90 protein-coding genes and 17 pseudogenes (2 of these 107 cut by a window edge) are annotated in these 115,343 nt (G+C 34.2%); 56 read left to right on the top strand and 51 right to left on the bottom strand.

Annotated features, from left to right (window positions below):
- Positions 1–119 carry the final stretch of an ankyrin repeat domain-containing protein gene (locus M3L71_RS02040; RefSeq protein WP_280143838.1) on the top strand. It extends 1,234 nt beyond the left edge of the window, so only the last 119 of its 1,353 coding nucleotides appear in the window; its start codon lies beyond the left edge, outside the window; its stop codon occupies positions 117–119.
- On the top strand, positions 97–1,977 hold the full coding sequence (locus M3L71_RS02045; protein ID WP_280143839.1) for a TcdA/TcdB pore-forming domain-containing protein: 1,881 nt from the start codon (positions 97–99) through the stop codon (positions 1,975–1,977). Before M3L71_RS02040 ends, M3L71_RS02045 begins: the two co-directional genes overlap by 23 nt.
- Positions 1,978–2,121: 144 nt before the next feature.
- Here the strand turns inward: M3L71_RS02045 and M3L71_RS02050 are convergent.
- Positions 2,122–2,590, bottom strand: a pseudogene (locus M3L71_RS02050) (transposase); the annotation flags it as partial.
- A gap of 50 nt (positions 2,591–2,640) precedes the next feature.
- Here M3L71_RS02050 and M3L71_RS02055 point away from each other — a divergent pair.
- From M3L71_RS02055 to M3L71_RS02070, 4 genes are all read left to right on the top strand, one after another.
- Complete coding sequence (locus M3L71_RS02055) at positions 2,641–2,988, top strand: transposase (protein WP_264336399.1); 348 nt, start codon at positions 2,641–2,643, stop codon at positions 2,986–2,988.
- Between the two features lie 28 nt (positions 2,989–3,016).
- Positions 3,017–3,688 (top strand): IS630 family transposase, encoded by a 672-nt coding sequence (locus tag M3L71_RS02060; protein WP_280144096.1) that lies wholly within the window; start codon positions 3,017–3,019, stop codon positions 3,686–3,688.
- A 488-nt stretch (positions 3,689–4,176) separates the two neighbouring features.
- Positions 4,177–6,240 (top strand): WD0745 family porin, encoded by a 2,064-nt coding sequence (locus M3L71_RS02065; RefSeq protein ID WP_280143840.1) that lies wholly within the window; start codon positions 4,177–4,179, stop codon positions 6,238–6,240.
- Positions 6,241–6,361: 121 nt separating this feature from the next.
- Complete coding sequence (locus M3L71_RS02070; RefSeq protein WP_280143841.1) at positions 6,362–6,529, top strand: TA system antitoxin ParD family protein; 168 nt, start codon at positions 6,362–6,364, stop codon at positions 6,527–6,529.
- On the opposite strand, the gene M3L71_RS02075 is transcribed toward M3L71_RS02070, so the two are convergent.
- Positions 6,526–6,687 (bottom strand): hypothetical protein, encoded by a 162-nt coding sequence (locus tag M3L71_RS02075; RefSeq protein ID WP_280143842.1) that lies wholly within the window; start codon positions 6,685–6,687, stop codon positions 6,526–6,528. The two genes, M3L71_RS02070 and M3L71_RS02075, sit on opposite strands and share 4 nt — an antisense overlap.
- Here M3L71_RS02075 and M3L71_RS02080 point away from each other — a divergent pair.
- A pseudogene (locus tag M3L71_RS02080) lies at positions 6,681–7,688 on the top strand (IS630 family transposase). The gene M3L71_RS02075 and the pseudogene M3L71_RS02080 sit on opposite strands and share 7 nt — an antisense overlap.
- A gap of 143 nt (positions 7,689–7,831) precedes the next feature.
- On the opposite strand, the gene M3L71_RS02085 reads toward M3L71_RS02080, so the two are convergent.
- From M3L71_RS02085 to M3L71_RS02135, 11 genes and pseudogenes are all read right to left on the bottom strand, one after another.
- Positions 7,832–8,389, bottom strand: coding sequence for an outer membrane beta-barrel protein (locus M3L71_RS02085; RefSeq protein WP_410543491.1), 558 nt, complete (start codon positions 8,387–8,389; stop codon positions 7,832–7,834).
- Between the two features lie 120 nt (positions 8,390–8,509).
- Complete coding sequence (leuS, locus tag M3L71_RS02090; protein ID WP_280143843.1) at positions 8,510–11,014, bottom strand: leucine--tRNA ligase; 2,505 nt, start codon at positions 11,012–11,014, stop codon at positions 8,510–8,512.
- A 4-nt stretch (positions 11,015–11,018) separates the two neighbouring features.
- Entirely contained in the window at positions 11,019–11,609 is a 591-nt protein-coding gene (locus M3L71_RS02095) for a murein hydrolase activator EnvC family protein (RefSeq protein WP_280144097.1), read from the bottom strand.
- 52 nt (positions 11,610–11,661) lie between these two features.
- Positions 11,662–11,988, bottom strand: coding sequence for a MerR family transcriptional regulator (locus M3L71_RS02100; protein ID WP_280143844.1), 327 nt, complete (start codon positions 11,986–11,988; stop codon positions 11,662–11,664).
- The gene (locus tag M3L71_RS02105) at positions 11,985–12,284 is read right to left on the bottom strand and encodes an integration host factor subunit alpha (RefSeq protein WP_280143845.1); all 300 of its coding nucleotides are present in this window, start codon (positions 12,282–12,284) and stop codon (positions 11,985–11,987) included. The genes M3L71_RS02100 and M3L71_RS02105 overlap by 4 nt, the downstream gene beginning before the upstream one ends.
- 38 nt (positions 12,285–12,322) lie before the next feature.
- Positions 12,323–13,519 carry an MFS transporter gene (locus tag M3L71_RS02110; RefSeq protein WP_349292705.1) on the bottom strand — a complete coding sequence of 399 codons (1,197 nt, stop codon included), beginning with the start codon at positions 13,517–13,519 and terminating at the stop codon, positions 12,323–12,325.
- 306 nt (positions 13,520–13,825) lie between these two features.
- Complete coding sequence (gene uvrB / locus M3L71_RS02115; RefSeq protein ID WP_280143847.1) at positions 13,826–15,760, bottom strand: excinuclease ABC subunit UvrB; 1,935 nt, start codon at positions 15,758–15,760, stop codon at positions 13,826–13,828.
- Between the two features lie 85 nt (positions 15,761–15,845).
- Positions 15,846–16,607, bottom strand: coding sequence for a cytochrome c1 (locus M3L71_RS02120; protein WP_280143848.1), 762 nt, complete (start codon positions 16,605–16,607; stop codon positions 15,846–15,848).
- Entirely contained in the window at positions 16,607–17,833 is a 1,227-nt protein-coding gene (locus M3L71_RS02125; RefSeq protein ID WP_280143849.1) for a cytochrome b, read from the bottom strand. The genes M3L71_RS02120 and M3L71_RS02125 overlap by 1 nt, the downstream gene beginning before the upstream one ends.
- 122 nt (positions 17,834–17,955) lie before the next feature.
- Entirely contained in the window at positions 17,956–18,768 is an 813-nt protein-coding gene (locus M3L71_RS02130) for a hypothetical protein (protein WP_280143850.1), read from the bottom strand.
- A 49-nt stretch (positions 18,769–18,817) separates the two neighbouring features.
- A pseudogene (locus M3L71_RS02135) lies at positions 18,818–19,821 on the bottom strand (IS630 family transposase).
- Here M3L71_RS02135 and M3L71_RS02140 point away from each other — a divergent pair.
- The 9 genes and pseudogenes from M3L71_RS02140 (at position 19,815) to M3L71_RS02180 (ending at position 25,375) form a co-directional block, all read left to right on the top strand.
- The gene (locus tag M3L71_RS02140; RefSeq protein ID WP_280143851.1) at positions 19,815–19,946 is read left to right on the top strand and encodes a hypothetical protein; all 132 of its coding nucleotides are present in this window, start codon (positions 19,815–19,817) and stop codon (positions 19,944–19,946) included. The pseudogene M3L71_RS02135 and the gene M3L71_RS02140 sit on opposite strands and share 7 nt — an antisense overlap.
- Positions 19,903–20,985: pseudogene (locus M3L71_RS02145) on the top strand (IS110 family RNA-guided transposase); the annotation flags it as partial. The gene M3L71_RS02140 and the pseudogene M3L71_RS02145, both read left to right, overlap by 44 nt.
- On the top strand, positions 20,978–21,658 hold the full coding sequence (locus M3L71_RS02150) for an ankyrin repeat domain-containing protein (protein ID WP_280143852.1): 681 nt from the start codon (positions 20,978–20,980) through the stop codon (positions 21,656–21,658). The pseudogene M3L71_RS02145 and the gene M3L71_RS02150, both read left to right, overlap by 8 nt.
- Before the next feature lie 208 nt (positions 21,659–21,866).
- Entirely contained in the window at positions 21,867–22,511 is a 645-nt protein-coding gene (locus M3L71_RS02155; protein ID WP_010402683.1) for an alpha/beta hydrolase, read from the top strand.
- A gap of 5 nt (positions 22,512–22,516) precedes the next feature.
- On the top strand, positions 22,517–23,296 hold the full coding sequence (locus tag M3L71_RS02160; RefSeq protein ID WP_280143853.1) for an SDR family oxidoreductase: 780 nt from the start codon (positions 22,517–22,519) through the stop codon (positions 23,294–23,296).
- Positions 23,297–23,386: 90 nt separating this feature from the next.
- Positions 23,387–23,944 carry an ankyrin repeat domain-containing protein gene (locus tag M3L71_RS02165; RefSeq protein ID WP_280143854.1) on the top strand — a complete coding sequence of 186 codons (558 nt, stop codon included), beginning with the start codon at positions 23,387–23,389 and terminating at the stop codon, positions 23,942–23,944.
- Positions 23,945–23,976: 32 nt separating this feature from the next.
- The gene (locus M3L71_RS02170; RefSeq protein WP_280144098.1) at positions 23,977–24,414 is read left to right on the top strand and encodes an ankyrin repeat domain-containing protein; all 438 of its coding nucleotides are present in this window, start codon (positions 23,977–23,979) and stop codon (positions 24,412–24,414) included.
- A gap of 63 nt (positions 24,415–24,477) precedes the next feature.
- A complete protein-coding gene (locus M3L71_RS02175; RefSeq protein WP_280143199.1) occupies positions 24,478–24,882 on the top strand; it encodes an IS630 transposase-related protein in 405 nt (134 codons plus the stop codon).
- Positions 24,875–25,375, top strand: a complete 501-nt coding sequence (locus M3L71_RS02180; protein WP_280144099.1) for an IS630 family transposase — start codon at positions 24,875–24,877, stop codon at positions 25,373–25,375. The genes M3L71_RS02175 and M3L71_RS02180 overlap by 8 nt, the downstream gene beginning before the upstream one ends.
- Before the next feature lie 65 nt (positions 25,376–25,440).
- Here M3L71_RS02180 and M3L71_RS02185 read toward each other — a convergent pair.
- Positions 25,441–26,447: pseudogene (locus tag M3L71_RS02185) on the bottom strand (IS630 family transposase).
- Positions 26,448–26,525: 78 nt separating this feature from the next.
- Between M3L71_RS02185 and M3L71_RS02190 the strand changes: the two are divergent.
- Positions 26,526–27,179, top strand: a pseudogene (locus M3L71_RS02190) (IS630 family transposase); the annotation flags it as partial.
- A gap of 83 nt (positions 27,180–27,262) precedes the next feature.
- Here M3L71_RS02190 and M3L71_RS02195 read toward each other — a convergent pair.
- From M3L71_RS02195 to M3L71_RS02230, 8 genes are all read right to left on the bottom strand, one after another.
- Positions 27,263–27,673: a transposase gene (locus tag M3L71_RS02195; protein ID WP_349292726.1), complete on the bottom strand. Its 411-nt coding sequence runs from the start codon at positions 27,671–27,673 to the stop codon at positions 27,263–27,265.
- Positions 27,598–27,975: an IS630 transposase-related protein gene (locus tag M3L71_RS02200; protein ID WP_280143348.1), complete on the bottom strand. Its 378-nt coding sequence runs from the start codon at positions 27,973–27,975 to the stop codon at positions 27,598–27,600. The genes M3L71_RS02195 and M3L71_RS02200 overlap by 76 nt, the downstream gene beginning before the upstream one ends.
- A gap of 198 nt (positions 27,976–28,173) precedes the next feature.
- Positions 28,174–31,083, bottom strand: a complete 2,910-nt coding sequence (locus M3L71_RS02205; protein WP_280143855.1) for a hypothetical protein — start codon at positions 31,081–31,083, stop codon at positions 28,174–28,176.
- Complete coding sequence (locus M3L71_RS02210) at positions 31,064–33,418, bottom strand: VirB4 family type IV secretion/conjugal transfer ATPase (RefSeq protein ID WP_280143856.1); 2,355 nt, start codon at positions 33,416–33,418, stop codon at positions 31,064–31,066. The genes M3L71_RS02205 and M3L71_RS02210 overlap by 20 nt, the downstream gene beginning before the upstream one ends.
- 55 nt (positions 33,419–33,473) lie before the next feature.
- The gene (locus tag M3L71_RS02215; protein ID WP_280143857.1) at positions 33,474–33,839 is read right to left on the bottom strand and encodes a hypothetical protein; all 366 of its coding nucleotides are present in this window, start codon (positions 33,837–33,839) and stop codon (positions 33,474–33,476) included.
- Between the two features lie 104 nt (positions 33,840–33,943).
- A complete protein-coding gene (locus M3L71_RS02220; protein WP_410543488.1) occupies positions 33,944–35,320 on the bottom strand; it encodes a DUF350 domain-containing protein in 1,377 nt (458 codons plus the stop codon).
- A gap of 117 nt (positions 35,321–35,437) precedes the next feature.
- The gene (locus M3L71_RS02225; protein WP_280143858.1) at positions 35,438–36,433 is read right to left on the bottom strand and encodes an NAD(P)H-dependent flavin oxidoreductase; all 996 of its coding nucleotides are present in this window, start codon (positions 36,431–36,433) and stop codon (positions 35,438–35,440) included.
- Between the two features lie 5 nt (positions 36,434–36,438).
- The gene (locus tag M3L71_RS02230) at positions 36,439–36,960 is read right to left on the bottom strand and encodes a cytochrome b (protein WP_280143859.1); all 522 of its coding nucleotides are present in this window, start codon (positions 36,958–36,960) and stop codon (positions 36,439–36,441) included.
- Positions 36,961–37,225: 265 nt separating this feature from the next.
- Between M3L71_RS02230 and M3L71_RS02235 the strand changes: the two genes are divergently transcribed.
- Positions 37,226–38,398 (top strand): NADH-quinone oxidoreductase subunit D, encoded by a 1,173-nt coding sequence (locus M3L71_RS02235; protein WP_280143860.1) that lies wholly within the window; start codon positions 37,226–37,228, stop codon positions 38,396–38,398.
- Between the two features lie 18 nt (positions 38,399–38,416).
- Here the strand turns inward: M3L71_RS02235 and recJ are convergent, their stop codons facing one another.
- Positions 38,417–40,153, bottom strand: coding sequence for a single-stranded-DNA-specific exonuclease RecJ (gene recJ / locus M3L71_RS02240; RefSeq protein ID WP_280143861.1), 1,737 nt, complete (start codon positions 40,151–40,153; stop codon positions 38,417–38,419).
- A gap of 664 nt (positions 40,154–40,817) precedes the next feature.
- Between recJ and miaB the strand changes: the two genes are divergently transcribed.
- From miaB to M3L71_RS02255, 3 genes are all read left to right on the top strand, one after another.
- The gene (miaB, locus tag M3L71_RS02245) at positions 40,818–42,140 is read left to right on the top strand and encodes a tRNA (N6-isopentenyl adenosine(37)-C2)-methylthiotransferase MiaB (protein ID WP_280143862.1); all 1,323 of its coding nucleotides are present in this window, start codon (positions 40,818–40,820) and stop codon (positions 42,138–42,140) included.
- A gap of 435 nt (positions 42,141–42,575) precedes the next feature.
- Positions 42,576–45,746, top strand: a complete 3,171-nt coding sequence (gene ileS / locus M3L71_RS02250; protein WP_280143863.1) for an isoleucine--tRNA ligase — start codon at positions 42,576–42,578, stop codon at positions 45,744–45,746.
- A gap of 44 nt (positions 45,747–45,790) precedes the next feature.
- The gene (locus tag M3L71_RS02255; RefSeq protein ID WP_280143864.1) at positions 45,791–48,577 is read left to right on the top strand and encodes a hypothetical protein; all 2,787 of its coding nucleotides are present in this window, start codon (positions 45,791–45,793) and stop codon (positions 48,575–48,577) included.
- Here M3L71_RS02255 and pheT read toward each other — a convergent pair.
- Complete coding sequence (gene pheT, locus M3L71_RS02260) at positions 48,574–50,913, bottom strand: phenylalanine--tRNA ligase subunit beta (RefSeq protein WP_280143865.1); 2,340 nt, start codon at positions 50,911–50,913, stop codon at positions 48,574–48,576. The genes M3L71_RS02255 and pheT overlap by 4 nt on opposite strands.
- 351 nt (positions 50,914–51,264) lie before the next feature.
- Here pheT and M3L71_RS02265 point away from each other — a divergent pair.
- A pseudogene (locus M3L71_RS02265) lies at positions 51,265–52,602 on the top strand (IS110 family RNA-guided transposase).
- 36 nt (positions 52,603–52,638) lie between these two features.
- Here the strand turns inward: M3L71_RS02265 and M3L71_RS02270 are convergent.
- Positions 52,639–52,908: a hypothetical protein gene (locus M3L71_RS02270; protein ID WP_010402566.1), complete on the bottom strand. Its 270-nt coding sequence runs from the start codon at positions 52,906–52,908 to the stop codon at positions 52,639–52,641.
- Positions 52,909–53,124: 216 nt separating this feature from the next.
- Between M3L71_RS02270 and M3L71_RS02275 the strand changes: the two genes are divergently transcribed.
- The 6 genes and pseudogenes from M3L71_RS02275 (at position 53,125) to M3L71_RS02305 (ending at position 57,669) form a co-directional block, all read left to right on the top strand.
- Positions 53,125–53,850, top strand: a complete 726-nt coding sequence (locus tag M3L71_RS02275; protein ID WP_007302047.1) for a F0F1 ATP synthase subunit A — start codon at positions 53,125–53,127, stop codon at positions 53,848–53,850.
- Between the two features lie 59 nt (positions 53,851–53,909).
- Positions 53,910–54,137: a F0F1 ATP synthase subunit C gene (locus tag M3L71_RS02280; RefSeq protein ID WP_006014985.1), complete on the top strand. Its 228-nt coding sequence runs from the start codon at positions 53,910–53,912 to the stop codon at positions 54,135–54,137.
- A 3-nt stretch (positions 54,138–54,140) separates the two neighbouring features.
- Complete coding sequence (locus M3L71_RS02285; protein WP_007302046.1) at positions 54,141–54,620, top strand: F0F1 ATP synthase subunit B family protein; 480 nt, start codon at positions 54,141–54,143, stop codon at positions 54,618–54,620.
- Between the two features lie 7 nt (positions 54,621–54,627).
- Positions 54,628–55,104 carry a F0F1 ATP synthase subunit B family protein gene (locus tag M3L71_RS02290; RefSeq protein WP_280143866.1) on the top strand — a complete coding sequence of 159 codons (477 nt, stop codon included), beginning with the start codon at positions 54,628–54,630 and terminating at the stop codon, positions 55,102–55,104.
- A 5-nt stretch (positions 55,105–55,109) separates the two neighbouring features.
- A pseudogene (locus M3L71_RS02300) lies at positions 55,110–56,698 on the top strand (glycosyltransferase family 2 protein).
- Positions 56,680–57,669: a COX15/CtaA family protein gene (locus M3L71_RS02305; RefSeq protein WP_280143869.1), complete on the top strand. Its 990-nt coding sequence runs from the start codon at positions 56,680–56,682 to the stop codon at positions 57,667–57,669. Before M3L71_RS02300 ends, M3L71_RS02305 begins: the two are co-directional and overlap by 19 nt.
- Here the strand turns inward: M3L71_RS02305 and M3L71_RS02310 are convergent.
- Positions 57,652–59,631, bottom strand: a complete 1,980-nt coding sequence (locus M3L71_RS02310) for an ATP-binding protein (protein WP_280143870.1) — start codon at positions 59,629–59,631, stop codon at positions 57,652–57,654. The genes M3L71_RS02305 and M3L71_RS02310 overlap by 18 nt on opposite strands.
- Before the next feature lie 61 nt (positions 59,632–59,692).
- Positions 59,693–60,364, bottom strand: coding sequence for an ankyrin repeat domain-containing protein (locus M3L71_RS02315; RefSeq protein ID WP_280143871.1), 672 nt, complete (start codon positions 60,362–60,364; stop codon positions 59,693–59,695).
- A gap of 151 nt (positions 60,365–60,515) precedes the next feature.
- Here M3L71_RS02315 and gltX point away from each other — a divergent pair, with 151 nt between their 5' ends.
- Positions 60,516–61,868: a glutamate--tRNA ligase gene (gltX, locus tag M3L71_RS02320; protein WP_280143872.1), complete on the top strand. Its 1,353-nt coding sequence runs from the start codon at positions 60,516–60,518 to the stop codon at positions 61,866–61,868.
- Between the two features lie 857 nt (positions 61,869–62,725).
- Here the strand turns inward: gltX and M3L71_RS02325 are convergent.
- The gene (locus M3L71_RS02325; RefSeq protein WP_017532141.1) at positions 62,726–63,181 is read right to left on the bottom strand and encodes an Hsp20/alpha crystallin family protein; all 456 of its coding nucleotides are present in this window, start codon (positions 63,179–63,181) and stop codon (positions 62,726–62,728) included.
- A gap of 372 nt (positions 63,182–63,553) precedes the next feature.
- On the opposite strand from M3L71_RS02325, the gene M3L71_RS02330 reads away from it, so the two are divergent.
- Positions 63,554–64,201: a pyridoxine 5'-phosphate synthase gene (locus M3L71_RS02330; protein ID WP_280143873.1), complete on the top strand. Its 648-nt coding sequence runs from the start codon at positions 63,554–63,556 to the stop codon at positions 64,199–64,201.
- Between the two features lie 61 nt (positions 64,202–64,262).
- Here the strand turns inward: M3L71_RS02330 and M3L71_RS02335 are convergent, their stop codons facing one another.
- The 3 genes from M3L71_RS02335 to rplM all read right to left on the bottom strand — a co-directional run bounded on the left by M3L71_RS02335 (position 64,263) and on the right by rplM (position 65,618).
- Positions 64,263–64,565 carry an HU family DNA-binding protein gene (locus M3L71_RS02335; protein ID WP_280143874.1) on the bottom strand — a complete coding sequence of 101 codons (303 nt, stop codon included), beginning with the start codon at positions 64,563–64,565 and terminating at the stop codon, positions 64,263–64,265.
- 145 nt (positions 64,566–64,710) lie between these two features.
- Positions 64,711–65,112, bottom strand: coding sequence for a 30S ribosomal protein S9 (gene rpsI, locus M3L71_RS02340; protein ID WP_410543492.1), 402 nt, complete (start codon positions 65,110–65,112; stop codon positions 64,711–64,713).
- A gap of 47 nt (positions 65,113–65,159) precedes the next feature.
- Positions 65,160–65,618, bottom strand: coding sequence for a 50S ribosomal protein L13 (gene rplM, locus M3L71_RS02345; protein WP_280143876.1), 459 nt, complete (start codon positions 65,616–65,618; stop codon positions 65,160–65,162).
- A gap of 119 nt (positions 65,619–65,737) precedes the next feature.
- Between rplM and M3L71_RS02350 the strand changes: the two genes are divergently transcribed.
- The 4 genes from M3L71_RS02350 to M3L71_RS02365 all read left to right on the top strand — a co-directional run bounded on the left by M3L71_RS02350 (position 65,738) and on the right by M3L71_RS02365 (position 69,455).
- Positions 65,738–66,973, top strand: coding sequence for a TolC family protein (locus tag M3L71_RS02350; RefSeq protein WP_280144102.1), 1,236 nt, complete (start codon positions 65,738–65,740; stop codon positions 66,971–66,973).
- Between the two features lie 10 nt (positions 66,974–66,983).
- Positions 66,984–67,505, top strand: a complete 522-nt coding sequence (locus tag M3L71_RS02355) for a PopZ family protein (protein WP_265030932.1) — start codon at positions 66,984–66,986, stop codon at positions 67,503–67,505.
- 75 nt (positions 67,506–67,580) lie between these two features.
- A complete protein-coding gene (locus M3L71_RS02360; RefSeq protein ID WP_280143877.1) occupies positions 67,581–68,159 on the top strand; it encodes an RlmE family RNA methyltransferase in 579 nt (192 codons plus the stop codon).
- Between the two features lie 168 nt (positions 68,160–68,327).
- Complete coding sequence (locus M3L71_RS02365) at positions 68,328–69,455, top strand: ankyrin repeat domain-containing protein (protein ID WP_280143878.1); 1,128 nt, start codon at positions 68,328–68,330, stop codon at positions 69,453–69,455.
- A gap of 529 nt (positions 69,456–69,984) precedes the next feature.
- Here the strand turns inward: M3L71_RS02365 and M3L71_RS02370 are convergent.
- On the bottom strand, positions 69,985–71,562 hold the full coding sequence (locus M3L71_RS02370) for a lysine--tRNA ligase (RefSeq protein WP_280143879.1): 1,578 nt from the start codon (positions 71,560–71,562) through the stop codon (positions 69,985–69,987).
- A gap of 64 nt (positions 71,563–71,626) precedes the next feature.
- On the opposite strand from M3L71_RS02370, the gene M3L71_RS02375 reads away from it, so the two are divergent.
- The 11 genes and pseudogenes from M3L71_RS02375 to M3L71_RS02425 all read left to right on the top strand — a co-directional run bounded on the left by M3L71_RS02375 (position 71,627) and on the right by M3L71_RS02425 (position 89,180).
- A complete protein-coding gene (locus M3L71_RS02375) occupies positions 71,627–71,923 on the top strand; it encodes a type IV secretion system protein VirB3 (protein WP_006015054.1) in 297 nt (98 codons plus the stop codon).
- A gap of 9 nt (positions 71,924–71,932) precedes the next feature.
- Entirely contained in the window at positions 71,933–74,338 is a 2,406-nt protein-coding gene (locus tag M3L71_RS02380; RefSeq protein ID WP_264375017.1) for a VirB4 family type IV secretion/conjugal transfer ATPase, read from the top strand.
- Positions 74,331–76,937: a TrbL/VirB6 family protein gene (locus M3L71_RS02385; protein WP_280143880.1), complete on the top strand. Its 2,607-nt coding sequence runs from the start codon at positions 74,331–74,333 to the stop codon at positions 76,935–76,937. Before M3L71_RS02380 ends, M3L71_RS02385 begins: the two co-directional genes overlap by 8 nt.
- Positions 76,938–76,944: 7 nt before the next feature.
- Positions 76,945–79,314 (top strand): TrbL/VirB6 family protein, encoded by a 2,370-nt coding sequence (locus M3L71_RS02390; RefSeq protein ID WP_280143881.1) that lies wholly within the window; start codon positions 76,945–76,947, stop codon positions 79,312–79,314.
- Positions 79,311–82,235: a TrbL/VirB6 family protein gene (locus tag M3L71_RS02395; protein WP_280143882.1), complete on the top strand. Its 2,925-nt coding sequence runs from the start codon at positions 79,311–79,313 to the stop codon at positions 82,233–82,235. The genes M3L71_RS02390 and M3L71_RS02395 overlap by 4 nt, the downstream gene beginning before the upstream one ends.
- An 81-nt stretch (positions 82,236–82,316) precedes the next feature.
- Entirely contained in the window at positions 82,317–85,553 is a 3,237-nt protein-coding gene (locus M3L71_RS02400) for a TrbL/VirB6 family protein (protein ID WP_280143883.1), read from the top strand.
- Positions 85,537–86,166 carry a WD_0853 family protein gene (locus M3L71_RS02405; protein ID WP_280143884.1) on the top strand — a complete coding sequence of 210 codons (630 nt, stop codon included), beginning with the start codon at positions 85,537–85,539 and terminating at the stop codon, positions 86,164–86,166. Before M3L71_RS02400 ends, M3L71_RS02405 begins: the two co-directional genes overlap by 17 nt.
- A 104-nt stretch (positions 86,167–86,270) precedes the next feature.
- Positions 86,271–86,819: a 16S rRNA (guanine(966)-N(2))-methyltransferase RsmD gene (gene rsmD, locus M3L71_RS02410; protein WP_007302024.1), complete on the top strand. Its 549-nt coding sequence runs from the start codon at positions 86,271–86,273 to the stop codon at positions 86,817–86,819.
- A 409-nt stretch (positions 86,820–87,228) separates the two neighbouring features.
- Positions 87,229–88,127, top strand: a pseudogene (locus tag M3L71_RS02415) (IS630 family transposase); the annotation flags it as partial.
- A gap of 59 nt (positions 88,128–88,186) precedes the next feature.
- A pseudogene (locus tag M3L71_RS02420) lies at positions 88,187–89,040 on the top strand (IS630 family transposase).
- Positions 89,037–89,180, top strand: a complete 144-nt coding sequence (locus M3L71_RS02425) for a hypothetical protein (protein WP_280143202.1) — start codon at positions 89,037–89,039, stop codon at positions 89,178–89,180. Before M3L71_RS02420 ends, M3L71_RS02425 begins: the two are co-directional and overlap by 4 nt.
- On the opposite strand, the pseudogene M3L71_RS02430 reads toward M3L71_RS02425, so the two are convergent.
- Positions 89,140–90,510 (bottom strand): annotated as a pseudogene (locus tag M3L71_RS02430) (IS4 family transposase). The gene M3L71_RS02425 and the pseudogene M3L71_RS02430 sit on opposite strands and share 41 nt — an antisense overlap.
- Positions 90,511–90,760: 250 nt before the next feature.
- Positions 90,761–91,291 (bottom strand): annotated as a pseudogene (locus M3L71_RS08550) (hypothetical protein).
- Between the two features lie 134 nt (positions 91,292–91,425).
- On the opposite strand from M3L71_RS08550, the gene M3L71_RS02440 reads away from it, so the two are divergent.
- Both M3L71_RS02440 and M3L71_RS02445 read left to right on the top strand, forming a co-directional pair.
- Entirely contained in the window at positions 91,426–92,034 is a 609-nt protein-coding gene (locus tag M3L71_RS02440; RefSeq protein ID WP_280143886.1) for a superoxide dismutase, read from the top strand.
- A 1-nt stretch (position 92,035) separates the two neighbouring features.
- On the top strand, positions 92,036–93,310 hold the full coding sequence (locus M3L71_RS02445) for a M16 family metallopeptidase (protein ID WP_280143887.1): 1,275 nt from the start codon (positions 92,036–92,038) through the stop codon (positions 93,308–93,310).
- Here the strand turns inward: M3L71_RS02445 and M3L71_RS02450 are convergent.
- The gene (locus M3L71_RS02450; protein ID WP_280143888.1) at positions 93,307–93,579 is read right to left on the bottom strand and encodes a WD_0736 family protein; all 273 of its coding nucleotides are present in this window, start codon (positions 93,577–93,579) and stop codon (positions 93,307–93,309) included. The two genes, M3L71_RS02445 and M3L71_RS02450, sit on opposite strands and share 4 nt — an antisense overlap.
- Positions 93,580–93,617: 38 nt before the next feature.
- Between M3L71_RS02450 and M3L71_RS02455 the strand changes: the two genes are divergently transcribed.
- Together M3L71_RS02455 and M3L71_RS02460 are read left to right on the top strand one after the other, a co-directional pair.
- Positions 93,618–93,965, top strand: a complete 348-nt coding sequence (locus M3L71_RS02455) for a transposase (protein WP_264336399.1) — start codon at positions 93,618–93,620, stop codon at positions 93,963–93,965.
- A 28-nt stretch (positions 93,966–93,993) separates the two neighbouring features.
- Positions 93,994–94,497: an IS630 family transposase gene (locus tag M3L71_RS02460; protein WP_280144103.1), complete on the top strand. Its 504-nt coding sequence runs from the start codon at positions 93,994–93,996 to the stop codon at positions 94,495–94,497.
- A 152-nt stretch (positions 94,498–94,649) separates the two neighbouring features.
- On the opposite strand, the gene tgt is transcribed toward M3L71_RS02460, so the two are convergent.
- The 4 genes from tgt to M3L71_RS02480 all read right to left on the bottom strand — a co-directional run bounded on the left by tgt (position 94,650) and on the right by M3L71_RS02480 (position 98,520).
- Positions 94,650–95,861 (bottom strand): tRNA guanosine(34) transglycosylase Tgt, encoded by a 1,212-nt coding sequence (gene tgt / locus M3L71_RS02465; RefSeq protein ID WP_280143889.1) that lies wholly within the window; start codon positions 95,859–95,861, stop codon positions 94,650–94,652.
- The gene (nuoE, locus tag M3L71_RS02470; RefSeq protein ID WP_280143890.1) at positions 95,862–96,362 is read right to left on the bottom strand and encodes an NADH-quinone oxidoreductase subunit NuoE; all 501 of its coding nucleotides are present in this window, start codon (positions 96,360–96,362) and stop codon (positions 95,862–95,864) included.
- Positions 96,363–96,487: 125 nt separating this feature from the next.
- Positions 96,488–97,684: a hypothetical protein gene (locus M3L71_RS02475; protein WP_280143891.1), complete on the bottom strand. Its 1,197-nt coding sequence runs from the start codon at positions 97,682–97,684 to the stop codon at positions 96,488–96,490.
- An 8-nt stretch (positions 97,685–97,692) separates the two neighbouring features.
- Positions 97,693–98,520, bottom strand: coding sequence for an ankyrin repeat domain-containing protein (locus tag M3L71_RS02480; protein WP_280143892.1), 828 nt, complete (start codon positions 98,518–98,520; stop codon positions 97,693–97,695).
- Positions 98,521–99,333: 813 nt separating this feature from the next.
- Here M3L71_RS02480 and M3L71_RS02485 point away from each other — a divergent pair.
- From M3L71_RS02485 to M3L71_RS02505, 5 genes are all read left to right on the top strand, one after another.
- Complete coding sequence (locus M3L71_RS02485; protein WP_280143893.1) at positions 99,334–100,542, top strand: hypothetical protein; 1,209 nt, start codon at positions 99,334–99,336, stop codon at positions 100,540–100,542.
- Positions 100,532–100,828 carry an IS630 transposase-related protein gene (locus tag M3L71_RS02490; protein WP_280143894.1) on the top strand — a complete coding sequence of 99 codons (297 nt, stop codon included), beginning with the start codon at positions 100,532–100,534 and terminating at the stop codon, positions 100,826–100,828. The genes M3L71_RS02485 and M3L71_RS02490 overlap by 11 nt, the downstream gene beginning before the upstream one ends.
- 63 nt (positions 100,829–100,891) lie before the next feature.
- Positions 100,892–102,250, top strand: a complete 1,359-nt coding sequence (locus M3L71_RS02495; protein ID WP_280143895.1) for a hypothetical protein — start codon at positions 100,892–100,894, stop codon at positions 102,248–102,250.
- Positions 102,251–102,326: 76 nt separating this feature from the next.
- Positions 102,327–103,526, top strand: coding sequence for a hypothetical protein (locus M3L71_RS02500; RefSeq protein WP_280143896.1), 1,200 nt, complete (start codon positions 102,327–102,329; stop codon positions 103,524–103,526).
- A 33-nt stretch (positions 103,527–103,559) separates the two neighbouring features.
- Positions 103,560–105,785: a hypothetical protein gene (locus M3L71_RS02505; RefSeq protein ID WP_280143897.1), complete on the top strand. Its 2,226-nt coding sequence runs from the start codon at positions 103,560–103,562 to the stop codon at positions 105,783–105,785.
- Here the strand turns inward: M3L71_RS02505 and M3L71_RS02510 are convergent.
- A complete protein-coding gene (locus M3L71_RS02510) occupies positions 105,782–106,690 on the bottom strand; it encodes an Rpn family recombination-promoting nuclease/putative transposase (protein WP_280143898.1) in 909 nt (302 codons plus the stop codon). The genes M3L71_RS02505 and M3L71_RS02510 overlap by 4 nt on opposite strands.
- Positions 106,691–106,803: 113 nt before the next feature.
- Here M3L71_RS02510 and M3L71_RS02515 point away from each other — a divergent pair.
- Positions 106,804–106,974: pseudogene (locus tag M3L71_RS02515) on the top strand (helix-turn-helix domain-containing protein); the annotation flags it as partial.
- Here M3L71_RS02515 and M3L71_RS02520 read toward each other — a convergent pair.
- The 7 genes and pseudogenes from M3L71_RS02520 to wmk all read right to left on the bottom strand — a co-directional run bounded on the left by M3L71_RS02520 (position 106,955) and on the right by wmk (position 111,112).
- Complete coding sequence (locus M3L71_RS02520) at positions 106,955–107,485, bottom strand: IS630 family transposase (protein ID WP_349292727.1); 531 nt, start codon at positions 107,483–107,485, stop codon at positions 106,955–106,957. The pseudogene M3L71_RS02515 and the gene M3L71_RS02520 sit on opposite strands and share 20 nt — an antisense overlap.
- The gene (locus M3L71_RS02525) at positions 107,464–107,841 is read right to left on the bottom strand and encodes an IS630 transposase-related protein (protein WP_280143223.1); all 378 of its coding nucleotides are present in this window, start codon (positions 107,839–107,841) and stop codon (positions 107,464–107,466) included. Before M3L71_RS02525 ends, M3L71_RS02520 begins: the two co-directional genes overlap by 22 nt.
- 118 nt (positions 107,842–107,959) lie before the next feature.
- Positions 107,960–108,103, bottom strand: a complete 144-nt coding sequence (locus M3L71_RS02530) for a hypothetical protein (protein ID WP_280143202.1) — start codon at positions 108,101–108,103, stop codon at positions 107,960–107,962.
- Positions 108,100–108,957 (bottom strand): annotated as a pseudogene (locus M3L71_RS02535) (IS630 family transposase). Before M3L71_RS02535 ends, M3L71_RS02530 begins: the two are co-directional and overlap by 4 nt.
- A 46-nt stretch (positions 108,958–109,003) precedes the next feature.
- Positions 109,004–109,314: pseudogene (locus tag M3L71_RS02540) on the bottom strand (hypothetical protein); the annotation flags it as partial.
- A 102-nt stretch (positions 109,315–109,416) separates the two neighbouring features.
- Positions 109,417–110,073 (bottom strand): JAB domain-containing protein, encoded by a 657-nt coding sequence (locus M3L71_RS02545; RefSeq protein ID WP_280143899.1) that lies wholly within the window; start codon positions 110,071–110,073, stop codon positions 109,417–109,419.
- A gap of 164 nt (positions 110,074–110,237) precedes the next feature.
- A pseudogene (wmk, locus tag M3L71_RS02550) lies at positions 110,238–111,112 on the bottom strand (WO male-killing family protein Wmk).
- Positions 111,113–111,225: 113 nt separating this feature from the next.
- Here wmk and M3L71_RS02555 point away from each other — a divergent pair.
- A complete protein-coding gene (locus tag M3L71_RS02555) occupies positions 111,226–112,179 on the top strand; it encodes an Rpn family recombination-promoting nuclease/putative transposase (RefSeq protein ID WP_280143900.1) in 954 nt (317 codons plus the stop codon).
- A 361-nt stretch (positions 112,180–112,540) separates the two neighbouring features.
- Here M3L71_RS02555 and M3L71_RS02560 read toward each other — a convergent pair whose 3' ends face one another.
- From M3L71_RS02560 to M3L71_RS02575, 4 genes and pseudogenes are all read right to left on the bottom strand, one after another.
- A complete protein-coding gene (locus M3L71_RS02560) occupies positions 112,541–113,809 on the bottom strand; it encodes an RICIN domain-containing protein (RefSeq protein WP_280143901.1) in 1,269 nt (422 codons plus the stop codon).
- On the bottom strand, positions 113,773–114,345 hold the full coding sequence (locus M3L71_RS02565; RefSeq protein ID WP_280143902.1) for an IS630 family transposase: 573 nt from the start codon (positions 114,343–114,345) through the stop codon (positions 113,773–113,775). Before M3L71_RS02565 ends, M3L71_RS02560 begins: the two co-directional genes overlap by 37 nt.
- A 6-nt stretch (positions 114,346–114,351) precedes the next feature.
- Positions 114,352–114,495 (bottom strand): hypothetical protein, encoded by a 144-nt coding sequence (locus tag M3L71_RS02570; RefSeq protein ID WP_280143202.1) that lies wholly within the window; start codon positions 114,493–114,495, stop codon positions 114,352–114,354.
- Positions 114,492–115,343 (bottom strand): annotated as a pseudogene (locus M3L71_RS02575) (IS630 family transposase); it runs 5 nt beyond the window's last position. The gene M3L71_RS02570 and the pseudogene M3L71_RS02575 overlap by 4 nt, the downstream one beginning before the upstream one ends.

The raw sequence follows: 115,343 nt of genomic DNA on the forward strand, positions 1-115,343 counted from the left end.
AAAAAGCAGAAGAGCAGAAGAAAAAACAACATCTTGAAAGTTTATTAAATGAATTAAAAACTCATTGTCCTAACGAGTTTAAAATAGGAGCTGCAATTGGTAAAGGAGATTGCTTTTGATTCCTTAGCTCAAGGATTAAATGAGTTAAAAGATAAAGGCTTAATTGTAAGCGATAAAAGGTTTAATGCAAAATCATTAAGGAAAGAATGTGCAAGCTATGCTGATGAATACAAAGATAAAATCATACAAGATGCAAAAGAAGGAGGCTATTTTGTTGCATTGCAAGGTCCATATGGCCCTATACAAGATCCAGAGACTAAAGAGAATAAAATTGATAATGAAGACACTTTCAAACTCTACTTGAAAGAAATAAAGAAAATATCAGAAGAATCTAACAATCCCATATGGGGAAGAACTGAGATTGAAGGAAAGATGATATGTGAGAAGTATAAAGTTCAAATCACAGCAATAGAATTGAGGAATGAAGAGGTAGGTGGATTACACGTTACTACAAGTGAAGTGGGTAAAAATAGTAATACTATTTATATAGTGAACTACAAGAACCATTTTGTACCACTTCTCAGTGACCTTCAGCAAGATATAAAAGAGATTTCTAGAGAGGAAGCTTATGAAGTCCCACATTCACTTGATGCAGATACTCGAGAGCTTAACAAGGATGACGTTGATAAATGGGCAAAGCCAAAGATCAGCGTCAGAGCAGAGGATAGTACTGCAACTCGATTTGATGGCCAGATTATTTTGCAACTTGAGGATGATCCAGTAGTCATGGAAGCAGCAGCAAGATTAGCTGCCAAACATCCTGAAAGTTCAGTGATTGTGCAGCTTGATGCTCAACGTAATTACCAGGAAGTCTATGGCAATCTTGATACTCTAAAAGGACAAGAAAACCTGCGTTGGCAAGTAGTAGGCCATGGTCGCAGTAATATCATTGATAAAACATTAGGAGGATATAGTGCTACAGAACTTGCAGATGAGATAGCAGATTTTACTATTGAGCTTGATACTGAGTATAACATCAGTAGTTCCCCTAAGTACATCAGTTTGGTCGGATGTTCATTGGTAGATACCATAGAGATGAATTATGCTAGAGAACTTGCACTGTCACTAGATGAGCAGGGTATTCGTGCAGACATTGCTGCAAGATCTGCGCGAGTTGCTGTTACTTATACTGGAAAGAAGCTTACTGAGGACAGTTCAGGTAAGTGGAAACATAAAATCAGCGAAGACAAGATCATTTATGCTTGGAATCAAGACGGTGAATTAGTACCTCAGATTGGCAAGAGAGCAACCGAGCTGCTCAAGTCTATCGATCTTGCAGAAAATTTCCACCAATCCATGTCAGAGCTTTACAAGAGTAATCAATTACCAGAAGGGAAATGGTGGCCAATACTACGTAATGTGGCTAAAGATACTAAGACTGATAGCTACCAGGTGAAATTTATCAATGCTGAACAACAGTTGCAAACAGCTACAACCCATGATCAACGTATTATCAATTTTATTGAAGACTACAATGAAAAATTAGCAATAGTCAAGGAAGCATATGACAATGCTGGTACACAAGGTAGATCTGTTTTTGATGTTGAGTCTGTTGATGGTCTTAACTCAGCATTTATTGTAAAAACACTTATTCCCTGGTTTGCCAATAAAAGTCGTATGGCAGTAGCAGATGATAATGTTCCAGAGATATTAAAGACTGCACTGCAAGTGCATACTTGGGTTAATCTAGCACAGATGGGTCATGGTGCAGTTGAAGACATTGATAAAACCGCTGGGCTATATGAAGCTGCTATTGCCATTAGCGAAGGTAAAGAGGTTGCTAGCGTAACGACTTCATCGCTACAACATGTAAGTACTGGTGCAGGAGTCCTTTTAAATATAGGAAGTGTCGTGCTAGACAGTATCACTGCCATTAAGTTAAGGGAAAGAGAAGTTAAGATTGGACAAAAAATTTGAAGTGATTGATAATTATGGTAAATACTAGGGTGAATTTTTAAGAAAAGGGAGTCTGAAAAGTGCAAGTTATTTAAAAAAGTAATAATTGCAGGTTATTTTGCAAAGAATGTACTAATACAATGATACTGAAAAGATATCTTGAATTTAAAACACATGTTTTCTAGCTCTTTTCTGGTAGTTGAGTGAACGAATATCAGATATCTTATGACGATCAACTCTTCTCCCTTTTCTCACCACTAAAGTGTTCATCAAAAATAACTGTGATAGTCGATACATAATGCAGTCTATGTCTGACTCTGTAGAAAAAATATCAAAGGATAAGTTTTTAATCGCATTAAATGAGACAGATTTATTGATGCTTTTTTTTTAGTTTACTATTCTGTGAGCTCAATGTCTCTTCATCATCTTCTATCATGATACTTTCTAGATTACTGATGAAGATAGTTGACCAAAAATCCTGCTTGATAGTTTCAATACTTTTTCCTGTGAAATTCTCTAAATTTAATCTTCCCTTCAGCCTAGAAAAAAATGTTTCTACTCCCCAGCGCAAGTAATATAATCTCTCAAACTCTTCAACTGTAAAACGTTTCTCATCTAATAGAGATGTAACTATAGTATTTCCCAAAGCAAATGATAAAGGTATAACAAAGTATTTGAGTTATAATGGCATATAGTGTGGATTTAAGGGAAAAGGCAGTATTGATGATAGAAAAAGGGAAGACAAAGGTTGAGATAGCAGAGCTCATGGAGATAGGAATAGCAACTCTGTACCGCTGGTTAAAAAAGAAAGCTGCTGGTGAAAGCTTAAAGCCATCTAAAAACGGTAGCTTTATTCGAAAAATAGACCCAAAAATACTCGAAGAATATGTTACAAAGAATCCAGATCATACTCTGGCAGAGATGAAACAAAATCTTGGATTTGGAATAAATTCAATTTGGTATAGACTAAAACAGCTAAAAATTACTTTAAAAAAAAGTCACACTATATCAAGAGCGCAATCAAGAAGATAGGCAGCAATTTATTGATAAAATCTCAAAAATAGAACATTCCAGCATCTTATATATAGATGAAGCAGGAGTTGATAATAAGTTATACCGAGAATATGGACGTGCTCCAAGAGGAAAGAAAATTTATGCAGATGTTCCAGGGAGAACTCGAGAGAGAATCAGTATAGTAGCCGGGTGGATTGGAATGAGATTTATTGCACCAATGACTTTCAAAGGTGGGTGTGAAAAAGAGGTATTCAATATATTGTTGGAGAAGATGTTATTACCTAAATTGCCACTTGGCACAACCATAGTTATGGATAATGCTACATTTCATAAGACCACTAAAACAAAATCATTAATAGAGTCTTTTGGCTTTCATGTGCTGTATCTTCCAACATATTCACCAGATTTGAATCCCATAGAACACTGTTGGCATACCATCAAAAGCCGCCTCAGACCTCTAATGTATAAATGTACAGACTTACAACTTTTGGTTGGTAATACCATAATGGAAATTTATCCATTCATTTTAGAAAATACTATAGATTGTTACATCTTTTTTTACTTAATTTATCATCATCATCGCCATAGCTTATATTGCAGAAATTACCCATTTCTAATAATTTCTCTCTATCAAATCCTGCAATTTTTACAATACTTTCATCTATTTTATAGTCAGAAGGTAAAGAACATGGCTCATTTGGATCAGCACGATTTATAAATTCATAATCTTCAATGATCTCAAATTCATCGTCATATTCTTTCATCTCGTATTTGCCATCATCTACTGAAATAGAGTCTGGCTGTTCAGTATTACCTGGCTCTGAGCCTGTAGCAGCACCTGTAGTGCTAAACCAATTTCGTAAAAAACTAAAATCCATAAATACCTTAATCATTAAAAATAAAACAATAATTCGCTAATTATAATATAAACTAATATTATTGTCAATATTTATATTAATATTTTAATCTTTATGTACTTTCACTCGAGTAAATTTTACTTCCAGAGAATAAGTATAGAGTTATAATACACTAACAAGCAAACCTCTGTACTAAATTTTGGTTAATATACACGTTGAGCGTATTAAGAAAGTTGCTTTTAAAGTATTGCATTTTACTTTTATTTTCGCTATAAGTTTGCTTTAGGTTGGATTTTAAACACCTTTATACTATTTATGTTATGATTTTAAAATTTTTTGGGGGCACTTCATGAAAAAATCTATTTATACTAGAACTGCTCTAGCTTCTCTATTGACTTTATGTTCTTTCAGTGGCTTTGCTGCTGACTTTTCTGACGAGAGTATGAAGGAAGTAAAAAAGCAAGAGAGTAACGAGTCAATCAAAACTTCTGGAAAGATGGAAGTGATGAAGACGTCAAATAAGAAACTAAAAGAAAAAATGGACAGGATATGTAATGCTGATCCAAGAAAAAAAGCTGAGGAGCTTAAGAAAAAAGAAGAATTAAGATTAGCAGCTGAGCAGAAGAAAAAAGAGGAGTTAAAATTAGCAGCTGAACAAAAGAAGAAAAAAGAAGAGTTAAAATTAGTAGCAAAACAAAAGAAAAAAGATGAAATTAGGCTAGCAAATGAGAAAAAAGCAAAACTTATAGGAGATTCAAAAGCGAAAGCCCTGAAAGTTAAAAATTCTAATGTAGAAAAGTCAAAAATTAAGGGTTCTAAAACTAAGAATGCTAAAATTGAAGCTAAAGATATAAAAAAGGATGTAAAAGTTGTTAACAGCAATACAGAGGAAAAAGGTAAGGCAAGTCCTGTTGTTTCAGTTGGTGGGGTTGATATTATCAATACCAATCAAGGGGATGGTTTAAGAATAACTTTCGGTGGCGTTGTTGATTCTCAAGGTTATGGTAACCATGGGCTAAGTGGCTATAACCATTATAATGTTATGCCAGGTAAATCTACAGATTATTTTAACAATACTACAGATAGTATAAAAGGAGCAAATCCAATATTTCCTAAAGGGATAGGGAATATTGGTGATTACAGTGAAAACATGGGCATGATTTCAGATGCAATATTGCACTTAAGAGCTGAAAATAAAAATGAGGATATTGGTCTTCGTTATGGTGCCGATGTACAATTTCATGTTCCAGTTACTGAAGGTAAAGGAGCTTCACAAGGCGTGAATGCTGCAAGAGGTAGAAGTGCGCATGTATTCTTAAATTCACAATATGGTGATCTGAAACTTGGCTATCAGTTTGGTCCTGAGTCTATGATGAGACTTGATGCAACAAGAATTGCAACTGTTGATGGAGCTGCAGATAGTGACTGGTTCAGAAAAGTAAACTTAGAAGGAAGTGCTGCAAACTTTCCATTTTACGTAACACCACGTCTTTACACTGAAAGCTTCTCGAGCGAGAGCGAAAAACTCTCCTTCCGTATGGCAGGAAAATACAACAAAGAGGTTATGACCACATTGCCATTTAGAGCTGCTTACTACTCGCCGAATTATATGGGTGCAAGATTTGGTCTTAGCTACTCACCTCGCTACGATAGTGGTTTATCCGTTGTAAAAGAAATAGCTCCAGATTTCCTCAAAGATTCAAGTAATAAGGTAACAGGGGTAAAGAATGAGGAAACGTTAAGACATGTTGGACCAGATTACCAGCATATAATAAGTGCTGGTGCGTCATATGAATATGACTTTAGTAAACATAATGTAAAAGTTAAAACTTCCGTAGTTGGTGAATATGGGGTTTCAAAGCAACCGAGTAAAGATAAGCATCTTTATAAGGAATTTGTAGATTACAATGACCTGATGGGTGTTAATTTGGGTGTAAGCGCTGATTATAAGATTGATGAAGGTCAAAATATAAAATTCGCTGCTTCTTTTGCATATTTAGGCAAATCTGGTCAACCGAAGGGTATTAAAAAATTAGTCGGTGATACCTATACAGAAATTGATGGTAACGGTACTACTGATGATGACAAAAGAGTAAAAGGGCTGAAAGCTCAGTTTGATGGGGACAGTAAAAGCACTATGTATTGGACTGCAGGTGCTGGTTATCAATATGATAATATCTACACAAGCTTGACATACTTTGGTAGCAGAATGAGCGACAAAGATATGCTTCATGATGTTGCACTTGGTGTTCAGTATGATCTATCTTCTTGCAATAAGAGCAATTTTGTTCCTTATGCAGCCTTACATTATTTTATGACTGATGAAAAAGGTGCGCTGAAAGATAAAAATAATGCTGATGTACCTTCTAACCAAGGAATTCTTCTACTAACTGGTGTGAAGTTTTCTTTCTAATTTGTTCTAGTAATACACACCACAACTTGAATGTGGTGTGTGTTTTCACTATGCACTTTCAAAATGTTGAAAAAATTTCCAATATATGATATAATAGCTAAAACTAGGAAGTAATAATCTAATGAGTATAACAGTAAATCTTGATGGGGAATTTGAGAAGATAGTGCAGTCTAATTCCGTATTCCAAAATCGTTCTGTACCGCAACAAATCGAGCATTGGGCTAAGATTGGTCAGATTGTTGAAGATAACCCTGAGCTAAGCTATAATATTATCAAAGAAATCCTTTAAGGCATTGAGGATATCAAGTCAGGTGATGTTGAGGAGTATAAGTCCACAAAATTTTGAAGATTCTTCTCATACCAATTCCCGCTATAGAAAGAACAGATAGAGAATAATGGGGAAAAAGTCATACTAGAGTAAGTGAAATAGCGAGGTATAAATGGCATTAAGGTCAAAACTATTAGACGAAAGAGTTGTAAATTTAGCGAAAGAAATGTTAAAAAAGGTAAGAAATAACGCATATGTTTCAAAAAAGTTACAAGCGGTGATAGCAGGAAAAGAAAGTAGTATAAGCGCTGTGGCAAGAATATGTAAAATTTCAAGGACTGCTTTGACTGAATGGATAAAGCATCTAAAATTTGGTAGAGTAGAAAAATTATTTGCCCCGTTTCAGCGGAGAAGAAAAAGCAAATTAAACAAAAATCAACGTGAGCAAATTGAAATATGGGTAGAAAGAAATCCAAATATTACTATTAAGGAAGTACAAATAAAAATCTCAGAGGAATTTGCCCTAAACATCAGCAAATCAACAGTGCACCGTGAGATACAAAGGATGAAATTTTCTTACATAACACCGAGGCCAATGGACCATAAACAAGATAAAAACAAGCAAGAAGAGTTTAAAAGATACTTCAATAAAATAGTCAATTTCCACCCTAAAAGGGAGGTGTTTTTTTTTGATGAATCACGATTTGGGACTCATTCAAAAATCGGACACGGATGGTTTAAAAAAGGGGTCAGAACGCAGGTTAAAATGAAAATTGGTAGACAAAATTTCTATATCTAAAGTGCGGTAAATCCAAGAAGTGGTAAGAAAATCAGCCTACTTGCTCCATATGTAAACACTGATTGTATGAATATATTTCTGGAGCAGATGTCGAAAGATTTAGGCACGAAAGAAGCCTTTCTTGTAATGGATTGTGCAAGTTGGCATAGATCAAAAAGTTTGAAAATTCAGGAAAACATTACCATCATATACTTGCCTCCTTATTCACCGGAACTGAATCCTGTTGAAAGGTTGTGGCAATATATCAAATACAATACTTTACGCAATAGTATCTACGATACCATAGGTTTACTTGAAGATGTTTTGTGTAATTTTATTGTCAATATTTCCAGTACTACTATTAAACGAGTTTGTAATGTTTCTTATTTGTTCCGTCAGTAATGGATTTTGGTATTACAACTTTTGGTTGGTAATACCATAATGGAAATTTATCCATTCATTTTAGAAAATACTATAGCAGCAAGTTTTGAGCATCGCTTGTGGTTACACCTAAACACGTACACAATGCCATCCAGCATTAAAAACTATAACGTACTCCTACTTCCAGCATCGCATCCTGGTATTTGTTTTGCTTTTAAACCACTCAGTTGCCCGCCTACGGTTAAAGCAGCTGTACCAACTATCTGTGGAGCAACTTCATAATCAACACCAACCTTCAGTTTGTACGAAATAGCACCCAGTATTTTATCTAGTGTTTCAGTGCCAACAATGTCAAAAGGATATACTTGTAGATGCCCTCCTAAACCTCCACTGACATATAGTTTCACAGGATCAATGTCAACGTCAGGATAATAACGGTAATGTGCTAATAAACTAGCTCCCATTTTCTTGTCTTTGTCCTTTCCTTCTTTATCCTTACCTCCAAACATATCACTTACGTCAGTGAGAATCTCAAGTTCAAACTTAGAGCTTTTATCATAATTATAACCAAAAACTAAGCCAGGTTTTATTTTTAATCCAGTGCCCCATCCACCACCAAAGTTTAAACCTGCGTAGTACTGCTCTTTTGCTCTATTGCTAGCTGCACCTGCTAGAGATGAAGTGAGCAACACAGCTAAAACACACAATCCTTTTATTTTCATATAACCACCCATACAAAAAAATATATAATGCACAAGTATATATCCTTTATGTTAAAAAAGATATAACCGCATATCAAAAAAAGTATACCTACGAAATTAGGGACATGCTACTCAAAATTTTTATATAACTATGTTTACTACCTTATTTGGTACAGCATATATAGTGCGAATTTTGCTTTGATCGATTTTGTTAGATACAGAATCTGTTGCTATTTTCTTCAATTTTTCTTGAGGTAAATCAGTTGCCACTTCAATGGTCGCACGTAACTTTCCATTGATCTGCACTGCTACAGTCACCATATTATCAATTAGTAGTGATTCATCAGCTTTTGGCCAAGATAGCATGCCTTCGCCTCCTATTTTTTGCCATAAATTTTCAGCCAGGTGTGGCATGAATGGCTCAATTACTCTGATTAGTATGCATATACCTTCATCAATAAGAGATTTTCCAGTTTTTACGTCTATTTCAGCTATTAAATTCGTCATTTCACGGAATTTCGCTACCACACAGTTTAATCTGCAGTTTTCCAAGTCATCTGTAAGTCCGTGTAAGAGTTTATGTATTTTTTTTCTATATTCTAGAAGTTTACCTGTGTGGTTTGATGTCATCCCAGTGCGTGACACTGGGATCTGGACGTCGATTCCAGCATCACGTGCTGGAATGACAGGCAGTTGTATAGGCCTTAGCTGCATTACCATACGCCACAATTTATTTATATAGCGAGAACAGCCTTCTAGGCCATCATCTGACCATTCCATATCTTTTTCTGGAGGAGTGTCAGATAATACAAACAAGCGAGCAGTATCAGCACCGTACTTCTCTATGATAAAGTTTGGGTCAACTGTATTCTTCTTTGACTTACTCATCTTTTCGACTTTTCCAACTTGGATCTTAGCACCCTTCGCAATCAACTCTTTTGCTTCTTCGGGAAAGAGCCATTTGCCATTCTCATCTTTATAAGTTATATGGCAGACCATTCCTTGAGTGATTAAAGTAGAGAAAGGCTCTTTAACGTCAAAATAGCCACATTTAGTTAAAGCACGGCAGAAAAACCTTGAGTAAAGCAAATGTAGAATTGCATGTTCTATTCCACCTATGTAATAATCAACAGGCATAAAACGATTACAAGCGTCCTTATTAATAGATTTATTTTCACTGCAAAATGCAGCAAAATACCAAGAAGATTCAAAAAAAGTGTCAAATGTATCAGTTTCACGCTCTGCTTGCTTTCCGCACTGTGGACAATCAACAAATTTCCAGGTTGGGTGCTTATCCAGCGGATTACCACCACTTGTAAATTCTACATCCGTTGGTAGAACAACAGGGAGGTCTTTTTCTGGAACTGGCACAGTTCCGCAATCTTTACAATATATAATAGGTATAGGACATCCCCAATAACGTTGCCTTGAAATTCCCCAATCGTGTAGACGATAGTTTATTGTTTTCTTACCTATTCCTTTTTCTTCAAGCTTTTTAATAATTACTTCCTTTGCCTCATTAATCATTAGTCCGTTTAAGAATTCAGAATTGAACATCACTCCATCACCGAAGTACGGTTCTTTTAAGATCTCTGTGGTCTCTTCACAAACTACAGGAATAATCGGTAAACCATATTTCTGTGCAAATTCAAAATCACGCTGATCATGTGCAGGGCAACCAAAAATCGCACCTTCTCCATACTCCATCAACACAAAATTCGCTATGTACAGTGGCAACTCTTTATCAAGAAATGGATGTTTGACATTTAATCTTGTGTAAATCCCAATTTTTTCATCATTCTCCCCCTTTGCCTTCACACTGTCGATAAAGCCTTGTATGTCTTCGTCCTTAAGATCTCGTACAATAGGGTGCTCTGCTCCTACTGCAAGAAAAGAAGATCCAAATAAAGTATGAGGAGAAGTTGTAAAAATCTTTAACTTCTTATTCAAGCCAACTATTTCAAAATCTATAGTTGCCCCTTCAGATTTTCCTATCCAGCGCTCTTGCATAGTTTTGACTTTTTCTGGCCAATTTTTCAAACTTTGCAGACAATGAAGCAAATCTTCAGCAAAATCAGTAATCTTTAAAAACCATTGGAATAACTTACGTTTTTCAACAACTGCACCTGATCGCCATCCTTTTCCATCAACCACTTGCTCATTTGCAAGCACTGTTTGGTCCACTGGATCCCAATTAACCCACGACTCTTTTCGATAGGCAAGACCATGCTTTAAAAAATCCAGAAAAAATTTCTGTTCGTGTTTGTAATAATCAGGCTCACATGTGGAAAGCTCGTGATTCCAATTGTAGGAAAGACCTATAGATTTTAGCTGTGCACGCATATTGTCTATATTCTCTTTTGTCCACGCCGCAGGGTTAATATTATTGTCCCTTGCTGCATTTTCAGCTGGTAATCCAAAAGCATCCCAGCCAATTGGGTGCAAAACCTCAAATCCATGAGCTCTCTTGTAACGTGCTATAACATCTCCTATTGCATAGTTACGCAGGTGCCCCATATGAATCTTACCAGATGGATATGGAAACATTTCCAACACGTAACATTTCTTCTTTTTACTATCTTTGCTTACAGAAAAATCCCACTTATTTTGGTAGAATTTTTCAACGTTTTTAAAATTATATTTCATAAATTCAATCACAGTTTATATGTACTAAAGGATCGACTGCTTGACCATTATGCCTTATTGTGAAACACATCTGCGGATCTTTATCTTGTGTGCTTGATTTACCTGCAGATCCAATTACTTGACCTTGTTTTACTTTATCACCAATTTCAACTTGTATGTTTTTTAAATAGGAGTACATAGTCATGTAATTATCTTTATGTTCCACTATAATTAAATTTCCGTACCACCTCAGGCCTTTGCCTACGTATATTACTTTGCCAGGTGCAGAAGCAATAACCTTTGTTCCACTTTGAGCAGTAATTTTTATGCCATCTTGACATATTTTATCAGAAGAGGTAACTGCACCTTTAACCGGTATTACAAATTTACACATGCTTTGTGCATTATTGTTATATACCTTATCTATAAAGGCTTTTCTACTTTCTTTTCGCAGCGAAGAATCAACATTTTCTTTAATCAAATGATACTCCCTTGTGTACTCTATGTCTCTTTTCCCATAAAATTCTTCGCCTTTAAGTAGTACAGGTGCAGGTTTTTGCAGTCCACAGCTTATCAGTATTGCTGATAATATAAAGAACAAGGCTATACGACACATACACTTATCTCTAGATATATCAACTTTCACAAAACTTTATAGTGTTTTTCGTCTATTTATTACTTTCTTCATTTATTTTATCAGTCAAATAGTCTCTTAAATCGGTAAGTTCTTTCAACAAATTTCTTGAATAATGATCAATTCTTACATCGTTACCAAATTCCTTTTGTACTCCTTTTATTGTATATCCTTTGTCATATAGCATGTATTTTATTTTCTTTATTGCCTCTATACACTTATGATCATATAGTCTTCTTCCCTTCCGTTTTATGGGTTTAATTTGATGGAATTGACTTTCCCAGAATCTTAAAACATGCTGCTCCAAATGTAGTTCTTCAGCTACTTCTCCAATTGTGTAAAATAATCTTTCCTTATTCATCGGTTGTTTATTAATTTCTTCATCATTTTTGAAGGTCTAAAAGAAATTGATTTTCTCGCTTTAATTACCACCCTTTCCGATGTCTTTGGTATATTTCCTGGTCTTTCTTTCTTGTTTTTAACCAAAAATGTTCCAAATGAAGATATTTTTACTATTCCATCCTTTGCTAAGCTCGTTTTTATCTCATCCAATATATCATCTATTATTGCAATAGAGTCTTCTTTCGATAATCCAATTTCCTGGTTTATACATTCAGCTATTGTTGCCTTAGTTACTGTTGTGCCTTTTGTTGTCATAATTTATTACAGTATGTTGATATAATATAACAATCGACTCAAGATTCAGCTACTTTATTTTTATAGTATGTTTCTTTTGTAGCATAATTAAAAATACTAGCAAATGTTAACATTGCAAATATTGTGAAAAGCGCCATTTGATGATCTGAAAAAAGTGCTAAAATTGACACTAAAATTCCACTCATAACAAACATAAATCCATTGATAATGGATGATGATGTGCTAATATACTTCTGCTCAACAATCTCACTACCAACAGTAAAATTAAGCATATGTCCTCCTGCAAAAAAACCAAACATTAACATACAAAAGTATATAATATGAACTGTTAAATTACCGCATAGTAAAATAATAGCTGAAATACTTTGCAATGTGGCAAAAGCAGAGATTACGTGCCTTCTATTTTTAAATAGATTTGAGATTAGATCTGCAATTGGAGCACCAACTGCAAGACCAAGCCACAATATTGCAGTTGCCACACCTAACTCCATTGTATTGAGTTCTAAGTTGCTTAGTAACCTTGGTGCCCACAGCATATTAAGCGCTAAAAATGTTCCAAAAGTAATAGCACCCACTATTGAGGTTATCCAGATATCTCTTAATTTTAGCACTGTTAGTACAGAACATATTACTGTTTTTATAGAGCTCTTTATTGTGTATTCCCCCCAATTTTTTTTTGAAAGTCCTTTCGGATAAAAAAACATAAGTACAAATATCGATACGCCAAATAATATTACGCATACAATAAGATTTTTCCAATCTGCACCTTCGGCAAGCAAGCTAGAGAAGCACATTTGAATCATCAAAGCAGAAAGACTTGAAATTGTCTGCACTAGTGAGAACATCAGTCCAAATTGAGTAAGGGGAAAATATGTGCTACTTACATGAGCAGCGCCAATAAAACCAAACGATGCTCCAATTGCGATCAAAAATTGAGATAAAATTAAATGGGCAAAATTGTCACTCTTGATAAGGACAAAAAAACCAAAGAGCATGATTGACAATGAGAAAAAATAAATTTTTTTGCTGGAAAAAACATTAAACATTGCCCCACTAAAAAATTGTGAGATAGCAAAAGTCCAAGTATATGCTGAATTAGCTAGTGCAACTTGCGCGATTGTGAGCCCAAGTTCTTTTTCAAGATTCACGCTTATAAAGGTGTAGATTATCTGCATATTGCTGAATACAACAATCAAGTTACTGATTAGCCAAATGAACCAAGCTTTATTTTCCATAAGATTTTTTATAAATAGTCCATTGATAATAAACCTCTTTTAGGCTCTGATTATTGTTAAAACAGTTGCAATTATAGTATGATATAAAAGCTATGAAACAACAAATTTGTTGTGAGATTTAATTTGTTAGAGTCTGTACATAATCTCAAGAAAGAAATAAGTTCAACAATCATTACCTATAAGATAAAAGGTGAAAATTTGAAATTATCATGAACTGGCTCATTTTTCTGCCACTTAGATGATGTTTTTTCAAATTGTTGATAAATCAAAGTCAGTTTAGCTATTAATTATTCATCTTTTTTCTAATTATGAAGTGGATCTATTATTAAACCTTTCAATAATACTTTTTATTTTTGCTGCCTCTTCAAACTCTAAATTTTCAGCATGCTTCAACATTTGTTTTTTCAAACTGCTTAGATCATTCTGACTAAAATCCTCAATCACCACTTTTTCCCGTAAAGTATTTGATATAGGCTTTATTATAGTTTTTGGTACAATATTATGCAGTGTATTATGCTCTGTCTGTTTCTTTCTTCTCCTTTCAGTTTCTTTCAGTGCACGATCCATAGAATTAGTAATTTTGTCTGCATATAAAATTACTCTGCCTTCAACATTTCGTGCAGCACGACCTATCGTTTGAATGAGCGAAGTCTCTGATCGTAAAAACCCTTCTTTGTCAGCATCTAAAATTGCAACCAATCCACACTCGGGAATATCAAGACCTTCCCGCAACAAGTTAACGCCAACAAGAACATCTATTTCTTTAGATCTTAATTTGCATATAATTTCAATTCTTTCCAGTGCGCCAATATCTGAATGTAGGTAAGTTACTTTCATACTGAGCTCACTCATATGCTCAGCTAGTTTTTCAGCCATTTTTTTTGTCAATGTGGTAATTAGAATACAAAACCCTTTTTTTATTGTCACTTGTGCCTCATGAATCACATCATCAACCTGACTCCCTGTTGGTTTTATGATGCAGATGGGATCTGTCAGTCCTGTTGGGCGGATAACTTGCTCTATAAATGCGTGATTAGTCTTTTCTAATTCATATTTTCCTGGAGTAGCCGAAACGTAAATAGTCTGTGGCCGTATTGCCTCCCACTCTTCCAATTTTAATGGACGGTTATCAAAAGCAGAAGGTAGCCTAAAACCATAATCTATCAATTTCTTTTTACGTGCTTCATTACCGCTATACATTGCACCTATCTGGGGAACGGTTACATGGCTTTCATCAACAAATAAAATTACATCTTTAGGTAAATACTCAAACAATGTAGGCGGTGGATCTCCGGCTTTCATTCCGTAAAGATAACGCGAATAATTTTCAATACCTTTACACACTCCCGTTGCCATCATCATTTCAATATCAAAATTAGTACGCTGCTCAAGGCGTTTTGCTTCAACAATTTTGTTCTGTGAATAGTAATAATCCAGGCGTTCATGTAGTTCTTTTTTAATCAATTGAACTGCTTGCAAAAGAGTCTCACGTGATGTAGTGTAATAGCTATTTGGAAAAATGGTGACTGTATCTATGCGTCTGATAATATTGCCGTTCATGGCATCAATCTCAGAAATTTCCTCTATTTCATCACCAAACAATGATAAACGCCAAGCTTTATTTTCATAATAGGCAGGAAATATATCAATAATATCGCCGCGCACTCTGAAATATCCTCGCTCAAATCTGACATCAGAACGTTTATATTGGAGATTAACTAAATTATTCATAAAGTCATTAACATGAATCTTATCTCCAGCACTTAAAGTCAAGGTCATGCTGAGATAGCTCTCAGGCGAACCAAGACCATATATACAAGAAACACTCGCAACTACAATCGTGTCCCTACGCTCCAAAAGAGAGCATATAGCAGAATAGCGTAGCATATCAATTCTTTCATTTATTAAAGAGTCTTTTTCAATATAAGTGTCTGTTTGTGGCGAATAAGCCTCAGGCTGATAATAATCATAATAAGAAATGAAGTATCCAACAGCATTGTGAGGGAAAAATCCTCTCATCTCCTCGTAAAGCTGCGCCGCTAAAGTTTTATTATGTGCCATAATTAATGCAGGCCTGTTTGTTCTTGCAATAACATTTGCCATAGTGAAGGTTTTTCCAGAGCCAGTAACTCCAAGCAAAACCTGATCTCTTTTATTACTATTTAACCCTGCAACTAAGTTGTCTATTGCCTGTGGTTGATCTCCAGCTGGCTGAAAATTTGTAACTATTTGAAATTCCATACCTTTATATTTTCATAATGTATTTATTACTATACAATACATTTGCTAGTGTAAATAAGGCATGAAAGAATGAACATAAAAAACTCTATTTTTTCTTTTTATAGAGCCTGCTCCAAATCCTGTTGTTGGTTAATACAAAAAACACCGTCAAAATTATAAAGTATGTCACTATTTTTAACCCAAGTTTATGTCGGCGTTCCATTTCTGGCTCTGCTGCCCATTGTAAGAAATTTACCACATCATATGACATACTTTCAACTGTAGCTTGCCTTGCACCATCATATTCTACCATTCCTTCAGAGAGTGGTGGTGCCATAGCTAACCTGCCTGTTGAAAAATATGGATTAAAATATAAACCGTTCTCATCATGTTCACCGTTTTGATAACCAATTAGTAGTGAATAGACATAATTTGCACCATCATGTCTTGCTTTGACAATTAATGATAAGTCCGGTGGAACTGCTCCATTGTTGCTTGCTGCAGCTGCTTCTTTTGTATCAAAAGGTGCAATAAAATAATCCGAAGACACTCCCGGCCTATCAAACATTTCACCCAAATCATTCGGACCATCTTTAACTTGGTAAGAGGCTGCAATTTGTTTTACATCCTCTTCAGAAAAACCAACATCTTGCAAATTACGAAACGCTATTCTATTCATTGAATGGCAAGCAGCACAGACTTCCTTGTATACTTTATAGCCACGCTGAATTGACTCTCTATCGAAAGATCCAGTAATTCCATCAAAACTCCAGTCGATTTTCTTATTTGGTAAAGGTTTAAACTCCTCTGCAGATAGAGAATTAGCGAAAAATAATACACAAAACACAGCAACTTTAACCAATAGCATCACTTCATCTCCGGCACGGAATCGCTTATTGTTTTTGGTAATTTTTTTGGTTTCTCATGCTTACTAAGTAAAGGTAAAATTATCACAAAATATGAAAAATAATAAAGAGTTGAAAGCCTACTTAAAGTAATGTAAGGCTCCTTAACTTCTTGTCCCCCAAGCCAGGCAAGAAATGCAAAATTTATTGCAAAAACCCAAAAAAATTTCTTAAATAATGGACGGTAGGAACCACTTTTAACCTTTGATTTATCGAGCCAAGGCAAAAGAAACCACACTAAAATAGATCCAAACATGGTAAGTACACCAATAAGTTTATTTGGAATTGAACGCAGCATCGCATAAAAAGGTAAGAAATACCACTCTGGCACTATATGTACTGGAGTTACCATAGGATCAGCCTCTATATAATTATCAGGATGCCCAAGATAATTAGGGGCATAAAAAACAAATGCAAATAAAATTATAAAAAATAAACCAAAAGTTATGCAGTCCTTTGCTATATAGTAAGGATAAAAAGGAATGGTATCCTTATCTGACCTGACTTCTATTCCACTTGGATTATTAGAGCCAAACCTATGCAGAGCAACAACATGCAACATAGCTAAAGCAATAATAATGAAAGGAAGAAGATAATGAAGTGCAAAAAAACGATTGAGCGTTGGGTTATCAACGGAAAAACCACCCCACAACCATATAACTATTTTATTGCCAATTAAAGGTATGGCTGAAAATAAGTTAGTTATAACTGTTGCACCCCAAAAACTCATTTGTCCCCATGGAAGAACATATCCCATAAAGGCAGTTGCCATCATTGCAAAAAATATAAATATGCCAATAAACCATACCATTTCTCGCGGTCTCTTATAAGATCCGTAATATAATCCACGCATGATATGAACATAGACCACCATAAAGAAGAGCGACGCCCCAACAGCATGAGTATAACGTATCAGCCATCCATAACTTACGTCACGCATTATACGCTCCACACTATTAAATGCATGATCAACATGCGGAGTGTAGTGCATGGCAAGAAATATACCTGTTATTATTTGTAAAATCAGCGCTATTCCAGCTAAAGAACCAAAATTCCAAGCATAATTTAAATTTTTTGGTACTTGATAAGAAGCAGTATGTTTTACAAAAGAAAATATAGGCAGTCTATACTCTATCCAACCTAATATACCTTTTTCTTCTATTATTTCTTTTTTGCTATCATCTTCCATAACTTAAAGCTTTGTCATCTTAACTCATTGTATTGTAACAATTTAACGCTAATAAACAATAAAAAGTTTAACTTTAAAGAGTAGATTTCACAAAAACAAGCACTCAAATTTGAGTGCTTGTTTTAAAGGGACTTTTGATGACATACACCTTTAGATATTGTTGAATTGCTTAATGAACTTCGAGGACATTGATAAAGTTTTTCACAATTACTAAGTGCCGTCTCGAATTTTTTTTCTATAATGTCAAGTTCTCTTTCTTTATTTTTTTCTGCTGTCAAAGGTGAATCGTCTAGTGGCCTAAAATGTTGTTTTCTTGTGAACTTACTTATTGCTACAGCAGTTAGCAGAACTGTTCCATTACAATCAATTTGTGAAGAACCAATTGGGCTTCCAGTTAAATGTGCAACAGATTGCTGTACAGTAGGTAAAGCAGGAGCGCTGCTGAATAAGCCACTGATGGTGGTAGTTATCCAACTAAATATACTATTAATAAAAGAAGAAGGTTTTACTGCATTGCTTGCAGTGCTGCTAACTTCTTCAAAATTTTCTCTGATAAGAGTGAAGGAAGAATTCACTGTTCTACTTGTCAAGTCTGTGGTATTACTAACTTCCAATTCTATCTTGATTGCTTTGGTAGGGAATAATGAAAGATTCGCTGCACTACTTACAGAATCTGTGGCGTCATTAGCGTCTAACACTACCTTAACACCTGCTTTTATAGAAGTTAATTTTGCTTCACAATCATCTTCAGTAGCACTGCTCAATACATATTCTATCTCTTGAATTTTACTATTGCTATTACATCTATCTTTTCTATAACCTCCAACAACATCTAATGCTGTTTTGCCGTACTGACTTTGAATACTAGCATCAGCACCTCTACAGAGTAGGAGTTTTACCATATCTAAATGACAATGGTTAAATGCTAAGTACAAAGGTGTAAAGCCTTTATAATTTGTAGCATTTATGTTATACCAAAATCCATTACTGACGGAACAAATAAGAAACATTACAAACTCGTTTAATAGTAGTACTGGAAATATTGACAATAAAATTACACAAAACATCTTCAAGTAAACCTATGGTATCGTAGATACTATTGCGTAAAGTATTGTATTTGATATATTGCCACAACCTTTCAACAGGATTCAGTTCCGGTGAATAAGGAGGCAAGTATATGATGGTAATGTTTTCCTGAATTTTCAAACTTTTTGATCTATGCCAACTTGCACAATCCATTACAAGAAAGGCTTCTTTCGTGCCTAAATCTTTCGACATCTGCTCCAGAAATATATTCATACAATCAGTGTTTACATATGGAGCAAGTAGGCTAATTTTCTTACCACTTCTTGGATTTACCGCACTTTAGATATAGAAATTTTGTCTACCAATTTTCATTTTAACCTGCGTTCTGACCCCTTTTAAACCATCCGTGTCCGATTTTTGAATGAGTCCCAAATCGTGATTCATCAAAAAAACACCTCCCTTTTAGGGTGGAAATTGACTATTTTATTGAAGTATCTTTTAAACTCTTCTTGCTTGTTTTTATCTTGTTTATGGTCCATTGGCCTCGGTGTTATGTAAGAAAATTTCATCCTTTGTATCTCACGGTGCACTGTTGATTTGCTGATGTTTAGGGCAAATTCCTCTGAGATTTTTATTTGTACTTCCTTAATAGTAATATTTGGATTTCTTTCTACCCATATTTCAATTTGCTCACGTTGATTTTTGTTTAATTTGCTTTTTCTTCTCCGCTGAAACGGGGCAAATAATTTTTCTACTCTACCAAATTTTAGATGCTTTATCCATTCAGTCAAAGCAGTCCTTGAAATTTTACATATTCTTGCCACAGCGCTTATACTACTTTCTTTTCCTGCTATCACCGCTTGTAACTTTTTTGAAACATATGCGTTATTTCTTACCTTTTTTAACATTTCTTTCGCTAAATTTACAACTCTTTCGTCTAATAGTTTTGACCTTAATGCCATTTATACCTCGCTATTTCACTTACTCTAGTATGACTTTTTCCCCATTATTCTCTATCTGTTCTTTCTATAGCGGGAATTGGTATAAGATTGGTAAATGCACGGCATGTAAAGAATGTACCTGGTAGGAAGTCTGACGTTCAAGATTGCCAATGGCTCCAACAACTGCATAGCTAAGGACTGCTTTATGGATCGTTTAGGCCAGATAATCAGATGTGTGTATTGCGCAGTTACGTGCGGCAGCGCAGAAATCTCACTGAAAGTGCATCTACGCATATTCTACGTATGCAGAAGGCATTAATTCAAATGAATATACAATTACACAAGGTTATTAGTCATATTACTGGGATAACTGGTATGAAAATCATTGAAGCTATAATTGAAGGCGAAAGAGATTCTGAAAAATTAGCAGAATTCAGGGACGTGCGAATGAAAAATGATCAGTCTACTATTGCAAAAGCGTTAGCTGGTGACTATAGAGAAGAACACTTATTCACGCTAAAGCAAGAATTTGAACTATATAATATTTATCAAGAAAAAATAGCAGAATGTGATAGAAATATTGAAGCCTATTATAAAACGTTTGAAACAAAGTCTTGTGAAAGCAAACAGCTAAGTAAGCAAAAGAATAAAAATAGCAAAAGTAAGCCAAGCTTTGCTTTGTATGAGGAACTGCACCGAATCACTGGTATGGATTTCACTAAAATTCCTGGATTTGATGTATTAAGTATACAAACCATAATTTCAGAAGTTGGTATAAACCACAGTAAATGGCCAACAGAAAAGCACTTTTCGTCGTGGTTGGGACTCAGTCCTGCTAATAAAGTTACAGGGGAAAAAGTGTTTAATACAAGAACACGTAAAGTCATTAACCGTGCTGCAAATGCTTTGCGAATAGCTGCTCATTCTGTAGGAAAGAGTAAAAGTGCGTTGGGTGCATACTACAGAAGATTGAAAAAACGACTGGGAGAACCAAAAGAAATAACAGCTACTGCAAGAAAAATGGCATGCATATTTTATAGTATGCTCAAATACGGACAGGAATATGTAGAAAAAGGAATGGAATACTATGAAACACGCTATAAAGATAGAATTGTAAAAAATTTGATCAAAAAAGCGAGGGAATTTGGCTACATATTAGTTCAACAAGAAGAGTTAGTTGAGTGAGTTTCTTAGGAGAAATGACTGTGAAGATACTCCTCTAATATTTGCTGCTGAAAAGGGTCATTTAGGTATAGTAAAGTGCCTGGTAGAGGCAAAAGCAGATGTTAATGAAAGAAGTAATGGTAGACGCTTTGAAGAAACAACTGCTCTAATATCAGCTATATATAAGGTTCATTTGGATGTAGTAAAGTATCTAGTAAAAGAAGGAAATACAGATGTTAATACGCAAGATAGAAAAGGAAACACTCCTCTAATGCTAGCTGCTCAGAGAGGTGATTTAGGTATAGTAAAGTGCCTGGTAGAAGCAAAAGCAGATGCTAACACAAAAAACTACTATGGAGCAACTGCTCTAACACGTACTACTCAAGATGTAAGAAAGTACTTGAAAAATCATGTACGAAAAATTAATGAAATAGAACTTCGGAAGGAGCGTGTCTGCATTAGCGTTTGTGGTGCAGTAGGTTTTATTACAGGTTTTGCGGTAGCATATAATACACAAGCAGCTATTGCAACGTGTGCAACATCAGCTGTTACTGGTTTATTATTGGGTGCAGTAGTTGGTTATTTAGCTATAAAAGTAAAAAGAGAAAAACGTGAAGATCCAGATATAGCTGTAGTTACTGCACTTAAAAATATCCTTACTATTCAATGGAGTACCTGGCCTACAGTATGCTAAGGACGAGAAGCTCGGATTTAAATAACAATAAAAAAGTATTTGAAAAGATATAGCTCTTTTGAGATACTGCTTTGTTTTTAAATAGGATTTTTATCTTTAAAATAGTATTTTACCTTTTTGGGTGATGTGGAAATTCTTGAATTTTATAGAATTTTGTTTAATATTGATGCATGAGTCAGTTTTACAAAAAAACATAAACACAAAAGAGATGATTGAACTTAAAAGCCAAGAAATTTGTCCAAATGGAAATAAGAAAAATTTGATTATTTTTTTTCATGGTTGGGGTTCAAGTGGCGATAATTTCGCTCACCTTGCTAAAGTTATGAGCAAATTTTTACCCGATTCATGTTTTGTGGTACCGAATGCTCCGTTTGAGAGGGAAATAGGTGATGGTTATCAGTGGTTTAGTTTAGAGGATCGTAGTGAAGAAGCACTATATAATGGAGTGAAAAATGCTGCATCAATTGTAAATCATTTTATTGATACAAAATTAAAGGAGCTTAATTTAAAAGATACTCAGCTTTCTTTAGTTGGATTTTCTCAAGGGGCAATGCTTGCAATACATGTGGCTCTTACCCGGCTTCAGTCTTGTGCGTCAGTTGTTGCGTATTCTGGTAGATTTCTTTCGCCTTCAAAAACTGCACCGGAGATCAAATCAAAACCTAACATATGTATTATTCATGGTGACGCTGATGATGTGGTACCTTTTTCTTCCCTTGATTTAGCGGTTAAAGCTCTGAAAGAAAATGGAGTAAACGCTCAAGGATACCCAATTCATGGATTAGGCCATATTATTAATGAAGAAGGAATAAGGTTAGGGGTTGAGTTTATCAAGAAGAATTTTGGAAATTAATTTCCATGCACTTGTTTTGCTTTGGTTACGGATATGTAGCTAAATTTCTATCGAAAAAATTGCTAAATTTAGGCTGGAAAGTTAACGGTACATCAAGAAATAAAGATATACAACTTTTTGATTATGAAAAGGTTGATCAAGATCTGCTTAAAAGCGTAACGCATGTTTTAGTTTCTATTCCTCCAGACGGAGATGATGTTATGGAGAGATACGGTCATTGTCTGGAGAATATTAAATGGCTTGGTTATCTGTCTGCAACTAATGTTTATGGTGACCACTGTGGTAATTGGGTGAATGAGGAATCTGAAACAAAGCCTATAGAAATTAGAGGAGAAAAGCGCCTTGAGTCTGAAAAGAAGTGGCTAAGTAGCAAATTGCCTGTACATATTTTTCGTTTGGCTGGGATATATGGTCCTGGTAGAAATGCGCTAATTGACCTGCAGCTTGGCAAAGCAAGAAATGTGAAAAAAATTTTTTCTCGTGTTCATGTTGAAGATATATCGAATATTTTATTTTCTTCCATGCAAAATATAAAGCCTTATGAGATATACAATTGTGCAGATGATTTACCTGCTACGCAATCTGAAGTGGTCACGTATGCAGCCGAGCTTCTCAATATTAGCCCTCCAGAGCCAGTTGAGATTTCTTCCGTACCAAATTACGCACGGGGTTTTTATTTAGGGTCAAAAAAAGTAAGCAATAATAAAATTAAAAAAGACCTTGGTGTCTCTCTAGTTTATCCTGATTACAAGGTGGGTTTAAAGAGTTTGTATATATTAGAATAGAGAAAATAGATTGCCAGATGCAAAAATTTTTCTTGAATGTTCCTTGTTTTGATGTAGTACCACTAGGCATACTATTATATAGAGGTAAATATGTTCAGCAATCAATCTCTCCCGGTTGAAAATATTCTATTACATCAAGCCGCTTATAATGGTAACATAAATGAAGTTAGGTTATTACTTAATGTAAAAACTGATATCAATATCAAGGATAAAAAAGGATTTACAGCCTTGCATTTTGCTGTTTATTCAGGACATTTAGACGTAGTAAAGTTACTAATCAGTAAAGAAGCTAATATTCATGCAAGAACTACTAAAGGCAGTACAGTTTTACACTTTGCTGTTGTAGCTAAAAGCAAAGCTATAGTAGAGGAGTTAATTAAAGCGGGAGCTGATCCCAATATAAAAGACTGTACTGATGGTAAGACACCTTTACATATTGCTGCTCAAAATGGACTTGTAGAAGTTGTAAAGGTGTTACTTAATACTCAAGAAATTGAGATTGATGCTAAAGACAATGAATTTGGTATAACAGCTCTGTACTTAGCCTCTCACAACGGACATACTGAAATAGTTGAACTATTAATTAGCACAAAAAATGCTGATGTTAACATAGTAGATAAAAAAATAATGTCACACCCTTGTATCTAGCTGCTCAGAATGGGCATGAAGCAGTAGTCAAGTTGCTTCTTGATAATGGTCCTAAGGTCAATGGCTGTAATGTCGATAGAGATCCTTTAAGTGTAGCTATCAAGAATGGCCATAAGAAAATAGTTGAGTTATTACTTAGTATAGAAGGAATAAATGTCAATATTGGCGATAAGATTGGCAATACACCTCTACATATAGCAGCTATAACAGGCCGCAAAGAAATAGCAAGATTACTATTAGCAAAAGGAGCTGATGCTAATATTAAAAACCTTTCAGGAGATACTCCTTTACAAATAGCTGAGATAATTGAAAACTCTACAGTTTTTATGCTTGAAAAGGATACAAATTCAGTACTTCTTGTGAAAAAAGGAGTTAAGGAGCTTTTGTCACAACATGTGAAGAACAACAAACCTAGCTCATCAGTAGATAAAATTGACGTATCTGTTCAGCAGAGTAGCAAAATAAGATAGATGAGAAAACTATAGTATTTCCCAAAGCAAATGATAAAGGTATAACAAAGTATTTGAGTTATAATGGCATATAGTGTGGATTTAAGGGAAAAGGCAGTATTGATGATAGAAAAAGGGAAGACAAAGGTTGAGATAGCAGAGCTCATGGAGATAGGAATAGCAACTCTGTACCGCTGGTTAAAAAAGAAAGCTGATGGTGAAAGCTTAAAGCCATCTAAAAACGGTAGCTTTATTCGAAAAATAGACCCAAAAATACTCGAAGAATATGTTACAAAGAATCCAGATCATACTCTGGCAGAGATGAAACAAAATCTTGGATTTGGAATAAATTCAATTTGGTATAGACTAAAACAGCTAAAAATTACTTTAAAAAAGTCACACTATATCAAGAGCGCAATCAAGAAGATAGGCAGCAATTTATTGATAAAATCTCAAAATAGAACATTCCAGCATCTTATATATAGATGAAGCAGGAGTTGATAATAAGTTATACCGAGAATATGGACGTGCTCCAAGAGGAAAGAAAATTTATGCAGATATTCCAGGGAGAACTCGAGAGAGAATCAGTATAGTAGCCGGGTGGATTGGAATGAGATTTATTGCACCAATGACTTTCAAAGGTGGGTGTGAAAAAGAGGTATTCAATATATTGTTGGAGAAGATGTTATTACCTAAATTGCCACTTGGCACAACCATAGTTATGGATAATGCTACATTTCATAAGACCACTAAAACAAAATCATTAATAGAGTCTTTTGGCTTTCATGTGCTGTATCTTCCAACATATTCACCAGATTTGAATCCCATAGAACACTGTTGGCATACCATCAAAAGCCGCCTCAGACCTCTAATGTATAAATGTACAGACTTACAACTTTTGGTTGGTAATACCATAATGGAAATTTATCCATTCATTTTAGAAAATACTATAGCTAATCACTTCAATTTCAACTTTTTCTAAAGTATCACAATTATGCTTTTGAGTAGCACGTTCAAATCCTACTTTAGTTGTAATACCAAAATCCATTACTGACGGAACAAATAAGAAACATTACAAACTCGTTTAATAGTAGTACTGGAAATATTGACAATAAAATTACACAAAACATCTTCAAGTAAACCTATGGTATCGTAGATACTATTGCGTAAAGTATTGTATTTGATATATTGCCACAACCTTTCAACAGGATTCAGTTCCGGTGAATAAGGAGGCAAGTATATGATGGTAATGTTTTCCTGAATTTTCAAACTTTTTGATCTATGCCAACTTGCACAATCCATTACAAGAAAGGCTTCTTTCGTGCCTAAATCTTTCGACATCTGCTCCAGAAATATATTCATACAATCAGTGTTTACATATGGAGCAAGTAGGCTAATTTTCTTACCACTTCTTGGATTTACCGCACTTTAGATATAGAAATTTTGTCTACCAATTTTCATTTTAACCTGCGTTCTGACCCCTTTTTAAACCATCCGTGTCCGATTTTTGAATGAGTCCCAAATCGTGATTCATCAAAAAAAACACCTCCCTTTTAGGGTGGAAATTGACTATTTTATTGAAGTATCTTTTAAACTCTTCTTGCTTGTTTTTATCTTGTTTATGGTCCATTGGCCTCGGTGTTATGTAAGAAAATTTCATCCTTTGTATCTCACGGTGCACTGTTGATTTGCTGATGTTTAGGGCAAATTCCTCTGAGATTTTTATTTGTACTTCCTTAATAGTAATATTTGGATTTCTTTCTACCCATATTTCAATTTGCTCACGTTGATTTTTGTTTAATTTGCTTTTTCTTCTCCGCTGAAACGGGGCAAATAATTTTTCTACTCTACCAAATTTTAGATGCTTTATCCATTCAGTCAAAGCAGTCCTTGAAATTTTACATATTCTTGCCACAGCGCTTATACTACTTTCTTTTCCTGCTATCACCGCTTGTAACTTTTTTGAAACATATGCGTTATTTCTTACCTTTTTTTAACATTTCTTTCGCTAAATTTACAACTCTTTCGTCTAATAGTTTTGACCTTAATGCCATTTATACCTCGCTATTTCACTTACTCTAGTATGACTTTTTCCCCATTATTCTCTATCTGTTCTTTCTATAGCGGGAATTGGTATAAACATCAGCAAATCAACAGTGCACCGTGAGATACAAAGGATGAAATTTTCTTACATAACACCGAGGCCAATGCACCATAAACAAGATAAAAACAAGCAAGAAGAGTTTAAAAGATACTTCAATAAAATAGTCAATTTCCACCCTAAAAGGGAGGTGTTTTTTTTTGATGAATCACGATTTGGGACTCATTCAAAAATCGGACACGGATGGTTTAAAAAAGGGGTCAGAACGCAGGTTAAAATGAAAATTGGTAGACAAAATTTCTATATCTAAAGTGCGGTAAATCCAAGAAGTGGTAAGAAAATTAGCCTACTTGCTCCATATGTAAACACTGATTGTATGAATATATTTCTGGAGCAGATGTCGAAAGATTTAGGCACGAAAGAAGCCTTTCTTGTAATGGATTGTGCAAGTTGGCATAGATCAAAAAGTTTGAAAATTCAGGAAAACATTACCATCATATACTTGCCTCCTTATTCACCGGAACTGAATCCTGTTGAAAGGTTGTGGCAATATATCAAATACAATACTTTACGCAATAGTATCTACGATACCATAGGTTTACTTGAAGATGTTTTGTGTAATTTTATTGTCATACCAATAATCGTTATTGGCAAGACAAATGAGGTAGGTTATAAATTTGCTTAACTCCCTAATTATAGGCAAAAAGAGCTCCTTTTCATGTGTTTTATTACTAATGGGAATTGGTATCAATATTTCCAGTACTACTATTAAACGAGTTTGTAATGTTTCTTATTTGTTCCGTCAGTAATGGTTTTGGTCTTATGAAATGTAGCATTATCCATAACTATGGTTGTGCCAAGTGGCAATTTAGGTAATAACATCTTCTCCAACAATATATTGAATACCTCTTTTTCACACCCACCTTTGAAAGTCATTGGTGCAATAAATCTCATTCCAATCCACCCGGCTACTATACTGATTCTCTCTCGAGTTCTCCCTGGAATATCTGCATAAATTTTCTTTCCTCTTGGAGCACGTCCATATTCTCGGTATAACTTATTATCAACTCCTGCTTCATCTATATATAAGATGCTGGAATGTTCTATTTTTGAGATTTTATCAATAAATTGCTGCCTATCTTCTTGATTGCGCTCTTGATATAGTGTGACTTTTTTAATGTAATTTTTAGCTGTTTTAGTCTATACCAAATTGAATTTATTCCAAATCCAAGATTTTGTTTCATCTCTGCCAGAGTATGATCTGGATTCTTTGTAACATATTCTTCGAGTATTTTTGGGTCTATTTTTCGAATAAAGCTACCGTTTTTAGATGGCTTTAAGCTTTCACCAGCAGCTTTCTTTTTTAACCAGCGGTACAGAGTTGCTATTCCTATCTCCATGAGCTCTGCTATCTCAACCTTTGTCTTCCCTTTTTCTATCATCAATACTGCCTTTTCCCTTAAATCCACACTATATGCCATTATAACTCAAATACTTTATTATACCTTTATCATTTGCTTTGGGAAATACTATAGAAAGAAATGGGTGTCACGCACTGGGATGACATTATGGGAACTGAGATACAAGAAAAGAAACACTGGTTTGACATGCATCTGAACAGATACTCTCAGTGATGTAAATTCAACTTTACCCCATTTGCAACCATCAGGGTCCTTTGACTATAATCCTAACAATTCTTTTCTAATTTCTTCTTTAATTGTATCAATAATCTTTTTATCAAGTTTATTTATTAAGGAATCATCAATACCTGTGATGTCATCTGGATTTTGTATCATTTTTTCAATAGCATCATCTATTTTTTTTACTCTTTCTTTATTAATTTCATCAAATATAGGTTTAATTTTCACATAACCAGGAGCGCCCTTGCTGTAATTTTTGCTGCTTTCGTTGATGCAACCGCCAGCACCATATGTTTTATTCACGTAGTTTTTACTACATTTTGTTACATCTTTATACCCAATCTCACCATTTTCTATATATGCTATTTTATTATCTTTACTAGAGTTTAGCTTGTCCCCTTTCTTAATTTCTTCTTTTAATTTTAAACTTTGTTCATGAATTATTGTATCTTTGTAATCCCTTCCCCCATAGGTTCTGTATGTACCTCCGCCTGCAACAGTAATTAAATCTTTACAAATTGTTTCTGAAGAGTCTCTGCACATTTTTATTAAAGTTGGTCCCCCATCCTTGTTAGATTCATCATCTTCTTGTCCACCACCTCCTTCTGTCACTTTTGCTTTAATATAGGGATAACTAGGGTTGACTCTCAGTTTAGCTTTAATGTAATCACCTGGCATTCCTAGTCTACTTACAGTAGAACGAGCTTTATCAGCTATATGACCAGCTTCACCACCTCCCCATGCTTCTATTTCAACGTAATCATACATTGACAGATCATCTGTATAGCCATCTCCAAGCTCATAAAGTTTTTGATCCCTGTCTTCAATAATCTTCTTCTTATGTTTCAATTGTGCTATTATTATTTCACGCAATCTCTTTTTTAAACCATCTAAATCGAATCTGCATAATTTATCAGCAAAAAAGACTTCTGTTCTATTTGCTTTAATCGGTTGATTTTTTAATTGTGTGCACTTTTCTATTTCACCTTTCTCGTTTTTTACTGTTTTACCATCCTTATCCTTGCAATCCACTTCCTCATATCTTAAGTAAAATAGTTTATCATTCTTATCTACATACTGTGTTGAGCGACTACATACTCCATCAAAGCAGAGGCAACCATCATCACCGTGATTACAGTTTTTTTCTTCATACTTTCCATCTGTTAACTCATATACTATTTTGCATTTGTCACAATTTTGTTTTGTATCTACCTCTTTATCCTCTTTTGCCATGCAATTGTCTCTAGGCTTATTTTCTTCAGGAATAGAAATATATCCTTTCTTATTGAATATTATTTTATTCATTGCATCTTGTGGCTTTGCTAAAACATCAACTAATTCAATAATTCCCCCTTTTTTGCAAGGAAAATAATAAGATTGATTTGATTCTTTCGAGTAAACAGTATTGTGTTTAGCATAGCTTGCTCTCATTGACTTCAGTGATATTAGCTCACTTCCTTTTTCAAGAACGAATTCCTCCGGTTCTGGCTGCCAACCAGAAAGGCATAGCATTTTACTTTTAGGATTTTCTTTATATTTTATTTCTACTTTTGGATATCCTGAGCCATCTAGTTTGCACTTACCATTCTGAAGCTCTTTACATTCTGCTTCGATATCGGGAACATACCCATATTTTTCTAGAACTTCAAATTGCGAATTATTTTTTAATATACCTTCTATTACGCTATCGATGTCGCTTTTACTGTTACTGCTATCAGTTGTTTTTGCCACTATTGCTGGCTTTACTACTTTTAAAGGTAGATGGCCAACATATGTAGGAGAATTTTTATTAACATAAAAAGTACAGATGCCATTACTGTGAGTTCCACGTGCGTCATAAGTACAAACGTTCTCACTCATCTTCATTTTTACTTTTAGCGTATTTTCGCCTTTACCCTCATTAGGCTTTGGTATACTCACTTCTTCAATCTTTGGAGCAGGTGGCGCTGGGAAGCAGCGAGCAGGAAATTGTAATTTTCTTTCGGACTCTTCTTCCTCAGTACCATAGTATTCAGCGCAGAGCTGACCTTTTTTTCTATAGGTTTTGAGATAATGGATAGTATCTTTAATAGTAAATGGATAAATCGGAGTATTCTCACTATTTGAAAAACCGCGCGGAAAAGGTAGCTCCCTTCTTTCTTTCAGCTCACCAATAATGACTCCAACTCTTGGATGGAAATAATCATTTTCTTCATTTGTTATAGGAACAATTCTAACTTGTGGTGGTGACATCGCAAGTTGTTCACAAAATGGAGGTGGGCCAGGTGCAAGTGGTACAGGCACACATTGTACTTTGGTTTGATAGCAGGTATCGCAAACATTTTCCATATTCCCTGGACGGAAAATATTTTCCCCTGAAAATACTCTAGAGCCCCATGAAGAAATTCCTGACATACAAGCCCCCTTTTGACTACAAGCGCATATTTTAGGGGCATTAACAAATTTTACTTTTTCTTCATCATTAACACCATCTGCCCATTCCCATTCAAGGAGTTTCGCAATTCCTTCTTTGATTTCTTTACTGTTATCTGTCTTAATTGTTCCATCAGCTAACATTTTATCTCCTTCCCAATCGATAAAAGCTGCTGCAGAAACTCCAGCACCTGTGGCTTGTGTGCCATATATTTTGTGGCAAGATGTTCCGCTGGATAATATATAACAGTTGTCTTTCCCTTCGTAATTGCAGACCTTAATCTTTGGATCGAAGTAACCTTCTGGTCCCTGATTATTTACTGCTGTAACTTTAATAAATTGCAATAATTTTTTGTCAAAGTCTAAATCGCTCCACTTGCCTTTAAAAAAATTTGCAATACCTTTTCCTGTTTTATTTCCTACAACCTCAAGTTCAGTATTGCTCTTTACAAAATACGGACAATCAGCATATCCTTGATAAGAAAGACAAAATATCAAGGAGAATATCAATAAAAAATTAAGCTTTACATTTTTCATAGAACGCCGGTAACCACTTACTCACTTTTTCGCCTTTTTCCTTTATTGCTTCATACATATACTTTATAGTCTCTTTATTAGCTGAAAGTACATGTATTTCTTTCATATTCTTCAAATCTAGATTTAAAGTTACTAAACCTTTGTATTGCTTTATCAAAAATAAACCTTCCTGTGTTGGTGTTTGCAAAATGACATTCAGTTCCTCTTTCGACAGAGAAAATGCTTTCATGTATAACCTGTTTGCATTTATGTTCGGCATCAGGATTCTCGTATCGACATGCTTATCTAAATATTGAGTAAACTTGCTAGCAAATGCTAGGTTTAAGTTTTCAGTACTTAGAATTACTACAACATTTAACTTTGTCATTCTTTGCATCCAGTCGTCAAACTCTCCCTCTGTAGGAAAAATATTACTTATCTCCCATGCTTCATCCAAAACAAGTATTGCAGGTGAGCCATCACATTTTGCTTCGAAAGAGTATAAGAAATAGTAAAGTATCACGGACATACATTCTTTTTGCTTAGTGAGATTTGCAGTATTGAGGGATATAGTTTTTGTTCCCCAGTCAATATCTGACTCATCACCATCTTGGAATAAGTAAGCAAATTCACCTTCACCACACCATTTACTTATTTTGCCTCCAAGAAGTAAAAGCACTTCAGAAATTTGAGAAATAGATCGCGATTCTCTTGGTATAGCAAATATAGAATCTACAATTTTTTTTGTCTTTTCTTCTATGTCTACCAAACTTGCATCTGCAACCATCCTTTTGATCAATTCAACAAGCATATTGCGATTAGAAGCACTATCTTCAATGTTCAGTGGGTTAAATTTTAGACTTTTATCTTTATATTTTGGATCAATTATGTAATATTGCCCGCTTACTGCTTTAGTAAATATTATTGATTTTCCAGTATTATCCAATATAACAATCCTAGGGTTAAATTTTCTTGATTCCGAAAGTAAGAAATTGATCAGTGAGGTTCTACCTGAATTTGGAGCTCCAAGTATTGTGGTATGACCATTATTTTTCTTTCCATGAAAGTTAAAAAAGTAAGGACTGCCTTTTTTTGAAAAAAAAACTGTTACTGCTTCTTTCCATCTTCCTCCTTTTAACGTACCTGATGTAAAATCATGCAACATAGCAAAGCTGCAAGCATATTTTTCTAATATATTTTTTGGTTGTGTAACAAAAGCAAAGTTTCCAGGAAGCTGCGCCCAAAAATGATTTTCCATGTGCAGATCAGTTCTAAACATCATCAACCCGATTAACGACATTACAGAGGATAAATCGCTGATATTTTTAGCTAACCTATTCTTATCATCTGCAAAGATTGTAACAATAATTTTCTGTTGACAAAAATCCATAGCAGAAATTTTTTCAAGCTCTATTATTTCATTTATTCCTGAGTTTTGAAGTAAGGTATTGTCCTCACTGATTTGCAGTATATTAATTTGTTTTTTGAATTCTTTTACTGCTTTATTATTACTAGTAAATATTATTATTTCTGTGATGATAAGCTCAGAGTCAAGTTGCAAACACCTATCTATATTTTCTAAGGGGATTTCTCCATATTCCTTTATGCAAAAAATAGAACCAAACTTCTGTTGACCTTCAAACGATGTTTGAAATTTATTGAAACCAAAAGCTACTTTTAGGTTTTTCACATGCTGCGATAGATCCCTTTCACATATTGGATAATCTTTGTGCGTTAATGTAATAATGTAATGGAGAAATTCCATCATTTGAGAATATATTTTGCCTTCACTAGATCTAAGGCCCAGTTTTTTAGCTCCAAAAGGTTCTAAATCTTTTTGAATAAGGTCAGTTATTTTTTGTAATTCTTGATGATTTTTTTGTAAAAATAACTTGTGCCTATTCTTTATCCTGCCAAAAAAAAATGCATTATTAATATGTTTGCCAAAATCACTAAGTAACACCACAATGTATAACTCATTTATATACTGTAGTTTACTATCAACTAGTTTATTAAAACACGTTGAGTGTAGCTGATCGGAAAAGTCTGCAGTTTTATTCCACTGTAAGCTCAGTTTATTGCGCTTACGGACAGTGTGAATCCAAACTGTAAAATATAAACTCTGGATATTTTTTGATATACTTTTTCTAATTTCAGTTCTAAGATCACCATAGTTATCAACTGAAGAATAGTCTTCTAACTTGATTATTTTTAACAATTCCCCCTGTTTTGTTAGTATAGTTTCTTCATCGTAGTGGCAAGCATAAGGGATAAAATCTAAATTAATACTTTCTAGTAACGCTAAATTGTTCTTTTTTTCAGAATTAGAGCTAGTGGCCGGTACTTTTGGTTGCATACAACATTATGTGTATTCAATAAAAAGATAATTAAAAAAACATAAAAATACTATCTTAATTTTTATCTTTTTTTTCGCTGTCGGGCTGTAATTTTACATCTTTTGCAAAGTTGAATTTTTCTTTCAAGTAATCTGTTGCTTTTTCTGTACTCCCAAACATCATGATCAGTACACCAAACAGTATCATGAAGAAAATTAGACCTCTGAACACTACTGCAAGTATCACTGTAGCTATACATAACCCTATAATTGTCGAAGGATTCATATTTTCCATAGTATCTTTAACTGAAAATGAAGAAATAAGTTCTTTCAACGTTCCTGGTATATTTTTCAATTCATCACTTGCTTTGCTAGAACATGACATGAAGATAAAACTTAACAGGGCTACAATAGCAAAAACTCTACCCAATTGAATACGCATCAGCTAAATACCTTTAAGATACTCCTCAAATGTAACAATTTTTACATCAATAGGCAAGAACCGAATTCACTTACTCACCATAAGTAACTCATATTTAACTTTTATCACCGTGTTAGCTCTTTATTATCAACAAGAGGACTCACACTAATGGATGTCAATTTACTTGACAGAATATTTGAACAAAATTCAGCAGCAGCTGCCGTAGCAAACACTGCAGCCACCACAAACAGTCCTGCTCCTACTAATCCTGATGTCATTGCTCCTGCAAAAATGCACCCTATTGCTAAGAGAGCAGAACTTGTTACAAGTGCGACGTGAAGATTTTTGTTTTTACTATTATTTTCATAATTATTGGATTGCATTGTATCTTTTACCTTACTGCATGTCACTGAGATCACACAATGAGGCCCTTCTTCAGTCTTCTTATAATGTTTAGAAGGGGATCTTCTTCCGCTTGGGCCTTTGGGCCTTGTTTTGTTCGGATGTGCTAATTTTGTTTTTCCTTCATCTTCTAGTTGCAAACTATTATCTTCCTCAGCAGGGTTTAATTTTAAGTGTACACTTTCCTCAGATGAAATGCTTGTTACTGAAGTTAAGCTGTTCCTTCTGCTACTTGATGCCAAGCTAGATGAATTTATTCGACTATCTAAATCACTACTACTACTGAGTTTAGAAGTATTTGCACCACTTGGCACTTCTACAGCATTCACAGTTATATTAGGCTTTTCATTTTTTAAATCTTTACTATCAATCGAAAGATCAGATTGACTATTCAATTGTGATTTTGTGATCTTCTTTCTTGCTTGCGGTTGTTTTGATGTAAGAATTGTTGAAGCATCATAACTATCTAAACTTCTCAAGGAATTATATGTTCCAGAGATTCCTTTTCCACTTACACCCTTAGCTAAAGAATCCTTTTCCAGAGGATTAATACCTGAATTTTTGGGAATTTCAACTTCACCAGAAAGAATTTGTTTGTTAAATAGTTCCATAGTATTATTTTGTCTATTTGCTTGATTACTTCTAAGACTTTTCTGATTTTGAATAGTGCTACTAGAATGATCTTTGTCACTACTTTTATTAGTAATCCCTGTAATCTCTAAAATTATTTCTAATATTTTTTCTCTTCTTGTTGGTGATCTTTGTGATGATTTTTCTTCATTGTTAAGTACTGAAGATTTCATTAATTCCTCTGACTCTATCACTTTTGTTTTCAATGCTGGAAGGAAGTTGTCAATATAATATTTATAATATTCTTCTTGTTTTCTCAATGACTTTTCTAATTCAATTAATACGTTGGGATCAGCTCCTTTGTTAAACAACTCTATGCATTTTGCGATAGTTCCATCTCCCTTTTTTAGATTTTCATGATTATGTGTTTTTTTTGTGACCTTTTTGTATATAGCATTGTACAATTGTTGATTAATATCTTCACTCTTCTGATGTTTTGCAAAACGACTTAGCATAACATTTCTCCACACATAACAAAATGTATGAATACCTCTTTAGCGTTAATTTTACATTAAAAATGGGCAGTTATGCCTTATTGAGGATAATTATAGCAATTTGCTAACTATTTTCTTTGCTGATTGCTGATTTTACATTTCAACATAATTGCTTGCCTGTTGAACTAACATATCTATCACTTCTTTTACAGGCTTTTCTCTATCAACCATGCCAACACTTTGACCGGCCATTAAAGATCCTGTTTCAACATCTCCATCAATTACTGCCCTTCTTAAGGCTCCAGCCCAGAACTTTTCTATTTCAAGCTGCCCATTTTCTTTTGAGATTTCTCCATTTTGATATTTATCAATAATGTCTCTTTGATGCTCCATAAAATCGTCACTTGCTTTGTTGGCTATAGCTCTTACTGGAATTACAGGGAAATCAGCACTAATCTGCACAGAAGATACAGCATTACGCGCAGCTGATTTGATGAATGCTTCTTTAAAATTTTTGTGGGCAATTGACTCATTTGTGCAGACAAATAATGTACCTATTTGACAGCCACTTGCTCCCATTTCTAGATAGTTCACTATCATTTCGCCTCTTCCTATTCCACCTGCGACAAACACTGGTATTTGTTCATTTTTAAAATGAGGCAATATCTCTTGTGCGAGAACGGAAGTGCTAACTGGACCTATGTGCCCACCTGCTTCCATTCCTTCTATTATTAACGCATCTACTCCCATTTTTACTAACCTTTTCGCGAGGCTTAATGCTGGTGCAAAACACATAACTTCAATGCACGCACTCTTGATTTTTTCTATATTAGGCTTCGTTGGTAGTCCACCGGCAAGCACTATATGGCTTACTTTCGTTTCAATGCACACATCTATCAACTCACTCAACTTTGGGTGCATAGTAATTAGATTTACACCAAATGGTTTGTTAGTTAATTTCTGTGTCTCTATGATTTCTTTTTTCAGTAAGTCTGGAAACATTGCACCGCAAGCAATCACGCCAAATCCACCAGCATTTGAGATTGCTGAAACCAAATTTCTCTCTGAAACCCAGCTCATAGCGCCACCCATTATGGCAAACTCACTACCGAGAAAATTTGTTCCTTTTTTCCAGAGGGTACTTAACATATAACCTATATCATACGTTTAAAAATGTTTTGTTTATCTATAAATGTGTGTTTTAAAGCACCAATTATATGCAAGGCTATAAAGAGTATCATAAAATATGCAAGTATCGAGTGTAACTGATTAGCTGCACTAGCTAGATCTGCATTATGGTTAATTAATAAAGGGATATGAAAAAAATATTTGATCTCTTTGCTAGAAGCAGAAGACATGACATAACCAGATAGTGGCATTAGCACCATCAAAGCATATAAACCAAAGTGTATCGTTTTGCTCGCATTGATTACAAATCGAGAAAAATTGGCTGTTAATGGCGGAACATAAGTAAAGACGCGAAAAAATATACGTACTATAATTAATCCAAGAACGGTGATACCACAAGCCTTATGAACACCGTATATGCTGAATTTAATTTCACTGCTAATCGGCAAATTTTTCATGTATAGTCCAGAACAAAGCATGCCAATAATAAAAGCAGACATTAACCAATGAATGATCCTTAAACCCAAACTATATTTATTGTCTTTCATTAATTTTGATTACTCTAAAGTAGAATTTATATAGTAGAAAAACTATTTCTCAATCAAAATTATCTATACATAATTTCGCTGCCTTGATCAACATAAGTGCAATAATTGTATGTGACACATAAACATTGTCTATCAGATCATGAAGAAGTGGTGAAGTTTTTGAGAGTTTTTCTATTGTAACGATGAGTTATAGCTTGTACAAGAAGCCTATTGACTTTAAGCACATTTTACCCTATACAATTCCAATACCTCAAGCTACAAAAGCATGCCTGATCTAAAGACAATGATGCTAAATTTTGGTCCTCAGCACCCAGCTGCACATGGGGTGCTACGACTTGTTTTAGAGATGGATGGTGAAGTGATCGAGAGAGCAGACCCCCATATTGGGCTTTTGCACCGTGGCACTGAAAAATTGATAGAACATAAAACATATCTTCAAGCTCTGCCTTATTTTGACCGCCTTGATTATGTGTCGCCAATGTCACAAGAGCATGCATATTCGTTGTGTGTAGAGAAATTGTTGCAATGTGAAATTACAATTAGAGCAAAATATTTGCGTGTTTTGTTTTGTGAGCTGACAAGAATACTAAATCATTTACTAAATATCTCTTCTCAAGCACTTGATGTTGGGGCGATGACTCCTCTTTTATGGCTCTTTGAAGAGAGAGAAAAAATACTCGAGTTCTATGAAAGGGCCTCAGGTGCAAGATTTCACGCAGCTTATATAAGGCCAGGTGGACTTGCAGCAGATATCCCAGAAGGTTTGATTGAAGATATTGCAAAATTTATAGAGCAATTTCCAAAGTATATAGATGATGTTGATGAACTTTTAACGGAAAATAGGATATGGAAGCAACGCACTGTAGGAATTAGTGAAATATCAATAAAACAGGCGCTTGATTGGGGCTTTAGTGGACCAATGCTCCGTGCTGCTGGACTTGCTTGGGACTTGCGAAAAAGCCAGCCATATGAGATATATGATCATTTAGATTTTGATATACCTATCGGCCAAAATGGTGACTGTTATGATCGTTATTTAGTAAGAATGGCAGAGATTAGGCAGTCTGTTAGCTTGGTGAAGCAATGCATAGAGAAAATGCCTGAAGGGCCAATAAAAACTGAAGATAGAAAAATTTCTCCACCGCCAAGAGCAGAAATGAAAGAATCCATGGAGGCTATGATTCATCATTTTAAGCTTTATTCAGAAGGATATCATGTGCCAGAAGGTGAGGCTTATGTGGCTGTTGAAGCACCAAAAGGCGAGTTTGGAGTATATATAGTTTCAGATGGTACCAATAGACCTTATAGATGTCGAATAAGAGCACCTGGCTTTGCGCATTTACAGGCCTTAGATTTCATGGCAAAAGGACACATGCTTGCTGACATTGCAGCAATTATCGGTTCACTCGACATAGTCTTTGGTGAGATTGATAGGTAATTATTGTAAAATAGTAACTCAACTAATGGTCAATACATCCTCTATTAAAAACTGCACAAATTCATTGCCATTCCAGTAATTCATAGAGATTTTACCCAAAATGGCTTTAACATTACCCTGCATAATAGCAGAGCCAAGCTCAGTATTTGCACAGCGAAACGCAATAGCTTTGACCATAACATTATCGTCAGCAATAAAACATTTTATATGGTCAACTCCTATAACTTCCGGCTTTCTTATCTTTGCTCCTTGAATGATTAATCTCGGTTCAGGATTGCCAGCTCCAAATGGCTCTAAGCGCTGCAGTTGATTCCAAAGGGATAAGTTTATTGCTTTAGCTGTTACTATACCATCAGCTTTTATGATTTTGTCATTTGTAGAGTTTGCAAATCTTTCAGTAAAGAAATCATGTAGATCACTTATTTTATCTTCCTTAATCGAAAATCCTGCTGCCATACTGTGACCACCACCTTCAATGATTAGGTTGGTAAATTTTGCAGAAAGAACCGCAGCACCAATATCTACCCCAGAAATTGATCTGCAGCTTGCTTTTCCTATTCCATTATTTAAAGATATTACTATCGTTGGTAAGTGAAATTGCTCCTTTAGTCTTGATGCAATGATACCAATTATTCCCTGGTGCCAATTACCACTTACCATTATAAAATTTACACCTAAGTGGGCAAAATTTTCCGCTTGTGTTGTGGCTTCCAAAATAGCCTCATTTTCTAGCATTTTTCTTGCATTATTCAAATCTATTAGTTTTAGCGCGATTGAATGTGCATCATCATCATCGGTGGAAAGCAACCTTGCACCGAGCGATGCTTCTCCAATTCTTCCTCCGGCATTTATGCACGGTCCAATGCTAAACCCTAATCGTGAAACACTTGGTTTTTCAAGGATTCCCAAAGCGTCAAACAAAACACGTAAGCCAACATTTTTTCTTGCTGACATAACTTTTAATCCTTGTAAAACAAAAGCCCTATTTAGGCCTGTAATCTGCATAACATCGCAAACAGTTCCAAGAGCAACCAAATCCAGTAGATCAAATAAATCTGGTTCTTTTTTGTTGGTAAAAAATCCTTGCTCACGTAGGCTTCTATTAAGAGCAACAATTAGCAGAAATGACACTCCAACTGCTGCAAGATTAGTATAAGGAGAGCTCTCATCAAGGCGGTTGGGATTAACAACTGCTACAGCACTTGGTAATTTTTCTGTTCCAAGGTGATGGTCGACAACTATAATATCAAGTCCAAAGACTTTTGCATCTTCTATTGGTTGATATGCAAGCGTACCGCAATCAACAGAAATACATAAATCAATACCATTCTTTTTAAGTTGTAATAAAGCATCTGTGTTCAATCCATAGCCCTCATCAACACGATCTGGAATATAGATTATAGAGTGTGTCCCAATCGCTCTTAGGTACCTATTAATCAATGCTGATGACGTTGCACCATCAACATCGTAATCACCAAATATTGCAATATTCTCATTATTGTTTATTGCTTTTATTATGTGAGAAACAGCTTTATCCATATCAAGGAGGTGAAAGGGATCTGGTAATAGCGATCTGATTAGTGGGTGTAAGAAGTCATGTGCATTTTCTATGTTAACACCACGAGCAACTAATATTCTTGCTAATATTTCTGGCAACTCAAATCTCTGTATAAGAGTAAAAATCTCCCTTTGATCTGCTTCTTGTAACTTCCACAGTGCATTTGTTATGCTGCATTTTTCAATATCAAGTAGCATATTTTTTGTAAATAAAACTACTTTACCAGAACTTTTACGCTTGTTCTATAATTGTGTTAGACTTCTTTGTAACCTAAAGAAAGATATAGGAGAGTGTCACTCGAAAGGAATCACATTTATTTTGACAAAGAGCATCTGTAAAATCTGATACTTCTTCTTGCATAACATGCTCTTTAATTAGTATTATATCTATATTGGCATATAAGTGTGAATATTATATTAGTGTAATTACTTTTTGGTATACATGACAAATTTATGCCTGGAAACAGTTTTTGGTTACTCAAACCTTTTCTACCTTTATTTCATATTCTTTAAAGTATTTTTTGCACTTTCTTTATAAAAACCATAGGTACCAATCGGTTTTTAGCTTAAGAATAAAGGTTAAGTATCTGGAATTTTGGACATAAAATCCTCCTGAAAGATTAGAAAGAAAATGCAGCGCACATACAACAGAATTTGAACACGTGCTGAAGAAGATACACTACGTTTTTTTGAAAAATTGACTGAAAAGTCTGCAGACGAAGATAGATTTTTGAGCTCTTAAAATACCTCTACTGTTAGAGTAAGGAAAGCGAGAAGGTTTGTCAAGCAATCTTTATTGGCTGTTGTACTAGAATTCAGTTTTTCGTATAATTTGCTAGAATTTGTGTGAAGAATTTTAAATATGAAAGGCCTATATATTAAAACTTACGGCTGTCAGATGAACGTTTATGACTCCATTTTAATGGAGAATATAGTTAAGCCTTTAGGGTTCAACGTTGTTAGTGATGCAGAACAAGCTGATTTGGTGATATTAAATACTTGTCATATTAGAGAAAAGGCAGCAGAAAAGCTTTACTCAGAGCTTGGAAGAATCCATTCATCACAAAAAAATAAGGAAATGACCATAGTGGTGGCTGGATGTGTAGCGCAAGCAGAGGGAGAAGAAGTGTTCAGAAGGGCTCCTTTTGTTGATATTGTTGTTGGTCCGCAGAGTATTTCTGCTTTACCGGAGTTAATAGTCAAAGCAAGCAGAAGTAAAGGTCATGCAATAAATACTGATTTTCCAGAAGTTGCGAAGTTTGATAAATTGCCAGATGAATGCTATGGCAATAGCCAGGGTTCTTCTGCGTTTCTTGCCATACAAGAAGGTTGTGATAAATTTTGTACGTTTTGTGTGGTACCATATACACGCGGGGCTGAGTATTCACGACCAGTAAATGAAATATTCCGTGAAACATTGAAGTTAGTTGCAAATGGGGCAAGGGAAATCAATTTGCTCGGTCAAAATGTTAATGCTTATCATGGAGAGTGCGAAGGAGAGGTGTGGGATTTAGGAAAATTAATTAGTCACATTGCTAAAATTGAAAAGCTAGAAAGAATCCGCTACACAACTTCTCATCCAAGAGATATGCACGAATCTCTCTACTTGGTACATGCGGAGGAATCAAAACTCATGCCGTTTGTTCACCTACCTGTGCAGTCAGGTTCGAATAAAATATTGCGTGCAATGAATAGAAAACACACGGCAGAGGAATATTTGGGAATAATAGACAGATTGCGCAAATTGAAACCTGAAATTGAATTTTCTTCTGATTTTATCGTTGGCTTTCCTGGAGAAACTGAAAAAGATTTTGAAAAAACTATGAAATTAGTAGAAAAAATAAAATATGCTCAGGCTTATAGTTTTAAATATAGCCCAAGGCCAGGAACGCCAGGGGCGGAAAGAAAAGATCAAGTACCAGAAGAGGTTAAAACAGAGCGCCTTCTTCGTTTACAGAAATTAATTAGTGAACAACAACTTGAATTTAACCAGAGTATGATAGGCAAAACTGTATCTGTTCTATTCAGTGATAAAAAAGGTAAACACCAAAATCAAATTATTGGTAAAAGCCCATACATGCAATCAGTATGCGTTGATGATCCTGACGATAAATACAAAGATAAAATAGTAAGTGTAAGGATATTGGAAGCTCGGCAAAATAGTTTGTTGGGATGCGCTGCCTAATTAGAGAAAAGTGCTCCTATGCTCTCATGTAGAAGCACTTTGTGTGTTTTTATAAGTTTATAAGCTATCTAGATTTAATCCTTAAGGGACTACAACTCTCTGTTACTCAATCATATGAGACTTGATATAATAGATTTGCGGGATTTTTTTCTTTTCCCACTGATAGTGTACTTTTTCAACCTTTCCAGAATTATTATATTCATAAGAAAGCTATCTCCAAATAACGCTGCTTTTACTATTATTTTTGTTAGCATCGTGAAATTTCTGATAAGGCCAACTGTTATTGTCTTTATTCATCTTTAACTTAAGTAAATAAGTCTGATTTATTAATATGCTGTATAATAATGTCAATACCTATCAATGTTTATAGAAACAGAGTTTTTGGATTTGTAATTTTCCAGAAAGCTCTATATTCTTTGATTTTATCTAGTTAAAATGAATATGAAGTATTATCCTGATACAAGCAGCAGTCCTGATTTTTCATTGCTAGAAAAGGAAATCATAAAATTTTGGCAGGAAAATAAAATTTTTGAGCAGTCAGTCGAGAAACGTTCCAAGGATCATTGTTTTGTATTTTATGATGGTCCTCCGTTTGCAAATGGACTTCCGCATTACGGACACTTGCTTACTGGTTTTATAAAAGATGCATTTGCAAGATATCAAACTATGCTGCAAAAAAGGGTTGAACGCAGATTTGGTTGGGATTGCCATGGGCTACCGGCTGAGATGGGCGCGGAAAAGGAACTTAGAATATCTGGTAGAACTGAGATAGAGAAATTTGGCATTGAAAAATTTAATAATAATTGCCGTACTTCTGTGATGAAATTTTCATCAGAATGGGAGAAGTATGTAAATAGACAAGCAAGATGGGTAGATTTTCACAATGACTATAAGACTATGGATAAGTCATTCATGGAGTCGGTCATGTGGGCATTTAAGCAGCTTTATGATAAAGGTCTGTTGTATGAATCAATACGCGTTGTTCCCTATAGCTGGGCCTGCGAAACTCCACTCTCTAATTTTGAAACAAGGCTTGATAATGCATATAGAGAAAAAATTAGCAAAGCTGTAACTGTTGCTTTTGAACTTTTAGAAAATCCAAAGCAATTTAAACAAAAATGTAGATTACTTGCTTGGACTACAACGCCTTGGACGTTGCCGAGCAATCTTGCACTGGCAGTAGGGGAGGATATTGAGTATTGTATGGTGTTAGTAAATGGTGAAGTCTGCATCTTTGCTGAAAGTTATTTAGAGAAATTTGTCAGCCACTGTGAACAAAGCAATATTCAATATGAAAACTGTAATACAAAACTTAAAGCGAGTGATCTTGCAGGTCTTTCCTATAAACCACTGTTTGATTACTTTAAAGATACAAAAAATGCGTTCCGTGTTTTCATTGCTGATTATGTTACAGGAGAAGATGGTACTGGTGTTGTGCACACTGCTCCTGGATTTGGTGAAGAAGATTTTTACCTTTGCCAAAGCCATGATATTCGAGCTGTTTGTCCAGTTGATAACGCTGGAAAATTTACTACTGAAGTTTCAGATTTGGCAGGAGTTCATGTTTTTGATGCCAATGATACAGTAATCAAGAAATTAAAAAGGCAGGGGAGCTGGTTTAAAACTGAGCAATATATTCACAATTATCCACACTGCTGGAGAACTGACACTCCTTTAATCTACCGTACTATGCCTTCTTGGTATGTTGCCGTTACAAAATTCAAAAGCAGAATGGTAGAGCTAAATAAGAGAGTTAATTGGATACCAAACCACATTAGAGATGGTCAATTTGGAAAATGGCTTGAAGGAGCGCGCGACTGGTCTATTTCACGCAATCGATTCTGGGGTACTCCAATTCCTGTGTGGAAATCAGACGATGCAAAATATCCAAGAGTGGATGTGTATGGCTCAATAGCAGAACTAGAGCGAGACTTTAATGTTAAGATAGATGACTTGCACAGACCGTTTATCGATACTTTGACGAGACCAAATTCTGATGATCCAACAGGAAAATCAGTTATGCGTCGTGTGCCTGATGTGTTTGATTGTTGGTTTGAGTCTGGCTCGATGCCGTTCGCGCAAGTTCACTATCCGTTTGAAAATAAAGAATGGTTCGAGAAAAATTTCCCTGCGGATTTTATCACTGAATATATAGCACAAACAAGAGGATGGTTCTATACGCTTTTTGTGCTTTCCACTGCTTTATTTGACAGTGAGACATTTAAGAACTGCATATGCCACGGTGTGGTTCTTGATGTGAAAGGACAGAAATTATCCAAACGTCTGAATAATTATGCGGACCCAATGGAAGTGTTTGACAAATATGGTTCTGATGCGCTGCGTTTTCTTATGCTGTCTGGTTCCATTGTCTGCGGTGGTAATTTACTACTCGACAAAGAAGGAAATTTAGTGCGTGATGTTCTGAAAAACGTAATAAAACCTATTTGGAACAGTTATCACTTTTTTACTATGTATGCAAATGCAGATGGAATTAAAGCTGAGATTTGTAGGGATTATCAGAATACTATTGATTGCTACATGATTTCAAAATGTTTTGAAGCTGTGGAAGGTATGCGAGCTTCTATGAACAACTACAACTCTCAGGAAGCTTGCAAAATCTTGACAGATTTTTTTGAAGTGCTAAATAATTGGTATATTCGTCGCAGTCGCGAGCGTTTTTGGAAAAGTGACTTAGATCAAGATAAAACAGACGCTTATAATGTTCTGTACACAGTTTTTTATTACATACTACGGGCTGCAGCTCCTTTGTTGCCACTTATAACAGAGACTATATGGCAGGGGCTGAAGTATAAAGAAACATCTGTTCATTTGGCTGATTTTCCACAATTAGATAGATATAATAGTGAACTCATTGCGAAGATGGATTTGGTAAGGGAAATATGTAATGCTGCACTCTCTATTAGAAACATGTTTAACATACGTATAAGGCAGCCACTTGGTAGCATGACTATTTATCATAAGTCTTCCTGCAATTTTCTTGAAGATGAATATCAAGAGATGGTAAGAGATGAGGTGAATGTAAAAGAACTAGAAATAGTAAGTGAATTGAAAGAGGTTGCATCACTAGAGTTAAAATTAAATTTTCCTGTGCTTGGAAGAAAAGTTCCAGACAAAATCAAGAAACTAGTTCAATACGTTAAGGAAGGAAAGTGGAAGCAAGTTGAAAACGAACAGATATTTTTGGGAGATGAAACAGAGAGCTATACTATGGAAAAAGGTGAATATGAACTATTATTAAAAGCAAACAGTGAATATTCTGCTGTGTTTGATAATAACAAAGGAGTTGTTATTCTAAATACTGAATTAAATAATGAACTAATTCTAGAAGGGCTGGCAAGAGATATTGTGAGGCTTATTCAAGAAACTAGAAAACAGGCTGATTTTTATATATCAGATAGAATCAGAGTAATAATCAAAGCAGAAGATGAGAAAATTAAGGAAGCAATAAATACATGGGTTGAATATATAAAAGATCAGACCCTTGCCTTATCTTTGGACACTAATAAAGAGATCGAGGCCGATTTCTATTCTAAGGAATACCGAGGTTTGACAGTTGGTATTAAGTTAATAAAGTTGCAAAGTTAGTAATGTTTATGCTATACTTAAATTGCTTTAAGTAGGATGGTGATATGAATCAAGTTGTTGCAGATGGTCATAGAGAAGTTATTGATTTAAATAACAATAGTGATGGTTTAGGTAAAGTAGAATCTATTTCCAATGTTGCTTTGGAAGAGGAAGAAGAGTTTTTTGATGCTATGGAAGATGTTTCTAATGTCGAAGAAGGGAATGATTTAGGTCTTCCTAATTCAGAAGAGGAAGAAGAGTTTTTTGATGCTGTAAGTAAGCAGGATTGGTTAATTAAACAAATAGCTGCTTTTAATGTTCCCCTCAGTATATTTCATTATAAAGATTATAATTCTGACTTTTTTACCTCCTGGTATGATATGTCAAGCGAAATATTGAAAGAGATAAACAGAGCTTGCCCAGAGAAGAAAATATTAAATTTAGCTCTGTCAGTTTTAATGCTCCCTTATATTGCTTTTACTGCACTGGGGTTAGTCATATACAGTAGATTTAAAGCAAATAGCAAGACACAAGAAGGTGTAGTGGAAGATAAGACAAAAAAGAGTGAAACAGGTGTGCCAAAAAGATTGGCATATGGCGCTCTTGCTGCAATGGCAATTTTTGTTAATGTGACTGTGCTTGTAGCCTTAATCGTTCCTGCAACATTTGCTTTGGCTACTTTTTATCTTTTAAATAGAGAGTTATCTCACTCTTTAGTTGCTGCTCTTAGAATAAGTATGGGGCAGTATTATAATAAGCACCAAAATATAGAGGTATCTTTTCATGAAATGGAGGTTTATGAGTCAAGCATTGCATATGATATGAAAATAAAGTTTCCACCGCAATTTAAACAACTACTTAAGGATTTATACAAAAATAAAGATGACAGTTGGGTTGATATTAGACGGGATCTAGAAAGAAATACCATACTGAAATTATCAGCTAATATCAATTTAAAAAATGGTCTTCAGCCCTTGCGTAATGAGATCGGAAGTGTAATTGTAACTTTGATTCAAGAATGCGCAAGAACTATGGAAGAGCTGGTTAATCTAGAAAAGAAAGATATTACACATGATAAACTGAAGGAATTATTGAGTAAATTCAGGCTGAAAGTGGTGAGTAGCATAGATTCTAAGTTGACAACTCATTTAATAGAAAATGCTTATCAAGTTGCTTTTATACAAGTAATTAAGTTTCAGCAAAATAGACGGGGAGAAGATTTTTCACTGGAAGATGAGCTAAAAAATACTTTAGTGAAACAGAAATTAGAAAGTCAAGGTAAGGAATTACCAAATGAGAAAGAAGTGATAATCAAAGATTTGAAAGAACTAAAAATAAAGGAGTCCCTTATGAAAGTAGGTGATATAGATGATATAAGTGATGATGCACTTCCTGTATTTAAAGCAGAATGGGAACGTCTTATACAAGAAGGGAAAATAGCTAAAAAAACAATAATTGATGTTTATAAAGATACAGATTCTGGAAAAACAGAGGAAGCTCTAAATGATGCTAAAAAAAGAATTGAAGATTTAAAAAAACAAGGACAGGAAAGATATACTGGGATACATGAAACATTGAAAGCAATATATGATGAAGGAAAAAATAACTTAACAGATGATGATTTAAAAAGGAAATTAGAAGGTCTTTTTAAGTTCGAGTATGATGATCAAGAAGTTGAGCGAAGGCTAGTAAAATCAGTAATGAGAAAAGCAAAGGGTGAGTTAAGCCTGTTAGGAATACTAAGCTTAATAGACCAGTTTCGAAGTTTAGAAGAGGAGATAAAAGGTCCTTTTAGCAAGAAAAGTTTAGAAGAAGCTTCAGGTAAAGTGAATGATTTTATAGCAAAGATGTATTTAGAAATAACGAAATGTAAAATGCAAAATTTATTTAAAGGTCAAGCAAAGGATATAGAGAATTCATGTGAGCTGTTAGAGGAAAAGGAGACGTATTTAGTACAGAGGATTAATGTGCAACGAGTGAAAATTGCAGAATGCTTAGAGCAACGTATATTATCGTTAAAGGAAGAAATAGAAGAAAATGAGAATTTAAATAAGTACTTAGAAAATGAGCGAAAGAGAAAAGGAGAAAATCATCCAAGTACAAAATTAATAGAGAGGCACTTAGAAAATAACAAAGAAATTCTAAAAGTACTAGAACAATTAGAATTAGAAAAAGAAGGATTATTGATAAATAGAAAAACAATAAATGATTATAGAGAAGAACTAGAATCTCGTGAAAAGATAAAGTTTGCAACAATAGATGATAATTTACTAAAGGAATTCGAGCGTAAGACTTTTAGTCAGGAAGCAGTTAAAGAATTATTAGAGAAAGCAGAACTTGAGTACTATTTGGCAGAAAAGTGCATAAAAAGTCCTGTAATTAAAACAAAAGATAACATCAAACACTCTTGTCAAGATTTACTGTCTCCTTTAATAAACAGATTGGTGGAAAATATAGTAAATAATGTACCAAAAAGCGATAAGAGTTCATGGCTCCAGCCTATGAAAGCTGTTAAGACAGGTTTGGGATATATTAAAACAGGTCTTGCTGTTGCAATGCATGGGGATAAGAGCGTAGAGGGAAAAGCGTTGAGTGTGGCGCATGATACTCATAAGGAAGTAGAGACATTTCTTCAATGTCTCAAGTCAAGTTATGAAGAATTTGGAGCTTTGTTGGGCAATGTATTTTCTGATGATGGAACGACATTTAAAAATGATATATGGCCTAAAGTAGAAGAGCATTTGCATGGAATGTGGGATAGGTTTTTCAAGGATATTGAATTCAAGATAGGGAATAAATTGGATGGAGTAAACGTGACACAGCAAAATCAGGAAACGGCGATTACGGCTTAATAATGAGCTCTCAAAGTTCCTTCAATATTTTCACACACTAAGTTGACTATCATATTTGATTCTTTTTGGATTTCCTCTTCAGTTAAAGTGTGAGTTGGAGAGCAGAAAGTAACTGAAAATGCTATAGACATCTTATTCGATTCTATATTGTTTCCATGATATACATCAAATATCAAAACTTCTGTGATGAGCTCTGAGCTTTTTTTCACCATATTGATTATACTGCCTGCTGCTACATCTTTATTTACAATAAATGCAAAGTCGCGTTTTACACTTTGATATTTATAATCGATAAATTTTTTTCTACTTATAGGTAAATTTTCGATATTTTCTAATATCAACTCAAAGCCTACAATTTTTTGTTTGATGTTAAAAAAATCCAATATACTCGGATGCAATTCTCCAAAATAACCAACTATTTTACTTCTAAAAGATAAGGAGCCTGATTTTCCTGGGTGATAATATTCTTTTTCTGCTCTCTCTATTGCTAAATTATCACAATTGACATTAAAAAGTTCCAAAGCTGTTATGAGGTCAGCCTTTGCGTCAAAAATATCTATTTTTCTATCAGTGTTATAGTGGTTTTTCGGCGAATTATTTCCTGATCTAATTCCACTTAAAACGTACTTAGACTGAGCCTCACCATTATAAATTGGTCCAATTTCAAAAATTGCGAGATCAGATATCCCGTGAGCAATATTATCTGCAGTGACTTGCAATAAATTTGGTATGACACTTGGCCTCATTATATTGAAGTTATTATTAAATGGATTATCGATAATGAATAACTTATTCAAGTAACCAAACTTTTCAGCTATTGATTCACTCATAAAAGACCAAGTTATCACTTCATGAAATCCTCTGCTTGTCATTAAAATGCGCAAATCATCTTGTGTCTCTTCTTCTACTGTAACGTCTTCTGCTAGTTGCTCTTCCTTTATTTTATCATAGTCGTATATTCTTACTACCTCTTCAACTAAGTCAGCAGGTATGGTTACGTCCGGTCTCCAGCTTGGTACTTGTATATTCCAATTACCTTCGGTTTTTTTATCGATACTAAACCCTAGCTTTGTTAAAATATCGAATACCTCATTAGGTGATGCAGATACACTTCCAAGTTTGTTTGCATCTTGATGATCAAAATTTATCTTGGTATCAGCCTTATTCAAATTGCCAGCAGACACTATGCTTGACACTTCTCCGCCACATAAATCCAAAATCATTTTGGCTGCAAGATTGATTCCATCAATGGTAAATTCAGGGTCAATTGAACGTGCAAATCTGTAACTTGAGTCTGTGGAGATGCCTAGCTGCCTTGAAGATTTAGTGATGGAGATGGGGTCAAACCAAGCAGACTCTAAAAAGATATCAGTAGTTTCAAGTGTACATTCGCTATACTTGCTGCCCATAATTCCAGCAATTCCATGAACATTTTTATCATCAGAAATAACTCTTATTTCTTTATTTAATGAATATTCTTTACCATTTAAACCAATAAATTTTTCTCCATCATTTGCTTTGCATACTATGAGCTCACCTTCTATTTTCTTTGCATCATATGCGTGCATTGGGCGGCCAAAAGATATCATGATGTAATTAGTAATATCAACTATTACAGAAATGGAGCGCATTCCTATCGATTCCAATTTATCTTTTAACCATTTTGGGCTTTCTTTATTTTTTACATTGGTGATGTATATTCCACTAATAAAGCTCTCCCCGTCAGTAACTTTGACGTTTACTGGTGAATTTATAGAGCAGGCAAGTTGTGGAATGTTTGAAGCCTTTAACGTTCCAATTCCAGTTGCTGCTAAATCTCGAGCTATTCCATATACTCCTAAGCAATCTCCACGGTTTGGAGTGATGTTTATGTCAATTACAGGATCGCAATTGAAAAATTTATCTCCTGTTTTATAATCATCAGAAAGCTCGATTATTCCTTCACTTTCATCTTGAGTCAGCGAAAGCTCAGAGGCAGAGCAGAGCATCCCTTCACTTAGCACTCCTCTTATTTTTGTAGGCTTAATTGTAAAGTTGCTTTCTGGCAATGTGCTACCAAGAGATGCAAGTACAGTCTTCATGCCTTCTTTAACATTTTTTGCTCCGCAGACTATCTGCAGAACTTTACTTCCATCATTTACTCTACATAATTTTAATTTATCAGCATTTGGATGAGGTGCGAATTCTAATACTTCTGCAACAACAAACCCGGCCAATCTGGAATTGTCGATCACATTCTCTACTTCCAACCCTATGTGAGTTAATTTATCAGTAATTTCCTCTAAACTAGCATTGGTTTCTAAGTACTCTAATAACCAAGATAATGTGAATTTCATCTATCTAACAAGAAACAAAAATTCATAGTAATGTAAAATGTGATGTTTTTAAAGTTTGTTGTAATAAGTGGCTTCTATATTGCAAGAATCGAACAGAAAAATCTGTCAAATCAGAAAGAAACACACAAATTTAAGTTTTTAGTAATTTTCAAGTATAGTTGTAGAGGGAGCGCCTCTGCAGTTATGATCGACATTTTCAATGGTGCCTAAGTGCCCGTATGCAAGCATGGTCTTGGAAGGAACGGTCAAATCATTGATGGAGTCATTTAGACTACCTCGGTTAGGAGATTGTACTATCAACCGTTCCAAGCTGAAGCGTTTCCCTGTAACAAATTATATGTAGGAGTTAGCATGAAAAAAGCAAAAAGTAAATTAGAAATAGTGAATCCTAATGCAGCAGGAATAGACATTGGTTCAGCTGTACACAATGTGTGTGTACCTGAAGGAGGAGATGAGCAACGCGTTCAGAAATTTGGTTGCTTTACTGAAGACCTTCATAACTTAGCACAGTGGTTGAAAAAGTGTAAAGTTACAACAGTAGCTATGGAATCAACAGGAGTATACTGGATTACTTTATTTCAAATACTTGAGTCATATAAATTCGAGGTAAGATTGGTAAATGCACGGCATGTAAAGAATGTACCTGGTAGGAAGTCTGACGTTCAAGATTGCCAATGGCTCCAACAACTGCATAGCTAAGGACTGCTTTATGGATCGTTTAGGCCAGATAATCAGATGTGTGTATTGCGCAGTTACGTGCGGCAGCGCAGAAATCTCACTGAAAGTGCATCTACGCATATTCTACGTATGCAGAAGGCATTAATTCAAATGAATATACAATTACACAAGGTTATTAGTCATATTACTGGGATAACTGGTATGAAAATCATTGAAGCTATAATTGAAGGCGAAAGAGATTCTGAAAAATTAGCAGAATTCAGGGACGTGCGAATGAAAAATGATCAGTCTACTATTGCAAAAGCGTTAGCTGGTGACTATAGAGAAGAACACTTATTCACGCTAAAGCAAGAATTTGAACTATATAATATTTATCAAGAAAAAATAGCAGAATGTGATAGAAATATTGAAGCCTATTATAAAACGTTTGAAACAAAGTCTTGTGAAAGCAAACAGCTAAGTAAGCAAAAGAATAAAAATAGCAAAAGTAAGCCAAGCTTTGCTTTGTATGAGGAACTGCACCGAATCACTGGTATGGATTTCACTAAAATTCCTGGATTTGATGTATTAAGTATACAAACCATAATTTCAGAAGTTGGTATAAACCACAGTAAATGGCCAACAGAAAAGCACTTTTCGTCGTGGTTGGGACTCAGTCCTGCTAATAAAGTTACAGGGGAAAAAGTGTTTAATACAAGAACACGTAAAGTCATTAACCGTGCTGCAAATGCTTTGCGAATAGCTGCTCATTCTGTAGGAAAGAGTAAAAGTGCGTTGGGTGCATACTACAGAAGATTGAAAAAACGACTGGGAGAACCAAAAGAAATAACAGCTACTGCAAGAAAAATGGCATGCATATTTTATAGTATGCTCAAATACGGACAGGAATATGTAGAAAAAGGAATGGAATACTATGAAACACGCTATAAAGATAGAATTGTAAAAAATTTGATCAAAAAAGCGAGGGAATTTGGCTACATATTAGTTCAACAAGAAGAGTTAGTTGAGTGAGTTTCTTAGGAGAAACAACAGAGAAGCCTACTCTTTCTACAAAGAAAGAATTTTCTTTATATCACCTTTGCAGTCCATTTCCATGCAGAGTTGAATGTTCATATTGTGATCATCTATATGGAAATTATAAATGTAAGCATCACCAGTGAAATTTCCTATAACATCATGGCTTTCATTTAGCATTTCACCTGCCATGTGGAAAAGACCAGTGTCTGAGTTAGAAGAATAATCTGTAAACTTGATGTAACCGTTACCACATTCCTGTTCTAAATTTAAAGGTGGATTAGTAAAATCTATTTCGTTCATAATTGCCTCATATTAAAAATAAATTATAGTTAAAATAAGATGTTAAGTCAAGAATTTAGAATAAGATTGGTAGCTGACTATAATTTGCATTTTAATTGTATATTTTGTTAATATGTTAATGCTATAATAATACAGAGCTCCTTATCTTAATTCTTGACTTTATTTTATAAAATTTATACTTTATTTACTGCTGCAGTTTAAGTATACGTGGTCAAAATGGCGTTAAATCCGCTAGAACAATTTAAAGTATATACAATAATAGAACTACCAAAATTATTTGGGTATGACATAAACTTTACCAACTCATCTCTTTTTATGATGATCTCGGTGATATTAATGGTACTGTTTTTGCTCCTTGGAATAAGAAAAGGTGCAGTAATACCAGGATATTTGCAAGCTGCAGTTGAATATGTATATGATTTTGTTGTTTCAATAATAGAAAGTAACACTGGAAGCAAAGGTTTGGAGCACATTCCTTTGATATTTACAGTATTTATTTTCATTTTATCGTGTAATTTAGTTGGTGTTCTTCCTTATAGTTTCACAGTTACAAGTCATGTGATAGTTACCTTCGCTTTATCAATGGTGGTTTTTACTTATATAACGATTGTTGGGTTTAAAGAAAGAGGAGTAGAATTTTTACGCATATTGCTACCAAAAGGAACTCCTTCGTGGCTTGCACCTATAATCATCATTATTAAATTATTTGCTTATTTAGTAAGACCGATTAGTTTATCAATAAGGCTTGCAGCAAATATGATTGCGGGTCATACAATCATCAAAGTGATAGCAGGATTCGTCATAAATATGAACATATTTTTTACACCTGCACCTTTTTTGTTTATAATTGCACTAATAGGATTTGAAGTATTTGTTGCAGTTTTGCAAGCTTATATATTTACTATATTAACATGTGTATATTTGTCAGATGCAGTAAAGTAATTGACTTCCTTGCAGAATATTTTACAATTATATTATAAAGAAATAGTTAAAGGTAATATATGGATTTAGTGGCTTTAAAATTTATAGCAATTGGTTTGGCTGTATTTGGAATGCTCGGTGCTGGTTTAGGTATAGCTAATATCTTCTCTGCTATGTTAAATGGGATTGCGAGAAATCCTGAGTCAGAAGGTAAAATGAAAAGTTACGTTTATATTGGTGCTGCCATGGTTGAAATCATGGGGTTGCTTGCGTTTGTACTTGCAATGTTATTAATATTTGCTGCTTAACAGATGCCACAGCTTGATGTTTCAACTTTCTCTTCTCAAATTTTTTGGTTTTTAATTTTTTTCTCTTCACTTTTTTTTGTAGTGAGTTGTTTGTTTTTACCGAAGTTAGATGAAATAATAAGCACTAGAAGTAAAGAAGTCTTAGATTCATTTAATAGTTCTATTCACCTTTTAAGACTTACAGAAGAGCAAATTGCCAAGTATAATGCAGCTTTAAATCAAGCTAGAGTACGGGCAAAAAAAATCATAGATGATGCATTTGCTCAAGTAGAAGAAATGAGAGCGAATGTTAAGGATATATTGGAAGAGGAAGACAAGAAGATGATTAAACTTGTTGAAGAAAAGGTAGTACAATTTAAATCTAAGTATATTAGTGAATTAAAACAAATGGCTACTAGTATTGCTTTGATTTACTATACTAAGTTAACTAATTCTGAGATTGAAGAGGAATTTGTTGCTGACTTGGTGTCAAAAGAATTTTAGGGTTTTTATGTCTACATTACTAGTTATAAGCCTTGCTTTTTTGGTAGGTTTTATCCTCTCGTATAAATTGCTAAGGAAGGTAATAAAAAACGCGCTTAACAATAAACGTAACAAAAGCAAGTTTTCAAGTGAAGAAACTGAAAAATTCAGAAAAGATATGTTGGAGTATTACAAAAAATCTTCTGAAAAATACAAAAAATTAGATGCAGAAGTTAACAAAATGATGAATGAAGCACTTGATAAGGCTAATAGTATTATTCAGCATAATAGACAGCAACTCGATCAAACGTTAGATGAAAATGCCCATTCTAATTTGAAGAAAGTTACTGACCAAGTTGAAAAAGCTCTTGGGGATTTACAAGCTAACACAGCGAGTATAGCTGCTGATGCTGTAAAAAAAACAATGCATGAACGTAAAGATGATAAGCGTAGTAGTGAGGTTATATCTTCGTTTTCACGTGACTTGAGCAAAAAGTTGCATTAAGTTTAATGCCTGTACTTCAAACTGATAATGTAGAAAAAATTAAATTTGATTCTAGTTTATGCAAAGAACAAGAGAAACTTTTTTACTATAGGTTTAATATAATTCCTTGGCAAAAATTAAATGATACTACTTTTTTTATGGTTGAAGACATAAGCCAAGATATCAACCTTTGGGTCGAATCTCATTACGGTATTGAATATGTATTGATAAAAGTAGATAGCAAACAGATTTTAAATCTTCTTAACTCACACTTTGGTATTTCAGAATTCGCAAGTAACTACTTATATTATAAGAATCCTAATTTTCAGCTAAAAGCATTAGGCTCAGTTCAATCTTTTTTTCCTCTTTCTTTGTTATGATTTCGACTTTAACACTGACAAAAAAATATGCATATTTTGCTTTGGTGTTGATATTTATAATCGGATGTTCTAGTTCTTTATTCAAATTTGTAACTAAAATTTTTGGCTTGCGTAAAATTTCTAACCAAAAAGCAGATTATGATAAGATGAATGAACCTATATATACTATTTTATTGCCTGCTTTTAAAGAGAATGCGGTTATAAAGCAATTGATTAAGAGCATTGAAAGTTTGGATTATCCAAAATCAAAATTAGATGTAAAGCTTGTGATAGAGAGCGATGACCAAGAAATGTTAGCAGCTATAGAAAAATGCACCTTACCGCAGTATTTTGAAGTAATAAAAGTGCCTCATTCTCTGCCTAGAACAAAAGCTAAGTCATGCAATTATGCTATGAACTTTGTTAGAGGAAAGTATGTGGTAATATATGATGCAGATGACAAGCCAGATCCGTTGCAGTTAAAAAAAGCACTAATTGAGTTTAATAAGGGCGACGAAAAGTTGGCTTGTGTACAGGCGAAATTAAATTACTATAACTTTGGTTGCAATTTTCTTACAAAATTCTTTTCTCTCGAGTATATGAACTGGTTTCAATATTTTTTGCCTGGATTTCAAAAAATGAACATGCCAATACCTTTGGGTGGTAGCAGTAACCATTTTTCAGTGGAAATTTTAAAGAAAGTGCTTTTTTGGGATGCTTACAATGTCACTGAAGACGCTGACCTTGGTTTGAGACTTGCGCAAATGGGATATAAAACCAGGATTATTGATTCAGAAACATTGGAAGAATCACCAATTACTGTGTTTGCTTGGATCAAACAAAGAGCACGCTGGATTAAAGGTTATATGCAAACTTATATCGTTCATTTAAAAAATATAAAATTACTTTTTAAGCACACTGGGCTTAAGGGAGTTTTGCTATTAAACCTTTTTGTTGGTTCCTCAGCTTTTATATTTTTCACGACTCCTTTTTTGTTACTTTCATTGGTTCTGACTCAAATTTTCAATGAATTATTCTTATATTATTTTATAATAGTATACGGTATTAACTTGATTTTTTTGATAATAGCTATCAGACAACAAAAAATGCCTTTTTATTTTTATATAGTATCAATATTTTTTCCCGTCTATAGTCTACTACATAGCCTTGCAGCTTTTCTCGCTTTGTGGGAATTTGTTATTCACCCTCAGCAATGGAATAAAACTCAGCATGTATTATGGAAGCAAAACCTGTAGCTATTTGGCTTTTTCTCTGCTCTCTCATGGTGATTTGCATGGTGGGAATTGGTGGATTTACCAGACTTTCAAAAGCAGGATTGTCAATCACGGAATGGAAACCAATTACCGGAACATTGCCACCGCTGAGTGAACAAGACTGGCTAAAAGAAAAATCAAAATATGAAGCTACACCTGAATATAAAGCATTTAATTATGGTATGAGTATGGAAGAGTTTCGCACCATATACTTAATAGAGTATGTGCACAGGTTAATTGCAAGGCTGACAGGTTTAGTTTTTATCTTACCATTTATATACTTTACACTAAAAAAAAGAATACCTAAAAATGCAGTAATAAGGTTATCTACAGCACTATTATTTGGAATTTTACAAGCTTTTGCTGGTTGGTATATGGTAAAAAGCGGTTTGGTAGTCAATCCTCATGTTAGTCACTATAAGCTTGCACTTCACTTACTGCTTGCGTTGGTTATCTTTGCATTATTGTCGTATCAATTTTTTGATTACCAAATCAAACCAAGGCAAACTAAACTTAAGGTTAGTACATGTTACATATGGATAATTTTAATCCTAGTGACAGTACAAATAATCTTCGGTGCATTTGTTGCAGGGCTAAATGCTGGTTTAATTTACAATACCTTTCCACTGATGGATGGACAAATTGTTCCAGAAGATTTATTTTACTTACAGCCTACATGGCTCAATATCTTTGAAAATAGAGTAACAGTGCAATTCATACACCGTGCATTGGCATTGCTGATATTAGTTCTGACAGCAATACTCACAATAAAAAATCCCAATATAAAACCAGCATATATTATGCTACTCTCCGTCATTATTCAGGTAATTTTAGGAGTAGTCACTTTGTTGCTGCATATACCAATGGCCATTGCCATAGCCCATCAAATGTTTTCATTTATCTTATTTGGGTCAGGTTTATATTTCTTGTGTTATTTAAGAAAGCAGATCTAATACCAAATCACCAGCATGTATATTTTTTCCTTCTTTAACAGGGATATTTTTTATTACCATTTCTGATTCAGCACATATTATATTTTCCATTTTCATTGCCTCTACAACAAATAGAGGTTGTCCTACCTCTACCTGATCTCCAGCATTGACGTGTAATTTAACTAATAAACCGGATATTGGAGATTTTACAGCGTCTACTGAAATCCCTTCTGTTTTGTTGTTTAGCATTAATTTGCTTAGTTTAGTTACATGAGGTTTCAATACACAACATTTAGCTTTCATACCTGCGTGTCTTATAAAGTATTTGCTGCCTTGCCTTTCTATTTTAAGTGCTATATTGGTATCATCATTAATTGTTATATATAACAACCTGTAACTTGGTTTAAACTTACCTACCACGGAGTATTTATTGTGGTTATATACTGTTGTTAATGTGTTATCTTGATATTTTGCATTTACGGAGTACTCATTATCGTCTATTTTCACTATGAATGCTTCATCTATTGACTTACTGTAATACTTTCCCTCATTTTCTAAGTGAACATACAGTGCAGTAAAGATAAATATTTTAATATACTCCTCTGTGATAAAGTCACCTTGAAATCCACTGGGATAATGGTTTGGAATAAATCTCGTGTGAAGCTTTGCTGCAATAAAATTTGGATTATGGAAGATGGATTCTAGAAATTCTATGTTGTTTATTACTTCCGCTATATAGCACTTAGACAAAGCTTTTTGCATTCTGCTGATCGCCTCTATTCTATCTTTTCCATAGGTTATAATTTTTGCAATCATTGAGTCGTAGAACATGCTGATTTCTGAACCGCTAGCTACTCCATCATCTATTCTTACATAATTATTTTCATCCGGTTTATCGTAATATTTTATTCTTCCGCTGGAAGGAAAAAATCTCTTTGATGGATCTTCAGCGCAAATTCTGCTTTCTATTGCAGAGCCAATAAGTTTAATATCATTCTGACCAAATCTTAATTTTTCTCCGCAAGAAATTCTGATCATCTCTTCCACTATATCTATTCCAGTGACAAATTCTGTTACTGGATGCTCAACTTGTAATCTCGTATTTACCTCAAGAAAATAGAAGTTTTGGTTCTTATCTACAACAAACTCGACAGTACCTGCTGAAAAATAATCAACTTGCCTTGCCAAAGAAACACATTGAGCATACATTTTTTGTCTTACTTCTTCACTAATAAATGGGCTTGGTGTTTCTTCTATTATTTTCTGGTTATTCCTCTGTACCGAGCACTCTCTCTCCCCAAGACACACTATATTGCAGTATTTATCTGCAATAATTTGTATTTCGATGTGTCTTGGTAGTTCTATATATTTTTCTATGAAAATACCACCATCTTTAAAACTTTTCTCTGCTTCATTTGTTGCTGATGTAAATGCTAGTTCAATTTCTTTTTTGGAATATACAATTCGCATTCCTTTGCCACCACCACCTGATGCAGCTTTGAGCATAACGGGAAAACCAATCTCTTCAGCAACGATGGCTGCGTGGGCAGCATCTTCGATCTTACCCATATATCCTGGCACTACATTTACTCCAGCTTTTCTTGCCTCTTCTTTTGCTGTTATTTTATTGGCTGTAACTTCTATTGTTTCTGCACTTGGACCAATGAAATCTATGTTATGTTTTTCCAGAGCACGGGGAAAATCTGGATTTTCTGCTAAAAACCCATAGCCAGGATGAACCGCCTCGGCACCTGTTTCAACTGCTACTTCGCATATTTTTTCGATATTTAAGTAACTAAGATAAGCAGGCGAAGGGCCAATGTGCCTTGACTCATCTGCTTGCTTTACATGCACAGAATTTGCATCTGCATCTGAGTACACAGACACACAAGATATGCCCATCTTGTGCGCAGTTTTGATTATCCTGCAGGTAATCTCCCCTCTGTTCGCTACTAAAATCTTACTATACTTCTTTCTTATCATCTTATCAGTATACTTTCTTAAGTTAAGAAAGTAAATTTCTATATTACTACCTGCAAATACTTCACACTGGGGCTAAACCACTATCTAAAAGTTGCATAACATCAGGATCTGTCACTATAGTACTTTCGTTATAGAGGCCATATACTTCATTACATGCCTTAAATAACAGATATGAAGATCCTCCAGAAGCTATTGTTGCTATTGAAGCCAATGCAAGAGATTGAGAAGCCGAAAATAGAAGATACAAAGATACACACATAGCGGTAGCACACACTATAGCTCCTACTATATATAAGCATATATGAAACTTCTTATTACATATAAAGCCACATTTTATATCTGCAATTTGCTTAACTTCCTTCTGCTCTGAAGGATCCAAGAAGTAAAGAGGTGATACTGCCTTATTATCCTTAATATAGCTTTTATCGAGGAGTGCTTCCTTAATATATTTCTTATTATTCTTAAGTTCCTTTTCTAATCTTTTTACTTCTTCCCAGTCTTTGGCTTCTTTTGCTTTTTCAACCTCAACCCTGGTACTTTTTTCTAAATCCTTTATGATCTTCTGTAACGCAGATAATAGAAACCCTTTACTTGCTGCTATATGAAATGGGTTTCCATTTTCATCAATTCTATGCTTAGCTACACAAGCAACTCTTTTCTTGCAAGCTTCAATAAATTTATTTTCATCCTCTTTTGTTACAACTCGTCTTGCAATTTCAAATAAATTATCCATATATACACCTCACTGCATTCACTAATATTAAATTATACAATGAAGTTTGTTAAAAATAAATGTAAATTGATCTTTCAAATTTACTATAGTTCCACGTTGTTGCAAGTACAAATTTTAGTTATCATCGGTTACGTTATCACAATAGACAAATATGCCAGGTATAGTCACTAGATTCGCTCCATCACCAACAGGATTTTTACATATTGGAGGAGCTCGCACAGCTTTGTTTAATTGGCTCTATGCGCAGCGTCATGGTGGCCAGTTTTTACTAAGGATTGAGGATACCGACAGAAAACGTTCAACAAAGGAAGCAATTGATGCAATAATAGATGGGTTAAAATGGCTTGGAATAAACTATGATGGAGAAATAATATACCAATCGAGAAGAATAGCTAGACATATTGAAGTTGCAAATCTTTTAGTTGAAAAGGGTAGGGCGTATCACTGTTACTGCCCTGAAGATGAAGTTGCAGAAAAGAAGGCAAGAGCAAGAGAAGAAGGAAAAATATATAAGCATAAGTGTACTCATTCGACATCAAGCGCAAACCCTGTTGTCCGTTTCAAAGTGCCAGACTCAGAAGATATTGTTGTTGACGATAAAATATACGGCCAAGTTACAATAAGTAGCGATCAGCTTGATGACATAGTAATCTTGCGCTCTGACAATACTCCAATATATATTTTTGCTGTAGTGGTTGATGATCATGATGCTGGAATAACCGATATTATACGTGGCTCTGATCATCTCACTAATACCTTCAAGCAATTACTAATATACCAAGCTCTTGATTTTGATGTTCCACGCTTTGCACACGTACCGCTTATTCATGGAGAAGATGGGAATAAGCTATCTAAAAGACATGGTGCAACAAGTGTTTGCGATTATGAAAAGATGGGAATATTGCCACAGGCAATGCGTAATTACTTACTAAGACTTGGCTGGAGTCATGGCAACGATGAGATTATTAGCGATGAGCAAGCAATAGAGTGGTTTAATTTAGAAAGCATCGGTCGCTCACCTGCACGGCTCGATTTCAAAAAACTGGAGCATTTGAATAACCACTATATTAGTAATATGAGCAATGAAGATATTCTGACTCTAATGCTTAGAGAAAATACTCTAACTGACAAAAAAAAGGTCTATTTACTGCAGGGACTGACAGAGCTGAAAAAAAGAGCAAACTATCTGACCGAATTATTGGATTTAGCAAAATTTTATATTGAAGTTGATTTTAGTGAAGAAGCTCAGCAAATTGTCAAATCTAACCTCGATGTAATTAAGTTACTTGCATCATTTCTTTCGAGTGTAGGTAGTGAAGATTGGAATAAGAATTTTTTATCTTCTCAGATTAAGGAATTTTCAAAATTACATAATATAAAAATGAGCGATATATACCACTCATTACGCGCCCCAATAACTGGAATAATGGATGCGCCTGGAATCATCGATATCATGGTAATTCTTGGTAAAGATGAGTGTATAAAAAGATTGCGAGCAGTTTAAATAAAAAATTACTTGACAGACTCTGGTTGCTTCATTATAGTGGAGAATGAAGATTTTTTAGGATCCAAAATCTATCTTCACCTGCAGGTTTTTTCACAAAATAATCAAATTTCAGCAAAAAATATATAAGTTTATTTTTGCTAGCTCTTTATTCATATAGGAGGGTTTATGTCTAGAATTCCTGATACTTGACTTTTATTTTAAGTTAAAAAAACAATTGGCGCCTATGGTTTTCACATTAAATCATTTTAAATTGTTAAAGTTAATGCGGGCTTTTTTTGCCTTTTTTTATTGGTATTTTTTTCATATTTTATTATATCATTATACTGTGGTACCATATAGACTTCAGTTTCATGATAAGGGGAGCAGGCTCCGTCTCTCAGCTATGGCATTAAAAAATGACTATGCATAAGATCTAATGGTGTGTCTAATCTATAGATAATTTTTTGTATTGCTAAGTTAATATTTTGCATATCTGTTCAGCAGAGTGGCAAAAAAGACAACTAAATGAGTGTCATGAAAGTAGCTTACACGTAGCTGTAGGAATTTCATTTTTTAAGGTAAATTACACAGCAAATATTGTCATTCAAGTAGCTGACACTATAATTCCAGCTTCTATAATGTCATGCCAGTGCTCGACACTGGCATCGAGCAAAATTTATCACAAACAAGACAACATTTTCAATTAAAAAATCAGTATCTGGGTGCTAAGATGACATCTTCATAAGGGAGCCAGCATCAGCTACTTTCATGACATTCATTTAGTTGTCTTTTCTCGTTTACCTTATTTTGCCACTCTGCTGAACAGATATTAAAATAGCAAGCCTCAAGGTCAGAAGCCTGCTATTACTTACTTGTTACTTTACATCAATTTTCTTGATGTGTTTCTCTGACTTAGGTATGGTTACATGCAATACCCCATCTAAAAAGTTGGCAGATACCTTATCTTGCTCTACATTTGTTGGAAGTTGAATAGATCTATAGAAAGAACCATAGTACCTTTCTTTATGGTAAAACTGCTTATCTTTTGATTCATTATTACATGTTTTTTCACCCTTCACTATTAAGTTATCGCCAGATATACTAATGTCTATGCTTTCTTTAGGAATACCTGGTAACTCTAATGATAGGCAATAGCTTTCCTTTGTTTCATAAAAATCACAAACTGGTAGTAGACTACTGCCTCTTTTGGAAAGCTCTGGGTTCCATCCTGTAAAAAAGCTATCAAATATGTCATCAACGGCTCTTTGTAACCCTCTTACACTAAAATTATCACGATTATTGTTTTTATTTAAATGAACTATATTACTCATGTTGTACCTCCTTTTACTAATACATGCATTACATAATCACTCCACTTATTAATTTCAATCCTAAATCTAAAATTTTTTAGATGCGAAAAATTTTCCCCGTTTACTATAACTTGATTATGAGAAAAAATCTTATTTGGATTACCACGAGTAGTTCTATAAACTAGATTAACTGTAAAAAAGGGCAAGTGTATGCAAATTTATTACTTCTCTTTCCACTTCCACAATCAAACAATTTTGAATGTTTCTTATTTGACTTGCCAACAATGAGAATTGGTATAACTGCTAGCTCCGTCTTTCAGCTATCGCATTAAACAATGACATGCATAAGATCTAATAATATGTATAATTTATAAATAATTTTTGAGGTAAATTGTGAAATTGGGCGTTAATATTGATCACGTTGCAACCCTTCGCAACGCACGTGGAGCTTCTTATCCAGATCTATTAAAAGCAGCAAGAATAGCTATTGATGCTGGAGCAGATTTTATCACTGTACACTTACGAGAAGACAGAAGTCATATCAGAGATGAGGATGTATTCAATCTAAAACAAAACATTAGCACTGAGTTGAACCTTGAAATTGCAGCTACGGAAGAAATGCTCAAAATAGCAAAAGAAGTAAAACCCTACTCGATTTGTATAGTACCAGAAAAAAGAGAAGAATTAACAACCGAAGGTGGCCTGAATATCGTGAATATGCACAGTAAACTTTCTGGTATAATAGAGGAAATGCATAGCTTTGACATAAAAGTCTCACTATTTATCGATCCAAATATTAATCAACTAAAATATCTTGAGAAGCTAGAAAGAAAGCCTGACATAATAGAAATTCACACAGGGGACTACTGTGATAATCCATCAGAAGAAAAATTAAAACTTGTTACTAACTCTGCAGAATACATTAATAATCTAGGAATAGAATGCCACGGAGGGCATGGCATAAATTATAAACATGGTAAAAGAATAAAAGAGATACCTCACATCTCAGCTCTTAATATAGGCCATTCTTTAATCAGCTAGGCTATATTTCATGGCTTACATAGTGTAACTAAAAAGATGAAAATGACAATATCTAAGTAGCTTATACTTTCTCTTTGGTATTTAAAGTACTTGAAAGAGCTTGACTTGCTTTAAACCTTACTCTTTTCTTTTTAGGAACGGTCATAATCTCACCATTTTGAGGATTACGGCATTGTCTTTCCTTACTTATAGCAGTAGAGAATGTCCCTATTCCATGCAAACGTATTTCACCCTTACGATTTAGATCGTTCTTGATTGTTTCCATAAAAATATCATAAAGCTTACTCAAACTAGCTTTTGTTATATCTATACCTTGACTAGAGCACTCTTGACTCAGTTGGTTTACTATATCTTCTTTACTCATAAATTACCTTAATATTGAAAAATTACATAAACAGCATATTATGCTAATACCAATAGTCAACTAAATTCGTCATAAAAAGAGAAAATGTCATAAAAACTTGTAAGAACTTGTATAATATTTACAAAAAAATACCATTATGAAACAATTATCTCTTAGAAAACTGACATTTTTTCCGAGCTTTATGTTGACCATATTTCTTACGCTCAACAACACGTGAATCTCTAGTTAGGAATCCACCCTTACGTAATATAGAGTGTAGATCTTGACTTATACTACTTAAAGCTCTGCTTATTCCATGAGCTAAGGCACCTGCTTGGCCAGATAGTCCTCCACCTTTTACAGTTGAAAACACATCATACCTATCTAACATAGAAGTTACTATGAATGGCGCTTTAATCATTTGACACACTGATTCTCTTTTAAAATAAGAAATTAAATCATCTTTTTTATTAACACTAAATTTTCCACTTCCTGGCTTTATCCACACTCTTGCTACAGATTCTTTCCTTCGACCTGTAGCATATGAACGACCAAGTGAGTCAATCATTGCCTTTTTTGGCTGATCATTATTATTTATTTTCACTTTTTACTCCATTATTTCTTATTTTTACGATTTAAAGAGGCAAAATCTATTTTTTCAGGTTGCTGTCCTTGATGCTTATGTTCTGAACCAGAATAAACATACAAATTTTCAAACCGTCTACGTGACATAGGACCATCATCAAGCATTCTTTTTACTGCCATTTTTATCACACGCTCAGGGAATTTGCCATTTAAAATATTATCTGGAGTAGTTTTCTTTAAACCACCAGCATAACCTGTATGCCTATAGTAGATTTTATCTTTAAGTTTCTTTCCGGTAAAATGTACCTTTTCTGCATTAACAATAATTACATTATCTCCACAATCCATATGAGGTGTGTATTCAGGCTTATGCTTTCCACGCAATAGCGCTGCTACAAACGCTGCAAGCCTTCCTACTACTAATCCTTCTGCATCTATAACAAGCCATTTTTTATCGACTTGTTTCTCTTTTAAGAAAAAAGTTTTCATATATCAATACATAACAGTAGATTATGATACACTGAGTTGCTTGATAGTGTCAACAACATTAGTTATTGATTATTAAAGTAATTTATGCTAATAACTTAAACAACATGCTAGAAAGCAAAATGTTTCGATTGATTGTTATACTTATAATTGCTTTTGGTACTATAGGTTGCTATGCAATCGATTTGGAAGAAGCCATAAGCAAAGCTATCAAAAACAGCTCAAAAATAAAGTCTCAGTTTTACCAATATAAGAGTGCTGAAAAACAGCTAAAATCTTCTGGATTGGCTGGATTTTTACCTGACATTAATTTACAATATAATTTCGATAGTAATTTTAATATTATTAACGATCGACAAAACTCTGGAAAGCGTCTAACATTAAGCCAAAGAATAATAGACGGTGGGGGCACTTTTTCTACATTTAGCCGATCAAGTCATCTTCTTAAAGCAGCAAAAATTAGATTTCAGCAGTCAAAGCAAGAAGTTGCACTCAGCGCTGTGAAAGCATATGTTAATGTTTTACAAAAGGCAGAAATATTAAAACTGAGAGAACATAAAGAGCGTGTTTCTTTAGAGCATTTGTCAGCTATGAAAAAACGCTTTTCCCTTGGAGAAGTTACTAATGCTGAAGTTTTGCTAGCAAAAGCAAAATTTTCGTCTTCTATATCCGAAAGAGTTGATGCTGAAGGTAAATTAAAATTGGCAAATATTGCTTATTATCATTTGATTGGCGAAGATGCTGATGAACTTTCTGAAGCTAATGATAAATTACCTTCTATTCCAGAGCTAAATGAATGTTTACAATTAGCAAAAACTAATAACTTGTCCCTAAAAGCAGCAGTTTATCAAAAAAGAGCAGCCGGAATGGAAGTGATCGCTGAAACTTCCAAGTGGCTTCCTTCTTTGAATCTAAGCGCAAGTAAAAATTTTGGAAAGGACAATATAAAATTGGACACGTTACTAGAAAATGTGAATGTTGTCTTTACTCTTGATATTGCAATCTTTAAAAGAGGAGTTAATGTTTTTGGTGTTAGTAGAGCTAAAATGGATGCAAAACAATACACTTACGATTATTACGAAGCAGTAAAAAATATAGAAGAAGAAGTTGTAAATGCTTGGAATAACGTGCTGACAGCAAAAGCTATTATTAAAGCAAGTCAAGAAGCAGAAAAAGCAGCAGCTTTAGCATTGGAAGGAGTTGAGCAAGAAGTAAACTTAAATTTAAAGAGCACATCTGATCTTTTGGATACTGAAGATGAATTATTTAAAGCACGTTCCGATCTAATTCAGGCAAAAAGCAATTATGTAATTAGTGTTTACAACTTGCTTTTTATGATAAATAGTATAAACCTTTAAATTTAATGGTATGAGCGATAATCAATCTGTAAAAGATATACTAGAAGATATAAAAAAAGCTATATCGGGTAAAAATCCAAGTGGCGATAGAGCAGAAATAATAGATGAAGATGATGACGTATTATGCCTTGAAGAGGAGTATCCAGAAGACATCGAAGAAAAAGAAAATAGTGAAGAAGAGAATAATTGCCAAAGTGAGAAAATGAATAACCAATTTAATAGCCATAGTTACAACTCAGAAGAGAAAAATTTGTATGATAATATCCAAATGAGTAATAACAAAGTGAGCTATCAAGAACAAAGTAACGAGCATTTAGTTTTAAAAGAAAATATGGAGGAAATTAAAACATTGCTTGAAAAGATGCAAAGCGAACTACGGCATAAACAACAAAAAAGAGCGGATCTTACTGTTGAAGAATTAGTTGTATCTCTTTTAAAACCTCAGCTTTCAGAGTGGCTGAATAAGTATCTACATGCATTGGTAAAAGAAGTAGTTGAAAAAGAGCTCAAAGATATAATCAATAATAAGTAGGTTATTAGTATAAAGACCAGAGTAAAAACAGCTAGAGGTAGAAAATTATCTTCAACAAGATGGCTACATCGCCATTTGAATGATCAGTATGTGCAAAAAACCAATAAGGACGGTTATAGATCGCGCTCGGCATATAAGTTAATAGAAATAGACGATAAATTTAAACTACTCCAACAAGGGCAAAAAATTATTGATCTTGGCGCTTTTCCTGGTGGATGGTCACAAGTTGCATCTCAGAAAGGAGCGAGTGTGATTGCTGTTGACATAAAACCAATAAACGCAATTAGTGGAGTAGAGTGTATACAGTGTGATATTATCAGCGAACTTGAAATTTTAAGAGAAAAATTCAAGGATCACAAATTTGATGTAATTTTATCTGATATGGCACCAGAATCTTGCGGTTTAAAATCGTTAGATCATATCAGAATTATGCTTTTATGCGAAGCAGCGCTCAATTTTGCAAAGCATTTTTTGAATCATGATGGCAAATTTGTAGTAAAAATTTTTCAAGGAGAATCTGATAAAAATTTCTGCAATGAACTAAAAAAAATGTTTAAAACAGCAAGATACTTCAAACCAAAGTCAAGTAGATCTGAATCTACAGAAATGTATTTGGTCAGCTTAGGCTTTATTGGTAGCAACTCTTCTATATAGAAGATACTTACAGAAACGTTGACGAATCTTATCCTATTAAACTGAAGATTAATAACGCTCGCACAAAAGCCCCTTTTTCTTGTTTATGATAGTTAGTTAAATTCTTGACTTTATTACTTAAGTATATAATAATTAAAGTATATTATTATTTTTATAGGAGAATTTTATATGTATTTAGCATTGTTCGAACAGATATTAAGTATAGTAAATCGTGAAAATGATTTGAATGGTGATAACATAGTTGAAAAAATAAAAGAGCGAATAGAAAAAAGAGACCCATCTACTTATGCAGAATGGGAGAAGAAAAATTTTGATATAAATTATAAATTTAGTGTTGATGATTATTTTAACAAAAAAGAATCAACATTATTGCATATAGGATGTCTAGATAGTCAAGAAAATGTAGTAAACGCTCTATTAGCAGTAGACGGAATAAATGTTGATTTGCGAGATAAAGATAGAAAAACTCCTTTACATTTGGCTATTGAAAAAGGTAACGAAAATATAGTAAAAGCTCTATTAAATAAGGGGGCTGATGTTAATTTGCAAGATAAAGATAGAAAAACTCCTTTACATTTGGCTATTGAAAAAGGTAATGAAAATATAGTAAAAGCTCTATTAGCGGTAGAAGGAATAAATGTTAATTTGCAAGATAAATATAGAAAAACTCCTTTACATTTGGCTGTTGAAAAAGATAACGAAAATATAGTAAACGCTCTATTAGCAGTAGACGGAATAAATGTTGATTTGCGAGATAAAAATGAAAGCACTCCTTTATATCTTGCTGCTAAGAAAGGCAAAATGGAGATATTAGAGGCTCTATTAGCTAAGGGGCCTGATATTGATTTGCCAAATCAATATGGATACACTCCTTTGTATGTTGCTGCTGAGGAAAGTCATCATAAGGTAGTAAGAGCTCTATTAGAAAAAGGTGCTGATCCTTTAGTAAAAGGTCGTTGTAACAAAAATCTAGCAGAAATGGTTACTGAAGACGCGGTTATGAGAGGAATAGTCTGTGGTGTTGGTATATTTATTATTGCATCTGTTGTAGCTGCTATAGCAGTTACTTCTGCATATTTTATTGGTGTGTCATTATCAGTAGGTGCTATGGCTGGGATAGCTGTGGCTGCTGCTGTACTTACAGGACTTGTTGCTGGTGGTATTACGTATGAAGTGTATAAGCCTTGTGATGAGTTAAAGGACGCTATTGCAAAAGCAAAGTCAAGTCCTGGTCAGAAGCTAAATGAAGTTGATGTACAATCAAAAGTTTCTTCAGAGTTAGGCGCAACAGTGTAGTTAAGTAGAAGGAAGAAGTCTCTTCTTCCTTTTTTTCCAATTTTTTATTTAGCAAGGTATCTAGATACCTTGCTAAACACCAAAACAAAATTAAGGTTTAAACATCCTAGGTGTATGAACATTCATTTTGAAGACAGCAAATGGTGTCATCCCAGCGCCCTCTTTCTTGTTATTCCAGTACTGGGATTCAGAAAACTGACCAGGTTGGTCACGCGCTGGCTCTCTAAAATTACTTTAGTTGTAAATATTAAGAAATTTACTAAATAAAAAAAGACAAAAGAATCCCCATATAGCGAGTTTTAATAATTTAAATTGATAATGTGCTAACAAGCGCGATTTGGCTGAATGTAGAAAAAATAAAAAAAGCCGCTATAATTTTATGTAGTTTGCCAATAAATATCTGAGTTTTTTACTGAATTTTGTCGTTGAGCCCAAAAACAAGGATAAATACCTTTATCAGTATAATAAGGAAAGTGGGAAGGTTTGTCAAGTAATAAAACTAGAGAGCTCAAATGGAAGAAGGTAAACTCTAAAGTGTACGTTCAGTAGCACTTTCTATAAGAGAGATTGTATTATCTATCCCATAAAGCTTGATAAAAGATCCCATTCTTGGACCAGTTTTTTGGCCAAGCAGCGTTTCATATAGCAATTGAAACCAATCGCGTAAGTTATTGTAATTATGTTTTTTTCCGATGGAGAAAACCTTAGATTGAATCTCTTCAGCAGTGGCTGTAATAGGCAGGGAATGTAGGTTGTTCTTTAAATCTAGTAACGCTTCTTTCTCTTTTTCGTTTGAAGCTTTATACGCTTTTGTTGGCTTGATAAAGTCGTGATAATACCTAACTGCAAAATCCGAAAGCCTATCTAGCATTTTGTTGCTTTCTGGTGTAACGTTTGGTGCATAAGTTGATATAAAACCCCAAAGAATCTCTTTATTTTCAGCATTACAAGCTGCTGCCAGGTTTAAAAGTAACGAAAAATTTATGCCTGAAGTTTCTACGTTTGGAACTTTACCCTTGTGGATGTGCCATACAGGGCTATTTACATCCTTTTCTTTACTTTCATTATAACGCTTAACAAACTCCAAATACTCATCAGTTGATTTTGGTATCACATCAAAATATAAACGTTTAGCCTTTTTAGGACTCTGAAAGATGTATAATGCTAAACTCTCTGTGGGTGCATAAGTTAGCCACTCCTCGATCGAAATACCATTTCCTTTTGATTTTGATATCTTCTTTCCTTCTTTATCAAGAAAGAACTCATAGCAAAACAGAAGCGGTGGTTTTTCTCCAAGTATTTCACATATTTGGCTTGAAAGTATAGCAGATGGTGTTAAATCTTTTCCATGAGCTTCATAATTGACTCCAAATGCAGCCCACCTCATCCCCCAATCAGGTTTCCATTGCAGTTTACATTTTCCTTTTGTCACTGGAACTTCTATTTTTTCCCCGTTTGGGTCTTCATACGTGATTGTTCCTTTATCTGTATTTGTTTCAATTACTGGAACTTGTAAAACTTGGGAAGTTTTTGGGCATATCGGCAAGAATGGACTATAGGTTTGCTGCCTTTCTTCCCGAAATGATGGAAGCATTACGTCCATCACTTTATCATAATTTTTCAGCAGGAGTAAAAGTTTTTCATCGTAAACGACAGATTTATAACACTCTGTTGCACTCCTAAATTCGTATTCAAATCCAAACAAATCAAGAAATTTACACAACAACGAATTCATGTGATGACCATAACTCTCATGAGTGCCAAATGGGTCAGGTATCATGGTTAATGGCTTGTTCATATTCTCTCTTAGCATTTCCTGATTTGGTACATTATCTGGTATTTTTCGCAAACCATCCATATCGTCGGAAACTGCAATGATTTTGGTTTTTATACTAGGAGCTATTTTTTTTAGAGCGTTTGCAATAACTGTGGTGCGAAAAACTTCCCCAAAAGTACCAATATGTGGTAAACCCGATGGACCATAACCAGTCTCAAATATTATCTCTTTTTTATTAGGGAATTCTTGTAGTATTTTTTCTGCTTCTTGAAATGGCCAGCTTATAATCATTGAATTTAAATTAATTATCTTACCTAAAGTGCTATTCATTTCAATAGATTTTTAATTAATGATGTAGTATTAGTGTTAGAGCTCTTATTAGAAGGTTAAAGATATGTCTACTGGCAGCATACAAACGAATCAATTATTTAAAGGTCTTACAAGACCTGCAATGCTCTTTGGTGTGAGTTATATGTTTGCAATATTAAACGTTCTAATTTGCATGCTAATTTTCATTAATACAAATGATCTTAGAGTAATTCTCCTGATGTTACCAGGTATACATGGACTTGGCTATATAGCTTCTGCAAAGGAACCGTTGTTTATTGAGTTATTTATGGTAAAGTTGGGAAAATGTTCCAAATGTTTAAATCGGTTTTATCATGGAGCCAATTCTTATGACATTACTTGATGTTATGCAATGTTGAGATTTAGAGCTATTCAATCAAAGAATAAATCTATTCTAAGTAGAGAGGTTCACGCTGCCGAATTTATACCTTATTCTTGCTATTGGAATAGTACAACCTTGATAACAAAGCAGAATTGGTTAGTTAAATTTATAAAATTAAATGGCTTTGCGTTTGAAACGGCCGATGATGAAGACTTGGTGATACAAAATAATATCAGAAATCAGATGCTAAGAAGCATTTCATCTCCAGCATTTAGTTTGTACTTTCATACCATCAGGCGTAAGAAGAATATCTTTTCTGATGAATTTGCAAACCAGAGTTTACCAAATTTTTTTGCTAACCATGTAAATCTAAAATGGAGAGAAAAACACGCAACTAGGCAATCTTTTATTAATGATTTATACATTACGATTATTCGTAGGGCAGATACAAAGGGAGTAGAATTTTTATCACATCTACTGAAAAAATTTGGGCATGTAACTTCAAAACATGCTTGGGAAAGTGATATGCGTGATACCTATGAAGATTTAGAGGAAACGACAAATCGTATAGTAACAAGCCTTAGGAATTATTCGCCTAAAGTCCTTGGAGTAAAAGAAACTCCAAACGGACTGTTTTGTGAAATAATGGAGTTTCTATCTAGAATTGTAAATTGTGGCTTTGTTACAAATACGCTTTTTCCACTAAAAACTGAAATATCAAGATACTTACCAGTTCATAGGTTGTTTTTTGGCCATAAGATGATACAGGTTGTGACTCATAATGAAAGTAAATATGCTGGAATAGTTAGTATCAAAGAATATGGAAATAATACTTCCGCAGGAATGCTTGATTCTTTTTTACAACTTCCTTATGAATTTATTATCACGCAGTCTTTTCAATTTACAAATAGGCAAATGGCAATTGCGAAAATGCAGATACAGCAAAATCGTATGATACAATCTGCAGATAAAGCTATTTCTCAAATAGCAGAAATTTCTCATGCGCTTGATGATGCAATGAGTGGTAAAATTGCGTTTGGTGAACACCATTTAACTATCTTATGTATAGAAAAAAGCCCCAAATCATTGGACAATGCTTTATCATTGGTTGAATCGGAGCTTTCTAATTGTGGTGTTTATCCTGTTCGTGAGAGGGTTAATCTAGAACCAGCATTTTGGGCGCAAATTCCTGGTAATTTTGATTATATAGTAAGAAAAGGTACAATAAGTAGTCTTAATTTGGCCGGTTTTGCATCTCAACATAATTATCCTACTGGTAAAAAATTCAATAACCACTGGGGAGATGCTGTTACAGTTTTTGATACAACATCTGGTACTCCATTTTTCTTCAACTTTCATATAAGGGATGTTGGACATACTATGATAATTGGGCCAACAGGTGCTGGCAAAACTGTTTTAATGAATTTTTTATGTGCTCAAGCAATGAAATTTTCTCCAAGAATATTCTTTTTTGATAAAGATCGCGGTGCAGAAATTTTTTTAAGAGCACTTGGTGGTATCTATACTATAATAGAACCAAGAACTAAGACAAATTTTAATCCTCTGCAACTTGACGATACTCCTGATAATAAAACATTTTTGATGGAATGGATAAAATCTTTAATTTTAGTGTACAACGATAAATTCACTTCAGAAGATATTGCTAGAATTAATGATGCAATTGAGGGGAATTTTAAATTAAAAAAAGAAGACAGATTTTTGAGAAATCTTGTACCATTTTTAGGACTTGCGGGCCCTGATACTCTAGCTGGAGCAATATCTATGTGGCATGATGATGGCTCTCATGCTGCAATATTTGACAATAAAGAAGATTTGCTAGATTTTTCAAAAGCAAGAGTGTTTGGCTTTGAAATGGCTAGCTTGCTAAAAGATCCTGTTGCTCTTGGGCCGGTCTTGATTTATTTGTTTCATAGGATTAGTATATCGCTTGATGGCACTCCATCTATTATTGTTCTTGATGAAGCATGGGCGTTAATAGATAATCCAGTTTTTGCACCTAAGATAAAAGACTGGTTGAAAGTGCTGAGAAAGTTAAATGCTTTTGTGGTTTTTGCTACTCAGAGTGTTGAAGATGCAAGTAAAAGTGCTATTAGTGATACGCTTGTACAGCAGACAGCAACACAAATTTTTTTGCCAAATCTGAAAGCTACTAGTGTCTATCGAGATGTTTTTATGTTAACTGAACGTGAGTACATACTGATCAAACACACAGATCCAAGTACTAGATTCTTTTTAGTAAAGCAAGGAGTTAATGCTGTAGTAGCTAGAATAGATCTGAAAGATTTGGATGATGTGGTCAACGTGTTATCTGGACGTGCAGAAAGTGTCCTATTGTTACATGATATATTGAAAGAAGTCGGAGATGATCCAAAGATGTGGTTGCCTGTGTTTTATCAAAAGGTGAAAAATGTTTAAAACTAAACTGTCATTACTGTTAGTTGCGATATTTTTGTTAAATATAGATTTTTTGCTCTCATATCCAGTGTTTGCAGATACAGTAAGTGGTACTGACAAAACGGAATTTGTTAGCAGATTTAATTCTACTGGCAGCTTTAGTCGTGCTTCTAATCCTGACTGTAAGGCGTTTAAAACAGCTGCAGCAGTTGCTGGGATAGCAATTGCTATTGGTGCAATATTTACTGGTATTGTTTTGATTGTCTCTTCCGCTGGTGTATTTACTGCTATTGTTATTGTTGGAATGATAGCTGCAATTGTTGGAGTCTGGAAAGCAATAGGGGGGCTTGTTGTTTGTGAACATAGTTTTGTTAAACACCCGGTTGCACGTGGTCATGATGGAACATACAAAAATTTTAAAGAAGACACAGGTTATAGTTGCTGCACCAATAAAAATTACCAAAAAGAAGATGAATATTTTTCTTGTTTGCAAGATAAAGCTCGGGAAAACGTGAACAAAAAAGACTATGACGGGAAAAGAGCAGAAAAAGAAGCCTTAAATTCTAACGTTCATGAGAGTACAGAAAGTTATTACTGGCCAAAAAACGGTGTGCAATACAGTGAATATATAGAAATATGTCATCGAAATCCTTTAACTTTTGGTAATCTTTTTAACAAGAAAGACTTTGATTCCAGAGAAAAACCTGGATACATAGACTTTGATGTAAGGGAAAAAGATACTGGATATGTAGATGGGTCATGGTCCCCGACGGTCGATGGTGAGCTGAAATGTAAAGTTCTCAAAGCAGGACAGAGCGAACCCATACATGGATCAACATTTAAAGCAGTGAAAAAAATGGGCAGATTATGTGTGGAGTTAGCAAGTGTGAGAATGCTTGGTATCGAAATGACTCCTTGGCCGCAAGGGGTTGATATGGGGTGCACGGAATTGCCACCTGACCCACTTGCTCCTATGTGTGAAAAATCTGTGATGAAATTCAAAAATAAAGATGGTACGGATGAATATAATGTTGATCTTAGCGACCTTATAAATAAAGATAAAGATTACAAAACTATTATAAGGGAAAAGGAAAAAGAAGGAAAAATTTTTGTAGGTTATGACAATAAAAGCTGTTTTAGCTCGTATGTCTCTGAAGCTTGCTACAATCAAGCGGGAAGTAAGTCATTATCTCCTATTCCCATAACTTCTATGATAGTGCAATGTATTAAGGAGTCGTTAGATAATTTAGTGGCAGGTATTGATTCAAGTGGTAAATTACTTACAGACAAAAATGGACATGATAAGGGTAGTTTTTTGTCTGTAGCACAAAAAAGACTGAAGAACACTGTTGCTGCTATCTTAATTTTAGCTTTGATATTGTTCTCTATAAAAGCCATGTCTGGTGGAATGCGTAGTCCACAAGAAATGTATATATTGATCATTAAGTTTGCTTTGGTGATTTACTTCACAACAGGTAGTACTATGTCTCATTATTACGGGGAATTAACAAAACTTTCGAACGGCTTATCAGAAATAGTGCTTAAAGCTTCATCTGAGAGTAAAAATATATGTAATTATGAGGCAGGTAAAGATTATGAATACAATCGTGAAGGGCAGAAGGTATCCTACAGTTATCTTGCACCTTGGGATAGGCTTGATTGCAGAATTTTATTTTATTTAGGTGCACCTTTGGATGGAATTGGTGGCAAAATTGGTACTGGAGGTGTTGCAACGTTAGCGGTTTTGCTTGGCGCTGCTCCTGTCTTGTTAGTTGCAGGTTCGGTGATTGGTATTATTTTCGCTGGTGGACAAATTTTAGTAGCTCTTGTCTGTATATTTATGGCCATTTTGCTGATGATGGTTATTTTGTGGATGTGCTATGTATTTATTTTATCTATAGTTGCTTTAAGTGTAATTGTTATTCTATCACCTTTGTTTATTCCTATGGTTTTATTCCAACACACCAAAGGATATTTTGATGGTTGGCTAAAAGAGTTAATTACCTACAGTTTATACCCAGTTATCCTTTTTGCATTTCTATCTTTTATGTTCATAGCATGTGATAAAATCTATTTTAAAAATTTAAATTTTAAACTGGACGAGTCATATAAAAATGAACAACCAGACAAGTCATATGAAAAGAAACAAGCAGAAATCTCATATAGTAAGAAAAAACAGTGGTTTAAATTGAAAGATGGGGAATGTGATAAAAATGAAACTACTCTCGCATGTATGATGCAAAATTATAGCTTTAAAAAGAGCAGCATACTTGGTCTATTCGACTTTACATACATGGAGTTTGGCAGCTCTCTAATCGGAGAATTATTAAAATTGTGTTTAGTATTATTCCTCTTTTACCACTTTTTAAACGTTCTTCCCGGCATGGCTGCTGAGCTTGCTGGTAATCACAGAGCAGCACTTGGTTCGGGTAGCACTCCTGCACAAATGGTGAATAAAGCTTTATCTTCTGCCAAAGCTGCTGCTGGAGGTGCTGGTCAAGTTGCTGCTGCGGCTGTAAATAAGGTAAGAGGGGCTATTGGAGGAGGTGGAGATGATAATAAGGGATCGGGATCTTCCTCTGGTGAATCTATAAAACCAGTGGAGAGTGAGCGCAGGTGAGTAACAGATGTTTGAACATTTGAGCAACCAAAACTTGGTTAAGCTATGCATAAGTTTTGTGATACTCTTTTTATTATCTGGGTGCGGGTGTATTAAGCCAGAAGATTCATCAGGCTTGCGTGAGAAATTGGATATAGTATCAACAGAGCAGAAATGGGTTGATTCTGGAGTCTATATTTCGGATAAAATAAAAGTAACAGAGATTAATATAATACCTGATAAGGTTAATTTTTGTTCGCAATATAAAGATTTTGCAATTGAACCTGGAGTAAGAAACGTTACATTACCGTTTGCGCTTAAAGCTGGCGATGCGATAAGCTTTAGTGTTGTTGGAAGTAAAATGTGTAAAAACGATAATGGCACGGTCACCTATAAAAAAATTGACGAGAGTTGCGGTGAAGGAGAGACGGAGTATTTTGCACATGTTTTAAATCAAGAGAATTGTCAAGGTGAAATATGCCCTAATAAATATATTATAGGTGACGCAAAATGGTTGAATGGAAAAGAATACTGGAATCCAAGTTTTGTAAAATCTGATCAAGATGAAAAGAAGATTGAAAATATCATTAATTCTATCAAACAAGGAGAAAATATAGACTGCAGGAGGCTTTCAAGCAGTCAGAAAGGTGAGATAGATACGTACCTTTTAAATCTTGCCTGTGAGAATATGTGTTACTATGCTAATCAAAATTGTGTTCTGATTGAGTCTAATACCATAGATGATGGCAGTGTGGCTAAAAAACTTGGTGATGCTTTAGTTATTGGTAATGCTGAGGCCAGCAAAATTATTAAAGAGATTGTGGAAAAGGAGATCAAAACTTATATTCCATCGTTAGTAGTGTCAATGGAGAAAGAAGAACTTGAACACGAGAGAGGCAATATACGTACTAATTATGATTATGAAATAAAGAACAATCACCCCCAAGGTGAGAAATTAACTTTCACCTTTAATACTAAGGGCAAGGGTGGTTTCAATATAAGAGTAACGAAGAACCATAGTCTAAAAAACAACTTATATATACATGTTTCTGATAAGTTTCCTGAGCACAATCCTGGTGAAATTCTGGGGGATATACCTGTGGATATCAGTGAAGTTCATAATACTGAGTATATGGAAAGATTAAAAGAAAAGCTAAAAGACAAGAGTGGCACTATATATTACGGAATAAGAGATCATGGCTGTGATTGTAAGAAAAATGAGGGTCAGTTTAGTATTAACCTTACAACCAAAGAGCCACCTGTAAGAACTTTTAGTGCGATATATAATTTTTTTGATGAAAAAGTAAAAACTGCATTTTTCGGTTCTAGCTACAAAGACACTAACGCGATTCACTCTGATACTAGCCCTGTGAAGTCTCTTTATCAAAGTTTTGTAGCATCAAATAGAACAAATACCATCAGATCTACAATAGTGTCGTTATTAGTATTATATATAGTTTTATACACCCTTTATTACTTTTTTGGATTGTCTCATGCTTCTATATATGAATTTTTAATTATATGTGTAAAGATAGGAGTTATTACCCAATTGCTGAACGATAACAGTTGGAGTTTTTTTTATAACAATGCATTTTCTATTTTTGTTAATGCTCCAAAACAGTTAATAGAAATAGCAAATTTCAGAGGTACAACATCAAATGTTTTTGAATTTCTTGATTTACCGCTCAATAGGTTTTTATCAGCACACTCAGTGTTACTAATAGTATCTCTTATATTCTCTGGTCCTTTGGGTATTGTATCGTTTTGCTTGGTGATTTGGGGTTTGATAACAGTGAGCTTATCGATGTTTAACGCCTTATTTTCTTTTATCACATCTATAGCAATAGTTGCATTATTGCTTTCCTTGGCGCCTCTTTTTATTATTTGCCTTCTATTTGGATATACTAGACAGATGTTTCACAATTGGGTCAAAAATTTAGCAAGATTTGCAATTCATCCGGTAGTGCTTTTAATTTTTATATCATTAATAAGCCAGGTTATGGATTATATTGTGTATTCGGTCTTTAATTTTGAGGTCTGCCCTACATGTATACTTAATCTTAACTTAAGGATTTTTAATCCTTGTATTTTTTACGGTTATGCTTCCAAACATGTACCTAATATCACCGCTATGATGGCTTTTGTGATTTTGGGACATGCCATGAAAGCTTTAGTTGAGGCATCTTCAACAATATCTGATTCGTTGTTTGGTGTTTATGTAGCAAGCGAACCAGGAAGGCAATATCAGCAAAGCTTAATGGGAACAGTAGGTTTAGATGAACAAAGTATCGAAAGAAGAGCAGGTCAGCAATCTGGTACACCAAGTCGAAGACCTCAAATACCACAATCAGCTCAAAGATTAGCACCTAAAATACCGACAAACACAGGAAATCAATGATGAGCAGAAAATCATTATTATTGATACTATGTCTTGTAATTACTGGCTGCACAATGGATTGTGTTGAACCTGGGTTGCAGAGCAGAAATACTAGTGTCAGTATAGATGTTCCAGTGCGTGAAGATGGCGAAGGAGTTAAAATTCATTGGGTTGATTCTGGTCAAGTAATTAGCAAGGATGAGAAAATCAAATTTACTCTTGGTGGTTCAGTAAATTTTTGTCCTCTTAAAGAAGGGAAAAATCCAAAGAGAGTACTTGTGCCTGCTGTATTTTGTGCTAATGATTTAATACCAAATTACAGTAATAAGTTAATTGATAATGCTAGCCTTGATGAACGAGAAATATGTGGGGATATAGGCTTTGGAAATAATGAATTCTATAGCAATAGACGTTATGTAGATACTGGAATTAAAGCAAATCCTGGTGATACATTAAGGTTTAGCTTAGTTCCTAGAAAAATGACAATTAATTGTGATAAATTAGAAGACCTTAAAGGAAAGGTTATTTTTGATGACGATTATTACAAAAATAAGGATAGTAAAGCTAGCGCAGGAGAGGTATGTAAAGGAGGTAAGTTTTTTTATAAAGATGAGCAAGATAGCAAAAAGGAATTTGAACTTGATCGACTAGATAAAAGGAAAGATAAAGATGGGAAAGAAGAGGATCAACAGTATAGATACTTGGTTGGTAATGGCTACACTCCATATGATAATAAGGTACATTTTAATAAGGATTATATTCAAAATTCATGGATAAATGGCGCATTGTTAGATTTACGACGAACTAAAATAGGACTGAATGAATTATGTAATGGGAAAAGGTGTGATTTTAATGAGCTGAACAAATACAGTTCTTATGAACTTAATTGTTACTATCACAATATATGTTACAACGCAAAAGGTATAGGGGAGAATTGCGTCTCTTCTATAAGGTATGAGAAGTATGATAAAAGAAATACATGTGACATGTATTCTCACCTTAAACGTATTGAGGATGAACTAAAAGAGATTGAAAAAAATAAGAGGGATTCTAAGCAGATTGACATTAATTTAATATCAAATTCTAAATTAAACTTCAAAGAGGACAGAGAAGATATTTCCTGGGCTGAGGCTCTTGTTGCAAAAGTTGGCGATCTTAATAATCAGAATACTGCTAAAGGTATTCAATGTTTTCCAGAGAGAAAGGGTGCAAAAGGGGATAATGTGTGTTCGCAAATTGGTGATAATTTTGAACATTTTTCTTTGAAATTAAATCATGATTATAAAATAGATGAAAAAGATATAATACCTGGTAGTAGTGTGATGCTTGCTATAGCAAGTAATGGCAACTACCAACTTCATAGAGGTGGATATCATGTTGCAGTGACTAGATCATGTAACTTCGATAGTGGTGAAAAACTGTATATGTACTTGGGTGATAGCCCGCCAGGAGATCCATCTGTTCGAAAGACTAATAATTTCAAAAAAGTAAAGAAGTTAGATAAAATAACAGAGTATAATGTAGACTATTACATAATAGATGGAAGTCATTTGGTAAATGAAGAGTCTAAGAAAATATATTTTGGTATTAATGTAGAAAACGTAGAGAAAGATGATATTACGGATAAAGATAGCAAATATTATGAAGATAACAAATACACAGTAAATTTATTTTTAAAAAGAAAAATAAACGATCTTATTTCATCAACTGTAAACAAGATTTTTGATTTCATAACAGACGGGAGTGAAGACGGAATTAAAATTCCATATGAAGGATATAGAAAGGGGCTTCTACAAGGAATAAGAGCTTTGCTTATTCTATACGTTATATTTACTGTTGTTGGCTATATGCTTGGAACAATACAATTAAGTAAATTCGATTTTATTATAAGAACATTCAAAATAGCATTTATAGCTTTTGCTTTTAGTGATAGAAGTTGGGAATTCTTTGGTACAACTTTGTCTGGGCTTTTTGTTGATGGTAGCATTTATTTAGTTGATAGTTTTTCTGGCTATATAGGAGAAGGAGGTAAAAAATTTGCATTCTTAGATTTAACAGCGGGAGTATTATTTACAGGAGAAACATGGCTGAAATTTTTGTCTTTAATGCTATCAGGACCTTTTGGCTTTATTGCATTTTTGGCAATACTTTATGCTACTTTTGTGTTTTTAAGATGCATTATTAGTGCTACGTTTAAGTATGTAATATCTACTGTTTTAGTGGCATTTTTATTGTCATTGGCACCTTTATTTATCGTATTTATTCTATTTCAACAAACTAAAACATTATTTGATAATTGGATAAAAACGCTGGCTCATGTTTCATTGCAACCAGTCATTTTATTTTCATCCTTGTCTCTTTTAAACCAGTTAATGTATTCAGTTCTATACAACCTCACAAATTTTTCTGCATGCTATCAATGCTTAATTAGTGTAAATTTTTTATCGTATGATCTGTGTCTTATGAAATCAATATTACCTCTTGGGTATAGTCCTGGTACTAGTGTTGATGTTGCGCTCAGTACTGGAGAAAGGGCTGGTGGGCACTTTGCAGCATTACCTATAGATCTAATCCAGGCATTTATATATCTCATCATTGCTAGTGCAATGGAAGCTTTTGTTTCTATATCAGAAACTATGGCGCAGGCGTTGTTCAGCTCTGGTTATGGAGTTGCTCAAAGTGTTAGTCATATTTCTAGGAGCGCATCACAAGATATGCTGTCAACTGTTGGCCTTGATGATAGAACCCAAAATATGATACATAACATCAAGCAGGGAATGAGTAAAGATCGTAGCAAAATTGAAGCTAAATTGCCTGATACACCAAAGCAAGCAGATGGGAAAGGGAGTGCTGGCAGAGAAATGAGCAAATCTGAAACACTAAGCCAGCCAGATAAGCAAAAGGATTCTGATAAAACAAAAGGACAAGTCAAGGAAGATTGATGAGATATATGGAGTAACTAATTAAAAAGATATTTGAAGTAAGGTTTTAGAAATTTATTCTGTATTGGAAAAAGTTTAGGTATGCAATCACGCTTAGGCAAATGTTGGTTTAGGTTATTAATTTTGGTAATCTGTGTTCTGGTTACAGGTTGTAGTAAGAATGATATGCCTTTTCCAAGATGTATATCTGCTGATTATTTTGGTCCTGAACCCATTGCAATTGGTGCTCATTTTCCAATCGTTCATGATGCGTTTTTTCCAGAAGGTGAAAGTGGAGAACCTATTGATCCTGAAACCGGAGAAATCAATTATGGTTTTCACTCTAATCAAGTGGTGAAGTGGAAAGATACTGGATTTGAAACCAATGGAGATAGTTTAGTAGTACGAGTAAATGGTGCATGGACATCTTGGAGTAATAATAATAAGAAAGAATCTAAAGGTAGTTATAATTTGCAAAGCTTGGAACAGCTAAAATATGCGACTAAGTTTGAAGGCGAGTCAGGTGATAATAGTCTACCTGACTTTCACTTAGTTTGTAATGATTATAAACCTAGCATACAAAAATTTTCAAGTAAGCCTAATGCAAGTTGCACTGTAAATTGCAAGTGCATTAATGAAGATGATAGCGCAAATACAGTATCACGTGGTGCTCCATGTTGGTTTACTAACGGCCATGGTGCTTATCTTTTATTTAAAAGGCCTAGCGATTCTAGTCCTAACGAAAATTTAAAATCCATGCGTAACCCTGAGTCTCCTACTGTACATCTAGGTTACAATTCCGTAGCGGAAGATGGAAGTGGGCTTTTTACTTTAGACAGAGATAACACCACATTACAGGACAGAAATTGTAATAAGGTGAGGTTAGAAAAAGGATGGAAAATATATGTAAAGATATTAGATAGATATTATCTAGATAATGCAGGTGGCTACTCTTTTGAATTTTTGAGCGGAGTGCAGAAACCAAGTAACTTTGGATTTTTTGATTACGTTTATAACTATCTAAAATGTGTATTATTGATTAACGAAAATTGTAAAAAGCATTTTGATAGCAATGATCCTGCAGCTGCACAAGCGATGTTTCAAAATATAGCTGAAAAAAGTACGAGCTTTCACAATTTTGTTCTTTCCTTGCTTGTTCTATTTATAGTGATTTCATCGCTTCTTTATCTTTTTGGAATGATAAGAGAAACTAAGCATGATATGCTCATCAGAATGATGAAAATCACTCTAGTAATAGTGCTTATATCTCCTGGAAGTTTTAGATTTTTCTATGATCATTTTCTTGTTTTATTTGTTAAAGGTCTTGAACAATTGATAAGCATAATTACTAATTTTGCTCCCAACATGAACACCGGAGGTAATTCAAACGTTTCTCAAGGAAATGAAGCTAAATTGTTTAGCTTCATGGAGGATATGTTTAATAAGTTTTTTGCTTACTCTGTTTGGAAAAAGTTTGCAGCATTTTTACATTATCAAATGTGGGCAAGTCTCCTTATGATACCGGCAATTTTTATAGGGATTGTCTTATATTTCCTGCTGTGTATGTATGCTTACATAATATTCCTTTCTGGTTTTATGGGTATAGCTTTTCTTGTAGCTATAATGCCGCTATTCCTAATCTCTATTTTATTTTCACCACTGAAAAGTCTATTTGAGGGTTGGATAAAATTCTGTATTAGTTTCTGTTTGCAATCAATTATGATATTTACCCTGCTGTCATTACTTGCTGCGATGACAATGAATACCTTTTATAAAAAGTTAGGCTTTACTGTGTGCTATAATAAATGGCTTGAAATAAAGTTATGTGCTCCAAAATGGGTATTTGGTGGTTTTTGTATAATTGATAAAGAATACTTTAGCTGGACTCCAGGGCAAATTTTTGTACCTTATGCTATTGGAGAGGCTTCTCCATTGAACGTAGATAAGAATATAGAAGGTATAGAAAAACTAAGCAGAATAGGTGGTACAGTAAAGTTTACTGGTGGCGCTGGATATATCCCTCTTCCACCAGATTACATTAATAAAGGTTTTCGTTATATAGATTACCCTTTCTTGAACCCAGTGCCTGGTACTGAGAAAAATCCATCAGACCATTATATAGCAGAAAGTGATATAGTAGTTGATGCTAATTGTAGTGAAAAAGATCTAGTGCGTCTAACGAATAGTTTATTACATGCATCAGAAAAGGCTTATATCTTATTGTTAATAGATAATATAGATAGTAAGATAAAAAAGCGTTATTGTCAATCTCAACAGCATGAAGAAGAGTGCAGAAATTATGAGAAAATAATAGGCGATTACAAAAAGGGTATCATTCGACCAAATTCAAAAAGTGAAATAAAGTCTTTAGTGCAAGGTGTAATTACGCAAAGTGTAAGCTGCCAATCAGAGAATTTTTATGATATAAATCAAAACTATCAAGAAAATAGTGATTACCAAAGGGTGCAAGACATACAGAGAGGTTATTTAATAAACGCAGGAGAGATCTTTGTATTGTTCTTGCTTTCGTTTTTGATGTTTTCTTTGAAGGAGTTTGTACAACAGATGGGCTCAAGCATTGCCGGTGGTGGGTTTGGTGTTTACAATATATCTAGTATGTATCAAGCATCACCTGTGACTGGTTTAATGCAGGGATTAAAACAACAGATGCAAGATAAAATTGGTGGAGGGCTAGAGTCTTTAGGTAATTGGGCTACTCATGTACCGGACAGATTAGCTGGAGGTAAAGCTAATTTGCTAGGTAGGATGCCAGGAGTTGGGGGTGTGCTGAAATATTCTATTAATGTGCCACGTAAGCTTGTAGGTGATACTATTGAAGCAACAAAATTTGCAACATCACCTAAAAATGATGTTGATAAGCTTGAGGAAAAAATCTACAGGGCGTTTGGAATTGATAAAGAAGATATTGCACATAGAAGAATTGATAAATATTTAGAATATTATAAAGGATATGTAGGATCACATTTGGGCTATACAATAGAAGATGCTATGAAGTTTACTTGGGAACATGGTCTCGACTCTATAGGAATTAACCCTGCTACAGGAGAAAAGGATGGTTACCAGCATAATCTACTCTATAGAGCAAAAACATATAGACGGGAATTTCTTGAGAAGCTTCATGACTACACTATTGGCCGCAAGAGAGAACCAGAAGAAGATGAATCATCAAAAGAAAATAAGCCTAATCAATCAAATCGAAAATTAGGTACGGAACCAGAAACCCTAAAAAACACTACAGAAGCTATACGTGCCGGAGAAGATAGAGAGCGTCAAGATAATGAAAGGAATGAGAACATAGAGAATGATGAAGAATCGTAATTTCAAAGGGCTAAGTTATTATGGTCTTCAGCAAGACGAAGATGGTAATATCAAGTTAAACGATTACAATGATGTTTTAAATGCGCGCAGAGCGAGGGTAGATTTTTTACTAGATAGCACTAAGCAAGCTGATGTTAGTCTTTCAAAGCTAAATAAAGCTATGAATGAGAGACTTATAGATGATAAAGGGCTATCGTCAGAATTTGACAAAGAAGACAAAGAAATTGCACAGAAGGAGCTTAAGATGTTCTCTATTTTAGACGATCTTGATAATCTTGCAAACATTGAAAGTGAAGATCTATTAGAGGTTAGTTTGTTACTATCAGATCTTAGTTTTATAGAGAGAAATATTGTGTTGAATGCCGATCAGAGTTCTGATCTAATAGGGTTCAAAAGTCTATTTATAGAAAAAAAAGCATCTGGTGAGGAATATAGTGATGAAGAGTGTCACAATTTCCTCGATAGTATAGAGAAAATCAATACTTTAATTAAGTTAGAGTTAGAAAGTAGAATTGAAGGGATGGGTCATGATGAAAAAAACAACCATGATGATTTACAAGACGAGATTGGTCGTGCAATCAGTATAGAAAATAAATCAAAGAAAAGCGATTGATCTTGCGTTCCTCCACAAGCAACCTTCTTTCTATTAGACTGCTGAAGCTATGTTGACATTAAATGTGTATTATAAATAATTAGTTAACTTCGAACTTGTTTTATATGTTACGTGTTATTGCGGGTAAATATCGTGGAAGAAAAATAACTACAGGCAAGAATTTAGCTGCACGGCCCACTATGAGTAGTGTCCGAGAAGCAATATTTAGTATACTTTCTTCAAGAAAACCTATTTATAACCTAAATGTACTTGATTTATTCTGCGGAAGTGGCTCTTTTTCATTTGAAGCACTTTCTCGAGGTGCTAAACATGCATTCATGGTAGATTCAGATTATTACAATTTGCAACTGCCTAAAAAAACAGCAGAAGATTTTGGAATTACGAACGATATCACGTTAATTTGTTGCAATGCTAACGGATTACCAAGACCTATTTCAAAGTGCGATATAGTTTTTATGGACCCACCTTATAATATCAATCTGGTTAACTCAACTTTAGACGAGTTAGCTCACTCAGGCTGGTTAAATGATAATGCGTTAATAATTCTAGAAATGAGGAAAAATGAAGGTTTTGAGTGCAATAAAAACTTCAATATAATTGTGGAGCGTACCTACGGTATTGCAAAAATAATTTTTCTTTCTTCACTCACTTGAATTTCTTTTGTAAACATCTATAGCTAAGCTAAGTAAGATTTTTCCGAGGACTGAAAGAAAAAATCAATTCGTTTTGTTGGGAATAGGGTGTGTAACAGCAAATCAATACGAGTTGATATACTAGAAGAAGCAGTATGGAAAGAAATGAAGATGGTACTCAAAGAACCAGAGGCAATGACTAAGGAATATCAGCTAAGACTCGTAAAACATGAAAGTACGCAAGCAAAGGATTAACTTGAAAAGCGTGCAAGTAAAATAGAACAAGGTATAGAAAAATTAGCTTATGTATATGCAAGGGGTCATATAACGAAGGAAAAGTATGACTTATACCAATTCCCGCTATAGAAAGAACAGATAGAGAATAATGGGGAAAAAGTCATACTAGAGTAAGTGAAATAGCGAGGTATAAATGGCATTAAGGTCAAAACTATTAGACGAAAGAGTTGTAAATTTAGCGAAAGAAATGTTAAAAAAGGTAAGAAATAACGCATATGTTTCAAAAAAGTTACAAGCGGTGATAGCAGGAAAAGAAAGTAGTATAAGCGCTGTGGCAAGAATATGTAAAATTTCAAGGACTGCTTTGACTGAATGGATAAAGCATCTAAAATTTGGTAGAGTAGAAAAATTATTTGCCCCGTTTCAGCGGAGAAGAAAAAGCAAATTAAACAAAAATCAACGTGAGCAAATTGAAATATGGGTAGAAAGAAATCCAAATATTACTATTAAGGAAGTACAAATAAAAATCTCAGAGGAATTTGCCCTAAACATCAGCAAATCAACAGTGCACCGTGAGATACAAAGGATGAAATTTTCTTACATAACACCGAGGCCAATGCACCATAAACAAGATAAAAACAAGCAAGAAGAGTTTAAAAGATACTTCAATAAAATAGTCAATTTCCACCCTAAAAGGGAGGTGTTTTTTTTGATGAATCACGATTTGGGACTCATTCAAAAATCGGACACGGATGGTTTAAAAAAGGGGTCAGAACGCAGGTTAAAATGAAAATTGGTAGACAAAATTTCTATATCTAAAGTGCGGTAAATCCAAGAAGTGGTAAGAAAATTAGCCTACTTGCTCCATATGTAAACACTGATTGTATGAATATATTTCTGGAGCAGATGTCGAAAGATTTAGGCACGAAAGAAGCCTTTCTTGTAATGGATTGTGCAAGTTGGCATAGATCAAAAAGTTTGAAAATTCAGGAAAACATTACCATCATATACTTGCCTCCTTATTCACCGGAACTGAATCCTGTTGAAAGGTTGTGGCAATATATCAAATACAATACTTTACGCAATAGTATAGCTCTTTTCATAATGGTCCAAACGGTTTAAAATAAGAGTTTATAGTAGTGAAGGTAAGTATGCCAGCAGCATATAGTTATGATTTAAGAAAAAGCAATGGAGGTACTAGACGAAGGGGAAAGCAGAGAAACGGTAGCAGCAAGATTTAAAATTGGAAGAACTACATTATGGGAGTGGCAGCAAAGAAAAAAAGAAACAGGAGATTTTCAGTCGAAAAACTTGGAAATGGAGGTTATAATCATAAAATTACCGACTGGAATAAATTTACTGAATTTGCCAAAAACATGGTGGAAAAACTCTATCGGAAATGGCTAAGCTTTGGAGTAATGTTAGTATCCCAACGATTCATCTAGCTCTTAAAAAATTGGACTCACACGCAAAAAAGACATATGGATACAAAGAAAGGAATGAAGAAAAACGTGCTGAATTTTTGAAAATTATAGCAACGAAAGAACCTCAAAACTTAGTATATATAGATGAATCTGGTATTGATAATACCGAAGACTATCCCTATGGATATTCTCAGAAAGGACAGCGATTTTATGCCCTAAAATCTGGAAAGAAAACTCAACGAATTAGCATGATTGCAGCTCTAAATAGTAGAAAAATAGTTGTTCCGTTAACATTTGAGGGCCATTGTAATATGGATATCTTTAATAAATGGTTTGAGCAGTTTTTGACACCTATTTTGGAACCTGGACAAACTGTTATCCTTGATAATGCTACTTTTCATAAGTCTAATAAGATTACTGAACTTGCTAAAGAAGTTGGTGCTGAAATTTTGTATCTTCCTACGTATTCCCCAGATTTCAATAAAATTGAGCATCATTGGTTTGCTATAAAAAATAGAGCTAGGAAAAACATCCCTCTATTCACATCTTTTCGTCATGCTGTTGATTCTGCTTTTCTATGAACTTTCCGGACTATTATGAAAAGAGCTATATCTACGATACCATAGGTTTACTTGAAGATGTTTTGTGTAATTTTATTGTCAATATTTCCAGTACTACTATTAAACGAGTTTGTAATGTTTCTTATTTGTTCCGTCAGTAATGGATTTTGGTATTAGCAAATTTAGAGAAGTTAAGGTGGATACCCTAGTTTTTCTGCACTTGTCTTTTAATGAAAACTGCGACCAAGTTATGGTAAGCTTTTTGAGAAAAATATTTAAGCCTTTAATTTTATTATTTAGTGCTAAAAATAACTCTCTAACCCGTCTTTTTAGCTCAATAAATGCCTTTGTTAAGCTAAGCTCCGTATTTTTTTTCAGTTCTGTGCAACCCACTATTCCATGAAATATAAGAATTGCACACAATTTGGCATATAGCTCACATAATACTCTGTATGGCTTTCCTCTCAGCTTATCAATCCTTATATTACTCTTATATAATTTGAACAATAATTCAATTTGCCATCTTATTCGGTAAACTACTAGTATTTGCTCAGCATTAATCTTACTTTTTGGAACATTAGTTATAAATATTGACCAATTTAGTAACTTTTGGTTCCTTTGAGAAGATGTGTATCCATGTGATCTTGCTAACCTATTAGCCTTTCTTCTTCTAGCCACAGCTTGTTCTTCAGTTAGTTTTTTAAATATAATTCTTACTTTAACCCTTGTCTCTTTTCCTAACAATACCTCCTGTTCTAGAAAAGATCGATCTCCCAAATGTTCTAGTAAATCTATTTTTTGACCTGTCTCTATATCATATATGTTAGTATCGGATTTATAACGACTTATGAAATAAGCTCCTATTTCATTGATGTGTTTAAAAGAACTTGGCACAAAATAACCCAAATCAGATATTAGTAAATCGTTGTTCGATATATTGCTTAAATGGCTTCTATAACCCTGATCTGACCTTATTCCTTCAGTTATATTAAGCTGGTCTAATGTCTGGTTTAGGTAGTCAAAAACTAATTGTAACTTTATTCCAGACTTAGTATTGCTTTCATAACCACTGTAGCTGGTACCATAACCTTTATACATGTCTTCCATACTGTTAGGTAAGCTAATGTAGCTGCTGTCTAATAATTTAACACCTCCAAAGTGCTTCAAGATTCTGCAATCAACTTGTAAGGTATTTTTAAGTAACGTTAAAGATTCATTATACATTCTTTTCATAAATTCCACTGCTTCCTTGGTAAATCTAAAGTCCAGACCTTGTTTTGTTATATTTATCGAGTCTTCATTCAATAATTGACACACTGTCTCTATACTACAATTATCAACCCCTATATTACCCAAAACGATGGCTTTTATGAACTACGAGCCTTTTAGCTTCCTCTTTCTTTTTATGAACCCTGTTGTAGCTGAGATTTTATCTGCTTTTTCATTAAAAAATTCTTTGAGCTTTTTTGAGATGCAAACTATTCTTTTCATTGTATAAGTTCTCCGTTTTCTTTGTTAGATTTAAGAGAACTTATATCTTTTCTTTCTCTTCCTTACACTAAGTTTATTACCACAGTTCCTTAACTTGACGCGTATGGTTTATTTAACACTCCCCAACATTCTATCGGGATGCCAGTGTCAGCTACTTGCATGACATCCTCTTGCTTCTATAGGTGTCTTTTCTCTTCTACTTTATTTTGCCACACAGATACAATGGTTTCACATGCACTTGGTAGGCTATCTATTTTGAAAAAGAAGGACTACCAACACCTTCAGCGTTTGCATCACTAAATTTACTTGCCACTTTATCAATAGTCCAAACGAGTGGTGTAACAACAAGCGCAGCAGCCCAGATGACAGCACTAACAGCATAACTCAAAACTGTGTTAACAAACTGAGCTAATGCACTACTATGGACACGTGCCTTACCTGACAACATGGATGAATAATCTATCAACTATTTTGTACTGTACTTAAGATCACAACCATCTGTTACTTTCGCTAACCCTTTTGCCGGCGAATATGATAGATACGCCAATGCTAGATATAAAGGTTGTAGGGCTATACTAGCTAATGTATAAGTAGTAAGATAAGTCAGAGAATGACACCTCAAACTACCAAAAGCTACATTTTTCACTGGCTCAATAACACTATTAATATAATAAACGGACTTATAGAAACTATTTTGTGGAACTTCGTTACCTTCAACGCTTTTTCTAGGAATATTTCCGAACTTAGCATATCTACTAAAATTCTTGAATAAACTTGACATATTACCCCTCTAAAAATAAAAAATAATTACCTTGTCAGTATAGTTCATTTTAGAATAACTGCAATAAACATCTTACAAATTATGTGTTGCGCAAAAGCACATATTAACATACCATCGAAAATAAAGAGGTCAGCATGAGTTTTACTTTACCTGAGTTGCCATATGATAAAGCAGCTTTAGAACCTTATATATCTGCAAAGACATTGGATTTTCATTATGACAAGCACCATAAGGGATATTTAAATAAGCTAAATGAGCTAGTTGAAAATACTGACCATCAACATATGGGAATTGAGGAATTAGTAACAAAAGTTCATGGTCACAGTGATAAAGTTCTTATTTTTAACAACGCAGCACAAGTTTGGAATCACACTTTTTATTGGAATTCAATGAAAAAGAATGGTAGTGGTAAGCCTCAAGATGATGGTCTTCTAGCAAAAAAAATTCAAGATGATATCGGTGGCTTTGATAAATTTTGTGAAGAATTTTCAAATTGTGGAGTAAGCCAATTTGGTAGTGGATGGGTGTGGTTAGTGCTTGAAAAAGGGAAACTCAAAATCACTAAAACTCCAAATGCGGATTTACCGCTAATTTATGATCAGGTACCACTGCTTACTATGGATGTATGGGAGCATGCATACTATTTGGATTGCCAAAATCGCAGAATTGACTACATAAAAGTTTTTCTTGATCATTTGATCAATTGGGATTTTGCAGAAGACAATTTAAAAAAGAGTATATAAGATGAACGTACCACAGGTAACAAAATTAGATAATGGTCTGCGCATAATAACTGAGCGAGTGCATGACGTTGATTCCGTAGCTTTAAATATACGGGTTGGTGTTGGCAGTAGAGCTGAAAGCGCAAGTCAAAATGGAATATCTCATTTCCTAGAGCACATGGCTTTCAAGGGAACGAAAACGAGGACTGCATTTGAAATTGCAAAAGCTTTTGATGATATAGGTGGAGCCTTCAATGCCTGCACCGGTAGAGAAAGCACCAGTTATTACGCAAAGGTTCTTAAAAAAGATATAAAGACTGGCATTGATATATTAATAGATATATTAATGAATTCTACATTTCCAGAGGATGAATTGGAACGCGAAAAGGGTGTTGTAATACAAGAGATTTTTCAAACTAATGATTCACCGAGCGATATCATTTTTGATAAGTATTTTGAAGCAGCTTATAAAGATCAACCATTTGGTAGGTCAATCTTGGGTACGCAAGATACTGTCAAATCTTTTACTCGAGCTAATCTAGATAACTATATAAATGAGCATTACTTTGGCGAGAACATTATATTTGCTGTTGCAGGAAATGTTGAACATGAGGAAGTTGTTCAATTAATCAAAGACTTTCTCTCAAAGATTCATTCAAAAGAGCTGAAAAAAAGCCAGAATGCAGGTTATACCAGTGGTGAGTATCGAGAGCATCGTAAATTAGATCAGGTGCACTTGTTAATTGGGCTACCTAGTGTTTCTCGTGATGATAATAAATATCACACATTTAAAGTGCTTGATTCTATACTGGGAAGTGGCATGTCATCACGCCTATTCCAGGAAGTAAGAGAAAAGCAGGGTCTTGCTTACTCCATTTACTCATTCAACTCTAGCTATGCTGATACGGGAATGCTTTCGATTTTTGCTGGTACAGATAGTAGTAATCTAGATAAGCTTTTAAAATCCATAACGACAGAGCTAAAGAAATTGTCTACAGATGATTTAAAGGAAGAAGAAGTAAATAGAGTAAAAGAACGAGTAAAATCTCAAATTTTAATGTCACGCGAAAGTGTTAGCTCACGTGCTGAAACATTAGGACACTACTACGGTAACTATAATAAATACATCAGTAAAAATGAATTAATAGAAAAAATTAGTGCTGTTACTATTTACGATATAAAAAAAGCAGCAGAAGAATTGCTATCTCAGCATGAGAGAATTACTTTAGCTGCGATTGGAGAAATTAAGTCACTGCCAAGTTACGATAAAGTTGTTTCTATGCTTAGTGTACTTTAATTATGTTGCTTATGCTCACTAAAAAGTTCAATGAATGGTTGCAAAATCCTTTCTATAAAAAGTTTCCTTTCTGGTTCATCGCGTATACCACTAATTATTTTATTGAAAGCTTTTTCGCTGTTTTGTAAAAATAAATAGCTTTCTACTGGTTGCACAATAGACAAGGCAGTTAAAACTCCTCCTATCACTAAACAAGAAGCTATAGCAGGTACGGTACCCACTGCAATTCCAGTTGAGATCAATGATAAAACAGCTATAGTATTTCCCAAAGCAAATGATAAAGGTATAACAAAGTATTTGAGTTATAATGGCATATAGTGTGGATTTAAGGGAAAAGGCAGTATTGATGATAGAAAAAGGGAAGACAAAGGTTGAGATAGCAGAGCTCATGGAGATAGGAATAGCAACTCTGTACCGCTGGTTAAAAAAGAAAGCTGCTGGTGAAAGCTTAAAGCCATCTAAAAACGGTAGCTTTATTCGAAAAATAGACCCAAAAATACTCGAAGAATATGTTACAAAGAATCCAGATCATACTCTGGCAGAGATGAAACAAAATCTTGGATTTGGAATAAATTCAATTTGGTATAGACTAAAACAGCTAAAAATTACTTTAAAAAAAAGTCACACTATATCAAGAGCGCAATCAAGAAGATAGGCAGCAATTTATTGATAAAATCTCAAAAATAGAACATTCCAGCATCTTATATATAGATGAAGCAGGAGTTGATAATAAGTTATACCGAGAATATGGACGTGCTCCAAGAGGAAAGAAAATTTATGCAGATATTCCAGGGAGAACTCGAGAGAGAATCAGTATAGTAGCCGGGTGGATTGGAATGAGATTTATTGCACCAATGACTTTCAAAGGTGGGTGTGAAAAAGAGGTATTCAATATATTGTTGGAGAAGATGTTATTACCTAAATTGCCACTTGGCACAACCATAGTTATGGATAATGCTACATTTCATAAGACCACTAAAACAAAATCATTAATAGAGTCTTTTGGCTTTCATGTGCTGTATCTTCCAACATATTCACCAGATTTGAATCCCATAGAACACTGTTGGCATACCATCAAAAGCCGCCTCAGACCTCTAATGTATAAATGTACAGACTTACAACTTTTGGTTGGTAATACCATAATGGAAATTTATCCATTCATTTTAGAAAATACTATAAGAGTGTAAAGGCTGAAACGCAAAACGCTATTTGATGTTTTTCTTTATTTTTAACCATAAATGCCTCACAAAATTATATTTTTAGTATACCCGTATATATACGGTACTGTCAAGTTTTTAAAGAAGATTAAAAAATGCAACGCACATGTACAAAATATGAACTAGGTATATAATTCACAATGCAGCGGTATTTCACTAATCCAATTATTTTTTTCCTGATCTAGCCTATCATTCAATATTGCTTGTCTTATTGATTCCATCAACTTATTCATGAAGAAAACATTGTGAATGGTAACGAGTGTATAAGCCAGCAACTCTTTAGCTTTCAGTAGATGGTGTATATAGGCTCTTGAATGTTTTCTGCAAGTAAAGCACAAACAGTCATTTTCAATTGGGTTATCATCTAGTTCGAATCGTTGATTTCGCAAATTAATATGCTCTTTGCACTTTGAAGAAATAGAATCTCTATTTTTTACTTTAACAAGCGCGCCACCATGTCTTGCGAGGCGAGTTGGATGCACGCAATCAAATGTATCAACTCCAAGCTCTACTCCACGAAAAATGTCTACAATTCCACCAATGCCAAGCAAATGAGTAGGCCTATCTTTTTTTAAATGTTCCATAATAAAGGAAACTACATCATACATCTGCTCTTTACTTTGACCAAGCGATCCACCTATTGCTTGACCAAAAAATGGCAAATCGTTGATAAAATCACAACTTTCTCTACGCAAATCTTGATACACTCCGCCTTGACTAATTCCATAAAGCACCTGTTTGCCATTATTATTTTTTTCAAATTCATTTAAAGAACGTTCAGCCCATCTATGGCTCATGAGCATCGATTTCCTTGTGTACTCCTTGCTGACGTGAAATGGAGTACATTCATCTAAAACTAAGATTAAATCTGCACCTAATTTTTGTTGAATTTGTATCGACTTTTCAGGAGTTAGACAATAAGTTTTACCATTTATGTAAGAACGAAAAATTGCCCCATCCTCGTTAATTTTGATCAGAGTTTTTTGTTTCTGTCTTACTCCCTTTATCTCTTCTGAAACTGATCCGTGTCCTAAACTAAATATCTGGTATCCACCAGAATCAGTGAGCATTGGCCCACTCCATCCCATCATCTTGTGCAAGCCACCAAGATTTGCCACAGTATCCTCTCCCGGTTGGAGCATTAGGTGATAGGTGTTGGAAAGTATTATCTGAGTACCTGCTTCTCTGATTCTCTCGATATCTGCAGCTTTAATAGCAGCTTTGGTTGCACAAAATATAAATGCTGGTGTTTCTATACTTCCATTTGGAGTTTTGATCGTTCCAACTCTTGCAGAACCTGATTGCTTGGTTATCCTAAACGAGAACTTTTCCATCTATTTACTTGAAAGTTCTGCTATGATATTTTCCACTTTTTCAGGAGTGAGGTTTTCATAAAAATCGTTATTGATCTGTACAACAGGGGCATTAACACATGCACCAAGACATTCAACTTCCTTTAAAGTAAATAGATTATCTTTAGTGGTTTCACCGATATTGATTTCAAGCTTCTTTTTAAAGGTACTTAAAACTTCCTCGCTATTGCATAACCAGCAAGGAGTTGTTCTACAAACTTGTATTAGATATTTACCTACTGGCTTTAAATTATACATGGTATAAAAATTTGCCACTTCATACACGCGAATATGTGGAATATGAAGCATGTCAGCAACGTAGCGCATGGCAGATTCAGAAACCCATCCGCATTGTTCTTGCACGAGATATAGTAAAGGCATGACAGCGCTACCTTCTCTACCTTTAGGATACATCTCTATAGACTTTTTTGCTTTGCTAAGATTGTCTGGTGTAAAACTAAACTGCTCTTCTTTCTCTTTCATCTAATAAGGTTCATGTAAATCTCAACAAATTATACTTGAAGAGTTAACAATTGCAATTAGACTTCTTGCATAATCTAAGACCTACTGTAAACCAAGCTTAGTATAATCCAATTTGACGTACCTTATTATTTTTTACTTTGTAATTGATCTACATGAGAAACTTTTTCACCACTTTGTAATCTTTCTCCCTGGAAAATTCCTGCAGGCCTTTCAAAGTACCCACGTTCAATAGCATTGTAAAATGAGTAACAACCAAATAAGCAATTTTTTCCTATTTCTTCTCCACAATCTTTTAATTCTTTCAACCTCTCTTGATCTCTTACTTCTACTTTTATCCAGTCTTTATTTTGCTTATCAGGATATAACCTAACGTCTAACTCTCCCTTAGTGGCAGGGAAAGTCAACACTATATCACTATCGTCCGCAAGATTGGTGTAATTCCTTATACCATTCTTTGTTATAATTTCTACCTCACTTTTACCAATCTTTATTATATCTCTTTCATAGTCTATGTTGCCCTGAGCTCGCCTTAACTCACTAGCTTTTTCTGTGAGCCTTGCAACATTTATTATACTATCTTCGGAATATTCCGAGTATAAAGTAGTGTTATCTATTTTTGCATTCTTTACCATACCATTAATAACTGCTCCTTTTATAACTTCCATAAAATCTAGGGTACTCTCTAGATAATCTAGATAAGCTTCTATCATATTTTCTTTGTGCTCTTTAAATTCAGATTCTAGTGTATCAATTACTTTCATATTATCTTTATTATATAACACTGCCCCTATTGATACCAACTTGCATACTATCTTGCTTGCAACTTCAGGATTCTTTCCTAACTCACCAATCCTTTCCATAACACAATCTGTAAAATTACGCTTCTTATCTTGAGAAAATCGTCTATTAATCCTCCCTCCTGAGAGAATAGCCTCATCTACAACTCCTTCTAGTTCATCCATATTTTGAGCTTTAGAAACTTTATCTAAAAATTCTTTTAGCTTTATCTGTCGATTAGGCGGTAAATTACTCCATAAATCCCTAGAATAATACTCCTTCTCATCATAACTTGACCATTGTAAATTGATTGCATCTGCTTTCAAAAGTAATCTTTTTACTTCAAATTTATTTGCTCTTTCATCAGTACCTGAACGAGCAAAAGGATCAAGATTTTTAGCATGTTGATGCACCTGCAACTCTCCTTCATTACTTCGAAGATTCAAAACCATTCTTAGATCTTGATCATTCCCAAAATCATCTAAGAATTCTTGTAGATCTTCAACAACTGAATCACCTTCTGAGTTATTTACTATATCCAACAACTTTCTTCTCAAGCCCCCTGTCTCTTAGTTAAAACGTAACCCGAACCATCTTCGAACCAGTCTTTTGTTTCCATTATAGAGCGTAACTTATCACTCAACTTCTCTCGCTTATAAGTCACAAAGTACTTTTCAATATGTTCATGATGATTATCACGTGCAACTTGCAGAGGAGTTTTTCCTTGTTTATCACCTTGATCAGAAATAGCTCCTTTCTCTAAGAGTAAAACTACGCCTTCAGAACAACCAACACTAGCAACATGATGCAAAGGCGTTTTTTTTTCATTATCTTCTGCATTAAGGTCAGCTCCCTTTTCTAAGAGAGCAGCTATACTATAAGGTCCGGTAGCATAGTGTAATGGTGTCCTTCCTTTATCATTCTTGATATTAGGGTCAGCTCCTGCTTCTAAAAGCAAACTTACGGCACAATCATATTGTTTTCTTGCCCAAGCCATACTTGATATTATGTGCAATATCGTCAAACTAGACTCTCCCCTCTCACAATTAAGAACGGTTTTTAGATCTTGATTATCTTTATTATTTAATAAAAACTTTTGAAGTTGTCGGTAACTATCTCCTGCACTCAAAGATCTCATTGCACTAAAAATAGATAGCAATTCCTCATCTAACTCTTCTTGACTGTCTGTCAACTCAGTTGTAACAAGCCACGCACACATTAAATTATCAAACGAGCCTTTTGTAGCTTCAGCAATATCTACCAAATGACGCCTATCAGGAAACATGAATAAACTTTTAATCAGTTCATATTCATAATCCTGTTGTAGCTCGTTTTCTATTCTACTTTCCTTATTAGAATCTTGCCCAGTAACTTCTGGCATATTTACTCCTCACTTTATAAAACTGGATGTAATTATAACAAATAAAGCTAATGCAAGCTAGCTTTCTACTAATTCTTGTATGGTTATATCACTAACACGTAGCGGGATTATAAACATTAAGAAATTAACTAGATGGAAAAAAGGCAAAAGAATCCCCTAGTAGTGAGTTTTAATAATGGAAATTGGCGTTGTAATAATGTGCTAACAAGCGCGATTTGGCTGAATGTAGAAAAAATAAAAAAAGTCGCTATAATTTTATGTAATTTGCCAATAAATATCTGAGTTTTTTTACTGAATTTTCTTGTTAAATCTGCAGAGATTAAAAACAAGGATAAATACTCTTACTGTCATGACGTATATAACAATGTTGCAAAAAATAATATCATAGAGTTCAAGAAGACGATTCCTAGAGGATTACTCATCTATAAAAGACAGAATCTTATTAGCTATTTAGATGTAAAAGGTAAGCTGAATTTTTACAAGGAAAAACAGCAATTGACTAAAAGAGAGCGCTGGACGAGGCAACTTAATTGGTTTGCTATTTCAACCACCATAACTAATACCAATAATCGTTATTGGCAAGACAAATGAGGTAGGTTATAAATTTTCTTAACTCCCTAATTATAGGCAAAAAGAGCTCCTTTTCATGTGTTTTATTACTAATGGGAATTGGTATAAATCAACAAATTTTGGAAAAAAAACACCGTGTTTTAAGAACCTTATTTATCGACATATAAAATTTTTTCTTGCCTCTTTTCAAAGAATAAAACATCTTAAATTAAGAATATTGATAATTCTTTATAGGGGGTTATTATGCACGTAGGAAATTCTAATAGTCAGCAGGTAAGTCAGAATTTGCTACCTTCTTCAACTCATTCCTCTGATGAGGAGTACTGTGATGCTAGTGATAAGGTTGAGAGATCTTCTATATCTTGTGAAAGTGATTCTGACCTGGAGTCTATTCCTACTGTATCACATTTTAAGCAGCGTACTTGGAAAGACGGCAAATCTGGAAAAGCTGATCAAAGTAGCTTTAATGAAAATAAGGGAACAAGGAAGTCATTTGGTGAAAATGGATATACAGAGGGACAATGGGAGAATAATCATTTAATAAAACTAGATTCGTGTCAATTTACTCATCCATATAATAATAAAACAGTTTATATCAGGAAGCAAAGTACAAGTTATTTATTTACTTTTGATCAGGAAAACTTTATTGCAAGAGTAAGCTTCAACAAGATTAAAGAGTTAGATTTTGCTGGGCATCCTATAGATATAAAACGAAATTTTCTTAAAAAGCTTAAAATTACTAAAATTATAGAAGATGAATTATTAAATGACAGGGATAAAGCTTATGAACAGTTTAAACAACTTTTGCAGGATAGAAGTGGTAAAACTGCAGATAATCTTGAGTATGCAGAGGATCTTTTTCAGTTTTCTAAAAGATTAGAAGATTGGAGAAAGTTCTCTAGTAATATATTGATATTAGATGATATAGTTAAGAATAAGAACATTTCGTGCGAGACGAATAGTAGTAATCAACAATTGCTTGATAAAGAAAGAGCTCTGGATGTAAGAAAGAAAGAGTTTTCTCAGGTTGATCAATTTTATACAATGGATTTACTAACAGGATTACAGAAGATCTGTAAAGGTGGAATAAATAATCATAGAAACACCTTACATGATAAATATTTCGGGTCTATTTTTGTGATGGCTCCATCTATCATGGCAGATCATTTATCTCGCTTGAATGATAAGTCAATATTTTATATCAGCAACAAAGATATAGAATTGTTTGCAGACCTTGTTGACATGATGAATAAGCAACCTTTTCTAGATTTTATAGTCAATTCGTGGGACATTTTGTTTAAAAATGTAGAGGAAATAAGGCAGCATGAGTCATACCAAAATCCATTACTGACCGAACAAATAAGAAACATTACAAACTCGTTTAATAGTATAGTATTTCCCAAAGCAAATGATAAAGGTATAATAAAGTATTTGAGTTATAATGGCATATAGTGTGGATTTAAGGGAAAAGGCAGTATTGATGATAGAAAAAGGGAAGACAAAGGTTGAGATAGCAGAGCTCATGGAGATAGGAATAGCAACTCTGTACCGCTGGTTAAAAAAGAAAGCTGCTGGTGAAAGCTTAAAGCCATCTAAAAACGGTAGCTTTATTCGAAAAATAGACCCAAAAATACTCGAAGAATATGTTACAAAGAATCCAGATCATACTCTGGCAGAGATGAAACAAAATCTTGGATTTGGAATAAATTCAATTTGGTATAGACTAAAACAGCTATAGTAATTTTTATGGTATATAAGAAGACTATGAATTACAATTTTTTTATGTATTGGGGGGTTGTCTATGCTGCGTGGTGATATTTCAGAAATTTTATTCTCATCCATTAAAGAAAATGATTCTCATAGAGCATCTAAGCTCCTTCAAATTGAACGTTGGTGCTATGCGAATTGGCGTTTACATGCAGGATATGGTGAAATAAGAAATAAATTCCTTGCACAAGTATTATCTGATGGGGAATGCTGGGAGGAAGTAGGTGGCTTGCATGAAGTCAAACTTAATAGACAAAAGGTAGGAGAAAAATTGATTGTTCTAGGTTCAGACAGTACCCTAAATCCATTTGGTACTGCTAGATACAAGATTGCCTGTCAATGCTGTCTGGAACAGGATATCGTAAAGATGTTTAGCGATCATATGCAGGAACGTAATGTAATAAATGAAGATTCATTAAAGAAGCTAGTAAGTAATCTAAGTCATGGAGATCCCTTGCAAGCTTTCTGGTCGCATGTTGTTGGCAATTATGCATTGTCAAATAATTTTGACTGTACTGTAGATTGGAAGCAAGTAGAAGCAGTGGAATCCTTTTGGAATAAGGCAAAATCTGGAGATTATTCTAAATTAAATTTGAAAGGTTGTCATCTATATGAATATGGGCTTGACTGTGCTATAGGTTGGAAAAAAGTAGAAGCAGTGGAGTTCTTTTGGAATAAAATAGAAGCATTACCTGAAAGCGAAATGAGTAAAGAAAAGAAAGATGAGATCTTGATGAAAAATGCAGCATATACAGCTGGAGGTAATTTTAGGGTTTATCCTGATATATTTGAGTTTTTCCTTAGCAAGATAGATTCTAATAAATATTCAAAGTTCTTAGAAAGAGATTTAGAGAAAAATGGTCATTATGGTTCTTTGAATAGAATGAAGGATATGCACAATTTTGATAAATTTCAGAAGTTGTTTGATTACTTAGAATTCACTAAAGTTGAGGAAGATGATTACTATCTCTGCTTAAAATTTATGATAGAAGACTGTCCAGAGTATTATTTAAATAAAGGTATAAGTGTTTTTAAGCACATGTGGGGGAAAGAGGGGTTTGATAATCATCGTACTTTTACATTAAACAAAGAAATGTTGGACGATTCTGTTTTTCAAGGGAGATTTTTAGTGTATTTGGTTGAGAAGAATTATATGGAGCCAGTATGGGCAATATTAGATAAAGCTAATACTAACCAAATTAAAGAATTTATGGACTCTAAAAAACATCATATAAGTGATATATTAGCAACGCGCGGAGATAGTGATCTACTAAGCAAGTTTTCAGCCTATGGTAAGTCTGCTGATGAGGGGCTTTGTCAGAAACCTGGTCCAAGTGGCGATTTAACTGAAGCGAAGGTTGAAGAAACGCATGGCCAGTCTAGGATTGAATAAATAAAAAAATTATATATTAACGGGGGATTTTATGCAGAACGAAGGAAGACCGCAAGATTTTGAGTTAATAGAGTTATTGATTAAGGAAGCAGGTTCAGTTACAGGTGCTGGTGCTATCAACCATCCAATTCAACCAAGTAGCGAGTTTAAATCTTTCAAAGCAAGGTTTCAATCGTATATAGACCAGATTCCATCGTATTTACATTCAGTAAGCAAAAAAGGTTTTTTTCCTCATTTCTTTTTAGGTAGATTTTCTACTTTGATAGGTAGAAAAATTGTGGATAAAGAAATTACAAAGGTTTATTATAGGTTTGATGGTCCGGAAACTTTGAAGGTTGCTGTTGTAAGAAAAAACGAGAAGTATAAAGATCAGAGTGCTTGCGAAATTAATTTAAGTCTTTTTGTGGTTTCGGAGTCTAATAATACAAATAAAAAGTTTACCTATGGCGAGTTAGAAAATATACGTAATCAATTAAACTTCCCGGTAAAGGGTGAACATGTGATGCGTGTTAAAGATCAACTTCAAGTTAGATCAGTAAAGATTGTTAAAACTACAGGAAAAATATCTGTTGAGGTAAAAGATGAGAAATTGGATAAGGATGCTTCTGCGAAACCTGAGTTTTGGGAAGTAGAGCAAGTATGGAAAAATCCAGAAAGTGATATAGCTAAGCTGACTAATTCTAATGCAGAAAGAGTAAAGGAATCTATTAAAGAAATTCTTACAAAATTTAGTAAAATCCATTCAAAATGTGAGAATGTGCTTGTTTATGCTGATCAAGCAAGAGAAGCAGCGCATCATGGGTTTATTGCAGGTGCTTTAGTGATGAATTTTCGCTATAGATCTAATCTTAGAGTTTACTTAGAGCAATTTGCAGGAAGAGGTTATGCTGATATTGTTTTAGTGCCTCGTGGTGATGATAGGTCATTAAATGCTATTCCTATTATTATTGAATTGAAGGCAGGAAAAGGTATTGTTACTACACCAGATGATGCTTTAGAGCAAGCAAAGGGTTACGCAAAAGGTTTTCAACCGAATGTAATGAGAGTTTTAACTACTGCAGATGATATTCTATGTGTTGGTGTAAATTTTGATCATCACACTCCTATTTCAGAAATTGTTCCTGTGTCACGTGATCAAGAAATTACTTCCCTTTTTAATGAAATATTGGGATCTATTGATGAACGAAATAAAGATGAGATTAGTGAAGTGATATTGAAAGAGCGAATTCACAATAATGTAGAGCGTATCTATTATACATTTCCTGGTACAGGATAAAAGGGAGATCATCATTACTTTAGTAGATTTTTGTTGGGGCAATCATTATTGTTAAATGAAGCTTTGAAAACAAATTTTGAAAAACATGTTTTTATTTATGATGAAAATGTACCTACAGAAGCAGTCGATTCTGATAGGCCTCAACGTTTAGCAGCTCAAGATGCTAAAGAGAAAATGTTAAAAAATCTTGATAAGAGCCATGGGATAGTAACAATGGTACTGATTCCAGAAAGTACTGAGAAGTTGGCTTATGTGGTGAACATCATTGAAACCGATGGAAGAGTTACTATGATGAACAAGGTAATTCCTCTTTTTGATAAACTTGGGCAAAAGATAGGAGGTAGAAGAGTAGTTAAATTGGATCTTAATTTTAATGTTAAGAAGCAGAAATTTGAAGAATATTTTAGTATAGAAATTAGTCAAGCTATTCCTCTAGAACAGTACAACAATGAAAGGCCTGTTAAGTTTCAAGGCAATTTTAAGAGTATCCCTTATCCTAATAGGTTAAAAGAGATGTTTGATGAAGATATAAATTCTCAATGTGCCACTGCACAAAATCAGCTTCCATCAATAGATAAATATAAGGAATTATTCAAGAAAATTGGAGCAGGAGTATACCCTTTTAAAGATTTAATAGAAAAAGAAGCACATACCCAAGCTGTGCTCGATGGAGTATTTAGCTGCTATAGTTACATAAGACTAGAAGAGTTACCAGAAAATAGAGCATTAGTATTAACGGAGTTTCAAACTGGTAGAGGAAAACGTATTGATATGCTTGTTCATGGTATTGGGTTTGCAGAAGGAGCTGATGATGCGAAAAAGTGTATACCAATAGGATCAGAGATTAAGGGACCAAGAGAAGGTATGACATCTGGCCAATTATTGAAAGAGGGAAAGAGGCAGCTACCGGAATACGTAGGCGTGATGTATAAATCACTTACAGATGGTGATAAAGTAGCTCTCACGGTAGTTGTTTTTAACAAGGAAGCTTCAGGTGGAGATTCTCTTTTTTTAATAGGAGGTTTTGTAGAAAAAGAGTTTAGCCATAGCTCGATTGGAAGTAGAGATTCTAGGCAGGTGCAGTCATTGCACTTTAATAGAAAACAACAAGAAGTATTTTCGCAATTTGTATCCCATAAGTTTCCAAATGTATTCATTAAATCAGTAAAACAAGGTCTTTATTTACCTTCTTTTGAAAAACGTGGAATGAGTATTAGTGGTAAATGTGTAGCGATTACATGGGGCTTATCTCAAGCCTTATTATCACAGAGTAGCAAATCATTTTTAAATAGTTTGGAAGCTTCGGCTAGAGTATATGAGCGTATGGCTCAACATATGCAGGTATCCAAGAGGGAGGAAAGAGAGGTTTTTGCTCTTAGTAAATTACTTGATAGCTTTGAAAGGAAGTTAGATTCTTCTACAAGTAGCCTACCTTTAAACTTGACTCATGCTAAGGGTTATAAAACACTCAGTGATTTATCAAATTACATAGCTGGAATTAGAGGTGGTTTTGCTATTCACTTAGTAACAAGTAATCATGTCATTGCGATTTATAGAACTGGTAATAGTTATGCTTATTTTGATAGTAATGTAGCATTTATTTCTGGATTGAAAAGTGTTGATCAGCTTATTGTGGTTGTAGAGAGAGGAATAAAATCTGCTAACTATAAAGTAGAAGAAAAAGGTTTACTTGTTGAACATTTTGATGTTGCTAAAGCTAATAACCTACTATCTAGTGAAGATAAACAAATTTTAGCAAAAGAAATTAAAACAGAGCATCAACTGCTAGAAGAACAAGATAAGGAGCTTGGTCTTATTAAAATTAATGGTCAGGGATTATCTAGAGTTCAATTATATGACTTTGGAGCTAAATTTAATGTAGAAGGTGGTATACCGGTACTTATTAATGTAGATATGAAGTTAAGCAGCAAAAAGTTTCAAGAGCACTTAGATAAAAAAGAAGTTAGTATGGTAGCTAGAGAATATCTTGATCACTTTAAAAATGGCAAGAATATGGAAGAAACAGCTAAATTTATTCCTTTTGAAGGTTCAAAACGTGAAATTGAAGAAGCAGAGCAGATACACAAGCCAAAAAGATCTTTATCAGAGTTGGTTAAAGGAACAATTAATTACATACTTGCTGCTGTTTCCCTTAGTCGATCAGAGAGTCAATTACCAGGAAAAACAGACAATAAACCTAAAACTTATTTAAATGATCCAATAATAGATAACCAGATGCGAAAATCACCAGGGCATTAGTTAAGTTGTTCAATTTCATCTATCGAAAGGCCAGTGATTTCAGCGATAACATCAATAGAGACACCGGCCTTGAGTGAGTTTTTTGCAACTTCAATTTTACCTTTTTGATGGCCGATTTGGATGCCTTCTTGTCTACCTTCTTGTCTACCTTTTTCTTGACCTACTCTAAGACCCTCATCAAATTTTTGAGCTAAAGCAGCTATCTCATCCATTATGCGTTTTTTCATTTGTTCATATGCTAGTAACTCTTCTTCTGACCAATTAAACTTATTCATCTCTTCATAAGCTCGTTTTATTATTACGTCACTACCAACTATTTTATCTAGGTCTTCTTCGTTTGTTTCTGCTGCATATCGGAAAAAATAACACCATTTTTCTACTATATTTTCTAGTTGATCTTCTTTTGTCTTTGTAAATTTAGGTAGTTCTATGAATACGAAGTAAAAATCCTTTAAGTCATGTTCAAAGCTATTTTGATCTAAAATGACATGATTAGATTTGTACTCGGCTTTATCTGGAAAAATAATACAATCAGCAACGGCTATGAAGATAATTTCCTTGAGATTATGATAATTATCACCTTGATCAGCTTGACTTGAATAGGCTTTAGCAGCATAATATTGAGCACGCTTTTCGAAGCCTTTGGTCTTAGTGAATTGCATCTCTATGATGTATCTGGAACCTTGAGAGTCCTTACAAAGAACATCAACAATACTCTGCTTTTTAGCAGCAATTTCAGGGTCTAAGATGGTAGCTAAGAATTCAACATCGTGGATAGCAGCTAAGCCAGTAAAGCCTAAAATATCGTTCAAGAAATGAATGAGAATATCTTTGTTTTTCTCAGTGCCAAATATTCTTTTGAAGGCATAATCATTGCGAGCATCAAGAAACTTCGAAAGAGCCATGAGAAAGTAAGATAAAAAGCATTCATAATTATGCACAATTGTGAAGAAATATTCAACTAAAATGCAAACATTTTGTATATCTTTATTTGATAGTATTAACCTATATAATATTTATGGCAAACATCTCAATAAGGTATCAGATAGCACAAAAAGTAAGAAGCTGGAGGTTAAAGTGAGGCTATACTCAAAAAGATTTAGCGGAAAAAATCGGCGTAACATATCAAGTAGTACTACAATATGAAAAAGGAACGCGCAGAATTTCAATTAAGAAGTTATATGAATTATAGTATTTTCTAAAATGAATGGATAAATTTCCATTATGGTATTACCAACCAAAAGTTGTAAGTCTGTACATTTATACATTAGAGGTCTGAGGCGGCTTTTGATGGTATGCCAACAGTGTTCTATGGGATTCAAATCTGGTGAATATGTTGGAAGATACAGCACATGAAAGCCAAAAGACTCTATTAATGATTTTGTTTTAGTGGTCTTATGAAATGTAGCATTATCCATAACTATGGTTGTGCCAAGTGGCAATTTAGGTAATAACATCTTCTCCAACAATATATTGAATACCTCTTTTTCACACCCACCTTTGAAAGTCATTGGTGCAATAAATCTCATTCCAATCCACCCGGCTACTATACTGATTCTCTCTCGAGTTCTCCCTGGAATATCTGCATAAATTTTCTTTCCTCTTGGAGCACGTCCATATTCTCGGTATAACTTATTATCAACTCCTGCTTCATCTATATATAAGATGCTGGAATGTTCTATTTTTGAGATTTTATCAATAAATTGCTGCCTATCTTCTTGATTGCGCTCTTGATATAGTGTGACTTTTTTAAAGTAATTTTTAGCTGTTTTAGTCTATACCAAATTGAATTTATTCCAAATCCAAGATTTTGTTTCATCTCTGCCAGAGTATGATCTGGATTCTTTGTAACATATTCTTCGAGTATTTTTGGGTCTATTTTTCGAATAAAGCTACCGTTTTTAGATGGCTTTAAGCTTTCACCATCAGCTTTCTTTTTTAACCAGCGGTACAGAGTTGCTATTCCTATCTCCATGAGCTCTGCTATCTCAACCTTTGTCTTCCCTTTTTCTATCATCAATACTGCCTTTTCCCTTAAATCCACACTATATGCCATTATAACTCAAATACTTTATTATACCTTTATCATTTGCTTTGGGAAATACTATACTGTTGTAACTTTACACTTTTTCAACCACCGTGCTAAGTTATGAAGGTCTTCATACCAAAATCCATTACTGACGGAACAAATAAGAAACATTACAAACTCGTTTAATAGTAGTACTGGAAATATTGACAATAAAATTACACAAAACATCTTCAAGTAAACCTATGGTATCGTAGATATAGCTCTTTTCATAATAGTCCGGAAAGTTCATAGAAAAGCAGAATCAACAGCATGACGAAAAGATGTGAATAGAGGGATGTTTTTCCTAGCTCTATTTTTTATAGCAAACCAATGATGCTCAATTTTATTGAAATCTGGGGAATACGTAGGAAGATACAAAATTTCAGCACCAACTTCTTTAGCAAGTTCAGTAATCTTATTAGACTTATGAAAAGTAGCATTATCAAGGATAACAGTTTTTCCAGGTTCCAAAATAGGTGTCAAAAACTGCTCAAACCATTTATTAAAGATATCCATATTACAATGGCCCTCAAATGTTAACGGAACAACTATTTTTCTACTATTTAGAGCTGCAATCATGCTAATTCGTTGAGTTTTCTTTCCAGATTTTAGGGCATAAAATCGCTGTCCTTTCTGAGAATATCCATAGGGATAGTCTTCGGTATTATCAATACCAGATTCATCTATATATACTAAGTTTTGAGGTTCTTTCGTTGCTATAATTTTCAAAAATTCAGCACGTTTTTCTTCATTCCTTTCTTTGTATCCATATGTCTTTTTTGCGTGTGAGTCCAATTTTTAAGAGCTAGATGAATCGTTGGGATACTAACATTACTCCAAAGCTTAGCCATTTCCGATAGAGTTTTTCCACCATGTTTTTTTGGCAAATTCAGTAAATTTATTCCAGTCGGTAATTTTATGATTATAACCTCCATTTCCAAGTTTTTTCGACTGAAAATCTCCTGTTTCTTTTTTTCTTTGCTGCCACTCCCATAATGTAGTTCTTCCAATTTTAAATCTTGCTGCTACCGTTTCTCTGCTTTCCCCTTCGTCTAGTACCTCCATTGCTTTTTTTCTTAAATCATAACTATATGCTGCTGGCATACTTACCTTCACTACTATAAACTCTTATTTTAAACCGTTTGGACCATATAGAACTCTTAAACCAGCTCAGCTTCTCTGTATTTGGCTTTATTTTTTGCAAAGCTGAGGCAAATGGATTTTTATCTTCTTGATCACTTACAGGTTTTGTGCCATATATATAATCAAGTCCTTTTCCATAGTTGATTTTTTTTCGCGAACGTTTCTGCTAGGGAAAGGCATTGTATCTTCCAGTTTTATCTCCTTCTGGCTATTAATTTTACTCACAAATTTAGACTGCTCTATATCAACGCTTTCAAGAGCACCAAATATTTTCTTGTAATTAACATTAGTCTTTTTATTCTGATCTTTACTAGTCATATAAACCTCATATTAAAAATACTTTTTAAGTATATAAATCTTAGTTTATACATTCTATTACTCAGTATAAATTATAATGAGTAGATTTGCAAGTACTTTCTGCTATAACAATCCGTTTTCTCGAAAGCTGAAATAGCCCCCACTTGTGATGATAATATGATCAAATAATCTAACGCTTACAGTACTACATGCTGCTGCTAAGCTCTTCGTTACTTCTTGATCTTCTTCTGATGGTTCTAAGTGTCCCCCAGGATGGTTGTGTGACATTATTACTAATGTTGAATTCTTTATTAATGCTTTTCTTATAATTTCCTTTATGTATACTGGTGCTTTTTCCATTTCACCAATATAGGATTCTTCTCCGATTAATTGGCGCCTCTTATTCAAATACAGTATTTTTACACATTCCCTTTCTGAGTGTCCTATACTTACGTTCAAATACTCTACTAGCCCTTGTAAGTCCATTATTGGGTCACTCTTAAGCTTTTCTCTGAGCACCCTTTCTAGTGTTTCCTTAACACACATAATCATTGCTACTGCAGAATCAGTTACTCCTTCTATAACTTTCAGGTCATCCATTTCTCGGACTAAAATCCTTCCTACTCCCGTATAGCTATTCACCAGATTTTTAGCAATTTCTTGAGCTTGTGGTCTTTCATGTACTGCACTTAGAAACGTTTCCATTATTTCACGATCAAGTAGTACTTTGCCTTTGCTTTCTAATATTATGAATTCGATTTCTTCTTTACTTTTATTCATATAATTTACCCTTCACTAACAACAAACTTTTTTTAGATATTTACTGCTGTTTTTTATCAGCATTGGCATAGAGCCATAGCTTTCGAGTGAAGTCAAATCAATTTTTCAATCTTTTTTACTTATTTTTTCATCTAAGAGTAAAGATATTAATATATACTGATTTTTTATTGTTGAATTTCTCCTAAAGAGAGGCCTGTTATTTGCAAAATAATATCGGTAGAAATTCCTCCTTTCACTAAATCCTTTATCTTTTCTGCTCTTTTCACTTTCTCTTCGCAAATCCGTATGCCTTCAAATAGAGATCTTATTAATGCATTACGTAGTTCTTGACTTTCAATCTTTTTTTATTCTTCAATTAAATTCGGTAGTTCATTTTCTACTTTACTACCTTCCTCTATTAGCAGATCTGTAATATTAATCGATAATGTTTCTGCTATTGCATATAATTTTTCCAGTGGAATAGCCACACGTCCTTGCTCATAGTTCATCGCGTGTTGTATCCATTTTCTCAGCCAAATCCTTTTGAGTATACTTCCGTCCACTCCTTTATCTTTTTTCCTATTTGGTAGTAGATAGAACCCGTTTTTTCTTCAACACATTCATCAGCAGATAGACCAATTGTTTTTGAAACAGTATCAACAGAAACTCCTGCTTTAACCAGACCTTTTGCAATTTTTATTTTTCCGATTTTCTACTACTTTTCTCACCAACTCAGGTAAATTTTGCTAGCAAGTAAAACACCTTGCGCAACTCTTGATCATTAATCGTTTTATATTTTCTTACTAATTTCCTCTTCCTCGTCTTCAAGGCGGATTTTTTCATTTGATACAGGAATTAGGTCTACAATACCAATCGACAATATCTCTGCTATAGCATACAACTTTTCAATCGAAATTTTACGTGTTCCTTTTTCATATTGTAGTACTACTTGATATGTTACGCCGATTTTTTCCGCTAAATCTTTTTGAGTATAGCCTCACTTTAACCTCCAGCTTCTTACTTTTTGTGCTATCTGATACCTTATTGAGATGTTTGCCATAAATATTATATAGGTTAATACTATCAAATAAAGATATACAAAATGTTTGCATTTTAGTTGAATATTTCTTCACAATTGTGCATAATTATGAATGCTTTTTATCTTACTTTCTCATGGCTCTTTCGAAGTTTCTTGATGCTCGCAATGATTATGCCTTCAAAAGAATATTTGGCACTGAGAAAAACAAAGATATTCTCATTCATTTCTTGAACGATATTTTAGGCTTTACTGGCTTAGCTGCTATCCACGATGTTGAATTCTTAGCTACCATCTTAGACCCTGAAATTGCTGCTAAAAAGCAGAGTATTGTTGATGTTCTTTGTAAGGACTCTCAAGGTTCCAGATACATCATAGAGATGCAATTCACTAAGACCAAAGGCTTCGAAAAGCGTGCTCAATATTATGCTGCTAAAGCCTATTCAAGTCAAGCTGATCAAGGTGATAATTATCATAATCTCAAGGAAATTATCTTCATAGCCGTTGCTGATTGTATTATTTTTCCAGATAAAGCCGAGTACAAATCTAATCATGTCATTTTAGATCAAAATAGCTTTGAACATGACTTAAAGGATTTTTACTTCGTATTCATAGAACTACCTAAATTTACAAAGACAAAAGAAGATCAACTAGAAAATATAGTAGAAAAATGGTGTTATTTTTTCCGATATGCAGCAGAAACAAACGAAGAAGACCTAGATAAAATAGTTGGTAGTGACGTAATAATAAAACGAGCTTATGAAGAGATGAATAAGTTTAATTGGTCAGAAGAAGAGTTACTAGCATATGAACAAATGAAAAAACGCATAATGGATGAGATAGCTGCTTTAGCTCAAAAATTTGATGAGGGTCTTAGAGTAGGTCAAGAAAAAGGTAGACAAGAAGGCATCCTCATTGGTGAAGAACGTGGCATCAAAATTGGCGCAGAAAAAGGTAGAGAAGAGGGAGAAAAAAAGACTAAAATAGCTGTGGCCAAAAACTCACTCAAGGCCGGTGTCTCTATAGATGTTATAGCTCAAATCACCGGTCTCTCTCATTCTGAAATTTTACAACTCAAGGAAAAAACATAATATTCTTACTTATTCACTTCAATATTTATGAAAACCTCTCCTAAGTTAAACATACCACATAATTAAGAGTCTAATGAACTGTCTAAAACAGCTATAAAGATAGCACACAGAATTATATAAATTACTATCATAACGTTACCCAAACTTCTATATCAAATCTACGTACTGTAAGTTTAATATGGATAGTATATTAACCATTTATTCCCCAACTCTAGTCTTGTATTCCCACTTCATTCATGTTAGTATTAGAACCATCAAACTTGCTACTGGTATACCTAATTATTTTGTGGCTAATTTTGCCACCTTCACTTTAAATTTTCCACAACTTGGCATATTATAGCTCCACTTCTTATATTATAACCTACCTATTGAGATTACCTCCAAGCTTGGTTACTCCTATCTCAGAAAGACAAGTTGATACTTTATCCTTTGGCAAGACATTTGTACAAAAGCACTTCTTGGACTTTTCTAAAACATTATCTAACCCAACATTACCACTAAATTCAACTCCTCTTTCCAAGCTTGCTATTATTTTTGGATATGCATCTTTAAGTTCAACATGTATTCTAGCTTGTTCTTTTGATTCTAGGTTTCTTATTTTATCTTCTACAAATGAATTAAATTTTTTAAGAGCAAATTCAACTGCAACTCTGCTGCTTGGCACAACTTCTACTCCTTTACTCATTAAACCTTGATACCGCCTACTTGGAGTATTATCTAATGCATCGGCAACACAACTCGCAAGAGCAATATTTTCATTATTTAGGAATTTATTCCAACCAACAGATGATGTACTTTGTGGTATGTTTTTATTATCACTTTTTACATTATTCTTGTCTGCAATGTTGTATTGAGAGGGTAATGCAGGAATTATAGAGAAAGTGCTGGCTGCTAATTTTTTCGCCCAAGAAATACAATTATTTATCCATGAAGATGGTCTTGTACCACTACTTGCTGTTATCTCAGGTTGATCACTTGAATCTATAGCAAGAGGTTTTCTTGACATATGATGATGATTGTGATCTCCATGGTGATGACGGCGTTTACGTTGTGCAGGTTTTTCTCTTTCTTCATTATCTTTAGTATTAGCTACTTGACTTACAAACTTCCCAACTCTAGTTCGATTAGAGCCATCTAGTAAGTGATTATCTAACCTTCCTGGTAACGCTAAGAGCTGAGAATCACTTGACTTGTTTCTAGCCCTTACCTTTATAGCTTCTAGGGAATCAGAACCTGCTTTACCATCTAATTCTTGTATATCACGTTTCTTGTGAATAGATTCACAATTTTCAATTTCCCAAGTACCTTGTCTAATATACCCTCCTGGAATCCAAGTAAATACTCTTCTTCTATTATCATCATATTTACCGTAATCAGCAGCGTATAAATATTCATTAAATTCAACATTCATCATATAAACGTTACCGCTGTTAGGAAAATATTCAATCCTCCATAGACTTTGTTCATCTTTTCCTCCTGGAATCCAAGTAAATGCTTTTCGCCTATCCTTATCAAAATTGAAATCATCAATAGCAGCATATAAATATTCATTAAATTCAACATTCATTATAGAATAACCATCACCATAAGGCTCTATCTTCCATTTAAATTTGCCATCCTTTTTATCCACTGGAATCCAAGTAAACACTCTTCTTCTCTCGTCATCATAATTAAAATCACTACTATAGTATTTTCTAAAATGAATGGATAAATTTCCATTATGGTATTACCAACCAAAAGTTGTAAGTCTGTACATTTATACATTAGAGGTCTGAGGCGGCTTTTGATGGTATGCCAACAGTGTTCTATGGGATTCAAATCTGGTGAATATGTTGGAAGATACAGCACATGAAAGCCAAAAGACTCTATTAATGATTTTGTTTTAGTGGTCTTATGAAATGTAGCATTATCCATAACTATGGTTGTGCCAAGTGGCAATTTAGGTAATAACATCTTCTCCAACAATATATTGAATACCTCTTTTTCACACCCACCTTTGAAAGTCATTGGTGCAATAAATCTCATTCCAATCCACCCGGCTACTATACTGATTCTCTCTCGAGTTCTCCCTGGAACATCTGCATAAATTTTCTTTCCTCTTGGAGCACGTCCATATTCTCGGTATAACTTATTATCAACTCCTGCTTCATCTATATATAATACCAAAATCCATTACTGACGGAACAAATAAGAAACATTACAAACTCGTTTAATAGTAGTACTGGAAATATTGACAATAAAATTACACAAAACATCTTCAAGTAAACCTATGGTATCGTAGATATAGCTCTTTTCATAATAGTCCGGAAAGTTCATAGAAAAGCAGAATCAACAGCATGACGAAAAGATGTGAATAGAGGGATGTTTTTCCTAGCTCTATTTTTTATAGCAAACCAATGATGCTCAATTTTATTGAAATCTGGGGAATACGTAGGAAGATACAAAATTTCAGCACCAACTTCTTTAGCAAGTTCAGTAATCTTATTAGACTTATGAAAAGTAGCATTATCAAGGATAACAGTTTGTCCAGGTTCCAAAATAGGTGTCAAAAACTGCTCAAACCATTTATTAAAGATATCCATATTACAATGGCCCTCAAATGTTAACGGAACAACTATTTTTCTACTATTTAGAGCTGCAATCATGCTAATTCGTTGAGTTTTCTTTCCAGATTTTAGGGCATAAAATCGCTGTCCTTTCTGAGAATATCGATAGGGATAGTCTTCGGTATTATCAATACCAGATTCATCTATATATACTAAGTTTTGAGGTTCTTTCGTTGCTATAATTTTCAAAAATTCAGCACGTTTTCTTCATTCCTTTCTTTGTATCCATATGTCTTTTTTGCGTGTGAGTCCAATTTTTTAAGAGCTAGATGAATCGTTGGGATACTAACATTACTCCAAAGCTTAGCCATTTCCGATAGAGTTTTTCCACCATGTTTTTGGCAAATTCAGTAAATTTATTCCAGTCGGTAATTTTATGATTATAACCTCCATTTCCAAGTTTTTTCGACTGAAAATCTCCTGTTTCTTTTTTTTCTTTGCTGCCACTCCCATAATGTAGTTCTTCCAATTTTAAATCTTGCTGCTACCGTTTCTCTGCTTTCCCCTTCGTCTAGTACCTCCATTGCTTTTTTTCTTAAATCATAACTATATGCTGCT

Origin of the sequence: Wolbachia endosymbiont of Frankliniella intonsa (genome assembly GCF_029856955.1) — a bacterium.
GTDB lineage: Bacteria > Pseudomonadota > Alphaproteobacteria > Rickettsiales > Anaplasmataceae > Wolbachia.

What these genes read in the sequence shown, in the direction of transcription:
- M3L71_RS02055 (WP_264336399.1), top strand. Translation starts at nt 2,641, where the DNA reads ATGGCATATAGTGTGGATTTAAGGGAAAAGGCAGTATTGATGATAGAA.
- M3L71_RS02065 (WP_280143840.1), top strand. Translation starts at nt 4,177, where the DNA reads ATGAAAAAATCTATTTATACTAGAACTGCTCTAGCTTCTCTATTGACT.
- M3L71_RS02070 (WP_280143841.1), top strand. Translation starts at nt 6,362, where the DNA reads ATGAGTATAACAGTAAATCTTGATGGGGAATTTGAGAAGATAGTGCAG.
- M3L71_RS02075 (WP_280143842.1), bottom strand. Translation starts at nt 6,687, where the DNA reads ATGCCATTTATACCTCGCTATTTCACTTACTCTAGTATGACTTTTTCC.
- M3L71_RS02085 (WP_410543491.1), bottom strand. Translation starts at nt 8,389, where the DNA reads ATGAAAATAAAAGGATTGTGTGTTTTAGCTGTGTTGCTCACTTCATCT.
- leuS (WP_280143843.1), bottom strand. Translation starts at nt 11,014, where the DNA reads ATGAAATATAATTTTAAAAACGTTGAAAAATTCTACCAAAATAAGTGG.
- M3L71_RS02095 (WP_280144097.1), bottom strand. Translation starts at nt 11,609, where the DNA reads ATGTGTCGTATAGCCTTGTTCTTTATATTATCAGCAATACTGATAAGC.
- M3L71_RS02100 (WP_280143844.1), bottom strand. Translation starts at nt 11,988, where the DNA reads ATGAATAAGGAAAGATTATTTTACACAATTGGAGAAGTAGCTGAAGAA.
- M3L71_RS02105 (WP_280143845.1), bottom strand. Translation starts at nt 12,284, where the DNA reads ATGACAACAAAAGGCACAACAGTAACTAAGGCAACAATAGCTGAATGT.
- M3L71_RS02110 (WP_349292705.1), bottom strand. Translation starts at nt 13,519, where the DNA reads ATGGAAAATAAAGCTTGGTTCATTTGGCTAATCAGTAACTTGATTGTT.
- uvrB (WP_280143847.1), bottom strand. Translation starts at nt 15,760, where the DNA reads ATGGAATTTCAAATAGTTACAAATTTTCAGCCAGCTGGAGATCAACCA.
- M3L71_RS02120 (WP_280143848.1), bottom strand. Translation starts at nt 16,607, where the DNA reads ATGCTATTGGTTAAAGTTGCTGTGTTTTGTGTATTATTTTTCGCTAAT.
- M3L71_RS02125 (WP_280143849.1), bottom strand. Translation starts at nt 17,833, where the DNA reads ATGGAAGATGATAGCAAAAAAGAAATAATAGAAGAAAAAGGTATATTA.
- M3L71_RS02140 (WP_280143851.1), top strand. Translation starts at nt 19,815, where the DNA reads ATGCCATTTATACCTCGCTATTTCACTTACTCTAGTATGACTTTTTCC.
- M3L71_RS02155 (WP_010402683.1), top strand. Translation starts at nt 21,867, where the DNA reads ATGATTGAACTTAAAAGCCAAGAAATTTGTCCAAATGGAAATAAGAAA.
- M3L71_RS02160 (WP_280143853.1), top strand. Translation starts at nt 22,517, where the DNA reads ATGCACTTGTTTTGCTTTGGTTACGGATATGTAGCTAAATTTCTATCG.
- M3L71_RS02165 (WP_280143854.1), top strand. Translation starts at nt 23,387, where the DNA reads ATGTTCAGCAATCAATCTCTCCCGGTTGAAAATATTCTATTACATCAA.
- M3L71_RS02175 (WP_280143199.1), top strand. Translation starts at nt 24,478, where the DNA reads ATGGCATATAGTGTGGATTTAAGGGAAAAGGCAGTATTGATGATAGAA.
- M3L71_RS02200 (WP_280143348.1), bottom strand. Translation starts at nt 27,975, where the DNA reads ATGGCATATAGTGTGGATTTAAGGGAAAAGGCAGTATTGATGATAGAA.
- M3L71_RS02205 (WP_280143855.1), bottom strand. Translation starts at nt 31,083, where the DNA reads ATGAAAAATGTAAAGCTTAATTTTTTATTGATATTCTCCTTGATATTT.
- M3L71_RS02210 (WP_280143856.1), bottom strand. Translation starts at nt 33,418, where the DNA reads ATGCAACCAAAAGTACCGGCCACTAGCTCTAATTCTGAAAAAAAGAAC.
- M3L71_RS02215 (WP_280143857.1), bottom strand. Translation starts at nt 33,839, where the DNA reads ATGCGTATTCAATTGGGTAGAGTTTTTGCTATTGTAGCCCTGTTAAGT.
- M3L71_RS02225 (WP_280143858.1), bottom strand. Translation starts at nt 36,433, where the DNA reads ATGTTAAGTACCCTCTGGAAAAAAGGAACAAATTTTCTCGGTAGTGAG.
- M3L71_RS02230 (WP_280143859.1), bottom strand. Translation starts at nt 36,960, where the DNA reads ATGAAAGACAATAAATATAGTTTGGGTTTAAGGATCATTCATTGGTTA.
- M3L71_RS02235 (WP_280143860.1), top strand. Translation starts at nt 37,226, where the DNA reads ATGCCTGATCTAAAGACAATGATGCTAAATTTTGGTCCTCAGCACCCA.
- recJ (WP_280143861.1), bottom strand. Translation starts at nt 40,153, where the DNA reads ATGCTACTTGATATTGAAAAATGCAGCATAACAAATGCACTGTGGAAG.
- miaB (WP_280143862.1), top strand. Translation starts at nt 40,818, where the DNA reads ATGAAAGGCCTATATATTAAAACTTACGGCTGTCAGATGAACGTTTAT.
- ileS (WP_280143863.1), top strand. Translation starts at nt 42,576, where the DNA reads ATGAATATGAAGTATTATCCTGATACAAGCAGCAGTCCTGATTTTTCA.
- M3L71_RS02255 (WP_280143864.1), top strand. Translation starts at nt 45,791, where the DNA reads ATGAATCAAGTTGTTGCAGATGGTCATAGAGAAGTTATTGATTTAAAT.
- pheT (WP_280143865.1), bottom strand. Translation starts at nt 50,913, where the DNA reads ATGAAATTCACATTATCTTGGTTATTAGAGTACTTAGAAACCAATGCT.
- M3L71_RS02270 (WP_010402566.1), bottom strand. Translation starts at nt 52,908, where the DNA reads ATGAACGAAATAGATTTTACTAATCCACCTTTAAATTTAGAACAGGAA.
- M3L71_RS02275 (WP_007302047.1), top strand. Translation starts at nt 53,125, where the DNA reads ATGGCGTTAAATCCGCTAGAACAATTTAAAGTATATACAATAATAGAA.
- M3L71_RS02280 (WP_006014985.1), top strand. Translation starts at nt 53,910, where the DNA reads ATGGATTTAGTGGCTTTAAAATTTATAGCAATTGGTTTGGCTGTATTT.
- M3L71_RS02285 (WP_007302046.1), top strand. Translation starts at nt 54,141, where the DNA reads ATGCCACAGCTTGATGTTTCAACTTTCTCTTCTCAAATTTTTTGGTTT.
- M3L71_RS02290 (WP_280143866.1), top strand. Translation starts at nt 54,628, where the DNA reads ATGTCTACATTACTAGTTATAAGCCTTGCTTTTTTGGTAGGTTTTATC.
- M3L71_RS02305 (WP_280143869.1), top strand. Translation starts at nt 56,680, where the DNA reads ATGGAAGCAAAACCTGTAGCTATTTGGCTTTTTCTCTGCTCTCTCATG.
- M3L71_RS02310 (WP_280143870.1), bottom strand. Translation starts at nt 59,631, where the DNA reads ATGATAAGAAAGAAGTATAGTAAGATTTTAGTAGCGAACAGAGGGGAG.
- M3L71_RS02315 (WP_280143871.1), bottom strand. Translation starts at nt 60,364, where the DNA reads ATGGATAATTTATTTGAAATTGCAAGACGAGTTGTAACAAAAGAGGAT.
- gltX (WP_280143872.1), top strand. Translation starts at nt 60,516, where the DNA reads ATGCCAGGTATAGTCACTAGATTCGCTCCATCACCAACAGGATTTTTA.
- M3L71_RS02325 (WP_017532141.1), bottom strand. Translation starts at nt 63,181, where the DNA reads ATGAGTAATATAGTTCATTTAAATAAAAACAATAATCGTGATAATTTT.
- M3L71_RS02335 (WP_280143874.1), bottom strand. Translation starts at nt 64,565, where the DNA reads ATGAGTAAAGAAGATATAGTAAACCAACTGAGTCAAGAGTGCTCTAGT.
- rpsI (WP_410543492.1), bottom strand. Translation starts at nt 65,112, where the DNA reads ATGATTGACTCACTTGGTCGTTCATATGCTACAGGTCGAAGGAAAGAA.
- rplM (WP_280143876.1), bottom strand. Translation starts at nt 65,618, where the DNA reads ATGAAAACTTTTTTCTTAAAAGAGAAACAAGTCGATAAAAAATGGCTT.
- M3L71_RS02350 (WP_280144102.1), top strand. Translation starts at nt 65,738, where the DNA reads ATGTTTCGATTGATTGTTATACTTATAATTGCTTTTGGTACTATAGGT.
- M3L71_RS02355 (WP_265030932.1), top strand. Translation starts at nt 66,984, where the DNA reads ATGAGCGATAATCAATCTGTAAAAGATATACTAGAAGATATAAAAAAA.
- M3L71_RS02365 (WP_280143878.1), top strand. Translation starts at nt 68,328, where the DNA reads ATGTATTTAGCATTGTTCGAACAGATATTAAGTATAGTAAATCGTGAA.
- M3L71_RS02370 (WP_280143879.1), bottom strand. Translation starts at nt 71,562, where the DNA reads ATGAATAGCACTTTAGGTAAGATAATTAATTTAAATTCAATGATTATA.
- M3L71_RS02375 (WP_006015054.1), top strand. Translation starts at nt 71,627, where the DNA reads ATGTCTACTGGCAGCATACAAACGAATCAATTATTTAAAGGTCTTACA.
- M3L71_RS02380 (WP_264375017.1), top strand. Translation starts at nt 71,933, where the DNA reads ATGTTGAGATTTAGAGCTATTCAATCAAAGAATAAATCTATTCTAAGT.
- M3L71_RS02385 (WP_280143880.1), top strand. Translation starts at nt 74,331, where the DNA reads ATGTTTAAAACTAAACTGTCATTACTGTTAGTTGCGATATTTTTGTTA.
- M3L71_RS02390 (WP_280143881.1), top strand. Translation starts at nt 76,945, where the DNA reads ATGTTTGAACATTTGAGCAACCAAAACTTGGTTAAGCTATGCATAAGT.
- M3L71_RS02395 (WP_280143882.1), top strand. Translation starts at nt 79,311, where the DNA reads ATGATGAGCAGAAAATCATTATTATTGATACTATGTCTTGTAATTACT.
- M3L71_RS02400 (WP_280143883.1), top strand. Translation starts at nt 82,317, where the DNA reads ATGCAATCACGCTTAGGCAAATGTTGGTTTAGGTTATTAATTTTGGTA.
- M3L71_RS02405 (WP_280143884.1), top strand. Translation starts at nt 85,537, where the DNA reads ATGATGAAGAATCGTAATTTCAAAGGGCTAAGTTATTATGGTCTTCAG.
- rsmD (WP_007302024.1), top strand. Translation starts at nt 86,271, where the DNA reads ATGTTACGTGTTATTGCGGGTAAATATCGTGGAAGAAAAATAACTACA.
- M3L71_RS02425 (WP_280143202.1), top strand. Translation starts at nt 89,037, where the DNA reads ATGAACTTTCCGGACTATTATGAAAAGAGCTATATCTACGATACCATA.
- M3L71_RS02440 (WP_280143886.1), top strand. Translation starts at nt 91,426, where the DNA reads ATGAGTTTTACTTTACCTGAGTTGCCATATGATAAAGCAGCTTTAGAA.
- M3L71_RS02445 (WP_280143887.1), top strand. Translation starts at nt 92,036, where the DNA reads ATGAACGTACCACAGGTAACAAAATTAGATAATGGTCTGCGCATAATA.
- M3L71_RS02455 (WP_264336399.1), top strand. Translation starts at nt 93,618, where the DNA reads ATGGCATATAGTGTGGATTTAAGGGAAAAGGCAGTATTGATGATAGAA.
- tgt (WP_280143889.1), bottom strand. Translation starts at nt 95,861, where the DNA reads ATGGAAAAGTTCTCGTTTAGGATAACCAAGCAATCAGGTTCTGCAAGA.
- nuoE (WP_280143890.1), bottom strand. Translation starts at nt 96,362, where the DNA reads ATGAAAGAGAAAGAAGAGCAGTTTAGTTTTACACCAGACAATCTTAGC.
- M3L71_RS02480 (WP_280143892.1), bottom strand. Translation starts at nt 98,520, where the DNA reads ATGCCAGAAGTTACTGGGCAAGATTCTAATAAGGAAAGTAGAATAGAA.
- M3L71_RS02485 (WP_280143893.1), top strand. Translation starts at nt 99,334, where the DNA reads ATGCACGTAGGAAATTCTAATAGTCAGCAGGTAAGTCAGAATTTGCTA.
- M3L71_RS02490 (WP_280143894.1), top strand. Translation starts at nt 100,532, where the DNA reads ATGGCATATAGTGTGGATTTAAGGGAAAAGGCAGTATTGATGATAGAA.
- M3L71_RS02495 (WP_280143895.1), top strand. Translation starts at nt 100,892, where the DNA reads ATGCTGCGTGGTGATATTTCAGAAATTTTATTCTCATCCATTAAAGAA.
- M3L71_RS02510 (WP_280143898.1), bottom strand. Translation starts at nt 106,690, where the DNA reads ATGGCTCTTTCGAAGTTTCTTGATGCTCGCAATGATTATGCCTTCAAA.
- M3L71_RS02525 (WP_280143223.1), bottom strand. Translation starts at nt 107,841, where the DNA reads ATGGCATATAGTGTGGATTTAAGGGAAAAGGCAGTATTGATGATAGAA.
- M3L71_RS02530 (WP_280143202.1), bottom strand. Translation starts at nt 108,103, where the DNA reads ATGAACTTTCCGGACTATTATGAAAAGAGCTATATCTACGATACCATA.
- M3L71_RS02545 (WP_280143899.1), bottom strand. Translation starts at nt 110,073, where the DNA reads ATGAATAAAAGTAAAGAAGAAATCGAATTCATAATATTAGAAAGCAAA.
- M3L71_RS02555 (WP_280143900.1), top strand. Translation starts at nt 111,226, where the DNA reads ATGGCTCTTTCGAAGTTTCTTGATGCTCGCAATGATTATGCCTTCAAA.
- M3L71_RS02570 (WP_280143202.1), bottom strand. Translation starts at nt 114,495, where the DNA reads ATGAACTTTCCGGACTATTATGAAAAGAGCTATATCTACGATACCATA.